Consider the following 112,351-nt stretch of genomic DNA (forward strand, 5'->3'; position numbering starts at 1 on the left):
GATTGCCGGTTTGTTACTGGGGGTGAGTGATATTGCCGTGCCTTGGGATACCTTGGTGCTGTCAGTGGTGCTCTATGTGGTTATGCCATTACTGGCGGGAATGGCAACACGTCATTGGCTGGGGAGCGAGAAGAGGGTTGCCGCCTTTGTTCATCGGCTCAAGCCCGTCAGCGTGATGGGCCTGTTGGCCACAGTGGTGCTGCTATTTGGTTTCCAGGCGGAAACTATTCTTGCCAAGCCCATGGCCATCGTGCTCATTGCTATTCCGCTATTGATCCAGACCTACGGTATTTTTGCTATTGCCTACTGGGCGGCAAAACGGCTGAGGTTGAAGCATAACGTGGCAGGCCCGGCCTGCTTGATCGGTACCAGTAACTTCTTCGAGTTGGCTGTGGCGGTGGCTATCAGTGTGTTCGGTCTGCATTCTGGTGCGGCCTTGGCGACCGTGGTCGGGGTGCTGGTGGAGGTGCCTGTGATGTTGTCACTGGTAGCGATTATCAACCGTACCTCGCACTGGTTTGAAGAAGCCAGCCAATAGCATTAATAGCGAATAAAAACCGTTAATGATCAAGCGTCTGTCTGCTCCCACTGAGACTTTTTCAGTGAGGGTAAACGATGCTTGTCGCGAAGCTAGCCTCAATTATTACGAAAGAAGTTACCGTGCCATGAACGATCTACCCAATCTCGATAACGACTGCTTTCAGCGTCCCACTACTGACAGCGTATTCCGGGCCCAGCCGTCTACTCATAAGCCGCGCATCCTGTTGCTATATGGATCACTCCGTCAGCGTTCCTTTAGTCGCCTAGTGGTTCAGGAAGCCGCTCGATTGCTGGAGGCCATGGGTGCAGAAGCAAAAATTTTCCATGCTGATGGTTTGCCTCTGCCCGACAGTGAAGATGCTAGCCACCCTAAGGTGCAGGAACTGCGCGATATGGTGACTTGGTGCGAAGGTATGGTGTGGTGCTCTCCGGAACGGCACGGTGCCATGACGGGCATTATGAAAGCACAGATCGATTGGATTCCTTTATCGCTTGGGGCGGTACGTCCGACCCAGGGGAAGACCCTGGCGGTGATGCAAGTCAGTGGTGGCTCCCAGTCGTTCAATGCGGTAAACCAGCTACGTGTGCTGGGTCGCTGGATGCGCATGGTCACTATTCCAAACCAGTCTTCGGTGCCGAAAGCATTTCTGGAATTTGATGATAATGATCGTATGAAACCCTCCGGTTTCTACGATCGTATTGTGGATGTCATAGAAGAGTTGGTGAAATTCACCTATTTGACCCGTGACCGTAGTGACTATCTCACCGACCGTTATTCCGAGCGTAAGGAATCGGCTGAGGAACTGATGGCGAGAGTCAATCAGCGCAGTATGTAGAGCTGCATGCCGCGTATAACCCTGCGGCGAAAGTGTATCGTAAGCTGGCCTGTTTCTGCACAAAAGGGTAATCGCTTACGTGACGCTATTTACAGTAAAGGTAAGCAGGCGCTATAGCGGTCATTGTCTGGTGCATGCCTGAAGCATAGCTGTTGGTCTTGGCGGGTGAGCGTGTCATCTTTGCCAGGGGTCCAAGGGTTACTCACGGGGCTGTCTTTCTTCGTATTTTCAAGCTGATTCAGCAATGCTAGGCGGGCGTCTAGATGCACCAGGCGAAACAGGTATCGTTTGAAGTCTGGGGTGGCGGTTTCCAGTAACACATTACCAATGGGGTTGCGTATGGCTTGCCCTGTTGTAGCGCGGGCCGGCTGAATGTTATCTGCTTGAATAACATCAGCGGGCTGCCCCGCCAGTTTTGCATAGTGCTGATATAACGGGAGCATGCGGTTTACGCTGATATGCTTTTTCAGGCCCGCCTTGAATTGTAGCTTTTCAGTCCACGTCGCCTGCTGGTTACCTTCCCGGTATTGTTCTTCCAAAAAGAAATGCGCCATCAGGGTGAATTCTTTTTTCATTGGTGAATGGAAACTTTTTTCTGCTGAAGTCAGGGGGGTCAGCACCGGTGCCGGCATAGCCTTCTGCTGCACGAGAAGTGCCACTAACTGCAGTTTTTCCGCAAGGATGGCATTGGCAACCATTTTGCTGATCAGACTGTGGTCTTGGGCCAGCCATTGGCGCAGCTGCTGAATCTCGGTGAGCAGCGCGGGGCCGGGAGCGGCGCTGTTGGCCCAAGCCAGTGATTGCAGCCGTGAAGCGCAAACCAACAGGTTGTACTCGGGAAAGGTGGCGTTCAGGCGAGGCGGCGTGTTGTCAGAAAAATAAGAGAATTCCAGAAAGGTTTGGTAGCGATCTATGAGAAATTGATAGCGGCTGATCAAGGCTTTGGCTTGTGCATTTTTTTCCTGCTGCTCTAGTAGGCAGGCAGCCGTCATAGGATGGCAGAGCAGAGGTGTGTTGTTCAGCTTCGGGTAGGCATTGGGAAGCACCAGCTCCGGATGTACTTTTTGTCGCTGCGCCAGCTCATGCCCCTGTTGCGCAGGTGATTGTGTAGCGGGCACACCAAACCCGAGCAGGTAGGCATAAGCCGGGTTGTCATCATTGGGGGTTGTGTCCAGCCATTGTCGGGCTGTGTCATCAAGAGGGGCATCCCGTAGCCACCAAACGGTGAACGCCACCAGCGCCAACACACCAATCCCTAGGATGCTTTTTTTCATGGCGCGATTCTTTATACGTTGTAGAGAGTGAGGTCGCGGCTAAAAGTCCCGGTGCTGATATTGGCGGGCACTCAGGGCCACCATCACCAACATCCAGCCATTCATGATCAACTCAATGGCGAGAAATAGCCCGATCACCCACTGCCCAGATTGCGGCCATTGCGCAAAAATCATCCACGCTAAGGCTAGGCCGATCAGTGCACTAATGATTAGCAAAAAGGTATGGGTACTACCGCGAACATGCCAAGCGATCAAGAACCGCAGAGTGGAGATAAGCGCGATGGCGGCGCCGATAATCAGGGTCAGTCCACCGGCGGCGACGGCAGGGCGGGCCATCATATAGCCTCCAAGTAACGCATAGAGCAAGCCGATCATCAGAAACGGCAAGCTGCGTGAGAGCGTGGGGGTGCGGAACGCCTGAAGGATTTGAATCAGGCCGGCCAGCAGTAAAAGTCCACCAATCCAGAACACGCTGATCAAAGTGAACAACCCTGTAGCGCCAAGACCTAGAGTGCCGAGGACAATAAAAACGATGCCGGTAACCAGCAGGCCTTTCCAGTGTTGGGAAAGATGTTCAAGCAGTGGCGGTGGTGTGGCGGGCATGTGGCGAACTCCGTGTCGGCAATGCGTTGATGTGCGTATAGAGAGTGAATGTAGCACAGCGGAAGGCGCGACCACCAAATGCCGGGGCGTCATACAAGAATGAGAGTCAGGGGTACCATTGCGAAAGCGTGATTTCTTCGCTCTGTTCCGTGGTGCCGAACCAGACCTGGCCATCCTGAATCATCGCCTGTAACTGCATGGCCCGCTGAGCGCAGGTGGCCAGTGTGGCTTCGCTGTCTGCATCCACGTGGATGATGGTCAGGTTATCGAAGCGACGCACCTTGTTCTTCATGCTGTCCCACCATACCTGTGGCGCCCGTGGGCCATAACAATACAGGGTAACCTGTTCCGCCAGGCCACACGCTTTACGCAGGCGTTTCTCATCGGGCATGCCCAACTCGATCCAGTGGGCAAGGGTGTCGTTGGGATGGCGTTGCCACAGGTCTGGTTCTTCCGGGTTGGACAGGCCTCGAGAGAAGGCCAGATCTTCATGGGCGTTGAGAGCAAAGGCCAGTAGCCGCAACATCATTCGTGATTCGGTTTCCGAGGGGTGCAAGGCTACTGTCAGATTATGGGTGGCGTAATAATCCCGGTCCATATCGGAAACGGTGAGTTCAGCTTTGTAGATGGTGGCGGTGAGGGCCATGGCAGAGGACTCGCAAACAGGCAGCACGCAACAGGCATGCACGCAAAAGGGGCTGATTGTATCAGGTTGGAGTGTGTACGGCGGGCGCAACAGTCGTTTTGTGTGGGCGCGGTCGAACGAGCCCTCCCACACGAGGTTGCGTCAGCCGAGAAGCGCAATTATCCCGAAACCCACGAACAACGCTGCGCTGATGCGATGGGCCCAGGTTTCAAATTGTTGGCTGCCGAATTGGTGGGCCAGCCAGATGACCGGCAGGTTGGCGGCGATCATGCCCAGGGTGGAGCCGCTTAGTACTGGCCAGAACTGATCTTTGAACTGTATCGCCAGGGCGATGGTGGCCAGCTGGGTCTTGTCGCCGATTTCAGCAATGAAGAACAACACCAGTGCGGTAAGGAAAGGGCCGAAGCGAGGGTTGTCCTCCACTTCTTCATCGTCGTCCGGGATTAGCATCCACAAGCCCAGGCCGATAAAGCTGAGGCCAAGAGTCCAGCGCAGCCACTCCAGGGGGATGGTGCTGGCCAGCCAGTCTCCAAACCAGACCGAGGCACCGTGGTTGAGCAGGGTCGCCACCACTACGCCGGCGAGGATAGGCCACGGTTTGCGAAATTTGAGAATCAGCGCGAGAGATAATAGCTGTGTCTTGTCGCCAATTTCCCCAAGGGCAACTAGCACAAAGGCGCTGAACAGGGCTTCCATGAATATTTCCAGCGGGGCGGGATTGTGCGACACAGAGACATCACCGGCTAATCCCGCCCCTGCGGAATGCCTGCAATGTCTCAGGTCTCGTCAATCCGTAAGGATGCGGACGCAGCCACCATGCGCATGAGGCGCAATCATGTTGATGACCGCCAAGGGGCTTTGCGTGAAAGCGATCGAGCGACTACTCCCCCAAGACGGCGAAAACCATAGCGGAAATATGGGTTAAGGGCCAGTACAATGGGCTATTAGCTGCAAGGCGCGGCAGATGCTGACTTGTCTTAGGTACTGGAGTGTGTGTGGCGCAAAGGCAGGAGCATCGCCTCTGCCTGGAGCATGTTGTTACCCTCGATCCCAGTTCAAATGTGGAAGAGATTCTCATGAGTGAAGAACGTTTTCTTGATGTTGAAACCAAGCTGGCCTACCAAGAGGACTTGGTGGAGTCGTTGAATAAAGTGGTCAGTGACCAGCGACGGCAGATTGATGCGCTGGAAAAAAACTACCGAAAAATGGCCGACCGGCTGATGGATCTGTCTGAGGCATTTGAGGCCACTCAGGTTGAGGATGCACCGCCTCCGCATTACTGAGGCCGTTGCGTGCGGCGAAAACAGCCGCTATTCGGTCCGAATTGCATGATTTTTGAAGTAAGTCATCATTCTAGAAGCCAGAATGAAAGAGGCCGCGCCCATACTTTGGGCGCGGCCTTTTTGTTTGCAGATACAAGTGAAGTCGCGTGGTCTGCAACGTTTGTTACTCCGTATCCTCGATGCTTAGGCCCCGCGTGGCCACGTCTAAACTGGAGGCGTCGGTTTCGTTGCCGAGCTTAATCATCAGGCGTAAGTCGTTGGGCGAGTCGGCGTGGAGCATGGCGTCTTCGTAGGTGATTTCACCGGCGGAGTACAGGTCGTAAAGGGCTTGATCGAAAGTCTGCATACCCTGCTCCCGGGATTTGCTCATCAGCTGCTTGATCTGATGCACTTCGCCCTTGCGGATATGGTCTTGTACCAGCGGTGTGCCTAGAAGCACTTCGATGGCCGCGCGTCGGCCTTTACCATCTGGGGTGGGGATCAGTTGCTGGGCGACGATGCCTTTCAGGTTCAGGGATAGATCCATCCACAGCTGGCCATGACGATCCGCCGGGAAGAAGTGAATGATCCGGTCCAGCGCCTGGTTGGCGTTGTTGGCGTGTAAGGTAGCTAGGCACAGGTGCCCGGTTTCGGCGAAAGCAATGGCCTTGTCCATGGTGTCAGGGGTGCGGATCTCCCCAATCAGAATTACATCCGGCGCCTGGCGCAGGGTGTTCTTCAGGGCCACGTCGAAGGATTCGGTATCAATGCCCACCTCACGCTGGGTGACGATACAGCCCTGGTGCTGGTGGATAAATTCGATGGGGTCTTCAATGGTGATGATGTGACCCTTGGAGTTCTTGTTGCGATGGCCAATCATGGACGCCAGTGAGGTGGATTTACCGGTACCGGTGGCGCCCACGAAAATCACTAAGCCACGCTTGGTCATAGCCAGTTCCTTTATCACTGGCGGCAAGCGCAGGTCGTCCACGTTAGGGATTTTGGTTTCGATGCGGCGCAGTACCATGCCCACCAGGTTGCGCTGATAGAACGCAGAGACCCGGAAACGGCCCACGCCACGGGCGGAGATGGCAAAGTTACACTCATGGTTGGCCACGAACTCCTTACGCTGCTGCTCGGTCATGACGCCAAACACGATGTCCCGTGTTATATCCGGGGTCAGCGCACTTTTGGTCACCGGCAGGATCTTGCCGTTGATTTTCATACTCGGGGGTACGCCAGCGGTGATAAACAGATCTGACCCACCTTTCTGTACCATCAACTTGAGAAGCTCTTCGAATTCCATGCGTTAAGGCCTGTCTGTACTGATTCTGTCGGCGCCTTGGCTGGGCCGTTGCGGGGCTATTTACAGAGAATCTGGGTTCTTGGCTTTCTCACGAGCCACATCACGGGCCACCAGGCCTTTCTGCACCAGCCCTTGCAGGCACTGGTCCAGCGTCTGCATGCCTAATGCACCGCCGGTCTGGATGGCGGAATACATCTGGGCCACCTTATCTTCACGAATCAGGTTCCGTATCGCTGGGGTGCCCATCATGATTTCGTGGGCCGCCACACGGCCGCCGCCGTTTTTCTTCATCAGCGTTTGTGACACCACCGCCTGCAGTGATTCCGACAGCATTGAGCGGATCATGGATTTTTCTTCGGCGGGGAACACGTCGATTACTCGGTCAATGGTTTTAGCCGCGGAGGTGGTGTGCAGCGTGCCGAACACCAGGTGGCCGGTTTCTGCGGCCGTTAGCGCCAGGCGGATGGTTTCCAGATCCCGCAGTTCACCCACCAAAATAATGTCTGGATCTTCCCGCAGTGCCGAGCGCAGGGCTTCAGAGAAACCGAGGGTGTCGCGGTGAACTTCGCGCTGGTTGACTAGACATTTCTTGGATTCGTGTACGAATTCGATAGGATCCTCAATGGTGAGGATGTGCTCGTAACGAGAATCGTTGATGTAATCGACCATGGCTGCCAGGGTGGTAGATTTACCCGAGCCGGTGGGCCCCGTGACTAGCACGATACCCCGGGGCATTTCGGAGATATTCTGGAAGACCTTGCCCATCCCCAAGTCTTCCATGGTCAGCACTTTCGATGGAATGGTTCGAAATACCGCCCCGGCACCACGGTTGTGGTTAAAGGCGTTTACCCGGAAGCGGGCTACGCCGGGCACCTCGAAGGAGAAGTCCGTCTCGAAGAATTCCTCGAAATCTTTGCGCTGCTTGTCATTCATGATGTCATAGATCAATGAATGAACTTCCTTGTGCTCCATGGCGGGCAGGTTGATGCGGCGCACGTCGCCATCCACCCGGATCATTGGGGGCAGGCCCGCGGACAAGTGAAGGTCAGAGGCGCCGTTTTTGGCGCTGAAAGCGAGCAGCTCGGTAATATCCATGATTTATACTTGCTGTTATGGCTTGGAAAGAGCCCCCGTGGGTGACCCTTTGTTATTATGTTGTGGAGCCTTCGCCGGGTTCCTCAGAAAATCGTCGCATGCTTAAAGTAACCCGACCTCTTGAGCCGTTCAATGATGACTGACGTCAAATCACCACTGCTGCACATTAATGAGCAAATAAAGTCACACTGTGAGCGTGTCGGCCGTGACCCCCATAGTGTGCAGCTTCTGGCGGTCAGTAAGACCCGCACAGCAGACGAACTGGCCAAACTGGCAGACCAAGGGCAGCGGCATTTCGGTGAGAACTACCTGCAGGAGGCGCTGGCCAAGATTGCTGCGCTGCGGGGGCGGGGCTTGGTATGGCATTTCATTGGTCCAATTCAATCCAACAAGACGCGGGATATCGCGGCTCATTTTGATTGGGTGCACTCGGTGGACCGGCTCAAGGTGGCGCGCCGCCTCAGCGAACAGCGGCTGCCAGAATCCGCGCCGTTGAACCTGTGTATTCAGGTTAATGTGGACGATGAAGCGAGCAAGAGTGGGGTGGCGCTGGCGGGCGTGGCCGAGTTGGCTGCCGCCGTGGACGCGCTGCCCAATATCCGGTTGCGGGGGCTTATGGCCATTCCCCGGGCGGACAGCGACGATGGCAACCGCGCTGCCTTCCGACAGCTCGCCATGACACTGTCACAATTGCGCAATACAATGCCCGCCCTCGATACGCTCTCCATGGGCATGAGCGCGGACTATCCGGTGGCTATTGAAGAAGGTGCTACCGTGATCCGGCTGGGCACCGCCCTGTTCGGCCCGCGCCCGCCCAAGGCTTGATAACAAAGGACTGCGCAGTTATGGCACAACAACTAATCGGATTTATCGGCGCCGGCAACATGGCAACCAGCCTGGCCGGTGGCATGGTGGCGAAAGGAATTCGCCCGGCCCGTATCTGGATGAGCGACCCCTCTAAAGACCGGTTGGACGAAGTCGCCCAGCTGCAACGGGTGCATGTGAGTACCGAAAACCGTGATGTGGCGGGGCGGGTCGACGTGCTGGTGCTGGCGGTGAAGCCACAGATGATGGAGCAGGTGTGTACCGACCTGCGTGACCTGATCGCGGAGCGTCAGCCCCTGGTGATCTCCATTGCCGCCGGTGTGACCGTGGGCAACCTGCGTCGCTGGCTGGGTAGTACTCCGATTGTGCGCTGTATGCCCAATACGCCGTCGCTGATACAGGCCGGCGCCACTGGCCTGTATGCCGCCGATGATGTGAGCGATGAGCAAAAAGCCATGGCCAAGGAAATTCTTGGTTCCGTGGGTATCGCGTTCTGGTTTGACGAAGAAAAAGAACTGGATGCGGTCACCGCCGTTTCCGGCTCCGGTCCGGCGTACTTTTTCCTGCTGATGGAATCGCTGATCGAAGCGGCCAAGGCCCAGGGGCTGGATGCGGGCACTGCTCGGCAGATGGTGCTGCAAACGGCCTGGGGCGCAGCCCAGCTGGCGATTACCAGTAAAGTGGGCCCGGATGTGCTGCGCCAGCAAGTCACCAGCCCCGGTGGCACTACCGCCGCAGCATTGGGTGTGTTTGAGGAAGCCGGTTTTCGCGAACAGGTGCAAGCCGCCGTTGCTGCCGCGCGTGAGCGGTCGGAAGAGCTGGCAGGGTAAAACAGCAACACGTGGCAAGCAGTAAGATGCGGGGATGATTAGAAGGTTTTGAGATGCGGTGCCCACGCAATTAGGCTTGAGCACGGGTACGGTCTACTTTAAAAGAGGGCTTTCGCTGTGTTGCAGCTAGAAGCTTGTCGCTTGATTTTCCCTTCTTTTGCCCCAAACTCTATCCCAGTTTCCGGCCAAGGCCGGTCGAGACATCGCAACGGAGTGATTCATGAACCCGCAGGGTGCCCTGGTTTTTCTGCTGGATTTTGTGTTCAGCGCTTACATTTTCATTGTACTGACTCGTTTCGTGCTGCAGCTGGCGCGGGCGGATTTTTATAACCCGATTTCCCAATTTGTGCTCAAGGCCACTAACCCGTTGCTCAAGCCTCTGCGCCGGATCATTCCCGGTTACGGTGGGCTGGATGTGGCCTCGTTGGTATTGGTTATCGTGCTCATCATGCTCAAGGCGGTGCTGATTCTGAGCATCCAAGTGGGCGGTTTTCCGTCGGGGATCGGTGGGCAGTTGGTGATTTACACCCTGCAGGAACTGGTCAGCTTGATCCTGAACTATGTGTTCTGGGCGGTGCTGATCCGGGTTATTCTCAGTTGGGTGGCGCCAGACCCTTACAATCCTATGGTGCGGGTGATTGTTCAGGTCACCGAACCGATAATGGCGCCGGTTCGCAAGATGTTGCCCCCGATGGGTGGATTTGATCTGAGCCCACTGATTGTGCTGCTGGGCGTTCAGCTGTTGCAGATTTTGTTCAAGCTGCACTAACCGGCAAGAGGCCATTGGATAAGGGGCCTTTGAATAAAGCTAGGAACGAAAAAGGCGCCGAACGGCGCCTTTTTTCGTTTAAGTGGCAGGTAAAATCGCTGCCGAAAGTGGTGCAAATAAGTGCAAGGGTTTTTACTTGTTCTGAACCTTTGGTTACAACGTAAGAGTAAAAACGGTGTCGTGATAGGACGGGCGCCAAGCACGGGGAAAAATATGCAAGATCGGGGTGATTTCAGCCTTACCGGCCTGAGAGAATTACACCAGCTCTCATTGCTGCCTAGCGGGGACTTTAATGCACTTTATGCGGCCTACCTAGAGGTGGGGCGCAGCCTGCTGGAGCTTTCTATTGGCATTGTTAGTTGCATTAAAGACGGTGACTACGAAGTGCTAGCGGTGCAACCGGGCGATGGTGGTATCAGCCCCGGTGATCATTTCCCTCTGGGTGATACTTACTGCTCCACCGTAATGAGCAAGCAAGGCTCGGTAGCGTTGCACCATGTGGGTGAACTGGAAGAGATGCGTTCGCACCCAGTGTATGTGGGGATGCAGTTAGAATCCTATATAGCTGTGCCGTTGTATGTGCAGGGTGAGATTTTCGGCACCCTTAATTTCAGTGATCCGTCACCGCGCCGTGAAGCTTTCAGCATCGAGGAAATGGAGTTTTTGGAATTGATGGGGAAGTCTCTCAGCCAGACCCTAGAGCAGGACCGGCTGAGTCAACAACAGCAGGCGGCCGTTAGTAAAATGGAAGAGAACATGGCCCTGTTCGAAGGGGCTTTCCGCTACGCCGCCATCGGCATGGCGATTGTTTCGCCGGAAGGCGGCTGGATGCGGGTTAACCAAGCCCTGTGCTGCATCGTCGGTTATGATGAGCAAGCCTTGCTGAGCAGCGATTTCCAGGCGATTACCCACGTCGACGATCTGGAAACCGACTTGCATCATGTGGAAGCGATGCTGACAGGCAAGCGTGATAGTTACTGGATGAAGAAACGCTATATCCATAAGGATGGGCATATAGTCTGGGTGTTATTGGCTGTTTCTCTTGTCCGTAATGGGGATGGTTCGCCCCGTTATTTTTTAGCCCAAATCGAAGATATCACCGCTCAAGTGACGGCGGAAGTGGCCCTGCACGCAAAACAGGACGAACTGGAGCGGCTTAACCAAGAGCTGGCGAACATGGCTCGTACCGACCCTCTCACCGGGCTCTATAACCGATTGGTGCTGATGGAAGGTCTGCGCCAGGAGTTCCGCCGTTGTGAGCGTCGTGGTGAGCCCTTGTCGGTAATCTTCATGGATGTGGATCATTTCAAGCAATATAACGATAGTTACGGGCACGTAGAAGGAGATGTGGCGCTGCAGGCGGTAGCGGAGGCGCTACGGCTGGTTATCCGTGATACCGATGTGTTGGCGCGCTATGGTGGCGAAGAGTTTGTTGCCTTGCTGCCCACTGCTAACTCGCAAGACGCTGAAGGGGTGGCAGAGCGTTGCCGTGGTGCGGTGGCGGGGATTACTTCGCTCAGCAGGCCGGTGAGCTTGAGTGTGGGCGTGGCCACGCTCAGGTTCGGTGATGAAGCTGATGAAACGAAGAGCCCCGAATCGCTACTAAGTGCGGCGGATCGAGCGCTTTATGTAGCGAAGGGGGCCGGCCGCAACCGCGTTCATACCGCGCAACTCTAATGTTTGAAGCCCGTCTTTTATTGTCGGTGGCGGTGCGGACATCGCAACGTCATGGTGCTTCTCTTGCGGAAGAGGTGAATGGGTTTCTATGAATGACGCTGCGCTCAGAGTATGAGTGCGGCGTCATTGGATCAACGCGAAACAAGCGTTAATCGCGTTGTCGCTTGTTGTTATCCTATGCAGGCTGTTTTGCCCTGCTTCTCCTGAGATTCGATCCATCCCAGAATGCGCCCGCCTAATGGTCGTTGGGTTGCTTCGGCTGCCAGAGCCACCGCTTCGCGCAAGCCCTGCACATCAATGCCGGTTTTCAGCCCGGCGCTTTCCAGCAAGTACACCAGATCTTCCGTGGCCATGTTACCGGTAGCGCCGGGTGCAAATGGGCAGCCGCCCAGCCCGCCGATGGAAGCGTCAAACCGCCTTACCCCTAGGTCTGCCGCTGCCCAAGCCATGGCGGCGGCTAGCCCGCGAGTGTCGTGCAGGTGGACATAGAATTTTTCGGCGCCGAACTCTTGAATCAAAGGCGCCATGATGTCTTTCATCTGTTGTGGGTTGCCCGCACCAATGGTATCGGCAATGGCCACCTCGTCGGAACCGGCAGCAAACATGCGCTCGCTGAGTTTCTGGGGCAGGGTTACTGGCACTGGGCCGTCGTAGGGGCAGGCAAAGGCGCCGGAAATATAGGTTCGGGTGGCGATGCCGTCGGCTTTGGCGGCGGCAATAATCGCTTCACAGCTTTGCGCTGCCTGCTCTAGGCTCATGCGTAGGTTGCGTTCGTTGAAGGAGTCGGTAGTGGATAGCACGAGCCCCACGGTGGGGTAACCCGCATCGCGGGCCAGCTGATAACCTTTTAAGTTGGGTATCAGGGCGGTGTAATGTAGATCGTTACCTTGTGGCAGCAGCGGAGTTAACGCAGCGGCGTCGGCCATCTGTGGGATTGCCTTGGGGCTGACAAAGCTGACCGGTTCCAAATAGCGCATGCCCGCATCGACCAGTAACTGGGCCAGTTTTGCCTTGGTGGCGGTGTCTACGGTTACAGGTTGATTTTGTAGGCCGTCGCGCAGCCCCACCTCGTTGATGATTGCCTGGTCTGTCATGGTAAATACCGTCGTGCCGAAAGGGGGCTGCAAGTGTGCCATCAGCGTTGCGGATGTGCACCTCAGGGAGCGAGTAGAACAAACGGCCAGTCGAGCGTGTCTTTTCCACGCGCGTTGTCCGACAGTCATACTAGCGACATGGTATCTTCGGTCACGCTGCCCTAGCGTTGGCACAATAACAACGGAGCAATGAAGAGATGGATCTGATCATTTTTCTGCTGTCGCTGCTAGTGATGAGCACGGTTACCCTGACGCTGGCGTTTTATCTGTGCTGGTACTACGACCGACGCAGCTTTCCCGAGCAATCTGAGCTGCCCGGTGAACCCCCTTTACGGCTGTTGCCGACGCTACTTGGCATGGCCAAGGAGGCCGCCGCCCTGACAGTGCTAGTGCTTAGTTATCCGTTGCGCCTGATCCACGATTCTTCACCGGTACGTAGCCGCCATCACGGCGAGCCCCCGGTGATTCTGGTCCACGGTTACGGCGGCAACAGTGCCAACTTTTTATTTATGCAGTGGCGCCTGAAATGGCGCGGCTGGTCCAATGTGTATTCGGTGAGTTATACCCCGCCGCATATCAATGCCCGCAAACTATCCCAGCAGGTGGTTGATCATGTAGAGCGTATCCTGGCGACCACAGGCGCGGAAAAAGCCCACTTGGTTTGCCACTCCATGGGCGGCCCGTTAACCCGCTATGCGCTCAAGAATTTAGGGCTGGCTGGCAAGGTAGACCGGGTGATTACCTTGGGTAGCCCGCATTATGGAACGCGAGTTGCCGGCCTGTTTCCGCCATTGGGGGCTGCCGCCCAACTGCGCTACCAGAGCCCTTTTATCCGAGAGCTGGCCACCGAGGCAACCTGCCCAGGGGGCGCGCGGTACTTCTCAATCTTCTCCAACATGGATAATTTTGTGCTGCCGGTGTCCGCGGCGGTATTGCACGGTGCGGAAGACAATATCCATGTTCCTTATCTGGGGCACTGCTCGCTGCTCTACAGTAGCCGGGTTATGGATCAAGTGGAGCGTTGTCTTTTGGCCCCGCCCAAGGCGGCGGAGTAAATATTGATCTGCAACATGGTTGCCTTTCCTCTCTTCGCGGATCATGGTGAATATAAAAATGAGAGAGGGAGTTTGATCATGAGTGAATATGGCGCAACGGTGGCTTGGCATCTGCAGCGTGGTACCAGCTTTGATTATGAACACTTCAACCGGGATCACGAATGGACCTTCGCTGGTGGTGAAGTGGTATCCGCTTCCGGGTCTCCGGAATTCTACGGCTGTGCCAATCGGGTCAATCCAGATGAAGCGGTCATTGCTGCCACCGCCAGCTGTCACATGCTTACCTTTCTGTCCATTGCCGCCAAGCGTGGCCTCACCGTGCTCAGCTATATCGATCAGCCGTTGGGAACGGTGGACAAGAATGAGGAAGGCCGCATGGCGATCACCCGCATCGTGCTGCGGCCTCGGGTGGTTTTCGATGGCCAAGAGCCTGATGGCCCCGCCTTGGAAAAGCTCCACGAGAGCGCCCATCGTAACTGCTTTGTGGCAAACTCATTGCGTGCGGATGTACGCATAGAGCCGGTTTAGCCTGCCCAATTAAGCAAAGCCTGAAAGGCTCTGTAGAAGCGCCCTCCTGAGCACGATTTGAAGTGCCAATGCCAGCAGCCAAACCTGCCTTTGGGGCTTTCTGGCTCAGGTGGGCGCTGTGCTGGCCGCATGGGCTATAGAGTGCGAGCCCGCCAGAAAGGCGTTTTTCGCCGTTTTCCCCGTTCTTTTTTCCTTCAGCTCGCGATCACGCCTGATCATGTAGAATAACGACACCGCACAATCGCCCCCCCGTGGGCTAACTAAAAATTGATGCCGGTGCGGTTGTGAATAGACCCCAAAACAGGTTTCCAAGGACTAGCCAACATGCTTGATAAGAACGAAATCGAACTGTTTCGCGATAATGTAAAAAAATTCCTCGAAAACGAAGTGGCCCCCCATTACAACCAGTGGGAAAAAGCTGAGATATTCCCACGCGAACTGTGGAATAAAATGGGCGAAAACGGCTTGTTGTGTGTGGACGTACCAGAGGAATACGGCGGCTTTGGCGCCAACTTCCGCCTGTCAGCGGTGATCGTAGAGGAAGCCTCTCGCGCTGGTTTCAGTTCCCTGGCCTCCAACATTTCTGTGCATTCCGACATCGTCGCTCCCTACATTCTGCACCTGGGCAATGAAGAGCAGAAAAAAACCTGGTTGCCGAAAATGGTTACTGGTGAAGCCGTGGGGGCCATCGGCATGACCGAGCCTGGCGCTGGTTCCGACCTGCAAGGCTTGAAAGCCCGTGCCGACAAGGATGGCGATGGCTATAGCATCAATGGCCAAAAAACCTTTATCACCAATGGTCAGCATTGCGACGTGATCGTGCTGGCCACCAAGACCGACCCCAACGCTGGCTCCAAAGGCATGACGTTGTTCACCGTGGATTGCACGCTGGACGGCTTTGCCCGTGGCCGTAACCTGGAGAAAATGGGCCTCCACGCGGCGGACACCTCTGAGCTGTTTTTCGAAAACGTAAAAGTTGGCGCCGAGCAGATACTGGGTGGTGAAGGCAAAGGCTTCGCCAACCTGATGAACGAGCTACCCCGCGAGCGTCTGATTTTGGCGCTGGGCGCTGTCGCTGCTTGTGAAGGCATGATCGAGCGTACCATCGAATACACCAAAGAGCGCATGGCGTTCGGCAAGCCTATTTCCAGCCTGCAGAATACCCGTTTCGTGCTGGCGGACTTACACGCCCAGGTGGTGATTAACCGTGCCTACTGCGAGCAGTGTATCGAGCAGTATGATCGCAGTGAACTCACCGCCACCAATGCTTCCATTGCCAAGCTCACCGCCACCGAGCTGCAAGGTGTGGTAGCCGACAAATGTCTGCAACTGTTCGGTGGCTACGGCTACATGCAGGAATACCCGATTTCCCGCGACTACGTAGACGCCCGTATCCAGCGTATCTATGGCGGCACCAGTGAAATCATGAAAGAAATCATCTCCCGGGATATCATCGGGCGGTAATTGTTTCTCTTCATGCTTTATAAAAAACGCGGCTTCGGCCGCGTTTTTTATGGTGTCTTATATCTTATGTAGGAGCCCCTCTAAAGGGCCTAACCGGCGGTAGCTTTGTAGTATAGGGCTTACATAGAAATGCTTAGGGGGGGGTATAGAGCGGGTTTATTCAAAGGGTAAAGTTGGCGCAGGCACACCTGCGCCATAGAACACTTAGAACTTGTAGACGGCAGCCAATAGCAAAGCTTGGCTGGTCACATCGATATCAGCATCAATGCCGAAGGCTTCACCATTTTCTTTTTTCACCGCAGTCACGTTGGCGGTGCCAAGATCGGCGTAGCGGTACTCAGCGCGCACAGACAGGTTCTCAGATAGCGACTTTTCCAAACCGAGAGCCAGTGCCCAGCCAGTGATATTGTCATCGTCGCTGTCAGAGCGGGCCGGGGAGCCAGGGTTACAAACAGTGCCATCGGAGGGGCAGTCAGAGTTCACTTCTACCTCAGTGAGTGTGGCGCTCAGGGTGCTATAAGCGAGGGTGGAGGCATTGAGTAAATAACCACCTTTGATTCCCAGCAGGAAGGTCTGGTTTATTTCTACTTCAGCTTCGGTCTGATTGCCCGCTAACGGGTCGCCGGGAATGCTCTTTACGGAATCACTGGTATTGCTGCCTTGATAGGCAAGTTCAGCACCTACAATCCAGCGGTCATTGAGAGCCATGTTGTAGCTGGTAAACACGCCATAGGCGAAGGCTGAATCGTCTAACGATTCGGAATCATTTGCGCCAACGGCGAGGGAATTACCTGGGGTAGCTGGGGTGATAATGCTGTCGGTTTCCCAGTCCATGGAGGAATCTTCATAGCCTAGGTTTAGGCCGGCTTGAACCCCAGTAAAAGCGTTGTCAGCAAAAGAGAGTGCAGGCAGGGCCGCAGCTAACAAAGAAGAAGCAACAATCGTGGATTTCATTTTCATTTTGGTACCAAGTGATAAAAACGGAGGTATTGGGCGCGAGTGAGCGCCGCGAAAGGAAGGTAACACTATTGCGCACAGCTGTTATCACCCATTTGGGTGAATGGATTTACTTTGCGCTCAATTTAGCCCATGCATACCCCAGTGCTTCCGGCCTTGCTGCGCATAACCCGTTACCCTAAATGGGTGATGGCCTCCCGGTGAATATCAGGGAAGATGAGTAGGGATGTTCTGAAAGCGTTCCATCCATGAGGAAATCAAAAGGGCGGTGGCAAGCTGCCTTGAGCACCAGCTCACACCATTGCGATCAATGTGTCGTCTTCGCTGAGCAGTATGTCGCAGTAAGAGCATTGATCAATATTGCCCCGTTTGGGGCGGCTGACAAATGGAGTTTCCATGATCAAAAAAGTGTTATCTGTGTTTTTTTTCATTGCCGTGATGGTGCCGCAGTCGTATGCACAGCCTGCCGAAGATGTAGAGGCATGCGTGGAAAGTAAAAGAGAGCAGTATCCAGGCGATACCCTCAATAATATGCGCCAGCGCTGTTTCCCAATCGCAGCGACTTGCTGGGGGTGGGGCGCTGGCGAGAATGCGGTTTATGAATACTGCGGCGCCGACGCTCTTAGGGATCGCGGTGTGGATTCACTGGCCAAGGATCAAGACAGCAAAAGTGACTGGGAATAGAACGGTTTCGCCACGTTTTCTGTGGTCTTGAAAGAGAATCAATGGGCGGGAGCCTTGACATAAGCCGGCCCCCGCTTGTTTATCGTTTTAACCCGCTATCAAGTGGAGTGCCGCGATCGTAAATGTGCCTCTTTCTCTTTGTCCTCAAGCCCTGAGCCCGAGACCTTAAAAGCTGACATTTTGGTCAGTTATTGCCCTTGATGATTGTGCGATGCAGTATGACTCAACAGTAAAAATCTAAGGAAGGTGATAACGATGAAGAAAGCAATGGCTGCAGTTGCTCTTGTTATGATGGTTTCTGGCGCCGCACTGGCCCATTCCGGTGGTACTGATGCGAACGGGTGTCATGCAGGGAAAAAACCATACCATTGCCACTAAATTTTGATGCGCGCTAGCTAGCTACCTAGCTAGCGCGCGACAACCCCGCTCTATCTCAATCTTTTCTGAAGCTTTCAGCTGCCCCAATTTTCGGCGTACGGCTACGCCATTAATAATTTAATCAGCCTCGGAGTGAGGCCAAATTATTATCGGTCCCAGAATTGGCGTTCATAACGTTCCGAATCGATTGGTTGAATTTGTGTGTGCCCGCTTTTGCTGAGGTTGGATATGGAGTAAAAACCGGAATCAGGTCTTGCATCGTGAATCAAGGTTATAGGATGACGTGGTTATAAGATCAGGATGACACGAGAGGTGCTGGATAAGCGCTATCGTTGCTCCAACAGGGATGTTGGAGAAGGCCACTGAGGCTTGGAGTTTGCTGGCGCGATTTACCATGTTACAGCCGGTGGGAACCGCAGAGGGATGCTCTCGCCCGTATGCCGTGAAGCCAATTGGGAATGGGGATGCGCCAACTGAACGGCTGCTACTCACAATTTTTTAATTGACGTTATAACCGCTGCGGACCTGTCTTTCAGGGCCGTTACAGCGCAGTACTGGTTGAAAAGCAGGCCTGTCTGCTGGAACTGGCCAGGTATATCGTCCTCAATCCGGTCCGGGCGCGTATGGTTTATACGGCTGAAGAGTGGCCATGGAATAGCTACCGGGGAACCATCGGCCTTCAGGCCTTGCCGGAAAGTGTAAGCACAGACTGGATACTCGCCAGTTTCGGCTAGAGTAAGAATAAAGCCATTCCATGCTATAAGCAGTTCGTTTAGGAAGGCAGGGGCCAGCCAAGTCCGTGGGAAGGCCAGAAGAATCAGGTCTACCTTGGTAGCGATGCCTTTATGGCGCAGATGGTTAGCAAGCTGGACGGGCAGGAAAAGCTATCGGAGATACCTGCGATCCAGAAACGCAGCGTAGCTCAGCACTTGGCGGATTTTGAGTCGATGGCGCCGAACCGTAATAGCGCCATCGCAGCGGCTTATGCCAGTGGGGCGTATAACCTTAAAGAGATAGCTGATCACTTCGGACTGCACGATGCAAGACCTGACCCACATGATTTCTTGATGTATGGTTATTTAAAATAACAAAGTATATGGGTTGTCTAGGGAAGAGGGATGTCTACAGGATTATATGAAGCGATAGTAAATATTAATGATTGGCATGTGCCGGAATGTCGAAGTTTTTTTATCCCTAGTGATTTTTGCTATCCGGGAATGTGGACGGTTGTTGCTGCATTTATGGATAGAAATAAAGTGCATCCATCAATAGTAAATTATGGCAATGATGGTTTGGCCGGATACTCAAAGGCGCTGGGCCTTTCTAAGGCTTTGGGCTATAAGGATGATTATTCATATGAAAGAAAAAACGAAGGTTCGAAATATTCTTCGCTCGTTAGGTTGGACCATGATGGGTGTGCTGAAGGAGCAACATCACTTATAAATGGATGGTTTAGAAATCAGATCAATAGTGAATCACAAGGGGTCATTGAATTATGTAAAGTTATTGGTGAGTTGCACGATAATGTTTCTTGCCATTGCATGGGCGCAGGTTTCTCGGCAGGCCAGATTTATTCGAATGGCAAGGTTTACTTTTCAATTACGGATTCAGGTATTGGGCTTTTGGAAAGTATGAAGCTATCGGGCAAGTACTCTGGATTAGCGAGCAGTCATCGAGAAGCCTTAGAGTGGTGCCTTGAAGAAGGGAATTCGTCAAAAATGGTGGATGATGAGTGGGCCCAGTCACTTCCTGCGGATGCACTTCATAACCCCTATCCTGATGATGTTGAGACTAAAAAAACGCAGAATAATCACCAAGGATTGGGGCTTTATTTTTTTTCGCAATTGGCGGAGGCTTATAATGGTACGCTATATGTGGCTTCGGGTGATGCCTTTATTGTAATAGGGCCGAATGGCGAAAGAGAGTTTAGGGTAATTCCGCATTGGCAAGGGCTGGCAATAAGTTGTTGTTTTGAAAGGGATAAAATATTGTCCAACAAAGAGAGTGGCGGATCTGAGCAGTTGAATGCGATAATTGATCGATTAACCGGCTGATCTGGTTGGGTATTTCGAATATGGGAGGCAGCAAAATGGAAAAAATAAAGAATATTAAGCTGACCGGCTCTGATCTGGCATCACGCTCTGTTGCTCGAACTGTTCGCTTGGATCTGACTTCCTCTTTTAATGAAGATGCCAAGATCGTTTTTGATTTTGCTGAAGTGAAGTCGTTATCCGCTTCTTACGCTGACGAACTTTTTGGTGTTTTAGTAAAAACTATTGGCTATGAACAAGTTTTGAGTTCAGTTCGCATTCGCGATGCGAAGAGGTCTATTCTCCTGACAATAGCTGATGCGATCGAAAGGCGGAGAAGTGAGATGGCCTCTGTCGCTGCATAATTTTTGAGTAACTGTTTAGAATTCACATGCTGACGAGGCGCTCAATGCGCCTCTTCCCAATTCTCCCCAATCCCCGCATCCACAATCAACGGCACTTTCAACTCCGCCGCTGACTCCATGCGCGCCTTCACTTCCTTGACCAGATCATCCACCTGATCGTCCGTCACTTCAAACACCAATTCATCGTGTACTTGCATGATCATCTTGGCGTCGAAGTGGGTGGTTTCCAGCCAGTCGTGCACTTTGATCATGGCTTTCTTGATGATGTCGGCGGCGGTGCCTTGCATGGGGGCGTTGATGGCGGCGCGTTCGGCGCCCTGGCGGCGTTGGCCGTTTTTGCTGTGGATCTCCGGCAGGTAGAGACGGCGCCCGTAAACGGTTTCCACGTAGCCTTTGTCTATCGCTAACGCGCGGGTGTCGGCCATGTATTTTTTCACGCCGGGGTAACGCTCGAAATAGAGGTCGATGTATTCCTGGGCTTCTTTGCGCGGCAGGCCCAGTTGTTTGGCGAGGCCGAAGGCGCTCATGCCATAAATCAGGCCGAAGTTGATGGCCTTGGCGTTGCGGCGATCGTTGTCGCTGACCTCGTCCAGGGTTTTGCCCCACACTTCGGCGGCGGTGGCGCGGTGAATATCCAGGCCCTGTTCGAAGGCATCCGTGAGGCCTTTGTCGCCACTCAGGTGCGCCATGATGCGTAGCTCGATTTGTGAGTAATCGCAGGCGACAATTTTCTTTCCTTTTGGGGCGAGGAAGGCTTGGCGAATCTTACGGCCTTCTTCGCTGCGCACCGGAATGTTTTGCAGGTTCGGGTCACTGGAAGACAAGCGCCCGGTGGCGGTCACCGCCTGGTGGTAGGAGGTGTGCACGCGGCCGGTGCGTTGGTTGATCAGTTCCGGCAGTTTGTCGGTGTAGGTGTTTTTCAGCTTGGCCACGCCGCGGTAATCCATGATCACCTGGGGCAGTGGGTAGTCATGGGCCAGCTCTTGTAGCACCGCTTCGGCGGTGGACGGCGCGCCTTTGGGGGTCTTCTTGATGACCGGGATTTCCAGCTTTTCGTAGAGAATTTCGCCCAGCTGTTTGGGGCTGGCGAGATTGAATTCCTGCCCGGCGATTTCGAAGGCCTTTTCTTGCAGTTCCGCCATGCGTTTGGCGAGGAACTGGCTTTGGTGCTTGAGTAAGGTGGCGTCTACGTAGGTGCCGTTGCGTTCGATACGGCTGAGCACGGTGACCAGCGGCAATTCGATGTCGTGGAACACCTCGGGTAGGCGGTCTTCGGCTTCCAGTTTCGGCCATAGGGTCTGGTGCAGGCGCAGGGTCACGTCGGCATCTTCGGCGGCGTAGGGGCTGGCTTCATGCAGGCCGATTTGGTTGAAGGTGAGCTGCTTGGCGCCCTTGCCAGCGATGTCGGTAAAGCTGATGGTCTTGCGGCCCAGGTATTTGAGCGCCAGGGAATCCATGTCGTGGCGGGTGGCCACGGAATCGAGCACGTAGGATTCCAGCATGGTGTCGAAGGCGACGCCACGCAGGGTGATGCCGGCGTCTTCGGCGAGCACGCTCATGTCGTATTTCAGGTTCTGGCCGATTTTCTTGAGGCTGTCGTCTTCGAGCAACGGCTTGAACTTGTCGATCACCAACTGCTTGTCGATCTGGTCTGGGGCGCCGGGGTAGTTGTGCCCGAAGGGGATATAGGCGGCCTTGTCGCTGACGGCCACGGCGAAACCCACCAGCTCGGCGTTCATATAGTTGAGGCTGGTGGTTTCGGTATCGAAGGCAAACTCGCCGGCGGCTTTCAGTTTATCCAGCCATTTATCCAGCATGGCTTCGCTGTAGACGATGTCGTAGGCGTCGCGGTTGAAAACGGCGGCGGGGGCGGCTTCGTTGTTACCGGCCTCTTCGGCAGCGGCCACTACGCTGGCGTCGGCACCGGAGAGTATTTCGCTCAACCAACCTTTGAATTCCAGTTCCTTGAAATAGCGGGCCAGGGATTCGTTGTCCGGTTCGCCGAGTTTTAGGTCGTTGAGGTCTTCGCTGAGTTCGCAGTCCAGTTTGATGGTGGCCAGCTGGTAGGAGAGGAAGGCCATCTCTTTGTGTTCTTCCAGCTTTTTGGCCATGGTCTTGGCGCCACGGAAGCTGAGCTCGGCGACCTTGTCCAGATTGGCGTAGATATCTTCCAGGGAGCCGAGCCCCTGTATCAGGCCCAGGGCGGTTTTCTCGCCCACGCCGGGGACGCCGGGGATGTTGTCCACCTTGTCGCCCATCAGGGCGAGGAAGTCGATGATCAGCTCCGGGCCCACGCCGAATTTCTGCTTCACGCCCTCGATGTCGTAGAGGGCGTTGTTCATGGTGTTGATCAGGGTCACGTGCTCGGTGACCAGCTGGGCCATGTCCTTGTCGCCAGTGGAGATTAGCACCGGCTTGCCCTGGGCGCCGAAGATGCGCGCGAAGGTGCCGATCACATCGTCGGCTTCCACGCCGTCTTCGATGATCAGCGGCAGGCCCATGGCGCGGATCAGGTCGTGCAGGGGCTGCACCTGTGCGCGCAGATCATCGGGCATGGGCGGGCGGTTGGATTTGTACTCTTCAAACAGTTCGTCGCGAAAGGTTTTGCCCTTGGCATCGAAGATCACCGCCATGTATTGCGGGTCGTAGTCCTTGATCAGTTTGCGCAGCATGGAGGCGACGCCGCGCACCGCCCCGGTGGGCTGGCCGCTGGAGGTGGTGAGCGGCGGCAGGGCGTGAAAGGCGCGGTACAGGTAGGAGGAACCATCGACCAGGATGATGGGTTTTTCGGCTGCGGACATGGGGCTCGACTTCTGCTGACTGAATGATGGAGAGAGTGTAGCGGAAATGGGGCCAAGGGGCAGGGGCGAGCGACAAGCAACTAGCGACAAGCGGCAACACGGGCTGGGCATTCGTTATTGGTAGACGCCGGGCACGGGCTTGCCTGTTCAGCAAGGCTTTCCACGTGTTGTCGTTTGAGGCTTGTCGCTTGCCGCTGAACTTGTGCATACTGCGACCTCCATTCTTTCGATACGGATGCTATGACCCCTTTCCTGGTTCAGCCTTGCCGCATCATCCTGTCCCAGTGTCCGCGCCGGGGGCGTCGCCCGTATTTTCCTGATCCGCCGCTGTCATTGTCTTTCTAGTTCACCCTGTTCAAGCTAACGGGCGGGTTGCCGCCCTTGTGATAATGACAACGGATTGACTATGAATCTTGCCTTTGTGGTGATGCTGCCCTTTCTGGGCGCGTTGCTGCCGCCATTGGTGGAGCGCGTAACGGGGAATCGCACCTTGCTGGCCTGCGGGGCGGCGGCGCTGCCGGCGCTGGCGCTGGCGCTACTGTTTAACCCGGCCCGCAGGGTCTTTGCTGGGGAGACGTTACACAGCACTTTGAGCTGGATCCCTTCACTGGACCTGTCGCTGGCTTTCCGGCTGGATGGCTTGGCATTGCTGTTTGCCATTCTGGTGCTGGGGATTGGTTTGCTGGTGATCCTCTACGCCCGCTATTACTTGTCCGCCAAGGAAAAAGCCGGTCGCTTCTACGCCTATTTGCTGCTGTTTATGGGCGCCATGCTGGGGGTAGTGACCAGCGATAACCTGCTGTTACTGGTGGTGTTTTGGGAGCTGACCAGCTTGAGCTCATTCTTGCTGATTGGTTTCTGGGGCCATCAAACCGGGGCGCGCAAGGGCGCGCGCATGGCCATGACCGTGACGGGCATGGGCGGCCTGGCGCTGTTGGCCGGTGTGCTGTTGATCGGTGATGTGGTGGGCTCGTTCTCGTTAACGGAGGTGCTGGCCAGCGGGGATTTGATTCGTGGCAGCGAGCTATACCCGCTGATTCTGTGCCTGGTGTTGCTGGGGGCCTTTACCAAAAGTGCTCAGTTCCCGTTCCATTTTTGGTTGCCCCACGCCATGGCGGCACCGACCCCGGTGAGCGCCTACCTGCATTCCGCCACCATGGTGAAAGCCGGTGTGTTCTTGCTGGCGCGCTTGTATCCGGCTTTGGCAGGCACGGACCTGTGGTTCGATATTGTCACCCTTGCGGGTATGGCGACCTTGCTCTGGGGCGCGCTGGTGGCCCTGTTCCAGCATGACCTAAAGGGCTTGCTGGCGTACTCCACCATTAGCCACTTGGGCCTGATTACCCTGCTGTTCGGTTTGAACAGCCAGTTGGCGGCGGTGGCTGCCGTGTTCCATATCATCAACCACGCTACCTTCAAGGCGAGCCTGTTTATGGCGGCGGGGATTATCGATCATGAAACCGGTACCCGCGACATGCGCCGCATTAATGGCCTGTGGAAGTACATGCCTTATACGGCGGTGCTGGCCATGGTGGCGTCGGCGGCCATGGCCGGGGTGCCGCTATTGAACGGCTTTTTGTCCAAGGAAATGTTCTTTACCGAAACCTTGCAGTCTGAACAGCTGGGGACGCTGAGTTGGTTGCTGCCCTTGGGGGCAACGCTGGGCGGGATATTCTCGGTGGCCTATTCTGCGCGCTTTATCCATGACGTGTTCTTTAACGGTGAGCCCATCAACCTGCCCAAGTATCCGCCCCATGAGCCGCCGCGTTATATGAAGGTGCCGGTGGAGATATTGGTGGCGCTGTGTGTGGCGGTGGGGGTGTTCCCGGCGATCACCGTGGCCGGGCTGCTGGCGGTGGCTGCTTCTGCCACTCTGGGCGGTGAGTTGCCTGAGTATCACTTGGCCATCTGGCATGGCTTTAACGTGCCCTTGGTGATGAGCTTTATTGCCCTGTTCGGCGGCATCTTTGTCTATTCTCAGCGTCGCCGTTTGTTTGACCTATGGACTCGCTTGCCGGAGGTGGACGCCAAATTGGTGTTCGAGGGGCGGATGCAGCAGCTGGGGCGAATGGCCAGCGCCATTACCGGCTGGCTGCAGAACGGCTCATTGCAGAGCTATGTGGCCTGGGGTGTGGCGTTGGTGGCGGTAATTTTGCTTACCCAGATGTGGCACCTGCCGGCGCTGAGTTTGGCGGCCCCCATGTTGCCTATGGACGGGGTGGCGATTCTTTGTACCACCATGCTGGTGGCCAGCGCCTTGCTGACCACAATCATGCATCGGCACCGAGTGACGTCGATTATGTCTTTGAGCGTGGTGGGGCTAATGGTGTCGCTGTTGTTCGTGCGCTTCTCGGCACCGGATTTGGCGTTGACCCAGCTGTCGGTGGAAGTGGTGACCATGTTGCTGCTGATGCTGGCCATGTATTTTCTGCCGGTGCGCACTAAGGTGGAGTCCTCGTCTGTGCGGGTGTTCCGTGATGTGCTGTTGGCGCTTATCTCCGGCGGCGGCGTTGCGGTGTTGGCGTTTTTGGTGATGACCGGAGAGACCGCCACCATCAGCCAGTTTTTCATGGATAACAGCAAATCCGGTGGCGGTGGCACCAATGTGGTGAACGTCATCCTTGTGGACTTCCGAGGTTTCGATACTTTCGGTGAAATCACCGTGCTGGGGATTGCCGCTATGGGCATTTATGCCCTGCTCAAAGACCTGAACCTGGCCTCTGCTAAGTACGATTCGCAGGGCCGGCCTTGGGCGAAAGATGCCCACCCGTTGGTGCTGGTGACCATTTCCCGGCCCTTGCTGCCGCTGGCTCTGTTAATTGCGGTGTACATATTCTTGCGCGGGCATAACCTGCCCGGTGGCGGCTTTGTGGCTGGCTTGATCACTTCGGTGGCCTTGGTGTTGCAATATGTGGCCTCCGGGGTGGGGTGGGTACACAGCCGCATGCCAGGGGATTATCACCCGGTGGTGGCGCTGGGCGTATTGTTGGCCGGTATGACCGGTGTGGGTAGTTGGGCCTTTGGCTACCCCTTCCTGACCAGTTCCTTTACTTATGTATCGCTGCCGGTGATCGGCAAATTCGAGCTGGCCACCGCCATGTTGTTCGACACCGGGGTATTCCTGACGGTGGTGGGCGCAACACTGTTGATGCTGGCCAACCTGGGCAAGCTTTCGCTGCTGGATGACAAGAGGGAGAACGCCTGATGGAACTGCTGGTGGCAATCATTATTGGTGTACTGGTGGCCTCCGGGGTGTACCTGTGCCTACGTGCACGGACTTTCCCGGTGGTTATGGGCCTAACGCTGCTGAGTTACGGCGTGAATGTGTTTCTTTTCTCCATGGGTGGATTAAAGATGAACCAGGTGGCGGTGGTTGGAATGAGCCCGGACCCCACTGATCCACTCCCTCAGGCGCTGGTGCTCACGGCCATCGTCATCGGCTTCGCTATGACGGCGTTTTTGGTAGTGCTGGCCTTGCGTGGCCAGGGAGAGCTGCACAGTGATCATGTGGATGGCAAGCCGGATGAAGGGGGCCGTTCATGAGCCACTGGATTATTGCCCCGATACTGATACCGGCGCTGGCGGGTATGTTGCTGTTGCTGGAGGTGCGTGAGCGCCACCGGCTGCGGCGGATCACCGGCCTGCTGTCCTGCTCGGCGCTGCTGGCGGCGGCTATTTTTCTGGGCAATCAGGCCTGGGGCGGGGACATCACCGTTTACGCGCTGGGTAACTGGCAGGCGCCGTTCGGTATTGTGCTGGTGCTGGATAAGCTCAGTGCCTTGATGGTACTGCTGACGGCAGTATTGGCGTTCCCTGCGCTGCTGTACGCTAGCTGCGGTGATGACCGCAAAGGCGCGAATTTCCATGCCTTGTTTCAATTTCAGCTGATGGGTATCAACGGCGCCTTCCTCACCGGGGACCTGTTCAATCTGTTCGTATTTTTCGAAGTGCTGCTGATTGCCTCTTATGGCTTGGCTCTGCACGGCCGAGGCCCGGAGCGAGTAAAGGCAGGCTTGCATTATGTGGTGCTTAATTTGGTGGGCTCGGCGCTGTTCTTAATCGCGTTGGGGCTGATTTACGGAACCACCGGCACGCTTAACATGGCGGACTTTGCGGTGAAGGCCCAGGCGCTTACCGGCACCCATGCCGTCTTGTTAAAGGTAGCGGTGTTGATGCTGTGGGTGGTGTTTGGGCTCAAGGCGGCATTGTTTCCATTGTATTTCTGGCTGCCAGCGGCCTATGCCGGTGCCACCGCCGGGGTGGCCGCATTGTTTGCAATTATGACCAAGGTGGGCTTTTACGCCATGCTGCGGGTTTATGCGCTGGCGTTTGCCGATGGCCCCTTTGCTGGACTGGGGCAGGCGTCACTTTGGTGGTTGTCGTTGGTGACATTGGCATTGGCTTGCATTGGCGTGCTGGGCGCTAAACGGCTGGGCACACTGGTGTCGTACCTGGTAGTGATGTCTGTGGGTACATTAGTGGCGGCCTTGGCCTTCGGTGAGCTACAGGCGGTGGGCCCGGCGCTGTACTACCTGCTGCATTCCACCCTGATTTGCGGTGGCTTGTTTTTGCTTACGGACTTGATTGCCCGTGGTCGAGGCGACGTGGCGGATTACCTGCAGATTGGCCCGGCGATTCTTAATGGCGGTCGGCTGTCGCTGTTGTTTTTTGTGGCGGCGATTGCGGTGGTGGGTTTGCCGCCTCTCTCTGGTTTTGTCGGTAAAGTGGCGTTACTGCGCAGCGTACCGGATCCGACTTATTGGCTGCTGCTGCTGCTGGCGGGGCTGTGTGGTTTGATTGGCTTGAGCCGGGCGGGCTCCACCTTGTTCTGGCGCACCACCGGAGAGGGCCGCGGCCTACGCCTGGGCCGCCGGCGTTTGTTTCCCGTAGTGGCGTTGCTGATGGCGACCCCGCTGATGGCCGTGTATGCGGAACCTTTGTTGCAACTAACCGCTGCGGTTGCGGAGCAGCTGCGTAATCCGGACTTATATTTGTCAGCAGTATTGGGAGGTGGGGCATGAAGTTACTGTATCGCGTGTTGCCTTACCCCAGCCTGAGCCTGATTCTGTGGTTCGCCTGGATGCTGCTTAGCGGTTTCACTGCCGGGCATGCGGTGCTGGGTGCGATTCTGGCAGTGCTATTACCGCTGGGGACTCGGCCGTTCTGGCCAAATGTGCCACGCATTCGCAACCTGCCAAAGCTGCTGGGTTTTGTGGTGGTGGTGGTGTACGACATTGTGGTGGCCAATGTATCTGTAGCGATTAAGGTGCTGGGACCGCTGCGCTCCATTCGCCCGGGCTTTGTGGAGCTGCCGCTGGAATTGGAAGACGACTTTGCCATTGCTCTGCTGGCCAGCACCATTTCGCTGACTCCCGGAACGGTATCCGCGGATGTGAGTCTGGACAGGAAAACATTGTTGGTGCATGCGCTGGATGTGGATGACGTGGCGGCACTGGTGGCGGAGATCAAGCAGCGCTATGAGCAGCCGCTGAAGGAGATTTTCGAATGTTAGAGACGGCGATTTCTATTGCCCTGGCGCTGATTACCTTGGCCTGGGTGCTGAACTTGTACCGCCTGATAATCGGGCCCTCACTGCCAGATCGAGTGTTGGCGTTGGATACCATGTACATCAACAGTATTGCGCTGATCGTAGTGTACGGTATCCAGGTGGACAGCAAGCTTTACTTTGAAGCGGCTATGCTGATCGCGCTGATCGGTTTTGTTAGTACCATTGCGGTGGCTAAATACGTTACCCGCGGGGATATTATTGAGTGAGCGCCAGGTGCCGGGCGCCTTACGCCGAACGCAGTGTGGTTGCCCCGTGTATTGAGCATTCGGGGTCAGGAAAGCGGAGCGATTTATGGACTTTTTAATTGAGTGGCTAGTATCGGCTAGTGTGATTGTGGGTGGGGTGTTTGCGTTAGTGGGGTCGATTGGGTTGGCCCGCTTGCCGGATTTTTATACCCGCTTGCATGGCCCCACTAAGGCCACTACGTTGGGTGTGGGGGGCACTATTGTGGCGTCATTACTGTTTTTTTCTTGGCAGGAGCGCGGGCTGCAGCTGCACGAGGTGTTGATTACCCTGTTCCTGTTTATCACCGCCCCGGTATCTGCGCACATGCTGGCCAAGGCGGCCATGCATCGGCAGCTAAAACGGATGAAAGGAACCCGTGGTGAGCCTTGGAAGCAGTAAAAGTAGGGAGCCCCAAGCGTTAGGTGCACAATGGGTAGAGACAGTTGGCACGCGGTGAGTCCGTTGCCGTTTTCCCGAAAAGTAAAATTTGTAAAAAACAAAACCGCCTGGAACTTTCCGAAAAAAGCGGCGGTCTTAGTTAGTGCTACGGATTAGCATCCCCCGATCCCCAGTACCCTCGCTGATCCGTAGTTTTTTGGAGTCCCTGGTTTCTCCCCCGAGATCAGGGCGGCAAGCCTCCCTGGCAGCACAGTCGTTCCCTTCCCCAAGATTGCTGCCAGGGATTTTTTTTGCCGGCTATTTTTGCCGGCCGCAGGTTATAGCGCCTGCTGGTTAAAGAGTAGGCAATCGCCGTGCCAGTTTCAGTTTCCGACAACAAATCCTTATAGATCAACGAAGTACCGGCTTCAGGTGATGGTGCGAAAGAATTTTATGTGCCTTGAGCTTGGGCATGGGTGCCGAACTGCGCCAGTTTCGTGACGTAGATCGGCAGCTGAGCAGAGAAAATACTGCCGAGAGGCGGAACTTTTATAAACACGCGCACTCTTACTAATTAGCGACGGATTGGAACCCCCGATCCCCCAGTACCCTCACCAATTCGTCGCTTATAGCTCTGGTCTTTTCCCCCAAAAGGGCCAGAGCGGCAAGCCTCCCCGGCAGCGCAATCGTTCCCTTCCCCCCTAGATTGCTGCCGGGGATTTTTTTGCCTGAAGAAAATGCTAGATGAGCTATGGCCGGCGGCTTGGCGTTCATTTTCGCCCTAAGTCATTATGGCGTCAGCCGTTCTATCCCTAGCCATTCCCCCAGCTTGTCCCAGGCTTCGTCACACCCGGTGCCATTGGTGGCCGAAAACAGCTGTAGCGAGAGCGGGGCAGGGTGTTCCTTTAGCTGCTTTTGCACTTGTAGCAGGGTGGACTTGGCGGCGCCGAACTTCAGTTTGTCGGCCTTGGTCATAAGGATGTGGATGGGCATGTTGGCCTGGGCGGACCATTCTAGCATCATCAAATCGAAGTCCTTGAGCGGATGGCGGATGTCCATCATCAGCACAAGCCCGACTAATGCCTGACGTTCGGAAAGGTAATGGTCGAGATGCTCCTGCCACTCGTTACGCTTGCTTTTGGAGACTTTGGCATAGCCGTAACCGGGTAGATCCACTAGTCGGCGCTCTTCGTCGAGCTGGAAGAAGTTCAATAGCTGAGTCCGCCCTGGGGTCTTGGAGGTGCGGGCCAGGCTTCGTTGGCCGGTGAGCCGATTAATGGCGCTGGACTTTCCGGCATTGGAGCGTCCGGCGAAGGCTACTTCCCGTCCTTCATCCGGCGGGCATTGGTCTAGGCGCTGGGCGCTTTGCAGGAATAGTGCCTGGTGGAGTCGTTTTTCCATGGGGTGCATGGGCATAACAAGGAGCCTTTGGATATCGTCAGGGGGCTATTCTTGCTGTCTGGCCTGCGGCTGGCAATGCATACCCGCTGGGGAGAGAAAATGAATGGGCAATTTATTCATTAAAGTTGACGTTTTCGTCACTTTTGGGGGTGGCGAGTGCGTGACTTAATGTGTCTATACCCCTACCCTTCACATGGAATATGACGGCGCCCACCAGACTGGTATATAATCCCGCCCGCTTGTCACTTAACCGCGTATTTATTGGTGGTTGGGGCGGCCGACGTTCTACAACGTGGTGTTTGCCGGTAACGGCAAACGGACTTCGCCAGCATAGCAGAGGTAGTGTATGAAGGGTTTTGTAGCAGGTCTTGCAATGGTTCTGGTTACGGGGGCTGCCAATGCAGCGACTGTAGAGGAACGTTACAACAGCAGCTGTACATTCTGTCATGCTTCCGGTGCTGCTGGGGCTCCCATATCCCATGATGAAGCTGCCTGGAAACCACGCATGGAAAAAGGCATGGATACCCTGGTGAAGCACGTCGAGGAAGGGTTTAATGCCATGCCCCCCAAAGGCATGTGTAACGATTGTAGTGACGAAGAATACCGTGCTCTGATTGAGTACATGTCCAAAAGCAAATAAGACGCTGTACTGAAGGATAGGCCATGAAGTTTTTCAAACTGTTCGTGCTGATGGCTGCTGCTGTCGCCGCCACCCAGGCTATGGCGGCCGGTGATGCTGAGGCAGGCAAAGCAAAAGCCGCCCCCTGCGCCGCGTGCCACGGCCAGGATGGTAACAAGACTCTTACCGGGACTTACCCGAAACTGGCTGGCCAGGGGGCAGAATACCTGGTGAAGCAGCTAGAGGATTTCAAGTCTGGTGCCCGTGATAATGCGATCATGAAGGGGCAGGTTGTAGGCCTGAACCAGCAGGACATGCAAGACATAGCCGCTTATTACGCCAGCTTGACCCCGGAAGCGGGCCAGGCTAGCGCAGACTGGGTTGAGCAGGGCGAAAAGCTCTACCGCGGTGGGGATATGGCTAACGGTATTCCAGCTTGTTCTGGTTGCCACGGCCCGGCAGGGCAAGGCGTTGATGCGGCCAAATATCCGCATCTGGCTGGCCAGAATGCCCAATACGTGGAAGATCAATTGAAAGCCTTCCGTGCGGCAGGTCGTAACGACTTGGGTGATGGCATTATCAAACGCACCAATGACTCGGACAGCGATACGCTGGGCATGATGCAGACGGTGGCGGCGAAAATGACCGATACCCAAATCAAGGCCGTAGCAAGCTTCATCTCCGGGCTGTCCAAATAGGGTTGTTCGGCTATGCTTTGTAGAAAAGGCAGCCTGCGGGCTGCCTTTTTTATGGTCAACATGAAAAGATATGGCTCTGAGTGGGTGCGGATTGTACTTACTAGGGAGAAAAATGCCGCCCCGGTTGTCACAATGGGCGCAAACCAACAAAAAAGGAGAGCGAGATGCTTCGCATTGTAACGGCTTTGCTGCTGAGTCTGGGGCTGGCGACCGGAGTTGCGGCCGCCGAAGAACATACCCGTTTTGCGGTAGACACTCATTATAAAGTTCTGGATGTGCCCGGATCTGTTGACGATCCCAGCAAGGTAGAAGTACGGGAGTTCTTTTCCTATGGCTGCCCTCACTGCTATTCACTGGAGCCGGCTGTTGATGCTTGGCTGGAAGAGAAGCCAGACTACATCGACTATGTGCGCACCCCAGTGTTATTCCTGCGTAACGCCGAACCGCTGGCTCGTGCCTACTACGTAGAAGACGCCCTTGGCTTGGTTGATGAAATGCATGTGCCGTTGTTTGATGCGATCCACAAGCACCGTGAGCCTTTATTCAACGAGTCGGCGTTGGCCAACTTTTTCCGCAAGTATGGTGTTGAGCCTGCGGAGTTCAGCAAGCTCTATGGTTCATTCGGTGTTTCCACCAAGATTCGTCAGGCAGATGCGTTGAGCAAAAAATACCAGATTCCCGGAGTGCCCAACTTCGTGGTGAACGGCAAGTATTTGGTAAAGCGCGAAAACGTGAAGAGCAACGAGGAGCTGTTCAAGGTGATTGAATTCTTGGTGAACAAGGAAAAGACAGGCAGCTGATATTATGTTGCTTGATCGCGCTAGACTGGCCTACCGTGACTGGAAAGCCCGGCCCGCGGGTTTTTCCTTTGCCCGGGAAGGGGCACGAAAGACCCGCCAGACACGGGAGGTGTTGCTGCCTCAGGATACCGTGAAGCTAATGAGCTTCAATATCCAGGCAGGCATTGGTAGCCAGAAATTCGGTGATTACATTACCGGTAGCTGGAAGCACTTGGTGGCGCATCCACGCAGCGTGGAAACCATCGAGCAGATTGCTCAGGTGCTCAGTCACTTTGACGTGGTGGGCCTGCAGGAAGTAGATGGCGGCAGTTTACGTTCGCGTAACATGAATCAACTGGTGCATCTCGCGTCCATGGCAGGTTTTCCTGTTTGGCACCAGCAGTTGAACCGCAACCTTGGCCGGTTCGGCCAGTTCAGTAATGGCTTCCTCAGCCGCCATCAGCCGTTTGAGATCACTGACCATCGGCTTCCCGGCTTGCCCGGTCGAGGTGCCATCGTGATTAAATACGGCCACCCAATTCAGCCTCTGGTCGTGGTGGTGGCGCACCTGGCACTGGGTGAGAAGGTGCGTAATGCTCAGTTATCCTATCTGGCCCGCTTGCTAGCAGATTACAAATATGTGGTCGTGATGGGTGATTTTAATTGCCGGCTCAACCACTTAGATCATTCACCGCTGGCGGCGTTGGGCTTGCAGACGGTGCGGGCGGATAACCTTAATACCTACCCCAGCTGGGCTCCGGATCGCCATATCGACCACATCCTATTATCGCCGGAGCTAGAGAGTCGCCATACTCGTGTTCTCTCTGATTGCCTACTGTCGGATCACCTGCCTCTGGCCACGGAAATTATCATCCCTGACGAGGTGATCGCGGCTACCCGGGAGCACCGATTGCCCTTAATTGACTGACCGGAGCCGGTGGAGCGGCTGCTGATTGCACTCTAGCCAGAGAAAATTGCCATGACACTGTCATCTTGTCGGTGCAGGTTGTTCCCATGAAAGCATCCTCTTTCCTGATTACCCTATCTCTTATATTGCCGTCGCTGCAGGCGCTGTCGGATTGCCCCCGCGTGCTTGGGCAGCAGGATGACCGACGCGCCAATGCTGGCTGTTTGATTATCCGTGATCAGCAGGTGTTGCTAATTACCCACCGCTGGGGCGGCAAGTTAGGTGTGCCTGGGGGAACCCTCGAGCGCGGAGAACTGGCCCAGTGCACGGCATACCGGGAGACCCTTGAAGAGACGGGTTTACAGGTTGTGGTAGGGGAGCGCGTGCAGGTGATGAAGAACGGTTTTCATCTCTATCGCTGTATTCCTGCCGAATCTCTGCCAGAGGGGGAGCCCTTGCTGTTACCGGCTCAGGCTAGGCTAGAGGTCAGTGATATTGGCTGGTATTCCCTCGATGAGTTGCGGCAGAAGGATTGGCGTTTTGCCTATCAGTTTGATCTGTTTATGGCGGTGGCCCGCAAGGCTATGCAGAGCAGCTCAGATTCAGCGGCGGGCGACGCCACCGGCGGGCTGCAGGAGAAGTAAGTACTTGCTTGGCTAGCTCTGTCTGGCGCATGGTGCCGGTTTTCTGGAAGGTGCTTTTCAGCTGTGTGCGGACAGTGTGGACAGAGAGAAAATGATTATCGGCAATTTGCTGGGGCGATAGTCCTTTAGCAATGCCTGCGGCCACTCGGGCTTCCGCTTCGGATAATTCGAACAGCTGCATTAGGCTGTCTAGGTCCACCTCAATGTCACCCAGTGGGTCCTGAAAATAGACGATGGCGAGGGGCGTTGGGTGGGCATTGAAGTCGCCGGGGGCTGTTCCGGGATGCATGGGGGAAATGAGGCAGCGGGTAACCTGGTGGCTGTTGAGAGGAACGGCAATCACGTCGCCGCTACCACGTAAGGGGGGATTGGGGTGCGTTACCTGGCCCAATTGATGCAATAACTCCGATTGCTGGCGTACATCATGGAAGGTTAGTTTGCGATTCGCTAACGTCATGTGCGGGTGCGCTTCAATTAGCGCTTCGGCTTCTTGACTAACGTGTACTAGCGTGCCCTGGGCATCAAGCAGGGCGAAGGGCTGGGCCTGGATATCCAGTGTTTGCTGGAGAGCTTGGTTTTGGTGCTTCAGGGCGCTGAATTGGGTTTGCAGCCGTACGGCACGGCGCACATGCATCACCAAGTCGTTGATTTGGTCAGTTTCTTCCCGGCTGTAGTGGCTTTGATCTTTGGTGCGCTGAATTAGCAGCTGGACGGTGTGGTCTTCATCCTGCCAAACGGTGCCGCATACGCCATGGTGGATGTCTTGGGCGCGGGCCCAGTCGTTATAGAATTCGGTGCGGTAGAACGCGTTTTGCCGACAGGAGAAATCCAGAAAGGTGGAATACAGCTGGCCTGGGGGCTTATCTTTTAATTCCGGGCGCCAGGGGCAGGCATTCACATAGTGGTCCACATAAGCCTGATGGTCTGTGTCATCAATATTGTGCTTGATGCTGGAGAGCACGGTTTGTGCCCGACGGTCGAGTACGAGCATGCGGGCGGAGCGCGATCGGGTGGCGCTTACGGCTTGTGCCAGAAAGCGTGGCCAAGCGTCAGGGGCTTGCGGCGCCTCGTACAATGTGTCGAGTAGATCCTCTCGCTCGTGGCCCAATAATCCATCCACAGAAGACTGAGTCATTGGTTGTATTCCCCTAATGAAGCCTTAATTTATCCGATTTGGACCGGAAATTGAATGTAAATAACAGATGTGGCCCTTTGGGGAATAGGAGAAGCAGATGACAGCAACCCGGCAAGTTCAAGATAAGCTGGCTTTGCCAGCAACAGAATCAGGAAAGGGGCCGCAGCCCGTGGTGTTAGTCCATGGCTGGACCTGTAACCGCAGGCACTGGCAGTCTCTGCTGGATTCCCCTCCGCAAGGGACACGGCTGATTGCTGTGGATCTGCCGGGGCATGGTGAGGCGCAGGAGCTGCCATTGTCTTCCTGGACAGTGAAGGCGCAGGCTCAGGCGTTGGTGTCCGCTCTTGCCGATATCGATAACCCTGTGTTGGTGGGGCACTCCATGGGGGGCGCCGTGGTGCTGGAGGCTGCCCGGTTAAAGCCGGTTAAAGCCGTAGTGTTGGTTGACACCTTTGTTATCCCCTACGGTGATCTGGATGAAGAAACCGCCCGCCAGATTGAGACCCCCTTTCAGGACAATTTTGTTTCCGGCATTGCTAATTTGGTGGCGAACAATGCTGGCCCGGACTTGAGTGAGCAGGAGAAACAAACGCTAGAACGCGAGATGGCTGCGGCGCGTCAGGATGTCATGTTGCCGCTGTGGTCGGATTTGTTGCGATGGTCCCCTAATGCGGCTTTCGCTGAAATAAACTGTCCCATTCATGCCATTAACGGTGACTTGGTGGGCGAGGCTGCCCGTGCTCGCTGCGCCCCCTATGTAACAGAGTGGTTGCAAGCGGGCACCTGGCATTTTCCGCAGATGGAACAACCGGAGGTATTTGCCGATCGTCTTACCCGCGTGCTGAAGTCGTGTGGCTAAGCGAGAGTTATTGAAACTCGGCTAAGCGCGCCCATAGGGGGTCTGGATCTGTATTCTAAAGCGCTTTTGTTGGGTGGTGTTATTGGGGGTTCTGTAAGGGGTTTTCTTACAACGAGGTCCTTAATGAGCGCGGACGTTTTATTAGCCTGGATCAAAATACTAACTGCGATGAAAATGGTTTCAACTGTGAGCATTACGTTGATACCTGGCAAGATAATAACGAGGTTGATACCGGTAGCTGGTCGGTAAGCGGTCAGAATGTGAATGTGACATGGTCGGACGGTAGTTCTGATACCTTGAAACTTGCTGCTGATGGCGAAATTATAATGGGTGGTGGTAGCACGCTTGATGAAGGGGGGCACGTCTGGTCTGGATACTTTTGTCGCAGTGGGTGTAAGAATTGCCTCACAGCCATAATGAAAAGGGATGAAATGCACGCCCGATCCGTTAATGGCTCGGGCGTTTTTAGTGGCCGGCCAGGTCAGGTGCCGGAATGTATGTCGTTCGGGATTAGTACCGTGTCTCCGCCATTCCCGAGAACTGTTTGGCCAAATAAGTGGCATAGTTGTCGGTCATTCCCGCAAGAAAATCCAGCGCCCGCATGATGCATTGGTAAATTCTTTCCTGTTCCGGCAGTTGCTCTAGATTTGCAGGGAAGCTGTGCCGACCAATCAAATCAATGATGCGCTCGTGGCGATAATTTTTTGTGCTATTGCAGGCGTGGGATACGGCGGCTTCAATCAAGCCATCCAGCAATGCGCCCATCACTTCAAAAGCACCGATTTCCAGCTCGATTTTGCGGGGGTGCTCGAACACTTTTGAGCGAGAAAGTTGCTTGGCATTTTCCACTACATCGCGCACGGCGGGTTCGCAGTGGCTGATCAGGTCGCCTTCCATGCGTCCCTGTAATAATCGTTCGTGGTTGGCCACAAAGGCTTCCACACCGGCTTCGATAAACCGTTCGATGATTTTTCCTCGCAGTAGGGCGGCTTTGCGGCCATCGCGTATATCCGAATGAATCAGTTCACGTACTTCTTCGCTATCCGGTAGGGCAGGTTGCAGCAAGGCGTACACTTCATCCCAGTGCAGCAGATCCATTTCCAGGCCATCTTCCAGGTCAATAATGGCATAGCAAAAATCATCAGCAGCTTCCATTAAGTACGCCAGCGGATGGCGGCAGAAGCGACCGGGGCTGTGTTGCTGCAGGCCGGTGGCGTGGGCCACTTCATGGAAAGCCTCGGTTTCCGACACAAAAGTGCTGTATTTGCACAGCTTGCTGCTGGCGTTGCCGGCATCGGCGGATAGCCAGGGGTATTTGAGGAAGGTTGCCAGCGTTGCATAGGTGAGCCGCATGCCGCCATCGTACTGGTGGTACTCGCTTTTGGTGATGATGCGAAAGCCCTGCGCATTACCTTCAAAAAAGGTCAGGTCAGTTTGCTGGTGGGCGGGCAGCATATCCAGAAAGCGTTGCCCCCGTTCCTGGAACCAAGCGCGAATAGCCCGCTCACCGGTGTGGCCAAAAGGTGGGTTGCCGATGTCATGGGCCAAGCAGGCAGACTGCACGATATCGCCCAAATCGGTGGCGCTGACGGTACCGGGTAACAGATCTCTTTCTTGCAGGCGCTCGCCCACACGAATGCCCAAGGTGCGGCCTACACAAGATACTTCTAATGAGTGGGTCAGGCGATTGTGAACGTGGTCATTGGTGGCCAGTGGATGAACTTGAGTCTTGCGGGCTAGGCGTCGAAAGGCGCCGGAAAAAATGATTTTATCATGGTCACGAAGAAAGGCGGTGCGGCCACTTTCATCTTTGGCGGTGCGGCCACCCAGGCGAGCCTTGTTCAGCAGTTGATGCCAATCCATATCGTAAAAAACCTTCAAGGTGCCTTGAGTCGGGCAGGGTAAAAGCCCACGGTTACTTCACAGCATGTTGCCACGGTCGGTGTTGTTATGCACAACACGGTGTACGCAAGCCGAGAGTGGCCACCGACAGGAGGACGCATGAATTTGGACAAACCGTTATTAATGCTCGTTACCAGCGCATCAGAGATGGGCGAAAATCAGCCGACGGGCCTGTGGCTGGAAGAATTCGCAGTGCCTTATTTGTTATTCAAAGAAAACAAAATCCCGGTGGTGGTGGCCAGCCCGAAAGGCGGGAAAATTCCTGTGGACCCGAACTCAGCCCCCGATGATAGTAAGAAGGAAGCGTGGGCTGAGGCGGTGGATGTTTTGCAAAACACCCGTGAACTGGAGATGGTGTGGGAAGACCATTTTGCCGGTGTCTTTGTGCCTGGCGGACACGGCGCCATGTTCGATATGCCGGATAACCCCTTGGTTGCGGCCGTCATGGAGCGCACTTGGGCTCAGGGCGGTTTGCTGGGCGCGGTTTGCCACGGCCCGGCCGCGTTGGTGGGGCTGCGCGACGAGCAGGGCGCCCCTCTGGTGCAGAATAAAACGGTGGCCTGTTTCACGAACAGTGAAGAGCGGGAGGTGGGCCTCGATGAGGTAATGCCGTTTCTGTTGGCGTCTCGCCTTGAAGACCTGGGCGCCCAGTTGGATTTGGCGGATGATTTTGCTGCCCATGCGGTTACCGATGGCAAACTGGTCACCGGTCAGAATCCGCAGTCCAGCCATGTGGTGGCGGAGGCGGTGATTAACCAATTGTACAGCGAATAACCCATGGGTGGCGCACAATCCAGCGATTGTGGCCTCGCAGCCGATAGTGGCTTGCAGTATTGTTAGGCGCAACTTGCCTGCTATCGGCTTTTCTATTCAGGCATTCTGGTTATTCACGTTTGGGTTTTAATTGTTCGGGAGAGAACATGGGGATCTATGATTACAGCGCCATTACCCTGAGTGGTGAAGAAAAGTCCCTGGCCGATTTTCAAGGCAAGGTGCTGCTGATCGTCAATACGGCCAGCAAGTGTGGTTTTACGCCTCAGTACAAAGGGCTGGAGGCGCTGTATAAAACGTTGCAACCAAAAGGGCTGGAGGTTCTCGGATTCCCCTGTAACCAGTTTGGTAAACAGGAACCAGGGGCGGCGGATGAAATTGGTGCCTTTTGTGAAAAGAATTACGGTGTCAGCTTCACCATGTTCGATAAGGTGGATGTGAATGGGGGCGATGCTCACCCGTTGTATGATTTTCTGAAAAAGGAAGCTCCGGGCGTATTGGGTAGCAAGGGTATCAAGTGGAACTTCACTAAGTTCCTAGTAAACAAGGACGGCAAGGTGGTGAAGCGTTACGCCCCTACTGACAAGCCGGAAGCAATTCAAAAGGATATTGAAGCGCTTCTGTAGAAAATGGGCTAGCCACACGCTACAGCGCAACCCAGTCATGAACATACGGTAAGTTTGCCGCCTACGCTTTGAAAGGTGGGCGTGGACATGGCGTTTGCCGAACGTGAAGGCCAAATGCGTGGTTTATGGTCGCCTTTACGCGCGTTTGCGCTTTTCTAGCACCTCAAAAATGCCCATCCCGGCAATCATGGCCGCCACGAAAACGATACCTTTTAGGCTGCCGGTGCCCAGAGCCACCAACGCGGGCCCCGGGCAGAAGCCGGCTAGCCCCCAACCGATGCCGAACCCCAGCGCGCCAAGAATTAGGCGAGCATCCAAGTCACGGCGGGTGGGTATTTCCATAGCCTCACCGCTCCAGGCGTGTTGGCGGCCACGGGCGGCGGCGAAACCAACGGCGGCGACGACCACTGCGCCACCCATCACCAAGGCCAAGGACGGATCCCAGGCGCCGGTCAAATCCAGAAAGGCCAGCACTTTGGCCGGGTTCGCCATGCCGGCCAGCAGCAGCCCGGCGCCAAAAATCAGGCCGCTGAAGAATGCCGTCAGTAATGATCGGTTCACAGGGTAACTCCCAGTAAATGGCGTACTAGGTACACGGTGGCAAAACCACTGGCCATGAATGTCAGGGTGGCAACCAGTGAGCGCGGGGAAAGGCGGGAGATGCCGCATACTCCGTGGCCACTGGTGCAGCCCGCACCGTAGCGGGTGCTGATGCCAACCAACAGGCCAGCAGCAATGAGTATAGGCCAGTCAGCCTTGATGATAAGGGGCGGCAGCTCAGCCAGCATGCGCCACAGTAACGGGGCGCCTAGCAAGCCTAGTAGAAACGCCAGCCGCCAGTGTTTGTCTCCTGGTTCGGCGCGCAGTAGCCCGCCGAGGATGCCGCTGATGCCGGCGATGCGACCGTTGGCATGCAGCAGCAGCAGAGCCGATAGGCCAATCAAAACGCCACCCGCTAATGACGACCAAGGCGTAAAGTTGTTCCAATCAATAGTCATTGCCGTTCTCGCAGAAGCGTTGATACAGTACTTCCAGTACCGCCAGGGCATCCTGGTTGGCAACCTGGTAGAACACTTGCTTGCCTTCCCGGCGGCTACTAACGAGCCCTTCGCGGCGTAAAATGCCTAGTTGCTGAGAGAGTGAGGGTTGGTAAACGCCCACTAAGGGTTCCAGTTCACTGACGCTGTGTTCGCCTTCTGCGAGGCGACATAACAGCATCAACCGGTCTGGGTGAGACAGCGCCTTCAGTAGCTGGCTGGCTTGCACGGCATTGTCGCGTAGGGTGTCGGGATCGATCGTAGTCATGGAGCGGATCCAACAATATATAATTAAGTAAAAATTATATTGTTGCTATTCAGACCTCAAGCTTTTTTCGAATTTTGTTGAAGTATTGTAAGGCTGATCAGCCGACGGGAGTGGTAAAAGGTAGCACGCCATAATAGACCGCTAAAAAATGACAAATACTGCCGCCCATAACAAACAGGTGCCAGATGGCATGATTGAAGGGAATAAAACGGTCGGCCAAGTAGAAGATCACGCCCACGGTGTAGGTGATGCCGCCGGCCAGGATCAGCCAGAAGCCGGTATCGTTGAGTTTGGTGGTTAGGTCATTGGAGGCGACCACAATCAGCCAGCCCATGGCGAGGTAAATGCCCACGCGCATTAGTTTGAAGCGGTGGCCATACAGCGCTTTCAGGGCGATGCCGGTGAGCGCCAGTACCCAGATCACCGCAAACAGAATCCAGCCGGTCTGGCCACGCAGGTTGACCAGCAGAAAGGGCGTGTAAGTGCCGGCAATCAAGCAATAGATAGCGCAGTGATCCAGCATCTTGAAGGCGGCGCGCCACTTCGGGTTGCGTAGGCTGTGATAGAGCGCGCTGGCGCTGTAGAGCAGAATCAGGCTGGCGCCGAAAATGCTAAAACTGACGATCTTCCACGGGTCGCCCAACAGGCTGGCTGCAACTACTAAGATTACGGTGCCAGCAATGCTCAGGGCTGCGCCAATGCCGTGGGTTAGTCCATTGAGCCATTCTTCCAGAATCGAATACGGCGGTTCCGGGTTGGGGGCTGTGGCCATTGGCGAGTCTTCTCGGTTATTAACAGAAGTAGCATGATGCCGAGGTGTGGGCCGGGGTGTAAAGTGCGAAATCGGACAGATGTACACATTGAATGTTCGGGTGTGCGCGATAACACAAATGCGTTGTGAGTGAAGGGACGTTTGTGACGGTATATCTTCTAATCATGTGGCCAGTGAAGAGGCTGGCAGCCAAGCAATCCTGCTATTGAAATGCATTTTGCTGGCCCAATGGTATTAAGCAGCCCAGCAAACAATGGGACCCCCTTGGCGCTGCAGGCAAGGACAAAACTGGAAAAGGAGACTCGCCATGATTGAACATAACAAGCAGGTCGCGGAAGAACTAAGCAAACTACTGGCCGAGAGCTACACGCTTTATCTCAAAACGCACAAGTACCACTGGAATGTGACTGGCCCTATGTTTCATAGCCTGCACCTGTTGTTTGAACAGCAATACATTGAGCTGGCGGAAGCGGTGGACACCATTGCTGAACGTATCCGTGCGTTGGGCTGGAAAGCGCCAGGCAGCTACACCGAGTTTGCTAAGTTGTCCACGGTGCAGGATGCCACCGGCGATCCGGATGCATCGGATATGATCAAAGAGCTGGCAGAGGATCACCGTACTGTGGCGGAGCGGGCCAACCGGGTATTGAAGCTGGCCAGCGAACATGAGGATGAAGGTTCTGGTGCGGTCGCCAGTAACCGGATCGAGATTCACGAGAAATCCGCGTGGATGCTCTCGGCGCATCTGGGTTGATCTTCCTATAGCAATAGGCAATCGCCTGGATAGGATTAATCGTCTTTATTGATTTTTCTAGGGTGGCTATTCTCGATCTTGTGCTTGAGAAAGCCGCCCTTTCAGTAAGCGGCTTCGATTCTATCCAGGGAGTCAATATATGTTTGAGAATCGCGAAGGTCAGCCTGTTCCAGCGGTAACGTTTCGAACCCGGGAAGGCAATGAATGGAAAGATGTCACTACCGATGACGTGTTCAAGGGAAAAACTGTGGTGGTGTTCGCCTTGCCTGGAGCGTTTACCCCCACCTGTTCTTCGACCCATCTGCCACGCTATAACGAGCTGGCGCCTGTACTCAAGGCTAACGGTGTAGATGATATTGTCTGCCTGTCGGTGAACGATGGTTTTGTTATGAATGCTTGGGCTGGTGATCAGGCTGCTGGCAATATTCACTTTATCCCAGATGGTAACGGTGAGTTCACCGACAAGATGGGTATGCTCGTGAATAAACAGGACTTGGGCTTTGGCCCGCGAAGCTGGCGCTACTCCATGCTGGTGAAAGACGGCGTCATCGATCGCATGTTCATTGAGCCGGATAAGCCCGGGGATCCGTTTGAAGTGTCTGATGCGGATACCATGCTAAAGTATATTAACGGCGAAGCGGTTTTGCCTAAGCGAGTGACCGTGTTCACCAAGCCGGGCTGCCCGCACTGCACGCGTGCGAAACAGGCGCTGACCGATTACGGTTATGCCTTTGAAGAAATTGAGTTGGGTAGCCGAGGGTTGAGTTACAGCTCTTTGGCTGCGGTCACCGGCGCGGGGACCACGCCACAGATATACATTGAAGGTGAGCGTATAGGCGGCGCTGATGAGTTGGAGGCCTGGTTGCAACAGGGCTAACTCGCAACGCGTGAATGCGAACTTTCTTCCTTCTTTGGGGCCCGGCGTTAGCGGGCCCTTTTTTGTGCCGCTGTGCCGTTCACGTCGCACACTGCATGCTATTCGTTAGGCCCGCTGCGGGCCTAACGTTTATTTATCCTGGTAACGGAACGCCCATATCTCCATTATCCCTGCCCCTGATAAGGTAAAAAAATAGCGCGGGTAAAATGGTCAACGAGAAACGCTTGCACCTGTGCGATAATTTGGTACTAACAAGTACCGTTTTTAGATCGGAGAGAGCACGATGCAACGTTTTTGGGTAACCCTGGGCCTAGCACTGGCCTTGTGGGGCTGTGGAGAAGAGCCCCAGGCCGAGGCTCCCATGCCACAACCGGTGAAGCTGCAGACCGTCAATGGCGGCGATGGCACCTTGCGTCATTATCCAGGCAAGGTGGTGGCCACCGAAGGGTCAGAGTTGGCTTTTCGGGTGTCCGGCCAGCTTGAGCGTCTTCCTGTGCGGGCCGGCGAGCAGGTTAAGAAAGGGCAATTGCTGGCAGCGCTTGATCCGTCGGACTTTAAAAATCAGTTAGCCGATCAGCAAGCCCAGCATGATTTGGCCGAGAGCCAGTATCAACGTGGTATCAGCCTGCGTGAGCGGGGCGTTATTTCTGAAGCTCAGTTCGATGAAATTGAAGCGAAGCGCCGCCAAGCCCAGGCGGCTCTAAGCTTGGCCCGGGACAATGTGAACTACACTCGTCTGAAAGCGCCCTATGGCGGTACGGTGGCACGCACCGAAGTGGAGAATTATCAATTCGTACAGGCCAAGCAGCCGATCCTCTACTTGCAGGGCGATAAAAATATCGATATCGAGTTCGCTGTTTCTGAGCGGTTTTTTACTAACGTACGCAAATTTTTTACCAAGATGCGTGAAGATGGTGAAGATTATCAGCCGAGTGTGCGTTTCAAGGGGGCCCCGGATACCACTTTCAAAGCCCGATACAAAGAGCATGAGGCTAGTGCCGGGGATCGCACCCAGACTTATATCATCACCCTGACGATGCCTAACCCGGAAGGCATCATGGTGCTGCCGGGAATGAGTGTGGATGTGGAGATTGATCTTAGCCAGATCATGCCGGGTACCGAGAAGGTGCCGGTAGTGCCGGCCGCGGCGGTATTCAACCCTGACGGCAAGGAAGGCGCCCATGTGTGGAAGCATCAAGATGACGACACGGTGACGGCCGTGCCGGTCACCCTGGGTGAAGTTGTGGGCGGCGGCGTCCAGATCACCGATGGGTTGCAGCCCGGAGATCGCATTGTGGCGGCCGGGGTTCATCGCCTGAAAGAAGGGCAGGCGGTTCGTGAACTGGTGAAGGAACGGGGCCTGTAAATGAACATTGCCGAGTACAGTATTCGCCACAAGGTGGTGAGCTGGCTGTTCACGCTGATCTTGTTGATCGGTGGGGTGGTGAGCTTTACCCGCTTAGGGCAACTGGAAGACCCGGAATTCACCCTCAAGATTGCCATGGTGGTTACTAACTACGCTGGTGCTTCACCCCGACAGGTGGAAGAGGAAGTGACACTGCCGGTGGAGAAAGCGATCCAGAGCCTGCCTTATGTGAAAAATGTGACGTCCATTTCTAGCAATGGCCTGTCTCAGGTGCAGGTAGAAATGAAGCCCGAGTACCGGGCCGTCGAGCTCAAGCAGATTTGGGATGAGCTGCGCCACAAGATGACCGACTTGCAGGGTCAGTTGCCTCCTGGTGCGGGGACGATTCAAGTTATTGATGATTTCGGTGATGTGTACGGCATTCTTTTGGCCGTAACCGGCGGCGGTTACTCCTACCAAGACATGAAAGATTATGCCGACTACCTGACTCGCGAACTGGTGCTTGTAGATGGGGTCGGCAAGGTCACTATTGGCGGGCAGCGACAGGAGCAGGTGCTGGTGGAGCTTTCCCGCTCTCGGTTGGCGTCATTGGGAATCAGCCCTGACCGTATTTTCGGCCTGTTACAAACCCAGAATAAGGTGAACCCGGCGGGCAAAGTGCGGGTGGGTGACGAATACATCCGTATTTACCCCACCGGTGAGTTTCCTTCCGTGCAAAGCATGGGCGATTTGTTGATTTCCGAGCCCGGCGCTAGCGAGTTGGTCTACCTGCGCGATGTGGCGACGATCGAGCGCGGCTATGCGGAAGTGCCTTACCATCTGTATCGCTTTAATGGTGGCTCGGCACTGACCATGGGGATTTCCTTTGCCTCGGGTGTGAACGTTGTGGATGTTGGGGCTCGGGTGGATCGGCGCTTGGCCGAGCTTGAGTATCAGCGCCCTGCGGGCATGCAGTTGGCCACGGTCTACAACCAGCCCAAAGAAGTCGATAATTCGGTGAGCGCTTTCATGCTCAATTTGGGTGAAGCCGTGGCCATTGTGATCGCGGTGCTGCTCGTGTTCATGGGGGTGCGGTCCGGGATATTGATGGGCAGCGTGTTGCTGCTCACCATCCTTGGCACGTTCATCATCATGAAAGTTATGGCCATCGATCTGCAGCGAATTTCGCTCGGGGCGCTAATTATTGCTCTAGGGATGCTGGTGGATAACGCCATCGTGGTTACCGAAGGCATTCTGGTGGGCATGAAACGCGGGTTGTCCAAGCTGGAGGCGTCGAAAGAAATTGTTCGGCAAACCGTTTGGCCGCTGCTGGGTGCCACTGTCATCGCTATTATGGCGTTTGCTCCGATCGGTTTATCGGAGGATGCCACTGGCGAATACAGTAATACCTTGTTCTGGGTATTGCTGATTTCTTTGATGCTCAGCTGGGTGACGGCTATTACGCTGGTGCCGTTTTTTGCCGACCTGTTTTTCAATGAGAAAGACGTGGGAGGTAAAAATGGCGAAAGTGAGGATCCCTACTCTGGCAAAGTGTTTGTCATTTATCGACGTCTGCTGGATCGGGCGATCCACCACCGGGTGATCACCTTGAGCTTTATGAGCGTGCTGTTGGTGGTGGCCGTTGTCGGTTTTGGTTTCGTGAAGCAAGCGTTCTTCCCGCCCTCCAATACTCCCATGTTTCTAGTGGACTACTGGCTACCCCAAGGGAGCGATATCCGTGCTACCCAAGAGGCGGCTGCGCGGTTAGAGCATGATTTGCTGGAGATGGATAGTGTGGAGCAGGTGACCACGACTATCGGTCAGGGGGCACAGCGTTTCATGCTGCCCTATATGCCTGAAAAAAGTTACTCCAGCTATGCGCAGTTGATCGTGCAGGTGTCCGACCGGGAGCAGATCGATCCGACCCTAGCGGCGACCCGTGAGCTGATTCGCGACCGACACCTGCAAGCGTTCGCTAAAGTGAAACGCCTGATGATCGGCCCCAGCCCGGCGGCTTCTATTGAAGCCCGCTTCAGTGGCCCGGACCCAAAAGAGCTGCGGGCGTTGGGCGTGAAAGCCCAAGCGATTATGCAAGCTGATAGTGGGCTGGAAAGCATCCGCCACGACTGGCGTCAGCAGGAAAAAGTGATTCGCCCCCAGTTCCAGGAAGCTCAGGCCCGCCGTGCTGGGATTACCCGCGAGGACTTGGATAATACCCTGGCACTGAACTTTAGCGGTCGCGATGTGGGCCTGTACCGTGATGGCAGCAAGTTGTTGCCGATTGTGGCGCGGCCGCCAGACGATGAGCGTCTGAGTGCGGATAACCTTAACGATGTACAGGTGTGGTCGCCGGCCTATTCGACCTATATTCCCATCAGTCAGGTGGTCTCGGATTTCAAGACCGAATGGGAAAATGCGTTGATCATGCGTCGTGATCGCAAACGAACGCTTACCGTGCAGGCCGAGCCGGATGTGCTTGGCGAGGAGACCGCGGATCAGGTGCTGCGGCGGATTCGCCCGGCCATCGAAGCTCTGGAGCTGCCGCCGGGTTACTCCCTCCAGTGGGGTGGGGAATACGAAGCCGCCAAGGATGCTCAGGCTGCGGTATTCGGCAGTCTGCCCATGGGCTATTTGTTCATGTTCATCATTACCATCATGTTGTTCGACGCCGTGCGCTCGCCATTGGTGATCTGGGCCACGGTGCCGTTGGCCATTATCGGTGTGACCTTTGGCCTGCTGGTGCTCAATTCACCGTTTGGCTTTATGGCGCTGTTGGGCTTTCTGAGCTTGTCTGGGATGTTGGTGAAGAACGGTATTGTGCTGGTGGAACAAATCAAGCTGGACCGCGAGAGGCTGGCGCCGTTCGATGCAGTGGTGTCGGCATCTATTTCGCGGGTGCGACCGGTGTGTATGGCGGCGATTACCACCATCCTTGGTATGGTGCCGCTGCTGTTCGACGCGTTCTTCGAGTCGATGGCGGTGGTGATCATGTTTGGCTTGGGCTTCGCTACCGTGCTGACATTGATCGTGGTTCCGGTGCTCTATACGCTCGTCTATGGCATCAAGCCTGGTGAAGACCAGCATGTCTAAATAAACGCGATGCGCCCCATGCGCCACGCCTCTTCGCGGCGTGGCGCATGGGGCGTGATGCGGGTTGCATCTACGTAGGTGCCAGCCTCGCTCCTCTCTGCCACAATGTGCCCGCCTGAGATGATTATCATCCTGAATTGATGACCCCAAGGAGTGCCGATGTTGCTGGCCATTGCCGCCGTGATTGGCGGGCTGATACTGCTGGTATGGAGTGCGGACAAATTTGTCGAAGGGGCGGCGGGTACGGCGGTTCATGCCGGTATGCCGCCTCTGTTAATCGGTATGCTGATTGTGGGCTTTGGTACGTCTGCCCCGGAGATGGTGGTGTCGGCGTTGGCGGCGCTGGAAGGCAACCCGTCTCTGGCGTTAGGTAATGCCTACGGGTCGAATATTTCTAACATCGCCCTCATTCTAGGGGTAGTGGCGGTAATGAGCCCGATTCTGGTGAATTCCGCTATTCTCAAGAAAGAGCTACCGATTCTCACACTGATTACCCTACTGTCGGGCTATCAGCTCATCGATGGACACATTTCTCGCCTAGATGCCTGGGTGCTGATTGGGGTGTTGGCGGTACTGATGGGCTGGTCTATTTATGCGGCGATGACGGGCAAAGCCGATGTGCTCGCCGGAGAAGTGGATACGGATCTGGCAGAGCACCCGCTGCCGTTGAATAAAGCGTTGCTATGGTTGGTGGTGGGGTTGATTCTGCTGGTGGTCAGCTCTCGGGCGCTGGTGTGGGGCGCAGTCTTGATTGCCCAGTCCTTGGGCGTCAGCGATTTGATCATTGGCCTTACTATCGTTGCTCTTGGCACCTCTTTGCCGGAACTGGCTTCCAGCATTGCGGCGGTGCGCAAGGGCGAACACGATATAGCCTTTGGTAACGTGCTAGGCTCGAATTTGTTCAATACGTTGGCGGTGGTCGGTATCGCCGGCGCCATCAAACCCATGACTGTGGATGCAGGCGTTTTGCAGCGCGACTGGTCTCTAATGATGGGGCTGACGCTGATGCTGTTCGTCATGGGTTTCGGCCTGTGGGGCCGTAAGGGCCAAATAACCCGAGCTAACGGCGTTGGTTTGCTGGTGGTTTATGTGGCATACATGGGTTATCTGGGGTCTACCATGCTGGGGGGCGGTTGACTTCGCTTGGGCTCGGACGGACGGCTTCGGTTTTATCCGAATGACGAGAGATAAGGAGGCGGCAGGGTATGCGGGACTCGGGAATATCGGAAAAACTGGAACAGCGTGCTTTTCTGTTCTCCCTAGTGGCGGTGAGCGCCGTGTTTGCCTTGCTGATTCAGCCTTTCTTTGCGCCTATCTTTTGGGCCTGCGCAATTAGTGTGATTTTCTATCCTTTGCATAAACGCTTGCTGGCTCGCTGGCCGACACGACGTAATTTGGTGGCGCTGTTTACCCTGATGCTGTGTGTAGTGCTGGTGGTGATTCCTGTGCTGGCGGTGGCGACCTCATTCGTCACCGAAGGGGTCGGGTTGTTTCAGAAGGTGCAAAGCGGTGAGATTGATCTGGCCAGCTATGTGGACAAGGTCAAACACGCTTTTCCGGGAGTGCAATCTCTGGCAGAGCGTTTTGATGTGGACCTTGAAAAAATCAAAGAACAGGCGGTCAAGGCGTTTACTGGCGCCGGTCAGTTCCTCGCTAAACGGGCATTGGCGGTAGGGCAGAATACCTTTCAATTCTTCCTCAACTTGGGCTTGATGCTCTATCTGGCGTTTTTCCTGATCCGCGATGGTGACTCCATGGTGGCTATGCTGATTAGGGCTCTGCCTCTAGGCGATGAGCGTGAAGAGTTACTGTTTGCTAAGTTTGCGGAAGTGACCCGTGCCACCATTAAGGGAAACCTGCTGGTGGCGATTACGCAGGGTGCTTTGGGCGGGCTGATTTTTTGGTGGCTGGGCATTCCTGGCGCTTTACTGTGGGGGGTAGTGATGGCGGTACTGTCACTCATTCCTGCGGTGGGTGCAGGGCTGATCTGGTTCCCGGTGGCGTTGTATCTGTATGCCGTGGGCGACATGAAGGAGGCCACCGTCCTGATTTTGTTCGGGGTGTTTGTGATCGGCCTGGTGGACAATATCCTGCGCCCGATTCTGGTGGGCCGTGATACCAAGCTGCCGGACTATGTGGTGCTATTTTCCACCCTGGGTGGTTTGGCCATGTTTGGTATCACTGGGTTTGCCGTTGGTCCTCTGCTAGCGGCTCTTTTTGTCGCGTTTTGGGGTATCTTTATCCGTGAATTTAACGAGGAGGATGTGCCTGGGTTGCCGGTCCAAAGCGCGCAGGCTGAATCCTCCTCCGGGAGTGAACAGCGATGATTTTTCTGCGATTGGTGATGGCGGCGTCCGTTGTCGGTTTGTCTGCATTCGGTTGTGATGAAGACGATGATCTATTCTCCGACAGCACTCGGCTGTACTTCCATAATCAGCTTACCCAGGTAGGTGGCGGCAGCGAAGACGATATTACCGTGGATTTGTTCGTGGATGACCAGAATTCGGCACTGGAAAGTGACGTGGACTACACCACGCGGGGCAACGTGAGTGTCAATAGCCTGGATCTGGATGATGACAGCCAGTCGGTGGCCTTCGATGTTCGTGGTAGCAGTTCAGGCAGCTCGCTGGTCAGCGGCCCGATCAATCGCACTCTCATTGCCGGCAATCGTTACACCGTGGTGCTGATGGGGGATACCACCTTAGATAATCGCCAGCTGAAAACCTTCAGTCATCAGAAAATGGATGTAGCCAGCGGGCAGATTCGAGTTCGCTTTATCAATACTCTGTCGCGCTTATCCGGAGATGAGTTGAGCGTTACCTCAAGCAGTGGCATTCCCGGCGGCCAACCGCTTGTGAGTGGATTGGAATATGCCGATGGCAGCAGCTATGTATCACTCAGTGCTGGCAGTAACCTGACCGTTACTATCAACAATGAAACTCAGGGCGTAATGATTGATGAGGTGAGCTGTAGTGTTAGCAGCGGTCGCAGCTACGACGCAATCATCGCTTATACGGAATTTGATAGCGACGACGACCAGATCTCCTTGTACTGCCAACCGTTCACAAACTAAACGTCAGCTAGCTAGCTCCAGGGCTCCCTAGAAAAACCCCTGAAAGGCCAACCAATACCAAAAAGTAGGGCATCGGTGTGATTACGATGCCCTTTTGCGTTTTATTCATGCCATGAACCAAACAGTCAGGCACTTCCTTTTCCATTGACGCCATCCCAAACTGGCCTACGGCAACGCCCTTTGCTACTGCGCCACCATTGGACAGCTAATGACGCTTTCAGGCGATGTCGGCACGGTTAGTTAGTGGCCGGGTTTCGCGAACAATGGGAAATAAGCGGTGATTTGCTCAGGCTTTTGGCATACTCGCGCCTCCATTGAATCAGCGGAGTCTCTTGTATGTTCAAGGTCAACGAATACTTCGATGCCAAGGTGGCATCCATTGCGTTTCAAACCGAAACCAAGCCAGCCACAATCGGTGTTATGGCGCCGGGTGATTATGAATTCGGCACCAGTGAACACGAGACCATGACCGTAACCAGCGGTGCCCTAACGGTTAAGTTGCCGGGCAGTGCCGATTGGCAAACCTTTGTTGCTGGGGAAACCTTTGAGATTGAGGCTGACCAGAAATTCCAGGTGAAAGTGGCTATTGATACGGCCTATCTTTGTCTCTACGGCGAATAATTCGCTAGGCCAGTAGCAGAAGCGCGTCTGCCAAAACAGGCGCAACATCAGAGGGATGCCTGATGTCATTATTTTTAGCCAGGGATGGCGCCACTCTGTGCCAGCGTTTGCTGGGTCGAGGTTAACCGCTGCTGATGCGGCGTGATCTGGCAGGCCGTTGAGCCCGTTACCTGATCAGTCTTTCAGGCTGGCTTTCCTTCGTGTTTCCTTTCCTGCGTTGTTCCCAATTTGTGGTGCCGCTGCTGAGCAGCCATTAGCGTTCACTTGCGTCTTGAGCGATCTTCAGCGGCAGGATTGCCGTACTGTTTTGCTCCAATAGTGGAATGCTATTTCGGCGCGTTTCTTTTTCTCGTTACCATAGTTACTCCTGCTGGAATAGATGCGGAGATATTGGGTGGTTTCTATTCATACCTCAGCCCCTGCGTTGTCTCTTCGCGCGGGGAGCGCTGCCATTGCGCATTTGCGCGAACATGGACTGCGGGCCGCCGATGTGGATATCGTTCCCGGCGCTGCCGGCGGGCCAAAAGCGTTAGGCATCAACGGCCTAGACCAAGCGGTGTTCGGGGATTTTTTGCCCACCGCGCCGCGCCCGCGGACCTTGATTGGCGCGTCTATCGGCAGCTGGCGGTTTGCGGCCATTACCATGGGCGATGCCCGCGAAGGCCTGGCCCGTTTGGCTGCGCTCTATACTCAGCAGCGTTTTCCTAAAGGCATTACCGCCAAAGAGATAAGCCTGCGCTGCGCGCAGATGTTGTCGGAACTGCTGCAGGATCGGGATCAGCGGATTCTGCATAATCCGGATTACCGGCTGGTGATTGTGATGACCCGCAGCCGTGGGTTGATGGCCCGTCAGGGGGGGCTAGGGTTGGGGCTAGGGCTGGCAGGCTTGATTGGCACCAATTTGTTTAGCCGCCGAGCTATCGGCTGGTTTATGGAGCGTGCGCTGGTTTATCCGCAAGGGAATGCTTTGCCGTTGGGGGTGCTCAATGATTTCACCACCCACCATGTGAATCTGCGGGCGGATAATGTGCGGGCGGCATTGTTGGCCAGTGCCGCGATTCCCATGGTGCTGGACGGCGTCACCGGCTTGCCCGGTGCTCCAGATGGCGTGTATCGCGATGGCGGCCTGGTCGATTATCACCTAGACCTGCCTTATCAGAGTGAAGGTATTGTGTTGTTCCCGCATTTCACTGATCGGGTAATCCCCGGTTGGTTTGATAAACCGTTGCGGTGGCGCAACGGCGACCCGCAACGCTTGCGCAACCTGTTGCTAGTGTCCCCGTCTCGCGACTATTTGGCACGCCTGCCCCACGGCAAGCTTCCCGATCGTACGGATTTCAAACAGTATCGTGGTAATGACGCTGGTCGCGAGGCTTATTGGCGCAAGGCGGTGGCTGAAAGTCAGCGTCTTGGCGATGAGTTTCTGGAGTTGGTTGAAACCGGCAAACTAGTTGATCGTTTGCACCCTCTGTAAGCGCAGCCACTGGGCAGGGTGGCGTTTGACGGACAGTTCCTCGTAGCCGTGTTAGGCTCGCTCTCCTGATTCAGCTAGAGGGACCATGATGACATCTACTTCACCATCCTCATCGAACTCCAGCAGCTGGGCACTGACTCGCGCACTTGTCCATCAGTATCAGTGGTTCCACGTTATTTTAGGTTTGATTGGTAATGGCACCTTTGTCGTTGGCAGTGTGTTTTTTCTTTGGGAAAGCTGGCAGCAGGCTGGCACTTGGCTGTTTATTATCGGCTCGGTGGGCATGTTGATTGGCAGTATCGGCAGCGCCATCGTGACCTACGAACGCAGTAAGGGTCGCCATCCCGGCGAGGTAGATAATCGGCAGGACGTTACGTGAACGGCACCCCACAAACCGATACGGCATCCTTGCCCACTCTGACCCTGGTTCGCCAGTTATGGCAGCAGACTTGGCCTATGGCCATGGGCGTCATGTCCCTATTGGGCTTTTATCTGGTCGACAGTATCTTTGTGGCCAGGCTGGGTACGGAGCCGCTGGCCGCCCAGTCGTTTACTTTCCCGCTGGCGTTTCTGGTTATCGGCGTTCAGGTGGGCATCGGCATTGCTATTGCCGCGTTGATTTCTCGGGCTATTGGCGCTGGCCAGCAAGAACAAGCCAATCGGTTGGGTGCGTTGGTGTTGGTCGGTGGCGGTCTACTGCAAGGTATGTTGGTGCTGGTGTTATGGCTCATCCAAGAGCCGGCGTTTAGGTTGCTCGGGGCTAGCGAAGAGATTCGCGCCATGATCCGCCCCTTCTGGGCTTTGCAGGTGCCGGCCATGTGGGTAGGCGGGGTCGTGTATTTTGGCTACAGCCTGTTCCGTGCCCACGGCAATACCCGTTTTCCAGGCATGATGATGGTAGCGACCAGTTTGCTGAATCTGTTATTGGATCCGATTCTTATTTTTGGCATTGGCGATTGGCAGGGCTTGGGTTTGCCCGGTGCGGCATTAGCGACGCTGTTGGCGTTTTCCATCGGTGGCGTCATTGTGGCGTATGCCTTGCGGGGCAAAGGTTGGGTGCAACGCCATGGCATGGTGGCGCAGGTGCGCGTGTCTGCTTGGCCGTTTGCACAGATTGCCGGTCCGGCCATGGTTAGCCAGCTAATGCCGCCGCTGGCCGCCATGGTGGCTACGGCCTTGGTGGCCCGTTCCGGCGATCAGGCGGTGGCGGCTTGGGGCATGGCCAGTCGGTTGGAAGGTTTCTCCATTGTTTGGGTGCTGGGGATGACCATGGCGCTACCGCCCTGGCTGGGGCGCTGTTATGGCAGCAACGACTGGGCCACGGTGCGGCGGTTGATGCAGGTGGCCGCCGGCATGGTGATTATCTGGCAGGTGGTGCTGGGGTTGGTGATGGCGTTCTTTGCCGCGCCGTTGGCCAGCGTACTGGTGGATACGCCGGCGGTGCAGGCTTATCTAACCGTACTGATTCGCTGGATTCCGCCTAGCTATGGTTTCCTTGGCGTATGCATGCTGGTGGTATCGGCCAGCAATGCGCTGGGCTGGCCCATGCGTGCCATGGTGATTTCCTTCCTGCGTTTGTTCCTGTGCTACTTGCCCTTGTTATGGTTGGGTTTGGAGTTTGGTGGTTTCGGTGGCTTTGCTCTAGGGGCCGCACTGGGCAATGTGCTGGCCGGAATCATGGCGTGGGGTTTCTATCAACAAGCGTTGAGGGAAGATCACTTGAGCGTTCAAGCACGATCAAACTGAATACGGATTGCCTATCTTGCTCTCGCCTTACATCCGCGAAGATATTGAAAAGTCTGGCACCGCTTTTCTGTTGTTGCTGTGCGACAAATACGCGGGTATGCACAGCTTTTGCAGCAGCCTAGTCGTTAACGCCGAGGAGATAGATCCAGGGCGTCGTCGCGGTGGTCATCCATATTTCGATGATAACTGTCGGTGTGCGAGGTGCAGAACTCTTGTGGGGGCGGGTACGTTAGTATCCGCAAGGCGCTACTTACGTCGATTGGTAAGTTGAACGATAGCGCCTTCCTGGACGTTGCTTAACCGTAATGTAGGAGCAACCCTCGGAGCTGATGGTTTATGTAATCTGTGCTTTCAGCGCTTCGATTTCGTGGGCATCGCCATTGCGAGCAACAAAGGCCGTCCAGTTATCTGTTCCCTGGCTTTGAATGGCTTTAGCAACTCGGGGTAACTGATCCTCGGGCAAATGCCCAAACAGCCCCAGCAGGCTGCTGTCGTGAGCTTGGCGTAGTGCTTGGTTCAGGGCCTGGGGTTGACGCTCGGTGAGCACCTCTAGCGCTGGCGTTAGGTGGGCGTGGTCCAGTAGCGAGAACAAAGGAAGTAGCTCGTCCCAGCTATTTTCTTCGGCCACGGTGGTGATAAGGCTTTCTATAATAGTGTCTTCACGTAACTTGGGCACGTTGACCACAGTTTGTTGATGCGCATTATCCATGGCGTTAACGGCCTGTAATAGATTGGTCCACAGGCGTTGCTCACTGGCCACATCGATAATATGGCTGAGTACGGTTTCGCCTTGCTCGGCCACCAAGTTCCCCATTTGGCCGCGAAGCTGAGTATTCAAATGGCCGTTAAGTGACAGCACAGCGGGCCATAATTCATGATCGGTGGCCGCTTTCAATGTAGCGCGTTGCTGGGTTTCACTGAGTAAACCGAGCAAAGTATTGAGCGTGCTCTTATCTTCTAGATACAGCGAAATTTTCACCATGGCTTCGCCATCCTCTACCGAAGCGGTAACCGCTTTCAATGCAGAGGGCTGAATCACGTTTACAAAGCGGGCAAGGGTGATGTGTTCATTCATGGCCAGTAATGATTTGGCCACAGTGGCAACAATTTTGTCGGGCATGGCGGCCAGCAGAGCGCGAGAATATGTCGGCTCAAGGTGGATGCATAGCTTGGCGAGAAAGTCGTTGGGTAGTTTGTCCGCTAGTTTGATAGCGCGGTCGGCGGGTAGCTCGGATGCAATGCCCGCCGCCAATACCGAGCCGAGCACGGTGGTGGCCAACTTGGCGCTGGCGCCGGTGGGTACCAGTTTGCTGATGCCTGCCAACCGTTGATAGCTATCCTGATGTTGCTGATAAAAAAAGCTGGAAATACGGGTGCGGAATGCGGCCAGGGACGTTAGATCCTGGCCCTCTAGAAACGCCATGTCTGTTTCATCGGTTTCCAGTAATCGGCTCAGTTTGAGTAGCTCTGCTTGGGTTTCAATATGCATGCTTATACTCCAGCTTTAACCGAACAACATTTTTTTGACTGGCCGGCGGAAAGGCCCCGGTACGACGTTCAAAGCATTATTCATGGCTCTTTCTACGCGAGCGTCTTTGCTTGCTAAGGCGGCAAGTACCGCATCAGCTAACGTGTTGGCTTGATCTGCGGGCAGGGATTCAATAAAGGCTAGCGCATCGGCGGGCAACCCTTTTTGCTTTAAGGTACTAATGGAGTCAGACATGGTTCCTCCTTCAATTCAGGCGTTACTATGCCAGCAAAGAATAAGGATGACTGTTGCCGAAAAGCCGCTTTCGACTGGCGCTTGAGAAAATGTTGGGGGAGAGCATTTTATCTGTTGCAACCTATTGCACACAGTGGAGCCGGCGATTGTCTGTGCAAGCTTGCTGCTAAGGTGTTTCTGAAAAAAAATTTGCGGTTTTTTTGGCAGAGCGGGCGTTTTGCTCTTTAGGGTGCAGAGCTGGAGCCTTCACAACGGAAATGGCATGAAGGCTCCGCAAAAGAATTATTGAATGTTACTGCCGACCTCGACGATTTTCAGGGTATTGGTGCCACCGTGGGCGTCGGCATAATTGCCCTTGGTGATCAGTATCCGGTCGCCAGTCTGCACTACGCCCATGTCTTCTAACATGCTCACCGCTTTGCGGTTGACGGTGTCGCTAGCCAGTGCGTGACTGTCGAAGGGCATGGCATATACACCACGTAAAATGGCGACTCGGCGCTGGCTGGAGGGGTAGGGGGTGAATGCATAGATGGGCATGCCAGAGCGTAATCGAGACATTAGCCGCGGGGTGTTACCAGTTTCCGTCATGGCAATAATGGCGGCCACGTTGCTGAGTCGGTTGGCTGCCTGCATGGCGGCCATGGCGATCACTTCGTCAATGTTGTCGGCGTTGTCGTTGATCGGCCGATCAGCCCTGCGTTCCTGCCAGGTACGCTCGGCGCCAAGGATGATCCGGTCCATGGCCTGTACGGTTTCTTTGGGAAAGTCGCCGACCGCGGTTTCCGCTGACAGCATGACGGCGTCGGTGCCGTCGAGTACCGCGTTGGCTACGTCTGAGACCTCTGCCCGGGTGGGTTGTGGGCTGTGGATCATGGATTCCATCATCTGGGTGGCAGTAATCACGAAGCGATTTAACGCTCGTGCCCGGCGGATGATGTGCTTCTGCACGCCGACAAGTTCCGCATCACCAATTTCCACGGCCAAATCGCCACGCGCCACCATCACTCCGTCGGAGGCATTGATAATGGCATCCAAGGTGTCGTCGTCTGCCACGGCTTCGGCGCGTTCGATTTTGGCAATGATGTCACCTTTGCCGCCGGCTTCTTGATAACGGCGGCGTGCTTCGTTTACATCCTCCGCGTCGCGGGGAAAGGAGAGCGCGAGAAAATCCACCTCCATGTCGGCGGCGGTGATGATATCCGCCAGGTCTTTCTCGGTAAGGGCGCGGGCACTGAGGCCGCCACCTTTGCGGTTTACGCCCTTATGATCCGAGAGTTCACCGCCCACGCGCACCGTGCATTCCACCCGGGTGCGGTTGATGGTGTTTACTTCGAGTTCCAGCAGGCCGTCATTGAGTAGCAGGATATCGCCGGGCTCACAGTCGCTGGGTAGTGGTGGGTAACTGACGCCCACCTGCTCGGTATCGCCTGCGTCATCTGACAGAGCAGTATCAAGCGTAAAGGGTTGGCCGGCGGTGAGCATGATGGGGCCGTCGCGAAAGCAGCCAATGCGTATCTTAGGCCCTTGCAGGTCGGCCAGTATCGCTACGTGTTCGCCGCGTTGCTCGGCGCAATGGCGAATCTGTTCGGCGGTATCGCGATGGGTGTCTGCGGTGCCGTGGGAAAAGTTCAGCCGAAACACATTAACGCCCGCCCCAATCAGCGTATCGAGCATGGAGAGGGGGGCAGAGGCGGGGCCAACGGTGGCAACAATTTTGGTGCGGCGCAGCGGGTGCTGAGAGGTGCGAGGAGGCATGCGTATCTTTCCGGCAATCATTTCGAATTAGCATACCACGCAGAAGCGAACGAACGATGACAGTCTGCAGGCTTCTTTGTGGTGTCAGCATGATTTCTCAAAAGGGTCTCGCAGGTCGGTGCTGCTCCGCAGTTTTTGCAGCGAATGGTATGACGATGGGAGAAAAGAAAGCCCCGTTCAGCGGAACGGGGAAAGGGGATACCGGTGCCGATGTAAGGGGCTTTACCCGTGATGTCTAATGAAGCATGGCGAAGGCACAGGCCTGCGCCTGGCTGAGACGAAGAAAATCGCCCATGCCCATTGTTATCACTTCGGTGTGTGTGCCTGCATTGAAGGCCAACCAGTCTTCGCTGAGCAAGGTGTTGTCCACATACACCTTCATGCCGTACAGATTGCCGAAAGGCGGCTCGCCGCCAGGTTCGCAAAGTGGGAAACGGCCCTTGAAATGGTCTTCGTTGGCTAGCTTAACGTGATTGGCGTTGAGGGCCTGGCGCAGTTTGTTCGGGTCCAGATAGTGATTGGCGGGGAGTACGGCCATAACCAGTTCGCCATCTGCTTCAACAATCACCGGTTTGGCCATATTTCGGCTGGGTATATGAGCGGATTGCGCTACTTCAGAGGCGGTAACGGCGGGCGCGTGGTTGTAGCAGTGGTAGCTGACCTTGTTGTTGTCGAGAAAATCTGCCAGAGCGCGGGCGGGCATGATAAACCTCCTCCCGGAACAGGATGGCCGGGCTCGGGGAGCGGGGGCTAACAAACAGCTTGTGGCTGAAGCGAGAACACGCTCCGTGACGGTATGTTTAGTTAAGAGTAAAACGCGGCGCGCAGGAGGGGAAATACGAATATGCGCTAATGTTTATAGCGAAGGAGTCTAGCTACAAGCGACAAAAAGAGATGAGGAAGGCTGGAGGACGGTTTCCGGGGTTTCTTATCAAATTTTCACGTTTAAATGTTCAGCTGCATTGCACGGGCAGGGCGGTTATCGGATGGTGCCGCCCCGGCCCGTGTTGTAGCGTGAAGCTTAACGGTGCCTTTTCACATCCCCAGATTGTCGAGAATACGAAGGTTAGGGCCGGCTTGGTTCATGGTGTAGAAGTGCAAGCCCGGTGCGCCCATGGCCAGCAGTCGCTCGCATAAACGGGTAACCACTTCTTCACCGAATGCTTTCACTGCAGCGTCATCATCCTTGATGTCGTTAAGCTTGCTTTGCAGCCAGCGCGGCACATCGGCGCCACAGGTATTGGAAAAACGTAACAGGTTGGCCACGTTGAGAATGGGCATGATGCCGGGGTAGACAGGAGCGTCACAGTCAATCTTTTGTAACGCATCCATATAATAGCCGTAGGCATCTGCATTGTAGAAATACTGGGTTAGGCCGCTGTTGGCGCCGGCATCTACTTTGCGTTTGAAGTGCGCAATATCATCTTCGAAGCTGCGCGCTTGCGGGTGCATTTCCGGGTAGGCTGCCACTTCCAGGGTGAAGTGATCGCCGGTTTCCTGGCGGATCAATTGCACCAGTTCGTCGGCGTATTTAATCTCGCTCTGGGCGTAACCCATGCCGGAAGGTAAGTCGCCACGCAGGGCAACGATGCGTTGCACGCCTGCTTCTTTGTAGCCGTTGACCAGCTCCAAGATTTCTTCGCGGCTCTGACCGATGCAGCTCAGATGCGGTGCGGTGTCGCCGTGTTGCTCGCGCAACTTATTGACGGTGTCGCGGGTATTGTCACGGGTGGAGCCACCAGCACCAAAGGTGCAGGAAAAAAACGCGGGGTTCTTGACCAGCAGTTTTTGCTGCGTCGCCAGTAGCTTTTCTTTCCCCTGGTCGGTTTTTGGCGGAAAGAATTCAAAACTGATTCGTTTCATTGGGAACTCGCTTCATGCTGCACACCTCACGCCCCACGCGTGTTGCATGATGCGTGGGGCGTACCAGTGTTTAGTACTTATAATGTTCGGGCTTGTAGGGGCCGTTCACGTCTACGCCGATGTAGTCGGCTTGCTCTTTGCTGAGCTTGGTGATCACACCACCAAAGCCTTCCACCATGTAGCGGGCCACTTCTTCATCCAGCTTTTTGGGCAGCACTTCTACCTTGAGCATTTTTTCTTTCACGGCATCAGAGTGGTTGGCGTAGCCCTGGTCGAACAGGTACATCTGCGCCAGTACCTGGTTGGCGAAGGAGCCATCCATGATGCGGCTGGGGTGCCCGGTGGCGTTGCCCAGGTTGACCAGGCGGCCTTCGGAAAGCAGCAGCAGGAAATCGCCTTCAGCTTTATTGCGCCATACTTTGTGGACTTGGGGTTTTACTTCTTCCCATTCCCAGGTTTCGCGCATGAAGGCGGTGTCCACTTCGTTGTCGAAGTGACCGATGTTACAGACCACGGCGCCTTTCTTGATCGCCTTGAGCATGTTGGCGTCGCACACATTGAAATTGCCGGTGGTGGTAACCAGCAGATCCGTGTTGCCTAGCAGATCGGTGTTGATGGAGGCTTCGCTGCCATCGTTAATGCCACCTTTGTATTGGCTGACTACTTCAAAGCCGTCCATGCAGGCCTGCATAGCGCAGATTGGATCGGCTTCGGTGACTTTCACAATCATGCCTTCCTGACGCAGGGACTGGGCGGAGCCCTTGCCCACGTCACCGTAACCGATAACCAGGGCTTTCTTGCCAGACAACAGGTGGTCGGTACCGCGCTTGATGGCATCGTTCAGGGAATGACGGCAACCATATTTGTTGTCGTTTTTGCTCTTGGTGACAGAATCATTCACGTTCACTGCGGGCACTTTCAATGTGCCTTTGTTCAGCATCTCGTAGAGACGGTGTACACCGGTGGTGGTTTCTTCGGTAATGCCGTGAATGTTGTCGAGCATGGCCGGGTAGGTTTCGTGGATGTAGCCGGTCAGGTCGCCGCCATCATCGAGAATCATGTTAGCTTCCCACAGTTCACCGTTGCCGTCGCGACAGGTCTGCTCGATGCACCACATGTACTCTTCTTCGGTTTCGCCTTTCCAGGCAAACACGGGAACACCGGCAGCAGCGATAGCGGCCGCGGCGTGGTCCTGGGTAGAGAAGATGTTACAGCTGGACCAGCGTACTTCGGCGCCCAGGGCAATCAGGGTTTCGATCAGTACGGCGGTCTGAATGGTCATGTGAATGCAGCCAATAATTTTGGCGCCTTTCAGCGGCTGCTCGGCACGGTATTTTTCACGAATAGCGATGAGTGCCGGCATTTCGGTTTCGGCAATATGGATTTCTGAGCGGCCATAATTCGCTAGGGAAATATCCGCGACTTTATAATCAGTAAAGGTGCCTACTTTCGCGTTCATTCTGTTTCTCCGCTTGCACGTAACATGCTAAACGCATTACGTGGTGCTAGTCGGCTCGCTGTGTGGCGAGCCCCAAGGTGTTAGGTATGCCTGCCTGCGGTGTTTGTGTGCAGGTAAGCGTTTAAAGTGCTGCTTTAAGCGCTTCGGTTTTGTCGGTTTTTTCCCAACTGAAGCCTTCGCGGCCGAAGTGGCCGTAGCTGGCAGTGGGGCGATAGATCGGCTTGCGTAGGTCGAGCATTTCAATAATGCCGCGTGGGCGCAGATCAAAGTGTTCGCGTACCAGGTCGACGATGGCGCTATCGCTAATTTTGCCGGTGCCAAAGGTATTTACCGAGATAGACGTGGGCTCGGCCACACCAATGGCATAGCTCACCTGAATCTCGCACTTGCTGGCCAAGCCCGCGGCGACAATGTTCTTGGCCACGTAACGTCCGGCATAAGCAGCGGAACGATCCACCTTGGACGGGTCCTTGCCAGAGAAGGCGCCGCCGCCGTGGCGGGCCATGCCGCCGTAGGTGTCGACGATGATCTTGCGGCCGGTGAGGCCGCAGTCGCCCATGGGGCCGCCGATCACGAAAATCCCGGTGGGGTTCACGTGGTACAGGGTGTCCTTGTGCAGCCACTCTTCGGGCAGCACCGGCTTGATGATTTCTTCCATCACCGCTTCACGCAGATCCGCGAGCTTGATGTCCGGGGAGTGCTGGGTGGAGAGTACTACCGCATCCACAGCTACCGGCTTGCCGTTGTCATAACGCAAGGTCACCTGGCTTTTCGCATCTGGGCGTAACCAAGGCAGGGTGCCGTTCTTGCGCAGCTTGGCTTGGCGCTCTACCAAGCGGTGGGAGTAGTACACCGGGGCGGGCATCAGGGTGTCGGTTTCGTCGGTGGCGAAGCCAAACATCAGGCCTTGGTCGCCGGCACCCATTTCTTTCTCTTCCGCTTCGTCTACACCGATAGCAATGTCGGCGGACTGTTTGCCAATGCCGTTGAGCACGGCACAGCTGGCGCCATCGAAGCCTTTTTCTGAGCTGTCGTAACCGATATCCAGAATCACTTGGCGAACGATGTCTTCCAATTCCACATAGGTATTGGTGCGCACTTCACCGGCAACCACGGCCATGCCGGTTTTTACCATTGTTTCTACCGCCACGCGGGCGTGGGGGTCATCTTTGATGATGGCATCCAGAATGGCATCCGAAATCTGGTCAGCCATTTTATCCGGATGGCCTTCGGATACGGACTCGGAGGTAAAGATGGAATATTCACTCATTACTGGAGTGCTCCCGTGATTCATTGATCGTTGCGTTGCCTTCAATAGGCGCGAAAAACATGAGTTGAAAGTGTAAAGCTCAACTCTTCCTGAAGGTGCGTACCTGCACCTGAAAACCATTGCGCAGGGCCAGAAACTGGCTTTCCTGCAACTCAAGACCGGCGCGGCCGGCCCAATCCACTAGATCGGCTTCATCAAAGCCGAGCCAAAAATCACCGCAAGCCTCGTGGGCCCAGTGCTGATCATGCCGGCACAGGTCGGTGATCAGCAGAGTGCCGCCGGCCTGCAATTGTGCCGCGGCGGCGCGGATCGCGCTGGCCGGGGCGGGCAGATGGTGCAGCACCATGTTTAGTACCACCGCGTTTGCCGCAGGTAAGGTTGCCGCGCTGGCAGGCCATTCGCCGCAGATCAGTTGCACATTGTTCAGTGCTGCCGCCTGCAGTTGCTGGCGGGCTCGGGCCAGCATGGCTTCGGCGTTGTCCAGCCCGGTTACCGTATCAAATCGTTGTGACAACTCCTGCAGAAAGCGCCCGTCTCCAGGGCCGATCTCCAGAGCCGAGCCGCCTTGGGGGCACGCGCGCACCAATAGTTCCAAGGCTTGTTCGGCGTATTGCGAGTAGTCGGCAATCAGCTCCTGCTTATCGTCCCCGGCTTCCCCGTGGCGGGCAAAAAAAGCCCGGCTCTGTTCCGCTCGTTGGCTTTGCACCTGTTCCAGTCGCCCAGCCACTTGGAAATCCAGTGCTCCATTGTCCAGCTCTTCAAGCAGGGCGCCGTGAAGAGCGCCTTCCGTATTATCTGGCTGAGGCAGGCGACGACGGTAAAAAATGGAATTGCCTTCGCGGCGTTTTTCCACCAGCCCGCCGTTGGTGAGCACCTTTAGATGGTGGCTCATACCGGACTGCTTCATGGCCATGATCTCGCAGAGCTCCAGCACGCCGAAGCTGTTCTGCCCCAATACTTGCAGCACCTGCAGGCGCAGCGGGTCACCAGCGGCCTTGAGAAAGGCTGCCAGGCGGTCGGTAACATCCGGTGGAGAGGGGGCCAGTGCAGTCATGGTGGCGCAGTTTAGCGCAACTGAAAACTAAATCAAAATAAATTGATATAGGTCTGTCTGTCAGCTTAACCCGTTGCGTGCAACAGGCCCATACGCGGTATGCAGAAACTAGGCAGCGGCGAGCTCTGGGGCGTGCGGCTTGTAGGCGTTATCGGCTTGAGGGACAATAGCGCCCCTTTTCAGCCACCAGCCAGTTTGGAGCCCTGCATGTCCAGTGCACCCGCCCGCCGTGAACTCGCCAACGCTATCCGTGCCCTGAGCATGGATGCGGTACAGAAAGCCAACTCCGGGCACCCCGGTGCGCCCATGGGCATGGCGGATATCGCCGAAGTTTTGTGGCGCGATTTCATGCGACACAACCCGGCGGACCCAACCTGGGCCGACCGCGACCGCTTTGTGCTCTCCAATGGCCATGGCTCCATGCTGCTTTACAGCCTGCTGCATTTGACCGGTTACGGTGTCAGCCTGGATGACATCAAAAACTTTCGCCAGTTGGGTAGCCCCACTGCCGGACACCCAGAATATGGTGACGCTCCGGGCATCGAAACCACCACTGGCCCGCTGGGGCAGGGGATTGCCAATGCGGTAGGCATGGCGCTGGCTGAGAAGATGCTAGCGGGGCAGTTCAATCGTGATGGGCACACCATTGTTGATCACAACACCTATTGCTTCCTGGGTGATGGCTGCATGATGGAAGGGATCTCCCACGAAGTGGCATCCCTGGCAGGCACCTTGGGCTTGGGTAAACTGGTGGCCTTCTACGACGACAATGGCATTTCCATTGACGGTGAAGTGGAAGGCTGGTTCACCGACGATACCGTAGAGCGTTTCCGCGCCTACGGTTGGCAGGTGATTCCTAATGTCGACGGCCACAACGCGGAAGAAATAATGGTGGCGGTGGAAAATGCCCGCGCCAACACCTCCCAGCCTACGCTGATCTGCTGCAAAACCATTATCGGTTTCGGTAGCCCGAATAAGCAGGGCAAGGAAGATTCCCATGGTGCCGCCCTGGGCGAAGACGAAATCACTCTGACCCGTAAAGCGCTGGGCTGGGAGTACGGCCCGTTCGAGATCCCCGCGGACATTAAGAGTGCCTGGAATGCCAAAGAGGCGGGTGCCAAAGCGCAGAGTGAGTGGCAGCAGCGTTTCGATGCTTATCAGGCTGCGTACCCGGAGCTGGCCGCTGAGTTTACGCGCCGCATGGCTAGCGAGCTGCCGGCGGATTTTGCCGAGCAAGCGGATGCCTATATCCGTGAGTGTCAGGAAAAAGGCGAAAAGGTGGCGACCCGCAAGGCCAGCCAGAATACGTTGGACGCTTTCGGCCCGCTGTTGCCAGAATTGGCTGGCGGCTCTGCCGACCTGGCCGGTTCCAACAACACCATTTGGAAAGGCTGCAAATCGGTTACCGCAGACGATGCCAGCGGCAACTATATTCACTACGGCGTGCGCGAATTTGGTATGACCGCCATCCAGAACGGCCTGTGCCTGCACGGCGGCCTACGCCCCTACGGCGGCACCTTCCTGGTCTTTATGGAGTACGCCCGCAACGCGGTGCGCATGGCGGCGATCATGCACCAGCCGAACATTTTGGTTTATACCCACGATTCCATTGGCCTGGGCGAAGATGGCCCAACTCACCAGCCCATTGAGCAATTGGCCAACTTGCGCCTGACCCCGAACATGCGCACCTGGCGTCCTTGTGACACGGTGGAGTCGGCGGTGTCCTGGAAGCAGGCTGTATTGCGTCAGGATGGTCCGTCTGCGCTGATTTTCTCTCGTCAGGGGCTGCCCTGCATGGAGCGTGGCAGCGAACAGCTGGCTGAGATCGAAAAGGGTGGCTACACCTTGCTGCAAACGGGTGAAGACACTCCGGACGCGATCATCATTGCCACCGGTTCTGAAGTGGAGCTGGCGGTGATTGCGGCTAGAGCGCTCACCGGTAAGAATATTCGCGTGGTGTCCATGCCCTGTGTGGAAGAATTTCTGGCCCAGGACAAGGCGTACCAGGACAGCGTGTTGCCAGGCGACGTGCGCGCCCGGGTCGCGGTAGAAGCCGCCATTGCCGATTACTGGTTCCGCTTTGTGGGCCTGGACGGCAAGGTGATTGGCATGAACAGCTTTGGCGCTTCCGCTCCGGCGGGGGATTTGTTCAAGCACTTCAATATCACCGCTGAAGCCGTACAGGAAGCAGTGGAGTCGTTGTTGTAATGAAACGCCGGACGCCTGGTGCTGGGCACGTGACGCTGTTGCGGAGCGCTGTCTAATGCGCATCGCCATTAATGGCTATGGCCGTATTGGGCGTTCTTTTGTCCGTGCTCTGGCCGAGCGCGAAGGCGCAGGTTGGCAGGCGCCGTTTACGTTGGTGGCGATCAACGACAAGGGCCGCCCGGAAGATTTGTTGTACCTGACGCGTTACGACACCACCCACGGGCGGCTGGCGGAGCCGGCTGAGTTGATTGATGGGATGCTGCGTATTGGCAAACAGACGCCCATGTTGCTGGAGCAACCACAGCCAGAGTTGCTGCCTTGGGGTGAGCTCGGGGTGGACTTAGTGCTGGAGTGTTCCGGGCATTTTCGCAGCCATGCGGGCGCGTCTCGTCACCTACAAGCCGGTGCGAAAAAAGTCATTATCGGTGCGGTGCCGTTTGATCAAGCGGATCAAATCGTGGTGTACGGCGTCAATCATGAGGACGTTCGTGACGACAGCCAGGTGCTGTCGGCGGCGTCTTGTACTACGCACTGCATTGCTCCGCTGCTGCAGCGGCTAGACCAGCAGTATGGTGTTCAGCAGGTATTGATGAAAGAAATCCATGCTTACACCTCGGATCAGACCTTGCTGGATCACGTTCATCGGGACCCGCGCCGGGGGCGGGCCGGAGCACAGAACATCGTGCCCACCACCAGCAGTTCCATTGGTGCGGTACAACAAGTATTGCCGGCGCTGGCTGGGCGCATCAATGGTGACTCCATTCGAGTGCCAACCCTAAATGTGGCTATGGTGGAGCTGACTTTGCGGTTGGAACAGACACCGGATGAAGACAGTCTTAATCAGTGGCTACACCAACAGGCAACCGTGTCGGCGGGCCTGATTGGCTACAATGACGCGCCGCTGGTCAGCGCGGATTTTAATCACCGTACAGAGTCCGCGATCGTTGATGTGACTCAGACCCGAGTGCAGGGCGATATGGTGCAAGTAGTGGCTTGGTACGACAACGAATGGGGTTATGCCAACCGATTGTTGGACTGGGTGAATGAATTAGCTTTGAACAAGGCTGGATGCTCTAAGCTGGGCGCCTGACGTGTTGCTTAAACGTTTGGCGTCAGCATGGCGTCTGGCAGAATTTAATGAGGTAGGAACGAAATGAACTTCAAACGCATGACCGACCTGGATCTGGCAGGCAAACGCGTTCTGATCCGTGAAGACCTGAACGTGCCGGTGAAGGATGGCAAGGTCACCAGTGATGCGCGCATCCGTGCCTCATTGCCGACCATTGAACATGCGCTCAAGGCCGGCGCCAAGGTGATGCTGATGTCTCATCTGGGGCGTCCAACCGAAGGTGAGTATGCGCAGGAATTTTCTCTGCAGCCGGTGGCCGATCATTTGGGAGGTCTGCTGGGCCGTGATGTACCGCTAGTGAAAGATTGGCTGGGCGGCGTCGAGGTGGCGGACGGTCAGGTGGTGTTGTGTGAGAACGTTCGCTTCAATCAAGGTGAAAAGAAAGACGACGAAGCACTGTCACAAAAAATGGCGGCACTGTGTGATATCTATGTAATGGATGCCTTTGGTACGGCACACCGTGCGCAGGCATCCACCCATGGGGTGGGCAAATTTGCGCCTGTGGCATGTGCCGGCCCGCTGCTGGCCAATGAGCTGGATGCCTTAGGTAAGGCGCTGGATGCACCCGCCAAACCCTTGGTGGCCATTGTGGGTGGCTCCAAGGTGTCCACCAAGCTGGAAGTGCTGGAATCGTTGTCGGATAAAGTGGATCAGTTGGTGGTTGGTGGCGGTATCGCCAACACCTTCCTGGCCGCTGCCGGGCACCCGGTGGGTAAGTCTTTGTATGAAAAGGACCTGATTCCTGCCGCACAGAAAATTGCCGAGAAGGTACACATCCCGATTCCGGTGGATGTGGTTACTGCCAAGGCCTTTTCTGAATCCGCCGAGGCGGCGACCAAGAAAGTGGAAGACGTGGCCGACGACGACATGATTTTGGATGTGGGCCCGCAAACAGCTCACATCGTGGCGGCACTAATGAAAGAAGCCAAAACCATTATTTGGAATGGTCCGGTGGGTGTTTTTGAATTTGATCAGTTTGGTGAAGGCACTCGTGAAATGGCCCTGGCCATCGCCGATTCTGATGCTTTCTCCATTGCTGGCGGTGGCGACACCCTGGCGGCGGTGGATAAATACGGCATTACCGATAAGGTTAGCTACATCTCTACCGGTGGTGGTGCCTTCCTGGAGTTTGTGGAAGGTAAGGTGCTGCCGGCAGTGGCTATGCTTGAGGCACGGGCGAAGGATTGATAAAACGCCGAATGCTCGACGCCGAAGGCCTGACGACAACTCGTACGTTAGGCGTTTGGTTTTTGACATCGGGTTGTAATGGACGAAGCATAGGCGGTGCGCGCGCATCGCAAACGGATAATGAAGGGGAAATACCATGGCACTAGTAAGCATGCGACAGCTGCTGGACCACGCTGCCGAGTTCGGCTACGGCGTACCGGCTTATAACGTGAACAATGTGGAACAAATGCGCGCCATTATGGAAGCCGCGGACAAAACCAACTCCCCGGTGATCGTGCAGGCGTCTGCTGGAGCCCGCAAATATGCAGGTGCGCCTTTCTTGCGTCATCTGATTCTGGCGGCCACCGAAGAGTTTCCACATATTCCTGTCGTTATGCATCAGGACCATGGCACCAGCCCGTCTGTTTGCCAGCGCTCTATTCAGCTGGGCTTCTCCTCGGTGATGATGGATGGGTCCTTGGGTGAAGATGGCAAAACCCCCACCGATTACGAGTACAACGTGGAGGTAACTCGCCGCACTGTGGACATGGCGCATGCTTGTGGTGTGTCTGTTGAGGGTGAGCTGGGTTGTCTGGGTTCTTTGGAAACCGGTGAAGCCGGTGAAGAAGACGGTATTGGTGCGGCCGGCAAGCTAACCCACGAGCAGATGCTGACCGACCCTGAAGAAGCGGCTGACTTTGTGCAGAAAACCAAAGTGGATGCCCTGGCGATTGCTATCGGTACCAGCCACGGGGCCTATAAATTCACTCGCCCACCCACCGGGGATATTCTGGCCATCGAGCAGATTAAAGCGATCCATAAACGCATTCCGGATACCCACTTGGTGATGCACGGCTCTTCTTCCGTGCCGCAGGACTGGTTGGCGATCATTAATGAATTTGGTGGTGAAATTCCGGAAACCTACGGTGTGCCGGTGGAAGAAATTCAGGAAGGCATCAAGCACGGTGTGCGTAAGGTCAACATCGATACCGACTTGCGGTTGGCGTCCACCGGGGCAATCCGTCGCTTCCTGGCCCAGAACCCAGCCGAGTTTGATCCACGTAAATACCTGAAAGAATCCATCACTGCCATGCGAGATATCTGTATGGCCCGTTATGAAGCTTTTGGTACGGCGGGTTATGCGGACAAGATCAAACCGATCAGCTTAGAAAAGATGTTCCAGCGTTATGAATCCGGTGATTTGGATCCACGGGTTAAATAAACGTCGCCGAACGCTTTCGGTTATAGGCCGCACGCGGATCGACAAAAAAACCGCGCCCAACCGGGCGCGGTTTTTTTGTGTATCGCTACATTAGCGAGTGGCCTTGATTTTCTCGCCGTCCTTACCGCTCAACACCAGTATGCCATCGGCATTGATGCGGGCCTGAGAGATATCGCCAAGCGTATTGAGAAATTTCTGTTCCAGTTCCATCAGCGGTTTGGGGCAAGCCATCATAGTGACGCCGCCAGTAGTAATGGTGAAGAGGCCCTCATTCTGCACATAGGTGGCCATGTAGTTGTTACAGCCGGCGTTGCCTGCTACTTGTCCAGGTTGATGGAAGTTCAGGGAGAGAGTGGCGTCAGTGATGTTTTCACCGTTGAGAGAAATTACTGACCAGGCTTCACCCCGCAACTGGCTTTCCTCGACCATGGTATGGACTCCGCTGCTCGGTTGTCCTGTGCACGCGGCCAGTAACAGGGCGCTGCTGCTCAAGAGCAGCGGAAGGCGAAATCGACTCATGGGGATTCCTTGATGCGTTGTTGGGTTAAGTCATTAGTCTGCGGCGGCTGGCATATGGTTCCCTGCGGTGGCCGAGCTTATTGATATGGCGCAAGGTGGAACCAGTCAACGGGTGACAAGCGTTGACTGGTTGCCCGTGAGGAGGACAATGCACTCAGGCCATTTCCGCTCTTAACAGACTAAGATGATCGACCATGCTCAATACCTTTCTGCAGTTTTACGTTGATCACCAGTGGCTAGCGTTACCGCTGGCGATGTTGTCGGCGGTGGGGGTAGGGATCCTTTGGATGGGCTGGCTCACCCTGATGCTGACCGCTTTTGGTCAGCGGCTGTGGTTATGGGGTTTTGCCATTCTTTTGCTGCCAGTGCCGGCCTCCCAATGTTTCGCACTGCGCCACCCAGCGATGAACCCCTGGGCAAACCGCTTAGTAATGTGGGGGTTGTTGATATCGCTGCCCATGCTGGTGTTGACCGGCTGGTGGGCCTGGGTGGCACTGACGCAGCCCTCACCGGTTCCGTAATCATGTCGCGTTGTCGTGTAGCCAGTGCGTGGGTTTGTCTGGTTTGGCATAGCTGAGCCGCCCCATGGATTGGCTGCGGTGGTAGCTATCGAGCCCGGATAAAGCCACCGTGCCTGCCCGTTCAATATTTACAAAGCCATCGTTCTCTACGGCATTGTCTGGAAGTAAAATATGCTCAATGGCGCCGATCACCAAAACGGTATCGTTAACGGCTAACGTTTGAGTTTCGATCACCACCATTCCCAATTTAATCCGCGCCTCTTCCACGAAGGGTGCCTGGAAAGCGGGTAGGTAAGATGGCGTCAACCCGGTGGCAGTAAATTCGGAAATCTCACGGGGGTAGCGAGCAGAGGTCTGATGTGCCGCCTTTAGGATATCCTCATGCACTTGGTTCAGAGTATAAACTCCAGTCGCCGCTAGGTACTCGAGACTGTGTCTATCAACTGAATGAGGACGCATGATCATCCCCATCAGGGCAGGGTCGGCACCGAGGTGGAAACAAGAGCCGACCATGGCCAGGTTTTCCTCTCCACCGTCTGAGCAGGTGCCGACAAGATTGGCGCTTTTGAAGCCGGATAAGCTGTTAACAAGGTTGATTCGTTGACCGCGCGGTAGATCGTTGAGTGTATCTGCGGTTAGATGCATGGTGTGATTCCTCCTAGGCCCGTATTATCAGTGCCTGCCGTGAGCAAACCGTGGAGGCCCGTTACCGGTTATGGCTAATCCTTTCGATCGCGATCAGATTATTCAGCAATGGCAGCCCCTTAATTGGGAAGCCTTTGATCCTCTGAGTGAATCCAGCCAGCGTTATGTGGCGTACTACGGCCTTAATTTTGCCGAACAGCTGCCGGATCTGGAACACGGCTTCGGTTATTTCGAGGCGGCAGGGTACATGCTTTCTGTGCATGGTTGGCGGCCACGAGGGGCACAACCTCCCAAGGGCACGGTGTTGATTTGTCATGGATACTTCGACCATGTGGGGTTATATCGGCATGTGATTGGCCATGTGCTGGAGCTGGGTTACGCCGTGCTGGCCTATGACTTGCCTGGCCATGGTTTGAGTACAGGACCGCAGGCCGTGATTGCGGATTTTCGCACTTACCGTGATGTGCTTGAGCAGTGCTTGTCGTTGGCGGCGAACCACTTTCCCAAACCTTGGCATGTAATAGCTCAGAGTACTGGTGGCGCCATCGTGATGGATTATTTGCTGAGCCGAGGAGAGGGCGATGATAATCCTTTCGAGCAGGTTATCTTACTGGCTCCTTTGGTGCGCCCCTTTAAATGGGAGACCGCTCGCTGGCTGCATACGCTGATCAGCCCGTTTACGAAAACATTGAAACGGGTTTTCACTATTAATTCCAACGACCCTGATTTTCTCGATTTCCTGGAAAATAAAGACCCACTTCAGGCGCGCAGAATTTCAGCTATTTGGGTGAGTGCTTTAAAGAAGTGGTTGCCGGGTTTTGAAAAAGCATCACGGATAAAGGTATCGCCGGTGGTGATTCAAGGCGATTTAGATGAAACCGTGGACTGGCAATATAACCTTAAGGTGATTAGAGCGAAGTTTGAAGATCCGGATATTCGGGTTTTGCCAGGGGCTCGGCATCAGCTTGCCAATGAGAATGAGACGTTCAGACGTAAAATATTTGCAATTATTGACGAGTACCTCGTTTAATGCTCATGTTTTACGCTTTGTTACTTGAGCTCGTAGCGGCTTTGTAAGAATGTGGTTGCACGGTTCCCGACTAGGGAGTTTTTAGTTTTTACAAGGAGTCTATGATGAACAGTAAATGGATGCTGGCCGCTGCGTCAGGTGCGGTTTTGTTGAGTCAAGCTGCGGTCGCAGACCTGAATGCCGGTGTTAATGCTGCTGTGAATGCTCAGGCAGACGCCAGTGCTGCTGAACAAACTGTTCGTGATCAGCGTGATGCGGCCAAGGCAGACGCCAAGCAGATGGGCAAAGATGCACGGGCGCAGCGTGATAAAGTGGAAGGCGATATCAAAGCTCGGCATGAAGCAATGAAAGAAGACGCCAAGGCTAAGCGTGATGGCATGAAGAGTGACGCAAAAGCCATGGGCGATGATGCCCGTGCTAAGCACGAAGCTAACATGAAAAAAATGGAAGAAAATCGTGATGCTGCGCGCCAGCGTCAGGAAGATGCGCTGAATAACGCTCAGGGCGCAGGTGCCAATGCTAACGTCGAGATGAAAGCCGACGCGGCAGGTGTCAATGCTGAAGCGAAAGTCGATGCAAAAGTAGACGCTGAAAAAGAAGAAAAAGCGTGGTTTAATTTCTGGGATTAATATTTACAGCGCCAGACAAAAAAAGCCGCTATTTGCGGCTTTTTTTTAGTCTCGCGCACTGAGTGTGCGGGGGCTGGCAGGAACGGAGTAGCGTTCTCTCGTCATTCCGCGCGCCCCTCGTTTAATGCCGCAATGGCGCCTTCGGGCAGCGATATCAACTTCTCTCAGTGATGATGCGATTCCTCAGGCGCAATAGAGGTTTTTAGCCAAATTTTCGATGAATCTGTTATCGCTTCAGTATTGGTTTACGGCACCACTTTTTTCGCCGACCAGAACAATATCTGCAGGGCGTTTGGCAAATAGCCCATTGGTGACAACGCCGACAATATTATTGAGCGTGGTTTCTAGTTCAATGGGATTGCTGATGTCCAAATTATGTACATCTAGGATGATGTTGCCGTTATCGGTCAAAAAACCTTCCCGATATTGCGGCTGCCCGCCTAGTGCGACTAGTTTACGTGCCACGTAAGAGCGCGCCATGGGGATGACTTCTATAGGAAGAGGAAAGGCACCTAGACGGTTTACCTGTTTGGAACCATCAACGATGCAGATGAACTCTTTGGCCATGGCCGCGACAATTTTTTCGCGGGTAAGCGCGCCGCCCCCGCCCTTGATCATTTCCCGGTGCTGGTTCACCTCATCGGCGCCGTCGACGTAAACCGATAGGCTGCCCACATCATTCAGTGAGAATACTTCGATGCCGTGTTGCTTGAGCCGCTCGGCGGTGGCCTCCGAGCTGGCGACGGCACCCTTGATTCGGTCTTTCAGGGTAGCTAGTGCGTCGATAAAAAAGTTGGCGGTGGAGCCGGTGCCCACGCCGATGATGTCCCCTTCTGGGACGAAACGCAGCGCGGCTTCTGCTACCTGCTTTTTCAGCACATCCTGATCCATGTGGGTATCCTGTCGTCTTGTCGGTATGTGTCGCCGGTGAAGTGTGCGCCAATTATAGGTCAGCCGTGGCTGTGGCTCGACCCTAGCCTATCGCATTTGTGTCGGTCAGACCCTAGACTATTCCTTTCCCCCCAACAGAATGAGCCCGGACCCCCATGCTGGACAAATACGTTAAACGGATACTGCAATCCCGCGTCTATGACGTGGCGGTGGAAACTCCTATTCATGCAGCGCCGTTAATTTCCAAACGTATTGGCAACCGGGTGCTTCTCAAGCGTGAAGACCTGCAGCCGGTGTTCTCTTTCAAACTGCGCGGAGCCTACAACAAGCTGTGTCAGTTGAATCAAGAGCAGCTGGCCCGTGGGGTAATCTGTGCCTCAGCGGGTAACCATGCGCAGGGATTGGCCTTGGCCGCTTCGTCTATGGGTGTGAAGGCGGCGATTGTGATGCCGCGCACCACGCCGGATATCAAGGTGAGCTCCGTGCGGCGTCATGGGGGTAAGGTTGTGTTGCATGGTGACAGCTTTGATGAGGCCCTGGCTCACGCATTGAAACTTCAGGAGCGGGATAACCTGACCTTTGTCCACCCCTACGATGATCCGGATGTGATTGCCGGACAGGGCACTGTGGGCATGGAGATTCTGCGTCAGCAAAGCCGTGATCTGGATGCTATTTTTATCCCAGTGGGTGGCGGTGGTTTAGCGGCCGGTGTGGCCGCCTATGTGAAATATGTGCGCCCGGAGGTGAAAGTGATCGCCGTGGAGCCGGAAGATGCAGCTTGCCTGAAAGCGGCCTTGGAGAAAAAGCGCCGGGTCACGCTGTCGGAAGTGGGGTTGTTTGCCGATGGTGTTGCGGTGAAGCAGATCGGCAAAGAAACCTACAAGGTACTGCGCGATCATGTGGATGAGGTGATCACTGCCACCACCGATGAAATTTGTGCTGCGATTAAGGATTCCTTCGAAGATACCCGCGCCATCTGTGAGCCGGCGGGGGCATTGGCGTTGGCGGGTCTAAAGAACTGGGTGGCCAAGCATAATGTAAGAGATCAGACCCTGGTCGCTATTCAGAGTGGCGCCAATGTGAACTTTGATCGTCTGCGCCATGTGTCTGAGCGGGCTGAGCTGGGTGAGCAACGCGAAGCCATTTTGGCGGTCACGATTCCTGAGTCTCCGGGTGCGTTTCGGGCGTTTTGCCAGGCCCTGGGTCGGCGCGGCATCACCGAATTCAATTACCGTTACAGTGATGATCGCGACGCAAATATCTTTGTGGGTATCCAGCTGCGCCCTGATGGTGAAGCCTTGCAGGCGTTAATGAACGAGCTGCAGGAACGCGGTTATCCAGTGGTGGATATGAGCGGCAACGAGATGGCCAAGCTACATATTCGTCATCTTGTGGGGGGGCACACTTCCCGGCAGGACCTTCAGGAGCGCTTATTTCGAGTGGAATTTCCAGAGCGCCCCGGTGCGCTGATGAAGTTTCTCCAGTCTTTGGGTGAGAAATGGAATATCAGCCTGTTCCACTATCGTAATCACGGAGCAGCTTACGGTCGCGTATTGGTGGGCTTCCAGGTAGAGGAAGGCAGGCAGTCTAAGCTGCTAGCCGACCTTAAGAGGGTGCCTTATCCTATGGTGGAGGAAAGTGAAAATCCCGCCTACCGATTATTTTTGAACTAAACGTTTTTTAGTTGGTCGATTATTCGGCGTAGCCGATTTTACTTCTGTTTAGTTTGCAATCGCCCCTGCTCTCTCTAACGTGCTGATTTTACAATCATCTCTGCTGAGAGAGGGCGGAATTTGAGGTAGGAAGTGATCTTTGTGGATAGAGGGTTACTGTAGTTTTCTGTTAAGAAGTGTCAGCAATCACCGCTAACTGCTTGACTTTACATTTGCTAACGATCAAATTTTGATCCAGTTGGCATTCAGTGCTGTTGGATCAGACTAAAGTGTTAGCTTTGTTAAAGCCTTTTGATTATTTTTTTCATATTGCTGTACCGTTTGGGGAATAACACAATGAAGAAAAAGCCGGACGCCTTAGTGCTACTGGCCGTGGTTTTTGGGTTGGGAGTGCTTGTTAGCAGCCTGACCCATGGCGGGAATGAACCGGATTACCGACGTTACGCTGACAGTGCAGGTATTACCGTCACTCAGACGGCGCAGTAACAATACAATCCACTGGCTGGTCCCACGGGGCCACTGGTAGTTCGCCCTGCTCCATTTTCTGAAAATCATACCCTGCAGCTATTAGCCGTGGCCTGCGGGGGTATCTTGTCAGTTGCTCCAAAGTACGATCATAGTAGCCGCCCCCCATTCCCAGCCGGTATCCCGCCTCATCAAACGCCACTGCCGGCAAGATAATGACATCAAGCGCCCATAAGGCTCGGCCGCGATAACGCACGGCCGGCTCCTGTATGCCATAGGCGTTGGGGCGCATGGGGTGGTGGTGGTGCCAGAGCCGAAACTGCAGATAACCAAGCCGTAGCGGGTCCACAAAGGGCAAGTAGGTGGTTGCCTGTTGGAAGCGGGGATGGTGCAGTGCGGGTTGCAGGTCCAGTTCGCCATCGTTGGGCAGGTAGATGGCCACGTGGCGGGCCGGGCGATGCTGAATGGCTCGGGCCAGTGCTGGGCCGAAACGGATACTGGCTCGGCGGCGCTGGCCTTTGCTAAGGGTGCGGCGGCGCTGCCGGAGCTGGCGGCGCAATTGCCGTCGCAGGGCTGCAGTCATAAGAAGGCATGAGTAATTATAAGGGTGCTTCCCGGTCTGCCGCTGTGGGTTTGACCCTTGAACCGAAGGTTCAAGGTGGAGGCAGCAGCATTGCCCTCAGGCTTTCCGCTCAATAGGCGGACATGCACATGGGCAAGGCAATATATGCCCCCGGGTAGTACATTATCGGCTCAGGGACCTGACCCTCTGGCGCACAGGCCAGGAAGCACTTGGGGGTATTATAACAGTGCGGTGGGGGCGGGGTCAGTCTTGACAGAGAGGAGAGTTGCGAGTTGAAACGCGAAAGGTGATTCGTATGGCGACGAGAAGTGGCGCGTTTCAACGTTGAACTTTTAACCCGCCGCTCAGAGCCTGCGGCGGGCGTCTTCGAAGGCTTGAATTTCTTCTTCCAGCCGGCCGAGCAGGGCTTGAACCCGGGCTTCGCCTTCGGAATCTTGGGAGACGCTCTGGCGAGCACGGAGTAATTCGTGGCTCATGTTCAGGGCGGTCATGATGGCGATGCGTTCCAGGCCGATCACGTTGGCATCGCGCACTTTGCGCATCTGATCGTCCAGGTGGCGAGCGGCCGCCAGCAGGTTGTCCTGTTCCCCGGCGGGGCAGGCGACGCGATACTCCTTGTCCAGTAGATGAATTACTAGGGAGTTTTCGTTAGACATTCCGGATTACACCGCATTGGCTGTGGGTCAGGCAGGAGGCCATGCTCAGGACTCCTGCTCGAGAGATTTCAAACGCGAAATGATGGCCTCGACTTTATTGCGGGCGGCATCATTCTTTTTCAGTAACTGGGCCCGTTCTTCAACCAGTTTTCCCTCGCGATCTTGCAGGGCCTGGTTCTCCTGACGCAGCTTTGCGCTAATGCGTAGCAGGTCATCAACTCGGGCTTCCAGTTGCCTTAGTTGTTGTTCCATCGTCATGGCAAAATGGTCGCTGTTCGCCTAAGGTAGCACCCCTGCACCTTACCGGTATTGTCCGGCAATGATGCCCCAACCCGGATTGCAGGCTTTTTGTACTATAGGTGTGGGGTCTGAAAGGGTCAATGAAATTCAAGTATGGTAGCCACTTAGGCTACACTTCTCCGGTAATCTCCAACTCTGCTTCCGGGGCCGCTGTGCCACCGAAGAGCGGCTGCTGAAAACGGAAAGACGCATGTCCAACGATATTGATTTTGAGGTTCTCGTCCAAGGGCTGGCTGCGGCCGGTGTGAAACATTCTCCCAGTGAGCTGCAGGGCGTAATCGCGGGCCTGCTAGCGACTGGGCACGGTAGCCATAATGAAGAGTTACTCGGTGTGCTGGCTGCCCATGTGGATATGCCCGAGGGTTTTGGCGCCGAAATGAACGGCGCTTTGTTGGCGGTGCGAGACCAGTTGCATGCAGGCTATCAGGGTACCGGCCTGGAGCTGACGCTCCTATTGCCGGCGGATGACGATGACTTGGGCTTGCGAGTGGCGGCGCTTGCCCAGTGGAGCGAGGGGTTTTTAGTGGGTTTTGGCACTGGTTCAGCCAATACCCACGACAAGGACCTGCTGCCGGGCGTTCAGGAAGCGCTATCGGATCTGGCCGCCATCAGCCAGGTGGCTACGCCGGATGATAACGGCGACGCGGAAGAAGATATGTATGAGCAGGTGGCCGAACACTGCCGAATGTCGGCCCTGATGATTTACACTGAATTGGTCATGCGCCATCAGGGCAAGCCGGACTCCGCGCCAGCGGACAAGGCACCGCCAACCCGTCACTAAAGAAATATAGGGTGCAGCATGCCTGACGCTACACGTGAAAATCGATAAGCGACCCGTGCCCGCTAAGGAGTAGTTTTGAGTATCAGCCGTGAGGAATTCGCCAGTCGTCGTCAGGAATTGATGTCGATCATGGGGCCTAACAGCATCGCCATTCTGCCCGCCGCCCCGGAACGCACTCGCAACCGGGATGTGGAGTATCCTTACCGGCAGGACAGTGATTTCTGGTACCTCACCGGCTTTGCGGAACCTGAGGCGGTGATGGTGTTGCTGCCGGGGCGCGAGCACGGTGAGTATGTGCTGTTCTGTCGCGATCGCGACCGCACCATGGAAATTTGGAACGGTTACCGTGCCGGGCCGGAAGGGGCGGTGTCTGAATACGATGCGGACGATGCGTTTCCGATCAGCGATATTGATGAAATTCTGCCGGGCCTGATCGAAGGCAGCGAGCGGGTCTATTACGACCTTGGCCACGATAGTGAATTCGACCGCCGCCTGATGGGCTGGGTGAACAGCATCCGCGAGCGGGTGCGTAGCGGGGCGCATCCGCCCGGTGAATTTGTAGCCTTGGCGCATCATCTGCACGACCAGCGACTGTTCAAATCCGCGGCGGAAGGCAAAATCATGCGTAAGGCGGCCAGCATTTCCGCTGGCGCCCATGTGCGGGCCATGCAGGCGGTGAAGCCAGGCATGATGGAATATCAGCTGGAAGCGGAATACATCCACGAGTTCATGCGCCATGGGGCGCGCAGCCCAGCCTACCCGAGCATTGTCGGCGGTGGCCCGAATAGCTGCATTCTTCACTACATTGAAAATACCGGGAAACTGAAGGACGGTGACCTGGTGTTAGTGGATGCGGGTTGCGAGCTGGACTACTACGCCTCGGATATCACCCGGACTTTTCCGGTGAATGGTACATTCAGCAAGCCACAGCAAGCCTTGTATGAGCTGGTGTTAGCCAGTCAGTACGCAGCCATCGAAGCCACACATCCGGACAATCACTGGAACGTGCCCCACGAACAGGTGGTGAACATTCTTACCCAGGGTTTGATGGATCTGGGCCTGCTAAAAGGCGAGTTTAACGAGCTGGTGGAAACTGAAGGTTATCGATCCTTTTTCATGCATCGCACCGGCCATTGGTTGGGGCTTGATGTGCATGATGTCGGTGACTATCGCATTCAGGAGCAATGGCGTCAGCTTGAGCCGGGTATGGTTCTGACTGTGGAGCCGGGGTTGTATGTGGCGCCGGATGATACTTCCGTGGATGAGCAATGGCGTGGTATTGGCATTCGTATTGAAGATGATGTGCTGGTAACTAAAGCCGGGTGCGAAGTCCTTAGCCACGAGGTGCCCAAGGACGTGGCGGATATCGAAAAGATAATGAAAGGCAATTGAACGCTTAACCTTGACGCGTCAAGAGTGCGTTGTGCCGAGCAGGGAAGTAAGTTGTCGCGGGTACGGCTTTGAAGAGCCTGTAGCCCCTGGTTTTTACTTTTCAATGTTGAGCTCGCCCTGCATTTTTGCGCCTCATACGGTGCCCCTATAGCGACAGCGAAAATGGACGTTGGAATGACGCAGCAACCTCTGGTGATCGTGGGTGGTGGTATGGCCGGTGCTTTGCTGGCGCTATTGTTGCGCCATCATGGGGCGGGCAGAGTGGTGTTAGTCGAAAACCACCCGTTGTCGTTGCCAGAGTCCCCGCCGTTAACTCCTAGTTTTGATGCCCGTAGTACGGCCTTGTCCGCAGGCACTTTGTCGGTGTTGGGTGATCTTGGGCTGGCGGACGCCATTCGCGAGCACGCTGCTGCCATTGATACGGTACATGTGTCACGACAATCCCGGCTTGGCATTACCCGCATATCCGCCCATGAAGAGGGCGTGGATCAGTTGGGCGCAGTAGTCGAAAACCGCTGGCTGGGGTTTGTGCTGCTCGGCGCCTTGTTTGCGGATAAGAGCATTCAAGTGCGGGCACCGGAAACACTGTCTAGTATTTGTCGCGTTGAAGGTGGCTATCAGGTGAGCCTGGCCGGTGGTGAGGTGCTCGAAACGCCGCTATTGGTCGCAGCCGACGGCGCTCGGTCGAAGACCCGGGAGTGGCTGGGGATCAGCGCGCGGGAGCATGACACCGGGCACGATGCGTTGATTGCCAATGTCTCTTTGGCGGCGGGCCATGAAGGGATCGCTTACGAGCGCTTTTTGAATGATGGCCCCATGGCCTTATTGCCGTTGCCGGATCAGCGTATGGCGTTGGTGTGGACAGGGCCGCGCGAGCAGGTGGACCGTTGGGTGGCGTTGGAGAATAGCGAAGTGCTGGCACAATTGCAGGCCCGTTGCCCGGCAGGCGCGCCACGCCTTTCCAGCATCGGCGAGCGCCAGCGTTATCCGCTGGTACTCACCGAGGCCTGTGCACAGGTGGTGCCTCATGGCGTGGTGGTCGGTAACGCCGCCCATACCTTGCACCCGGTGGCGGGGCAGGGCTTTAACTTGGCGGTGCGGGATTTGTTGGCACTGGCGCAAACCGTGGCCGGCAATTCAGATCCCGGTAGCTTGGTGACCTTGCAAGCCTACGCGCAAAAACGGGAAAAGGATCAGGCCATGATCAGCCAGGCGTCTCGTTGGGTGCCAGAACTGTTCCGGCTGCAGCACCCGCTTTTTGCACACAGCCGCCAGCTGGGGCTAGTGGCCATGGATATTTTACCCGGGCTGCGCAGCGGTTTTGCGAAACGGGCCATGGGATTGTGAAAGCACTTAAAAACGTGAGGACAAAGCGTGCATCCCAATAGCGTGTCGTCTGCAAGCGAAAAACAACACATCGTCATCGTCGGCGGTGGCATGACTGGCGGGCTGCTGGCGGTGCTGCTGGCGGAGCAGGGGCTTAACGTCACCGTGCTGGACGGTGCGCCTGCTCCGGCCATGCCTGAGGGCGCAGCACAATTACGGGTATCTACGCTTACCGAGGCCAGCCATTGGCTGTTGCGTAATACCGGGGTGTGGGATTGTCTAGATCTGTCGCGGGTGCAGCCTTATCACGCCATGCAAGTGTGGGATCAGGATGGCACCGGTGAAGTGTTATTCCGGGCGGAAGAGGTCGGGGCAAAGAGCCTGGGCTGGTTATTGGAAAACGGGCATTTGGCTGCTGCTCTGTATCGTAAAGCCGCAACCTTGCCGACGCTGGATTGGCAATGCGGTGTGCAGGTCGATGCCTTGCGGCGTGATGCCAAGACTGGGCAATGGGCCGTGCGCAGTGGCGATTCGTTCTGGCAGGCTGACTTGCTAGTGGGCGCCGATGGCGCCCGTTCGCAAGTGCGAGAGCAGGCCGGCATCAGCGGTGGGCCCCGCGATAGCGGGCACCATGCACTGGTGGCCACCATTGCCACGCAACGGCCCCATGACGGTTGTGCCAGGCAAGTGTTTATGGAAACCGGGCCGTTGGCGTTGCTGCCGTTATTTACTGGCGAAGGTCAGGATGATCAAAGGCAGTGTTCTATTGTTTGGTCCGGTTGGCCGCAGCGGATTGCGGCACTGCGAGACAAGGGCGCAGCGGCGTTTGCGGCGGAATTGCAGGCTGCTGTGGGCGACGCTCTGGGGCCTGTGACCCTGCTTAGCGAACGAGCGGTGTTTCCCATTCAGGAGCGCCACGCTAGCCAGTATATATCTGCAGGGCTGGCGCTAGTGGGAGACGCAGCCCATGTGATCCATCCATTGGCTGGGCAGGGGGTGAACCTGGGATTGTTGGATGCGGCGGTACTGGCGGAAGAGGTGAGAAGGGCCTGTGAACAGGGGGCCGGCTGTGCTGACCCTAGTGCGTTGGCCCGTTATCAGCGCCGCCGTCGCGGAGAAAATTTGCTGATGCAAAATGCCATGCGTGGGTTCCAGTCCCTGTTTGAACAGCGCGCCCTGCCGGTGCGCTGGTTGCGTAACACGGGCATGCGCTGGGTAAATCAGGCGGGCCCAGTGAAAGGATTCTTTGCTCGTCAGGCCATGGGGCGAAGCGCGGACCTTCCTGCTAAAGCGAGCCCCCCCGTTTGGGACGCTAGAGCTAATCGACATTAGCTGGCATACTGTCATTAATTAAGAATCATTACTGTTTGAGAATAGTTGGAGCGAATGGATATGCGCGTGTTTGGCATCATAGTTGGCGCCGTGATTATGGCGTCTGGTCTGTGGGGGTGTTCTGAGCCTGCCGCTGATGAAGAGTTAGTGGTTTATACCTCTCGCAATGATCATCTTATTAAACCGGTGTTCGATGCCTACACCGAGGCAACTGGGGTGCGAATCCGTTATATCACCGATAACGCTGCGGCCCTTACCGCCCGCTTACAAGCTGAAGGCGAGCGCTCCCCTGCGGACATGCTGATTACTGTGGATGCGGGTAACCTCTGGAACGCAGCTGAAAAAGGGCTGCTTAGCCCGGTGGAGTCGGAGGTGCTGAGCAACAATGTCCCCGCGGCACTCACTGACCCGAAAAAGCAATGGTATGGCCTCACCGTGCGTGCGCGTACTCTGGTTTACTCACGCGACCGGATACAGCCCAGCGAGTTGTCCACCTATGAAAACCTGGCGGACCCTCAATGGAAGGGGCGCCTGTGTCTGCGCACGTCTAAGAAGGTTTACAACCAGTCATTGGTGGCGACCATGATTGAGCGCCAAGGCAAAGAGAAAACCGAGGAAATTGTACGTGGTTGGGTGGCTAATTTGGCCACGGATGTGTTTTCCAATGACACCGCGTTGATGGAAGCGATCGTCGCAGGGCAATGCGATGTGGGCATTGTTAATACGTACTACTACGGTCGCATGAAGCGGGATAATCCACAGCTACCGTTGGAGCTATTCTGGGCCAATCAAGACACCAGTGGCGTGCATGTGAATATCTCTGGAGCGGGCGTTACTGTGAATGCGCCGCACCCGGAAAAAGCCAAGGACCTGCTGGAGTGGTTGACTCAACCTGCGGCTCAGGAACTGTTGGCCGACCGCAACCTGGAATACCCGGTGAATGCGTCGGTGAAGCCGCCAGAAGAAGTGCGCTCATGGGGTGAGTTCAAGGCCGATGATCTCAACGTCAGTGTCGCCGGTGCCCTACAGGTCGAGGCGGTGAAACTGATGGACCGCGCAGGGTATCGCTAAGCGGTGATGCGGCGCGGCGGGGTTTCGTGCGGTGGGGCCAGCGTGATTGCGCTGGCCCTGTTGGTTGTGGTGCCTATTCTGGTGTTGCTCGCTGCCTGGCGACAGCAAGAGTGGGCTACCTGGCAGCACCTGATGGATACGGTGCTGCTACGCCTGATTGGGAATACCTTGTTCCTGATGGTGGGTGTGGCTATTGGCGTTTCGCTGCTGGGCATTACTCTGGCTTGGTGTATGGCGACCTTGGAGTTTCCAGGTCGTCGCTGGCTGCAATGGGCTGTGTTGCTGCCCATGGCCATGCCGGCGTATGTGCTGGCATTCGTGTTGGTGGATCTGCTCGATTACGCCGGGCCGATACAAACCCAGGTGCGCGCCTGGTGGCCGGCCTTTCCCGGGTTCAGTGCCCGCCACCCCCTGTGGGTCGTGGTCACTCTTTCTCTGGTGCTTTACCCCTACGTGTACATGCTGGCGCGGTTGGCTTTTCAGGCTCAGGGGCGTGCTGTGCTGGAACAGGCGCGCATTCTTGGTGATGGCCCGCTACGGGCGTTTTTCAAGGTGGCGCTGCCCATGGCCCGGCCGGGCATTGCTGCAGGGTTGGCGCTGGCCTTGATGGAAACCCTGGCCGATTTCGGCGCGGTGTCGGTGTTTAATTTCGATACCTTTACCACCGCCATCTATAAGAGCTGGTACGGCTTGTTTAATTTGCAGGCGGCGGCGCAGCTGGCCTCCTTGCTACTGCTGTTTGTGCTGGTGTCATTGTGGCTGGAGCGCCGTGGCCGGCGCCGGGCCCGGTTTAGTGAGCTGGGTGGCCGGCAAATAATGCGGGTGCGGCCGCGTTTTGCCTGGGGCATTTCGGTGTTCGCCTTTGCTGTGTTGTTCATGGCATTCCTGCTGCCGGTGAGCCGGCTGTTGTATTGGGTGGTGGGCACCGGTATCGAAGGCTTGGATAGCCGCTTTGTCAGCCTCATCTGGCGTACTTTTTTGCTGGGTGCTATGGCGGCTTCATTGATTTTGGTGTTGGCCGGCTGGCTGGCTTGGGTGAAGCGTCACCAGCCCTCTCGGGTGGTCTCGGGCTCGGTGCAGTTGGCGACGTTGGGCTATGCCTTGCCTGGGTCAGTGCTGGCGGTCGGCATCATGGTCAGCTTCAGTGCCGTGGAGGCTTGGCTGGATCAATGGGGTGTATCGATTCCGCTGGCGGGCGGGCTGGCGGCGTTGGTGCTTGCCTATGTGGTGCGTTTCCTGGCAGTGGCCTTTGGTCCAGTGGAAAATGCCCTGCAACAGGTGCGGCCCAGTTTGGTGGAAGCTGCCCGTACCCTCGGTGCTAGCGCATCAGAGGTGGGTCGCCGGGTCTATCTGCCGATGATGTTGCCAGGGTTGTTTACCGCTTTGCTGCTAGTGGGCATTGATGTGATGAAGGAAATGCCTGCTACCCTTCTATTGCGGCCCTTTGGCTGGGATACCTTAGCGGTGCGCATTTACGAACTGACGGCAGAAGGTGAGTGGCAGCGAGCCGCAGCGCCGTCGTTAACCTTGGTGTTGTTGGGGTTAGTGCCCGTCATTGTGCTGAGTCGGCGCCGTTGAATGTTGCTTCTCCTAGCAGAAGTATTCTCTTCAGGGCGGGGTTATTTGCTCGCTATTTTAAAGAATTTTACGTTTCCTCGCCGTTATTAACGATAAATGACGCTTTCTACCGATGTGGGCAGATGTGCACTTTTGCATAATGTAAGGCATTATCCGTCGCTGTCTCAGCAGCAGGTAACGTGAACGCGCTGAATAGACAGTGTAAGGGCAGCAACAAATGAGGGTTTTCTTTCGAGGAACCTCGCCGCCGTAGCCGGTAGCGTACGGGTGTTACCCTAAAATGCAGGAAGGGTGTGCTTTGGAAGGCGAGTTGAGCAAGGACATCATCACCGATGGTATACTGAGCGGCCAGCCCGCGCATCGGCACCCAGTTCCGCGCCAATGAAATTCCTCGTTTAGCGGTGGAGTAACCTATAGCGAATCCCCGTTGGGGACTAATGCCTCGGTGAATGTGAGCGGCCAGCATCAGATTTCTCGAAGCCCGTACCTTCGACATTTACGACACTCCGCCCGCCGTTTACCCGCAGCCCAGCACGCAGGTTGACGCTAGTGGCGAAGTGAATGTGATCAGCGGTTTGATCGCGCTTAAATTTTAAACTTGGGAGAAAAACACAAAAATGATGCGAATAAGCATACTTTTTGCGGCCGCACTGGTGCTGATTGCCTGTGGTGATAGTGGCAGCAAACGGACGGTGGATTACAGTGGCAACACCAGCGGCCAGGTATTCTATAGCTACCCGGCGGATGGCCAGACTCAGGTCTCGGTGCACGCTCCGGTGGTGGTGCAGTTCTCCGAAGCACGAAATATAGCGCCGGCGAATATTACCCTTGCGGGCCCAGACGGTCCTGTCGAGGTGGACGTCACCGAAGCCGATGAGTGGCGCTCAGTGATTGTCACGCCACGCGAGGCGCTGGCGTTCAACAGTGAGTACACCCTGAGCGTGAACGGTGTCAGCCTAACCGGGTTAGAGGATGGCACACTGAGCTTTACTACCGCCTCGGCGCAGGAAGGCCCGCACGTCGAGCAGGTGTTAAGTGATGAACTGGTGATCAGTCGGCGTATGCCGTTTGGGGATGACCAGCCGTTCATGGATTTCTCCACCATCCACCTGCAATTCTCGCAGCCGCTGGATCGCACTACCGTGGATAACACCACAGTAAGCTTGAAAGATGCTCGCGGAAACCGGGTTGCGGCCACCTTGCTGGTAGACGGCACACGGGTAACCCTTGATCCAAAGAATGACCTGACTCCGGGTAGCGAGTACACCCTGCAGCTGGATGGGGCCCTGACCAGTGAAACCGGCGTGGCTTACAGCGGGGAAAATAGCATCACGCTAATCCCGCAAGATTCCGCCCCCCGGGAAACTCTAGTGCTGGAGGTCATGGCTGCAGACCCTACCAAAGAGTGTAACGCGAGTGGCGTTATGCTGTCGCCGCTGAGCGGGGATCCGATCAATTGCGTGCCATTAATCAGTAAATTGTTGGGCGATGACACCTCCGCCAAGCTGTCTGGTGATGTGTTTGCAGAGTTAGGATTTATACCCAATTATCCGGACGCCGCCCCATTGCGAATCCGCAAAGGTTCGGTCCTCAAGGGTGAGTCGCTGGATGTGCTGATCGTCGGCGAGTTGCCCGCGAGTTTCGATTCTGGAGAGGTGACCGTGAGCTTCCTGTCCGATGCCTCTGGGTATCTTTCAGTGGCCCCGTATAGCACGGCTCACGAAGCACCACGACGGGTGCAGTTGACCCTAGACCTTGCGTTCTCTACAGCAGATTCCCGCGCCAACGGCGCCTTCACCCAGACCCTACTGCAGGTCGAGTTGGTGGGTCGCGCTATTGTTGTAGATGGTCGCATGGTCATCGATGCCCTAGGCGTGGTAGAACCAGATGTGCTGGGCTTGGAAACCGCCTTCGGCGTGCTCAGCTTCCATATGGAATCTTACCAGGATCAGGTAAATGCGCCCGAGCCCGAAGTTGATATTACCGGCCCGGGGCTGCAAAGCTGGCAGCCTGGCGACTACGTCGATCGTTTCCGCCCCGGCGACCCGGTGGTGCTGAACTTTGATGAGATTCCAAACCAGGACACCATTATTCCGGGCACCACAGTGAGGCTGACCCAGCAGGGAGCCCAGGTGCCCTTCCAGTGGCGACTTGACGGTGCTTCCCTGGTGCTTACCCCGGATGCCCCGCTGGAATTTGGCGCCGATTACCAAGTGGTATTCACCGATGGCATACAGGACCTGAGTGGCAACCCGGCCAACCCGCGAACCCTCGACTTCACCATGGTCGATGCCACCACTACCAGTGGCGCGCGCACGCCCTATACCACCACAGTGTATCCCGGCTTCCCCTGCGCCATTAACCCAGGTAGCGAAAACTTGGCCAATGGCATTCAGGGGCAGTGTGTCAGTGCCTATCAAGATGATGCCGGTGATCTTTTGCCGGTGCCGCCCTTGCCTGCTAACCGTTCCATTGAGGTGCAGTTCTCGCGCAACATAGACCCCGATAGCATGAAGCTGGGCTCTGCGTGCGGGCAAGGCAGTGTTCGGGTGGAAAAAATAGACACAGCGGGGAACTGCCTGGATGTGGTGCCCGCCCACCTGACCCTAGAAACGCGCAAGCTGACCATTACCCCGCAACAGCCCTGGGAAGACGGCACCCTGTATCGTTATGTGCTGGCGTCCCATGAGCGGGCAGGTTGTGCCGGTGATGTGATTTGTTCGCAAGACAATATGCCCCTGCAAACCGCCCAGCTATTAGGGCCGGATGCGGATGAGGGTGGCCCGAACATGGCTATTGCCTTCACCGGTGCGCCGCCCAGCGACAATGTGCTGCTACCATTGCGTAATCTGCCCAAGTCAGACGTGAATGCCAACTTTGAGCTGGAAGATACTGAACTCAAAGCGACGGAAGAGCCGCCGGGCAGCGGCTTGTACCCATCACCGACCAATGCCGCCAAGCTGGCTGTCACTGATGTTGGCGGGCTGGTTACGGCGGCAAACATCGGCTGCAATATTAACGATACTTGCCCGGCGGATAAGTTTACTTATCTCAATGGCGGGATCATTGCCGATATCGCTGGCTGGGATGAAGCGGAGCAAGCGCTCAAAGTCATCCTCTATCCGCCCGTGTTGATGACAACCAACACCAGTGTTTACGCACAGATCGCCGGTTTGGTCAGCCCTAACGTGCCCACCGAGCCCTTGGTGATGCGTGGCCGTTATGAGGAGGATGAAAGCGGCAATCGGACGCAGCCGTTAATCGGGTGGATTCGCTATGATGAGGAGGAAGATCAGTTAATGTTTGAGCTCACTCTTGATCTGCTGCTGGATGCCCCGGAAATGGAGGCCCCACTAGGGTTGCCCTTTAACCTGCACGGTTATCCTATGGATGATTTGCAATTGTTGGGCCCTGTGGACTTTTTGGCAGATGGCAGATTGGTTATCAGCTTGTTGAGCATGGCGGATCAGAACATTGATGTGCGCATTGGCGGGCCGGTGGCCACCATTGATCTGCAGCTTCCTACTGGAGGAGTGAACCTCACCTTCCAGAGCGGCTCCATTAAGAAACCGCAGTAACCTCACTGTTTCTAACAGTGGCACTCAAGCCGGCCTGCGGGCCGGCTTTTTTGTGCCTGGGGGCCGGGTCGCGTGTTTGAACGCAGTGTTCCCGCATTGGGCAGATTACTGGCTCAGCCTATGCCGTTTGGCCCCGTGTCGATATAATTCTCTACTCACTCGTTCCATGGTGTTTTTTTATGGCTCATCGCACAGCTTTATACGACGCTCATCTCGCCGCCGGTGGCAAGATGGTGGATTTCGGCGGCTGGGATATGCCGATTAACTATGGGTCGCAGATCGAAGAACATCACGCCGTGCGTCAAAATGCCGGTGTGTTCGACGTTTCTCATATGACCGTAGTGGATATCGCCGGCGCCGGCGCCCGTGACTACTTACGCCAGCTGCTGGCAAACGATGTGGACCGCATTGATCCGGGCCGCGCCCTGTATACCGGGATGCTTAACGATAATGGCGGCGTGATCGATGACCTTATCGTCTACAAACGGGACAATGACTACCGTCTGGTGGTAAATTGCGCGACCCGTGAAACCGATCTGGGCTGGATGGAAAAACACGCGGGCGGTTTTGCCGTGGATATCCATGAGCGTCCGGAACTGGCCATGTTGGCGATTCAGGGGCCCAAGGCCCGTGACATTCTCGCTGGCCTTTTGAATGGCAGCCGCGCCGACGCGGTGAAAAGCCTGAAAGTGTTTGCCTTCGCGGAAGACGGTGATTGGATGATTGCCCGCACCGGCTACACCGGTGAAGACGGCGTGGAAATCATGCTGCCTAACGCGGATGCGCTGACCCTGTGGGAGCAACTGCTTGAAGCGGGTGTATCGCCTATTGGCCTGGGGGCACGCGATACGCTGCGCCTGGAAGCGGGCTTGAATCTCTACGGCAACGATATGGATGAGAGCATTACGCCATGGGAAGCCAACATGGGTTGGACCGTAATGCTCAATGACCGCGAGTTCATCGGTCGCCAGCCCCTGCTAAACCAGAAAGAAAATGGCCACAGCGAGCAGGTGGGTCTGATTTTGGAAGGCAAGGGTGTATTGCGCGCCCATCAGAAAGTTTTAATGCCGAATGGGGAAGAAGGGGAAATTACCAGCGGTACTTTCTCGCCCACGCTAGGTAAATCCATCGCCCTAGCTCGTTTGCCTGCCGGCGCCACCGGTAAGGTGGATGTGGAAATTCGCAATAAACGGCAGGTGGCTCAGGTGGTTAAGCCGCCGTTCGTGCGTAATGGTAACGCGGTGTACAAGGAACAGTAGCAGGATGCTTTGCGCCGCACGCAACACGCGCGGGGCCTGTTTATTAGGCCGGAAATGCCGATAGCATCTCCGGCAAAACATACATTCTGTAGTCGCCATCGACACGGCTACTGAATACATTTCAGCGTGCATGCGTGAGGCGTGCCGCGAGCAAGCGACTCTTAACAGGAGAAAACAATGAGCGAGATTCCAGCCGAGCTGCGTTATGCCTCCAGCCATGAGTGGGCCAAGGTAGAAGACGGTGTTGCCACGGTGGGCATCAGCGACCACGCCCAAGATGCCATGGGCGATCTGGTCTATGTTGAGCTGCCGGAAGTGGGCCAGGTTGTGGCCGCTGGCGATGAAACCGGGGTAGTGGAATCCGTAAAAGCGGCCTCCGACATCTACAGCCCGGTGTCTGGCGAAATCGTTGAAATCAACGAAGCGCTAGAAGATGAGCCAGAGTTGGTTAATAACGTTCCTTATGAAGGTGGCTGGTTGTTCAAAGTGCAGCTCACCGACGAAGGAGAGCTGGACAGCCTGCTCACCGCCGACCAGTACCAGGCGCAGATCGATAGCGAATAACGGTTCGCCGTTTTCGTTGCTACAAGCCTCAAGCTGTAAGCTAAACCCCGCCCGGTTTTCTTTGCTGCTTGACGCTTGCAGCTAATCCCCGTCGTTTTTAATGATGAGGGATTCAACGCCAACACCAACACCATCAGGTACCTCCATGCCCTATATCCCCCATACCCCCGATGACGTGCGCGCCATGCTCGACGCCATTGGCGCCGATAGCATCGAAGATTTGTTCGATGAAATTCCTTCGCACCTGAAAGCCGCAGGCAAGCTCGATGCTCTGCCTGAAGGGCTGAGCGAAATGGACGTCACTCGGCTGATGAGCGACCGTGCTGCCCAGGATGCAGGCGCGGTCAGTTTCATCGGTGCCGGTGCCTACCAGCACCACGTGCCGGCGGCGGTATGGGAAATTGCTACCCGGGGGGAGTTCTACACCGCTTACACCCCGTATCAGGCGGAGGCGAGCCAGGGCACCCTGCAGGTGATCTACGAATTCCAAACCCTGATGACCCGCCTCACCGGCATGGACGTGAGCAACGCTTCTGTCTACGACGGTGCCTCTGGTTTGGCCGAAGCGGTGTTGATGAGCCTGCGAGCCAACCGCAAGAGCAAGTCCCGCAAGGTGCTGGTGCCCACCGCGGTGAACCCGCGCTACACCAGCGCGACCCAGGCCATCGTGGAAAATCAGGACGTGGCCCTGGAAAGGGTGGGCTTCGATGCCGCTAGCGGGCAGACCCCACTAGATGCACTCAAACCCTATGAAGGTGAAGATTATGCCGCGCTGGTGATTAGCCAGCCCAACTTCTTCGGTTCTCTGGAAGAAGTGGATGCGCTCACCGACTGGGCCCATGCCAACAAAATGTTGGTCATTGGTGTGGTTAACCCCACCTCCCTGGCGCTGCTGACGCCTCCTGGCGAATGGGGCGCAGACGGTGCAGATATCGTTGTGGGTGAAGGCCAGCCGCTGGGTGTGCCGCTATCCTCCGGTGGGCCGTACTTTGGCTTTATGTGCTGTAAACAGAAACACGTTCGGCAAATGCCGGGTCGAATCATCGGCCGTACCGTGGACATGGAAGGCAAGCAGGGCTTCACCCTCACATTGCAGGCCCGCGAACAACATATTCGTCGTTCCAAGGCCACCAGTAACATCTGCACCAACCAGGGCTTGGCCATGACCGCGGCGACCATTTACACCTCGCTGCTGGGGCCGGATGGCCTGGGTAATGTGGCGGCTCATTGCCACGCCAACACTCAGGCACTGGCGGACAAGCTCACCGCTATCGATGGCGTTGAGCGTGCCTTCACCGCGCCGACTTTCCACGAAGTGGTACTGACGCTGCCCAAGCCGGCGGATCAGGTGCTGGCGGCGCTGGCCGAGAAAGACGTGCTGGGCGGCGTGAGCCTGGCAGGCGACTATGACATGAATAATGCGATTCTGGTGAATGCTACCGAAGTCCATTCCGAGCAGGATTTGCAGCTGTTCGAACAAGCCCTGAAGGAGGTGCTGGCATGAGCGAGACACAACTGATTTTCCAACTGTCTCATCCAGGTCGTAGCGCCACCTCCCAAGCGCCCAAGGCGCTGGCGGAAGACAAGCTGTCCGCGATTCCAGCGCACCTGCGTCGCAAGGAAAAGCCGGGCCTGCCGGAAGTGTCCGAAATGCAGGTGGTACGTCACTACACCAACCTGTCCAGCAAGAACTTCGCCATCGACAAGCAATTCTATCCGCTGGGTTCGTGCACCATGAAGTACAACCCCCGAGGCGCCAACCGTGCCGCCATGCTACCGGGTTTTTTGAATCGTCACCCGCTGGCACCGGAAAGCCACAGCCAGGGTTTCCTTAGCTGCATGTTCGAACTGCAGAACTTCCTGAAAGAAGTCACCGGCATGAAAGGGGTGTCCCTGGCGCCCATGGCCGGCGCTCAGGGTGAGTTTGCAGGCGTCGCCATGATCCGTGCCTACCACGATGCCCGTGGTGATGATCAACGTACCGAGATCCTGATCCCGAATGCGGCCCACGGCACCAACCCGGCCACCGCCGTCATGTGTGGCTACAAAGTCCGTGAAGTTCCTGTTGGCGAAGATGGTGACGTGGACCTGGAAGCACTGAAAGCTGCTTGCGGCCCACAGACCGCGGGCTTGATGATGACCAACCCGTCTACTTGTGGCGTGTTCGAACGGCAGGTTGAAGACATCGCCAAAGCCGTGCACGAAGCCGGCGGCTTGCTGTACTACGACGGCGCAAACCTGAACGCCATCCTCGGCAAGGTGCGCCCCGGAGATATGGGCTTCGACGTTATCCACATGAATCTGCACAAAACCTTCGCCACCCCCCACGGTGGTGGCGGCCCCGGTGCCGGCCCGGTCGGGGTCTCCGAACGCTTGTTGCCTTACCTGCCCACCCCCATGGCCGGCCAGCGCGATGACGGCAGCTATCACTGGGTCGACACCGACTCGCTGGACACCAGCATCGGCCACTTGAGTGCCTTTATGGGTAACGCCGGTGTCTTGCTGCGCGCTTATTTCTACGCCCGTTCCCTGGGCCGCGAAGGCATGATCCGCGTGGGCGAGTTTTCCACATTGGCGGCCAACTACCTGCTCAAGCGTCTGGAAGCGGTAGGTTGTACTGCTGCCTACCCGGATCGTCGTGCCAGCCATGAGTTCATCCTCACCTTCGCAAAAGAAGCGAAGGAGCTGGGCGTCACCGCCATGGATATCGCTAAGCGCCTGCTGGACTACAACCAGCACGCGCCCACCACCTACTTCCCGCTGCTGGTGCCGGAGTGCTTCCTCATCGAGCCCACCGAAACCGAAAGCAAAGAAGCGCTGGACGAGTTCGTGGATGCCATGGCCGCGATCCTGGAAGAAGCGCGCAACGAACCGGACATGGTGAAAGAAGCGCCCTTCACCCAGCCGGTACGTCGTCTGGATGATGTCAAAGCCGCTCGTGAGCTGGACTTGGCCTGGAGCGAATAAGAGACGCAGCACGCTTCATATAACACGCTTGAAGCGATCAAAACCCGGCGAAAGCCGGGTTTTTTTATGGGTGAAAATAAGTTGAAAGCTCGACGTCGCAGGGCGGATGCTAAAATCAAATCTCGACGCTGAACGCGCATGCCTACCTTGCTACCCCCTATCCAGCGGACTAATCACCCCAGACCGCCCCGGTTCATCACATGCAGATACCGTTCGGTGGTCGACACATCGCTGTGGCCCAGCAACTCTGCACCGTGCGGATGTCATAGCCGCTCTCCAGTAGCCTTACGGGCTTGTCAGGAATGGAAACCGGAATATCTGTGGTTCTATTGCTCATAGCGTTCTCCTTTCCCATAGCTGGCTGGAGCTATGGAAACCCGCGTTCAACAGAAAAGAACGCAAATGCGTGTAGGAGATATCTCAAAATTCGCTAAGCCGTTGATCTTTGTCTCGAGTTGCGACTTAAATGTGCATGGAGTCCCCGGGAAATAGGCCGCTCGTTTGAGTTTTGTCAGAGGGGAAAGATTCTCACTTCTTGGGTACGTTGCTAAAGGTTATGGGCTTATCGGAATTATATACGATGGCCTTTTAAGACATATGTCGAATCGTTCGACTGAATACGCTGTTAGCTCTTCGAGAGGAATTCGTGCAGACATTTAGAGAATTCGATAGACAACTGGTAAAAAATAACTCTCAACTTGCCCTAAACAAGTACGGGCAGAACTTAATGTTTCCTCATTCCAAAGAGTGCGCCACACGCCGGGACTATGCTCTGCATCGGCTCGGGGCCACATCTCAGCAGATGTCTATTCTTAGACAATTTATAGATGCACACATAAAGAGGTACGAAGGGAACAACGGAGATACAGGAGAGCAGCTGGATCTCACATTCAGTGCTATCAACCAACTAAGCTATTGTTTTGATAACCTCCTGTTCAATCTGGGGTCATTGTCAGATTATTTAGGAAATTACCTGGGTTTGTATCTATACGGGCCAAAGTTTCAGACCTTGAAGTGGAGTGGCTTCGTCAACAAAACCAATGATGTTTATGCAGGAAAGGATTTCGGCTCTCTGCTAGCCAAGGAGCACCGCGAGTGGTTTACCAGGCTCCATGAGTATCGTGGAGATATTATCCATAGAAAGGCTATCTTGATTGAGGTTTCAGGGTTTGAAAATAAGAGGTTTATGCCTCATACAGTAGAACGATTAAATTTTAATATTAATGATGCATTAAAGAAGTACTTCCACCTATTCAGGAAGGAGGAGAATCAAGAGCTATACTATTGCGCTCAGAAGATTTGCCATAGAACTATTGACGGGCTTTCTAAGATCTTAGACGCTTCCGAACGGATTGTTTTCGATGAATCCTTTAAGCGTTTTAGGTAATAGGCAGTGAAGCTTAACAAGGAAATGCACGCGGCAAGCGGGCGATTGCGGCGTTAACTTTCGTTTTACTTACTTCAAGGAGGATCTATGGGAATGAATAACAAGAAATTTCTGAATCGAGGAAATACAAATGCCACAATCATTGCTGTAATAGCGGTTTTAGGACTTCTGGCTGTACTCGCATACACATTCTATTCAAATTCAAAGACAAAAATAACAGTTAATGTTGGTGATAACTCTATCGACATGGAGCTTGATAATAGCCAACTTAAAGCTGTGGAGATCTTAAACTTACTTTTTAATGAGCAGAATCGTAAGAGAGAAACACAAGCTTTGCTGAAAGAATTCCACAACGTTTATTATGCGTACGACCCACTGATAACAGAAGAGTTGGCCAAGCTCAAAGGTGATGAAGATGTAGCCCAAAAGCTAAGAGAATTATTGTCTGACCTTCAAGGGCCATTCCACAGAAAATACCATAAATTTTATAATATCGAAGATAAGTCCATTATTGATGCGATAGAAAAACTTGGCTATGACCATCAAGTTTCATCTGCTCTTAGAGATTTAATGGTGCACGCGAAGGGCCCATTTAAAGAAATAGCAAAACCAATGAGATTTAGTGTTCCGGGAGGTAATAGAATTCAGGTTGGAAAAGGGGCGTCGTGTAGATCAAATCCTTATTTCAGAAGAACAGTGAAAATATTTGATCAAACTAAGACAAGAATGGCAGATATTATCGTCGAACAAAGCTTTGATTGTCCTGTTTCAAACGATACTGAAGAGTCGGAATTAATTGATTTAATTCAAATCTCTTTCCAAGACATGAAAAAACTTGTTGGAGATGCTGCCATTCCTAAATTCGAGCCTGGCTTCGCAAAATTTGAGTAGCCAGAGGAGTGTCAGGATGACTAAATATATATTGTTACTACGGGCTCTATCTTTTCCAATTAATGCTTTGTTGGCTTGTTACTACGACGGGCGCGCCTTCCCAAATGGTGCTGTTTTTGGAGCCTATGTATGCACCGGAAATGGTGCTTGGATCGGGAGATAAAAGTTAACAAATCAAGCAAGCGGGACGTGCGGTTCCCCCGCTTTAGTTGACGCCTTCTCCTAACCAGAGGGGGTAGTATATGTCCCGATACAACAATCCGAGAAAGACCTGGCGGTATTCGATAGACTTTAAAGTAAAGGCCTTTGAGCTTAGCTTTCAGGAAGGAACTTAGGTTCAGCAAGTGGCGGCTGGGTTGGATATCCACCCGATGATGCTTTAGAGGTGACGCAAGGAATACGGGGAGGGAGAGATCAAGCCAGATGGCGGTAAGTGTGTTGAGAGGCTGATGAGGGAGGCTTCGCTGGTAGGGCGTGTGGCAAAGCTGTACCGCAGGGTGCCGGGGGTGGAGCGATTCTATCAACGCCACAAGAACCTGCGCCTGAACAGGCTGGCCCCAACCGGGGTAAATCAGCAGTGGGTAGCGGATATCACTTATATCAAGGTTAACCGGCAATGGCGGTACCTGGCGGTCGTGTTGGATGTCTATTCGAGGAAGGTGATTGGCTGGTCGCTGGGGGACAGGAAGACAGCTAATCTGACTCTGAGGGTCTTGCGCCATGCTTTACGGGTGCGAATGCCGTGTTCCGTTCTAATATTCCATACGGATCGTGGAGTGGAGTATGGTGCGTACTTGATCCAGAACGAGCTAGGCAGGCACGGCATCAGACCCAGTATGAATCGGCCTAAACACTGCACGGACAATGCGCATATGGAATCCTTCTTTCATAGTATGAAGGCTGAAGTGATCCATGGCATATCGTTTAAGGATGAGCAAGAGTTGCGAGCGGTTCTGCGTGGCTACATCAACCAGTTTTATAACCAGAAAAGGTTGCACTCTGGCGTTGGCTACGTGACCCCGGCAGAATACGAGAGAATGGCAGCGTGAAATGAAGCGTGTCTATTTTATCGGGGGAAGATCAAAAATTAATCGCTGCGCTCCTGGTTTTCCGGTGAGCAAGGCGTTAGGCCTTTTGAATGAAACTATACAAATACATGGAACGTAAATGGGCTTATAAGTTTCTTAACCATGGAAGTTTAAGAATAGGTACTTTGCATACGTTCCGAGACGAAGAGTCTCATGGTACTGAGGTTGGCGATAAGCTTGAGGGTATTAAAAAAGTTACGTCCAATTCACTCACATATATTGATACTACAAAACCAGAAGGGATTCCCTACTGGATGAAACAAAATATCAATATAGATGAACCAAATAGGTTGGTTATCCACGCACTTGAAGGTATGGGCAGTCGTTATTCTGATCCCGACAGCTATATTTTCTGTATCACCGATTTTTTTGATAAAAAAGCCATGATTGATATGGGTTATAACAGTTGTGTAGTGATCAATGACTCTGATGCATTCTTCAAAGCAGTTACAATGAAACTAAAAAACAAAGCAGAGTTTTGGGGGGCGGCAAAGTGCGTATATCAGTCTCGTGAAGTAAAGGATACTAACGATAAAATTCCAGCATCCTTTATTAAAGAGCCACAATATTCACACCAAAGTGAAGTGCGAGGGCTTTGGCTACCAAAGACAAATCAAACCATTAGCCCAATTAACATTAAAGTAAAAAAGGCAGCAAAGGTTTGTGAATTATATGCCTAACCAGTGCAGCTTGCCGGACTTGCGTAAACTGTCACCTTTTTCGCGCTGCGCAGCAAAAAAACCGCCAGTTCACCCAAGCCGCAACTGCAAGCGTTAAATGTATAGGGAAGTTATGAGTACTAACCACACAAGCCCTTATACCAAAAATGACAATCGTCTCGCAGACGTTATCGCTGCGATCCAAGTAATGGGGACCTATAAATTCTATAAATTGGAATTTTCTGGGTGGGCCGACCGAATCGAAGGAAGAGCGGATAACGGTGATTACTGGAAACTTATCTTTGAACAGCACCCTGAGTTTTTCCGTCTAGACAGTAAAAAAAAGAGGGCTTCGTTAGTCTGGCGTAGAAATTATCAAAAACTCTATGATGTGGACAAAGAAGAAAAAATATCAAGAGAGGCGTACAAAATGCTTACTGAAGAACAGAAAAAGCGATTTTCTAGGACGCCACTTACGAACTCAGACATATCCACTCTTATTAATACCGCGATCAACCTTCATTCTGGTGAGCTTGAGCACAAAAAAGATTCCAGATGGTGGATCAGTGGTGCTATCGGTCTGGCCGGCGTGGTTTTGGGTGCGATCATAAATACCTATGCCGGATAAGCATTTAACAAATAGCTCCAGCGGACGCGCCAAAGGCGCGCGCTGATCTGTAACCACTTTTGTGGACAGAGTTTTCTGTTCATGAGAGAGGTGCAGTGTGGGACAGACAAGAAAGAGAAATTACGATCGTTATACCCTGGCTTATAAACCCCAATCCGTTAAATTGGCTAATGATCCTGACGTTAGATCCAAGGATGTGGCAGAGTCACTGGGTGTCCACCCGGTAATGCTTTATCGATGGCAGATGGAGCAGCGCCGCGGGGAGCTCAGGGAGAATAAGCATATGAAGATGCCATCGCCATCCCCGAAGCGTCGTCCCAGCCGAGCAGATCCAGTTAAGGAGGCAGAAGAAAAGCTGGCGGCTGCTGAAAAACGGATCAAAAAACTTGAGCGTGAGCTGAATAATCGTAATGACGAGATTGATTTGCTAAAAAAGGCCGAGCGGTTCTTCCAGCGGAAAAAGTAAAGCTCTATGAGCTGGTTGAGAAGAGTCGGGAAGGCCGTGACGTACGTCGCTTGTGTCAGCTGCTTGGTGTGTCTAGAAGTGACTATTATGCTTGGCGTTCGCGCTCTGAGAGTGAGCGAAGTCAGTATGATGGAAGGCTAAAAGAGGCCTTGGTCGAGCTACATCGCTGGTTTCGACGAGCCTATGGCGCTCGACGACTTCATCAGCAACTCCGCAAAAATGGCCTATCGTGTAGTGTCCGTCGGGTATCCAGGTTGATGAAAGAAGTCGGGATTCATGCTTCCAGCAAAGGGTTGTACGTCTGGAATCCAGAAAGACATGAGTTCTATAGTTCAGCAGGGAATGTGCTGGTGACGGAGGAATCAGCCGATTGTGAGGGCAAGCACTGGGCCGGAGATTTTACTTATATCCGAACGGGCTCTGGTTGGCTTTATCACGCGGTAGTCGTGGATCTGTATAGCCGCAGGGTTGTGGGCTGGTCATTTAGCCGTAAGCGAAACAAGTGAGCTGACAAAGAGTGAGTTACGAATGGCTCTGTCACGTGAGCAGCCTCGCGTGGGTTGTGTGTTTCACTCGGATCAAGGGATTGAATATGCCGCTCATGAATATCGAGATCTGGTGGCTGCTGCGGGGATGCGCAGGAGTATGAGCCGAAAGTCAACGCCACTGGATAATGCGATGGTGGAGTCGTTCTTCCATACGCTAAAGACGGAATTGGTTCATCTGCGTAAGTTTGAGAATGATATTGAAGCTGTGGCCGCGATTGTTGAGTTTGTCGAGTTTTATAATCGGGAGCGGCTTCACTCTGGGGTTGGGTACCAAAGTCCGGCAAGCTATGTGCGGGCGTTAGGCTAAATGAAGGGTAAGCATGAATATTGAATTATATACTTTCTTTCTCGTTACAACGGTGATGCTTATTTTGGTTCCTGGGCCAGCGGCTATAACGGTGGCGAAACAGGCTGCATCCCATAATTCAAAATTAACTTTTTTAAGTGTTCTTGGCGTAGCAAGCGCAGATGTATTATTTTTTATATTGTCGGCAACAGGCATCGCATCGCTAATAATAGCGTCCAGTTTGGTATTTTCTATCATTAAATGGTTTGGTATTGCTTATCTTCTTTTCCTGGGTATTTCGGCAATTTTTAGCAAAGCAGGGCCAGTTAACGTTGATGTTCAATTAACCACAATGAATCCTGCGAAAGCTTTTTCAAATGGTCTCGTCATTCAATTAGCTAACCCAAAAGCGTTAATGTATTTTTCAGCCCTATTGCCGCAGTTTGTGGACCCTAAAGAGCCTGTAATTTTACAAATGGTTCTTATGGGGCTCACCTGTTTTATTGCTGATTTAGTGGTTTACAGTCTGTTTGGCCGCATGGGGGCACAATTAGCAAGAAAACGAGTAAAGTCTTGGGTTATAAACCTTATCAATAAAGCAGCGGGTACGGCATTGATTGCCACCGGAATAAAAATGGTAACGTTGGGAAGTACAAAATAGCCGCCATCAAACATTTTCGCGTGAGCCGGGAGTGATGCTTCAGGAGACGTTAAGTGCCATATAGGATGAACGAAAAACAGTTCGACGCCGTCTTGGCGCTTGATGGCTTCGATAGATACGATTACTTCGTTAGCAAGAGCAAGGTCGCCGACTGGGAGCTGCTATGGGGTGTCAAAAGCGATGACGGCTGGCTCGCTCCTGTTGCTCCAGAAGAATTTGAATACTTTCCATTGTGGCCACACCCTGAATACGCGCAGAAAATCGTAGATGAAAACTTCCCTGGCCACCGAGCCACTGAAATCAGTCTCGAAGAGCTACTCGAGCATTGGTTGCCACTATTCGAAAAAAACCAAGCCAAAGTGGCGGTATTTCCTGACAGAGAATGGACATTTTGGTGTATTGAGCCACAGTCTTTGAAAGAAGAGCTGTTAAATGAAATGGCACGATACCTGTAAAATAACGAGCAAAGGCCGCACGCGCCCTGGGGGCTTTACCTTGCTACGCTAGGTGGTTTCTGCAGTGTTATGTGTATGAGGCCGGAAGCCCAAAATGTGAAGGGTTGGATCTGTTAGCAGGCAGCAGGTGGCCACATTATTTTTAATGTATGGGTTGCTGAGAGTGCTTTTATTTCTTATCTGCGGTTTGGGAAATAAAGGCTATATCCCTATCCCTTGGGTAGGAGCGATAAACTGCTCCTTGAATACTGCCCGGCTGTGCTACTTCAAAGCCCGCGTAGAGTTACACGCCAAACCTCACCGGCTGTTTTTAGCAGCCGGTGAGGTGATTTGTCGCTTTGCCAAATGATCAGGCGGTAGCGGGGCGGTAATGAGGAAGCCGGTCGGCGAACTCTTGAAGTGCATCAATGCCGGATTGGCGGGCGTCATGGCACCACTTTTCTAGTGCTTCTACCATTTCCGTGGAGCTACGGCTGGTCTGTGACCAGATGTCTTGCAGGCGCAAACGGAATTGGTAAATAGCTTCTAGTGTCTCGTTATTTTCCGTGAGCTTTTTGAGGCGTAGCTCTTGATTCGGTTTGATTAGGGTCAAATCCTGATGCAGCAAGGCTTTGGCGCGGGCGTAAAATTCACGGGTAGCGTCACAGGCGCGGGCTTGTTCCTGCTTGAAAACGGGGGTAATCACGGCTTTGCGGTAATGCCGCATAACTTGGAAGCGGTGCTGCATGACGCCGCGTAGGGCGTCCACGTCGATTCCGCGAGCGTTTTTTGCCAGGGTGGGTTTAGGTGCCACTTTTTTCACCTTGGCTAGGCCCACTATTTCGAACAGGCGAATCCAAGCCCAGCCGGCATCGAATTCGAAACGACGCACAGATAACTTGGCGGAGTTTGGATAGGTGTGATGATTGTTATGCAGCTCTTCGCCGCCAATCAGAATGCCCCAAGGCGAAATGTTGCGTGATGCATCGGCGCATTCGAAGTTCCGGTAACCCCAGTAGTGCCCTAGGCCATTGATGATGCCGGCGGCGAACAGTGGAATCCAGATCATTTGTACGGCCCATACGGTAATGCCGATGACGCCAAACAATAGCAGATCAATAACGGCCATTAAGGTAATGCCGGCCATGGGGAACCGAGAATAGACGTTGTGTTCGATCCAATCATCAGGGCAGCCGGCGCCGTATTTTTTCAGGGTTTCTTTATTTTCTGCTTCTTCGCGGTACAGTTCTGCCCCTTCGCTTAGTACCTTGCGGATGCCTTTAACTACCGGGCTGTGGGGGTCTTCTTCAGTCTCGCACTTAGCGTGGTGTTTGCGGTGGATGGCGGTCCACTCTAGGGTGTTCTGGGCGGTGGTGAGCCACAGCCAGAAACGGAAAAAATGTTTGAGCACCGGGTGCATGTCCAGCGCGCGGTGCGCGGAATAGCGGTGCAGGTACACGGTGACACTGACAATGGTCACGTGGGTCATGGCCAAGGTGATTAGCACCAAGGCGCCGAGGCTCGGAGCCAGTAGGCCCTCACTCAAATAATTCAGCATAGATGTCGCACAATAAAAAGATAGAGCCTCTATTGTGCCCTACCGGTGATGGCAGATAGAAGACACGAAGCAGGTCAAATTCGGACTTTACGGTCAATCAGGGGCCCAAAGGGGGCGATGGGCTGATGGCTGGGCGGCCCGCTAGGCGTCGCGCTGTAACAACAGGTGCCCTTGCGGGTTTACCGTCGCGGTCCAGCCCGTTTCCAGCCAGGTGGTGCCCACTGCTTCGTAAATCAGGGCCGGGCCGGTGAGGCGTTGACCTACACCCAGTGTTTCGCGGCTGAACACGGCCACCGCGGTGCGGATACCCGGCAGCGTCGCTTGGCGTTCGGGGTTGGCGGTTTGAGTGTGGCCGTCGGGCAGCGTGGGCGGGGTAGCCAAAGCCTGGCTTTGAATGCGCAGGTTAACCTGCTGTACCGGTAGCCCTAACCGGTGGCCAAAACGTTGCTGGTGAGCCGCATGGAAGCGGCTTACCCGGTCTGCCGGTTCTTCGTGCCAATCAATTTGTAGCACTGAGGACTGGCCTTGATAGCACATATCGACAAATACCCGGTGCTGGATGCGGTCTGCGCTAACGCCTTCCGCGATAAGTTCATTTGAGCCTTGCTGTTGCAGCTGGACGATGAGTGCACGCAGGGAGTCTTCGTCGGCGGATGCTGGCAGCGCCTGCAATATTTCCCGTTTACGGGGGGCATATACCAGCCCTTCGGCAGACAGCACGCCGGCCCGCTGCGGGACAATGGCCCGTGGCATGCCCAGGTTGTCGGCCAGCGCACAGACGTGCAGCCCCCCGGCGCCGCCAAAGCTCATTAGCGCGAAGTCAGCGGGATCGTAGCCCTTCTGGATGGAGATCACCCGCAGGGCTTGGGTCATGTGTTCGTTGGCTAGCGCCAGTACTCCTTCAGCGGTTTGCTGACGTGTCAGGTTGAGGGCTACGGCTAACCGGTCCATGGCCTGCTCAGCGCAAGCCACATCCAGCGTTAGTGAGCCCCCGAGGGCGAAGTCTGGTTGCAGCCGGCCCAGTACTACATTGGCATCGGTTACTGTGACGTGTTGGCCGCCGTTGCCGTAACACGCGGGGCCGGGATCGGCGCCGGCTGAGTGTGGCCCCACGTGCAGTAGCCCAGCCTCATCCACATAGGCTAGCGAGCCACCTCCGGCACCGATGGTGTGCATGTCTACCATGGGCACGGCCACGGGATAAGGGCCGATGCGGCCCTGCTGGGTTAGGCGGATATCCCCGTCGAGCAAGGCAACATCAGTGGAGGTGCCGCCCATGTCGAAAGTCATCAAGTGTGGCTGCTGCAGTTGTTGCCCTAGCCGCTGAGCGGCGGCCAGCCCACCGGCGGGCCCAGACAATAGGAGGTTGACGGCTTGGTTCGCGGCTTGTTGGGAAGCAATGGTGCCACCGTGGGATTGCATGATGGCCAATGGCGCGGGGCTGGTGGCCTGCTGTAGGCGTTGCAGGTAATCCGCCACTCGCGGCGCGAGCCAAGCATTTAGCCAGGTGGCCATGCCCCGTTCGTATTCGCCTCGAGTAGGTAAGATTTGGTGCGAGGGGCTCACTGCAAAGCCGGCACTGAGCAGAGCCTGGCTGAGCCGCTGTTCGTGCTCGGGGTTCAGGTAGCTGAACAGCAGGCACAGGGCGATGGACTCCGGAGCGATTTCACGGACCGCCGCCAGTATGGTGGCAATATCATTATCGGTGAGCGCGGCAACGGTGTTACCCGCAGCATCGAGCCGTGCCGGGCAGCCCAGGGTGGGCACCTGGCTCACCGCCGAGGCGTTACTCGCCGGGGTAAGATTATAGAGCTCTGGACGGTTTTGGCGGCCAATGCGGAGGATGTCCTCCAGCCCGTTATTGGTAATCAATAAGGTGCGAGCGCCCTTGCCTTCGAGGGCGGCGTTGGTGGCCACGGTGGTGCCGTGCACAATGGCCAGTTGCCCACTGGCCATGGCATCACTCAGGCCCAGCTCCTGAATGCCTTGCAGGATGGCTTGTTCCGGGGACGCGGGCGTGGACAGCACCTTGTGGATGCGTGGTTCGCCATCGCCTAGCAGAACAAAGTCAGTAAAGGTGCCGCCGGTATCGACGCCGAGCCAGTAAGAGACGGACATAAGTAGTGGGCAGTTATCTGTTGAACGGTGACAGCGAAAGACAAAAAAACTGGCAGCAAGGTAACATAGCTAGCGCCAGCGCGCTCTTCGGGACCGCGCAATGAGTTTTTAGCTGTTCAATTGTCCATTATCAATCACGAACTGACTTTCCTATGCCTGAATTACCTGAAGTGGAAACCACCCTGCGTGGCATTCGCCCGCATTTACAGGGGCGGATTTTGAAATCGGTAACGGTGCGCGAACCGCGGTTGCGCTGGCCGGTGAGTGAGGCGATTTATGCGCTGCGTGACTGCCCGGTGGTGGCGTTGCGTCGGCGGGCCAAATATCTGCTGATTGAGCTGGAGCATGGGCAGCTGCTCATTCATCTGGGGATGTCCGGCACTTTGCGGGTGGTGGATATGGACCTGCCATTACGCAAGCACGACCATGTGGATTTGTTGCTCGATAGTGGCAAGGTGCTGCGTTTTAACGACCCGCGCCGCTTTGGCTCTGTGTTGTTCCAGGGCGGTGACCAGCCGCACAGCCTGCTGCAGTCGCTGGGGCCGGAACCGCTCAGCGATAGTTTTAATGGCCAGTGGTTGTTTGCTCGCTCTCGTGGCCGAAAGGTGGCAGTGAAAAGCTTTATTATGGATAACGCCACGGTGGTGGGAGTGGGCAATATTTACGCTCAGGAAAGCCTCTTTATGGCGGGTATCCACCCCTCCCGGGCGGCGGGCCGCATTTCCCTGGCGCGTTATCAGGCATTGGCAGAGGCAATTAAGCGGGTGCTGGCCCAGGCGATTGAGGCGGGCGGCACCACGCTGAAGGATTTCACCCGGGCGGATGGTCAGCCAGGGTATTTTGCTCAGTCCCTCAATGTGTATGGCCGTGCGGGCCAGCCTTGCGTGCAATGCGACGCCATATTGAAGGCGGATCGTCATGGCCAGCGGAGCACGGCTTATTGCCCACAATGCCAGCGGTGAAGGGGAAGGAAATTGATTACCGGATGGGACAGCAAGTGGTGTGGGCGGGAAATGCGTTGCGACGGGGTTGATCAGGCTTTGCTTTTTTGCACTATTGCTGGCCTAAGAACAAGGGTGTAGATTGTGATGCAATTGTCGGAATATTAAAGGCTTAGCTGAAACAATGTCAGCGATACTTTAACCTGAAACGGTGATTTCAGGTTCAACTATAAAAAAACAAGAGGGACCCACCATGAAGCGAGCAAAGCGCCCGGTTGCGGCATCTGTACTCGCCTCCGCCATGCTGTTTGCTGCCATGGTGCCTATTACGGCACAGGCGGCGGAATCTAAGCTGGATCGTCCGGGAGAGATAGCAATGATCGGCGATGCGATTTTTGCGCGTCCGTTGCTGTTGGCTTCCACGGTGGTGGGCGCGGGCCTGTACGTGGTTACGCTGCCGTTCAGCCTGCTGGGGGGGAACCCAGGGGAGGCGGCGGAAGTGCTGGTGATGAACCCTGGAAAGAATACTTTCGTCCGTTGTTTGGGCTGTACGCCGGCTCAGCACGAAAGCCTGAAAGCGGAAAAAGAGATGCGCAACAACGCCAAGCAGGAGCAGGGCGCGGTGGCCAACGCTCAGTAGTTTCCTGCCCATTGCCGATGTTCGTATCGCGAAAGGCTAAGGCCTGGCTATGCTAGAGCCTTAAGCTAGTGCCTTAAAGCAAAAGCCCCGTAGCACGGGGCTTTTTTGTGGCTGATGGGCCCGTTGTTGTTTGGGCTCAGGCGCTGCCAAGTGTCAGGCTGCTGCCTTTTTCCCTACATATGTCAGCGAACAGGTAGTCGCAGAGGTAAGCCACTTTGCTATTTAGTGCGGCGTCGTCAAAGGGCTGGTCGTCAAGTGGCTGCCACTGCATGGCACTGAGGTGCAGCTGGACGTTACGCAATAGTAGACGGTGTGGGTCTTTAAGGTCGTACATATCCAGGATGCCGTCGGCGTGGATCAGGGTATGCATGCCCATGGACATGGACCACTGGCCGATGCTGAACGTGAGCGGATCTTGGCCGTGGTCTTCCAGTTCGTTGCTGGCAATGGCATCACGAACGACCTGCTCTACCATTCTGCCGATGGGCTGGGTGGCGGCCAGGAACTGTTCGCGGCGGCTAGCTGACGACGCCAACCAGACCACTTCTGTCATGATGTATTGTTCGAGCCGGAAATGTTCGGGGTAATGCTGAGCAAACAGTGAGTACGCTACGGCAAACCCCATCATTTTATCGCGGTTGGAAAGGTCGGAATGGGCAACTTTCTCGAAGTAGGCCCGTCGCGTGGTGGTTAGCTCGGTGCAGACGGCAATGAGCAGATCTTCTTTGGACGCGAAGTGATGGTAAAGCGTGCCGGTGGCAAAATTACAGCTGCGGGCAATGGCCGCCATCTGTACCCCCAGCAGGCCTTTATCGCACAGCTGTTGCCGGGTTGCTTCAATAAAAAGCTGTTCTCTTTCTGCCAGCGCTTGTTCGCGCCCGCTGCGTGCTTTTGTCATAGTCATTGTCTTGTGTTATCCCGCCATTCAGTTTGAATAGCCTTGCTATAGGGTTCAAGCGCTTTTCTCAGCGTACAGGCAGGCGCGCTGTTTATAAAAGCACAGCGGCTAACTTTTCCAGCAATCCGTTTAGGTGGCGTAAGCCATTATCGGTACAGGCCAGCCGTTGGTCTGTGAGGGTCAGCAATCCCTGCTGTTCGAATGGCGTTAATTGGTGCCGCCACTGTGCAACAGGCTCTCCGGTCGCGTCTTCCAGTGTTTGCCAGCAGAGGCCATGGGTTAAGCGTAGGCCATTGAGCAGGGCTTCGAACAGACGGTCTTCGCGGGCAATGGGCTGGTGCTGGCGGCGAGCATGGGCCGCGTCTGCCAGGTAGTCTTCGGGTTTTCGGGTTTTCTGGTAGCGATGCACGTCACCCTGGGCGGCGGCAGTGATTTTGCCGTGGGCGCCGGCCCCGATGCCGAGATAGTCACCGAACTGCCAGTAATTGAGGTTATGTCGGCAGGGGCGCCCAGGTTGCGCGAAGGCGGAGATTTCATAACGCAGGTAGCCGTGCTCTGCCAGTAAGGCGAAGCCTGCCTGCTCGGTGTCAGCCATGGCGTCGCTGTCTGGTTGAACCGGTGGCGAGCGGTAGAAAACGGTGTTGGGCTCGATGGTGAGTTCGTACCAGCTTAGGTGAGTGGGCTGCAGTGCGATGGCCTGTTGTAGGTCGTCTAGGGCCTGTGCATGGGTCTGGCCGGGCAGCGCATGCATGATATCCAGATTGAAATTGTCGAAGCCGGCCTCCCGCGCTTGGTGAGCGGCGTTAATGGCGGCGCTGGCATTGTGGATGCGCCCCAATGCTTGCAAATGGGCATTGTTGAAGCTCTGGGCACCGATGGATAGGCGGTTGATGCCTGCCTCACGAAAGCCTTGGAAGCGGCCATTTTCCAGGGTGCCGGGGTTGGCCTCGAGGGTGATTTCCACGTTTGGGTGCAGGGCCAGCCTTTGCCGAATGCCGTGGAAAAGCTGCTGGTAAAAATCAGCGGATAGAAGGCTTGGTGTGCCCCCGCCGATGAACACGGTTTCTACCGTGCGCTCGCCGATCAGGGGCAGGTCCTGTTCTAGGTCGGTGAGCAGGGCTTGCAGGTAGGCCGCCTCAGGAATCTCGCCGCGCTCATGGGAGTTAAAGTCGCAATAGGGGCATTTGCGCACACACCAAGGGGTGTGGATGTAGAGTGAGAGGGGCGGGTTTTTGAGGGGCATAAAAAGCAGGCGGCCAGAGAATGAGTAGGCCATGTTAGCAATTAAATGGATAATGGCGCGCGGCTAAGTGATAACGAAACGAGACTATCGTATTCGTGCTGTTAATCATGCTCCATTTTTTAGTGATCGATGGGATTTTATTGTGCATATTTGGGTCGATGCAGACGCTTGTCCACGCCCGGTGAAAGAGGTGTTATTTCGCGCTGCGCAACGAGCGCAAATTCCTTGCACGCTGGTGGCTAACCAGCATATAGCGGTACCGCGTACGCCGTTAATCCGCTCTATTCAGGTCGGGCAGGGTTTTGATGTGGCGGATAACGAAATCGTGCAGCGCTGTGAGCCGGGGGATTTGGTAGTCACGCAGGATATTCCACTGGCGGCCGAAGTTGTGGAAAAGGGTGCAGAGGCGGTAACGCCCCGAGGTCACTGGTTGGATAAGGATACTGTGCGTGAGCGCCTGAATATGCGTGATTTCATGGAGGAAATGCGGTCCGCTGGGATGCAAACCGGTGGCCCGGCAAGCTATTCAAACCAGGACAAGGGGCGCTTTGCCAATGCGCTGGACCGCTGGTTAGCCAGGGCGCAGAAGTAACCCATTATCCGAGCTGAGATCACCGCCGCTGTCGCCCACACCTTTTCCGGTCCTGCATAACGTTTGCTAGCATGGGCCTGAATGAGCCCGGAGAACGCTAACGGCTCGCGGTATTTACTCTTTCAGCGCCTTGATTAAGGTGGCCATAGCTTTGCCCCGGTGGCTGATGGCGTTTTTCTCATCCGCGGGTAATTGTGCGGCGGTGCAGCCTTTTTCTTCCACGAAAAAGTGTGGATCATAGCCAAAGCCTTGGTCACCTTGGGGCTCCAGCACAATGCGTCCGTTCCAGCTACCTTGGCAGATTAGTGGGGTGGCGTCGTCTTCGTGGCGCATCAGAACAAGCAGTGCCACGTAGCGGGCCTGGCGCGCGTCTTCTGGGATTTCCGCTAGCATTTCTACCAGCAGAGCATTGTTCTTGGCGTCAGTGGCACCGACCCCAGAAAAGCGTGCTGAAAAAATGCCAGGGCTACCGTTCAGGGCGCTGACCTCCAGTCCGGAATCATCGGCGATGGCGGGTAGCCCGGTGTGCTTGCAGGCATTGCGAGCTTTGATAATGGCGTTTTCCACAAAGGTACTGCCGGTTTCATCGGCTTCCGGTACGCAAAATTCACTCTGGGCAACGACTTCAATGTTGAGTGGTGCCAATAGGCGCTGCATTTCAGCGAGTTTTTTTGCGTTGCCGGAGGCGAGAACGAGTTTTTCCATTGGGGGTTCCTGACGTCGGTTAGGTGCGTGCTACAAGCGGCAATATGAGGAGCGTTGTATTAAACGCTTCAACTCTTCGTCGCGCCGGCGAGTAGCAAAAATCAAATATTCTGAAGGTTACGAGAACCCGACTTTTCCCCGTCCAGCGTGTATCGCTTTATCCCTTCACCCGGTAAATGGCGATTTCGCCGAACAGGTTGGGCCACCATTTGCTGAGCACGCTGGTGCGGTGATTACGGTTAATGACCTGGCGTTCAAGGATCCGAATGCCTTGTTTTCGGCAGTGGGTTTCAAAATCCCGCACGGTGCACAGGTGGATGTTCGGGGTGTTGTACCACTCGTGGGGCAGCGCGGATGATACGGGCATGCGCCCTTTCAGGCCCAGGTAAGCGCGGACCTTCCAGTGGCCGAAGTTGGGGAAGGTGATAATGGCTTCGCGGCCAACGCGGATCATTTCGTTGAGAATTTGGTCCGGGCGTAGAACCGCTTGCAACGCCTGGGTCATGATCACGTAATCGAAACGGTGATTCTGGAAGTTACCCAAGCCGCTGTCGAGATCCTGCTCTAGAACATTGACGCCTTTTTCAAAGCAGGCCGCCAAGTTGTCTTGGTTGATTTCCAGGCCGTAGCCGGCGGTTTTTTTGTGTGTTTTCAAATGCGCTAGCAGAGTGCCGTCGCCGCAGCCTAGATCCAGCAGGGTGGCATTGTGCGGGATCCAGTCGCTGATTAGTTGAAGGTCATCACGCATGGGGGGCGGCCTCTACAGCTTGCGATTTATTCTCTGTCTCGTTGGCAACCCTGTGCATGTAGGCACCGAACAGCTTTATGTACTCGGGAATATCCAGCAAAAAGGCGTCGTGGCCCTTGGGCGTATCGATCTCGGCGTAGCTCACATTACGACCGGCGTGGACTAAGCCGTTGACGATTTCTCGGCTGCGCTCTGGGGCAAAACGCCAGTCGGAGGTGAATGACATCACCAGAAAATTACAGGTGGGCTTGCTTAAAGCCTGCTCCAGCGAATGGTCGAATTCCCGAGCTGGATCGAAATAATCCAATGCTTTGGTCATCAGCAAGTAGGTGTTGGCGTCGAAGTTGCGAGAAAAGACTTCGCCCTGATGGCGCAAGTAGGATTCGACCTGAAATTCCACGTCGAAGCCGAAATGGAAGCGCCCGGCGCGCAGGTCGCGGCCGAACTTCATGCGCATGGCGTCGTCACTCAGGTAGGTGATGTGGCCTACCATACGCGCCAGAATCAGCCCTTGCCGAGGGTAGGTATCGTGCAGGTAATAACGCCCACCGTAGAAATTCGGGTCGGTCAGAATGGATTGTCGCGCCACTTCGTTGAAGGCAATGTTTTGGGCCGACAATTTGGGCGCGGCGGCGATCACTACCGCATGGCTGAGCCGTTCTGGGTAATCGATGGACCACTGCAGCGCCTGCATGCCGCCCATGCTGCCGCCAATCACTGCCGCCCAGCGTTGAATGCCTAGCACATCGGCGAGGCGGGCCTGGCTGTTCACCCAGTCTTTCACTGTCATCATGGGAAAATCGGGGCCCCAGGGCTGGCCGCTTTCCGGGTTGATGGAGGCGGGGCCGGTGGAGCCGTGGCAGCCGCCAAGGTTATTCAGGCTGACGACGAAGAAGCGGTTGGTATCGATGACTTTACCGGGGCCGATACAGGTATCCCACCAGCCCGGGCGCTTGTCGTCTGCCCGATGATAGCCCGCCGCGTGATGATGGCCGGACAAGGCATGGCAGATCAGCACTGCGTTGGATGCGTCGCTGTTGAGGGTGCCATAGGTTTCGTAAATCAGGTCATAGGTGGGCAGCGTGCGCCCACACTCCAGCTCCAACGGGGTGTCGAAGTGATGCACCTGTGGCTCGACCAACCCTACGGAGTCGGCGGCGGTGTGGGGCAAGGCGTCCGGATTCTGTGGCGACATGATGACTCGCTAGCAAGAGATGTCGCAAAGTCTAAAGCCAGCCCGGTGGACGCGCAATCAAAGCACGGCAGTTGTCATGGTATCCTGCTGATCAAACACACTATTTTTAGGTTAATCGCGGATTAGGGTGGAAACAATGGTCATGCCTTCCGCCCCGCAATAAAGGTTTTAGATTATTCACTGAACAGAGGGGGAGGGGCGGCGTATGGCTAAGGGGTCGTTAGCGGACAGGCTGTATGAAAAAGTAGCCAATGATGAAGATGCTCGCACCTGTAGCGATATCAGCGAGGACGCTTGCCGGGAGGTGCCAGGCAATTTCTTCCGCATTATCTTCGCCAATACGCTGACTAAGGTCGGCGACTTGCTGATCAATCCGAAAACCGTGTTGGCCTGGTTAATCAGCGCTGTCGGGGCGCCGGGGGCTCTGGCCGGGTTGCTGGTGCCCATTCGCGAATCTGGCTCGCTGATTCCCCAGTTATTGATAGGGGCGCTGGTGCGTCGCTATCCGGTACGCAAGGGGTTTTGGGTGCTGGGTTCGGCACTGCAGGGGTTGTCCGTGTTGGGGATGGCGCTGGTGGTCTGGTTGCTAGAAGGCTTGGCCGCTGGGCTGGGTATTGTCGGGCTGCTGGTCGTCTTTAGTGTCAGTCGGGGGTTCTGCTCCGTGGCCATGAAGGACGTGCAGGGCAAGTGTGTTCCTAAATCTCGCCGTGGCCGGCTTACTGGGCTGTCGGCCACTCTCTCTGGGGCGCTTACCTTCGCGTTGACGCTGCTAGTGTTCAGCAATGATAGCGACCCGTCCATGCTGTTTTACACCGCATTGCTGGCTGGTGCAGGTGTCGCCTGGCTGGCAGCAGCGCTAGTGTTCCTGCGTGTGGATGAATACCCCGGTGCCAGCGAGGGTGGCAGCAATGCCCTGCGGGAGGCGTGGAGCAGTTTGTCACTGTTGAAAACCGATGTGCCGTTTCGGCGTTTCGTGGTGACCCGCGCGTTGCTGATGGCGTCTTCTCTAGCGTCGCCGTTTCTGGTGTTGTTGGCAAAGCAACAGTCTAGCTTGGGTTTGCTGTTGGGTAGCTTTGTGCTGGCTTCGAGCCTAGCCAGTGCCGTGAGTGCCACGGTGTGGGGCTATATGGCAGATAGCTCCAGCCGAACGGTGATGATCCGTGGCGGGGCGCTTGCGGCGCTGGTTTGCATGGTCGCGGGCGGCGTGTCGGTGTCTGGGGTTGAGGTGGACGGTGTGCACTGGTTGTATCCTGTCGCGTTCTTTGTTCTGGCCATCGCTCATGCTGGTGTGCGCATCGGCCGCAAGACTTACATGGTGGACATGGCGGGGGGGACTAAGCGTACGGATTACACTGCGGTGAGTAATACCGTGATTGGCGTTTTGTTGCTGGTGGTTGGCGGTATCAGCGCGGCGGTGGCTCTGCTGGGGAATGATTGGGCCTTGTTGGTGCTGGGGGGAATGGGGG

General features: G+C 55.2%; 111 protein-coding genes, 1 other RNA gene and 1 pseudogene (2 of these 113 cut by a window edge). 74 read left to right on the forward strand and 39 right to left on the reverse strand.

Features of this window, described 5'->3' with window-relative positions:
- Both arsB and arsH read left to right on the forward strand, forming a co-directional pair.
- A protein-coding gene (gene arsB / locus Y017_RS06815) for an ACR3 family arsenite efflux transporter (RefSeq protein WP_035459837.1) crosses the window boundary here: on the forward strand, positions 1-538 show its 3' portion. The gene continues 482 nt to the left of window position 1, outside the view; 538 of the gene's 1,020 nt are visible here — the last part of the coding sequence; the start codon falls outside the window, past its left edge; its stop codon occupies positions 536-538.
- A gap of 127 nt (positions 539-665) precedes the next feature.
- Positions 666-1,376, forward strand: coding sequence for an arsenical resistance protein ArsH (gene arsH, locus Y017_RS06820; RefSeq protein WP_035459839.1), 711 nt, complete (start codon positions 666-668; stop codon positions 1,374-1,376).
- Between the two features lie 89 nt (positions 1,377-1,465).
- Here the strand turns inward: arsH and Y017_RS06825 are convergent, their stop codons facing one another.
- The 4 genes from Y017_RS06825 to Y017_RS06840 form a co-directional block, all read right to left on the reverse strand.
- On the reverse strand, positions 1,466-2,650 hold the full coding sequence (locus Y017_RS06825) for a hypothetical protein (protein ID WP_035459841.1): 1,185 nt from the start codon (positions 2,648-2,650) through the stop codon (positions 1,466-1,468).
- Between the two features lie 39 nt (positions 2,651-2,689).
- Positions 2,690-3,253, reverse strand: coding sequence for an HdeD family acid-resistance protein (locus Y017_RS06830; protein WP_011589946.1), 564 nt, complete (start codon positions 3,251-3,253; stop codon positions 2,690-2,692).
- A 106-nt stretch (positions 3,254-3,359) separates the two neighbouring features.
- Entirely contained in the window at positions 3,360-3,899 is a 540-nt protein-coding gene (locus Y017_RS06835; RefSeq protein ID WP_011589945.1) for a YaeQ family protein, read from the reverse strand.
- A 141-nt stretch (positions 3,900-4,040) separates the two neighbouring features.
- Positions 4,041-4,595 carry a TMEM165/GDT1 family protein gene (locus tag Y017_RS06840; RefSeq protein ID WP_035459843.1) on the reverse strand — a complete coding sequence of 185 codons (555 nt, stop codon included), beginning with the start codon at positions 4,593-4,595 and terminating at the stop codon, positions 4,041-4,043.
- A gap of 299 nt (positions 4,596-4,894) precedes the next feature.
- On the opposite strand from Y017_RS06840, the gene Y017_RS06845 reads away from it, so the two are divergent.
- On the forward strand, positions 4,895-5,182 hold the full coding sequence (locus tag Y017_RS06845) for a SlyX family protein (protein ID WP_231483430.1): 288 nt from the start codon (positions 4,895-4,897) through the stop codon (positions 5,180-5,182).
- Positions 5,183-5,345: 163 nt separating this feature from the next.
- On the opposite strand, the gene Y017_RS06850 is transcribed toward Y017_RS06845, so the two are convergent.
- Both Y017_RS06850 and Y017_RS06855 read right to left on the reverse strand, forming a co-directional pair.
- Positions 5,346-6,467, reverse strand: coding sequence for a PilT/PilU family type 4a pilus ATPase (locus tag Y017_RS06850; protein ID WP_011589942.1), 1,122 nt, complete (start codon positions 6,465-6,467; stop codon positions 5,346-5,348).
- Between the two features lie 60 nt (positions 6,468-6,527).
- Entirely contained in the window at positions 6,528-7,562 is a 1,035-nt protein-coding gene (locus Y017_RS06855) for a type IV pilus twitching motility protein PilT (protein WP_011589941.1), read from the reverse strand.
- A 135-nt stretch (positions 7,563-7,697) separates the two neighbouring features.
- On the opposite strand from Y017_RS06855, the gene Y017_RS06860 reads away from it, so the two are divergent.
- The 4 genes from Y017_RS06860 to Y017_RS06875 all read left to right on the forward strand — a co-directional run bounded on the left by Y017_RS06860 (position 7,698) and on the right by Y017_RS06875 (position 11,663).
- Positions 7,698-8,387: a YggS family pyridoxal phosphate-dependent enzyme gene (locus Y017_RS06860; RefSeq protein WP_035460131.1), complete on the forward strand. Its 690-nt coding sequence runs from the start codon at positions 7,698-7,700 to the stop codon at positions 8,385-8,387.
- A 20-nt stretch (positions 8,388-8,407) separates the two neighbouring features.
- Positions 8,408-9,217: a pyrroline-5-carboxylate reductase gene (gene proC, locus Y017_RS06865; RefSeq protein ID WP_035459849.1), complete on the forward strand. Its 810-nt coding sequence runs from the start codon at positions 8,408-8,410 to the stop codon at positions 9,215-9,217.
- A 220-nt stretch (positions 9,218-9,437) separates the two neighbouring features.
- Entirely contained in the window at positions 9,438-9,986 is a 549-nt protein-coding gene (locus Y017_RS06870; protein WP_035459852.1) for a YggT family protein, read from the forward strand.
- Positions 9,987-10,199: 213 nt separating this feature from the next.
- The gene (locus tag Y017_RS06875; protein WP_035459855.1) at positions 10,200-11,663 is read left to right on the forward strand and encodes a sensor domain-containing diguanylate cyclase; all 1,464 of its coding nucleotides are present in this window, start codon (positions 10,200-10,202) and stop codon (positions 11,661-11,663) included.
- 170 nt (positions 11,664-11,833) lie between these two features.
- On the opposite strand, the gene Y017_RS06880 is transcribed toward Y017_RS06875, so the two are convergent.
- Positions 11,834-12,757, reverse strand: a complete 924-nt coding sequence (locus Y017_RS06880; RefSeq protein WP_035460134.1) for a hydroxymethylglutaryl-CoA lyase — start codon at positions 12,755-12,757, stop codon at positions 11,834-11,836.
- Positions 12,758-12,954: 197 nt separating this feature from the next.
- Between Y017_RS06880 and Y017_RS06885 the strand changes: the two genes are divergently transcribed.
- The 3 genes from Y017_RS06885 to Y017_RS06895 all read left to right on the forward strand — a co-directional run bounded on the left by Y017_RS06885 (position 12,955) and on the right by Y017_RS06895 (position 15,804).
- A complete protein-coding gene (locus Y017_RS06885) occupies positions 12,955-13,812 on the forward strand; it encodes a triacylglycerol lipase (protein WP_035459857.1) in 858 nt (285 codons plus the stop codon).
- A 78-nt stretch (positions 13,813-13,890) separates the two neighbouring features.
- Entirely contained in the window at positions 13,891-14,340 is a 450-nt protein-coding gene (locus Y017_RS06890) for an OsmC family protein (RefSeq protein WP_011589934.1), read from the forward strand.
- A 324-nt stretch (positions 14,341-14,664) separates the two neighbouring features.
- On the forward strand, positions 14,665-15,804 hold the full coding sequence (locus tag Y017_RS06895; RefSeq protein WP_011589933.1) for an acyl-CoA dehydrogenase family protein: 1,140 nt from the start codon (positions 14,665-14,667) through the stop codon (positions 15,802-15,804).
- Between the two features lie 204 nt (positions 15,805-16,008).
- On the opposite strand, the gene Y017_RS06900 is transcribed toward Y017_RS06895, so the two are convergent.
- Positions 16,009-16,764, reverse strand: coding sequence for an outer membrane protein (locus Y017_RS06900; protein ID WP_011589932.1), 756 nt, complete (start codon positions 16,762-16,764; stop codon positions 16,009-16,011).
- Positions 16,765-17,157: 393 nt separating this feature from the next.
- Between Y017_RS06900 and Y017_RS06905 the strand changes: the two genes are divergently transcribed.
- The 5 genes from Y017_RS06905 (at position 17,158) to Y017_RS06920 (ending at position 20,218) form a co-directional block, all read left to right on the forward strand.
- The gene (locus tag Y017_RS06905; RefSeq protein WP_011589931.1) at positions 17,158-17,445 is read left to right on the forward strand and encodes a hypothetical protein; all 288 of its coding nucleotides are present in this window, start codon (positions 17,158-17,160) and stop codon (positions 17,443-17,445) included.
- A 291-nt stretch (positions 17,446-17,736) separates the two neighbouring features.
- Complete coding sequence (locus Y017_RS15180) at positions 17,737-17,823, forward strand: YHYH domain-containing protein (RefSeq protein WP_231483447.1); 87 nt, start codon at positions 17,737-17,739, stop codon at positions 17,821-17,823.
- A gap of 845 nt (positions 17,824-18,668) precedes the next feature.
- Positions 18,669-18,911: a hypothetical protein gene (locus Y017_RS15325; protein ID WP_051428720.1), complete on the forward strand. Its 243-nt coding sequence runs from the start codon at positions 18,669-18,671 to the stop codon at positions 18,909-18,911.
- 30 nt (positions 18,912-18,941) lie between these two features.
- Positions 18,942-19,877 (forward strand): hypothetical protein, encoded by a 936-nt coding sequence (locus Y017_RS15185; protein ID WP_155849246.1) that lies wholly within the window; start codon positions 18,942-18,944, stop codon positions 19,875-19,877.
- Between the two features lie 35 nt (positions 19,878-19,912).
- Complete coding sequence (locus Y017_RS06920) at positions 19,913-20,218, forward strand: STAS-like domain-containing protein (protein WP_035459860.1); 306 nt, start codon at positions 19,913-19,915, stop codon at positions 20,216-20,218.
- A 41-nt stretch (positions 20,219-20,259) separates the two neighbouring features.
- Here the strand turns inward: Y017_RS06920 and polA are convergent, their stop codons facing one another.
- Positions 20,260-23,019, reverse strand: a complete 2,760-nt coding sequence (polA, locus tag Y017_RS06925; RefSeq protein WP_035459862.1) for a DNA polymerase I — start codon at positions 23,017-23,019, stop codon at positions 20,260-20,262.
- Between the two features lie 406 nt (positions 23,020-23,425).
- Here polA and Y017_RS06930 point away from each other — a divergent pair, with 406 nt between their 5' ends.
- The 6 genes from Y017_RS06930 to Y017_RS06955 all read left to right on the forward strand — a co-directional run bounded on the left by Y017_RS06930 (position 23,426) and on the right by Y017_RS06955 (position 29,212).
- Positions 23,426-26,224 carry a monovalent cation/H+ antiporter subunit A gene (locus Y017_RS06930; protein WP_035459865.1) on the forward strand — a complete coding sequence of 933 codons (2,799 nt, stop codon included), beginning with the start codon at positions 23,426-23,428 and terminating at the stop codon, positions 26,222-26,224.
- Complete coding sequence (locus Y017_RS06935; RefSeq protein ID WP_011589928.1) at positions 26,224-26,562, forward strand: Na+/H+ antiporter subunit C; 339 nt, start codon at positions 26,224-26,226, stop codon at positions 26,560-26,562. The genes Y017_RS06930 and Y017_RS06935 overlap by 1 nt, the downstream gene beginning before the upstream one ends.
- The gene (locus Y017_RS06940) at positions 26,559-28,040 is read left to right on the forward strand and encodes a monovalent cation/H+ antiporter subunit D (RefSeq protein WP_035459868.1); all 1,482 of its coding nucleotides are present in this window, start codon (positions 26,559-26,561) and stop codon (positions 28,038-28,040) included. The genes Y017_RS06935 and Y017_RS06940 overlap by 4 nt, the downstream gene beginning before the upstream one ends.
- Positions 28,037-28,531 (forward strand): Na+/H+ antiporter subunit E, encoded by a 495-nt coding sequence (locus Y017_RS06945; protein WP_011589926.1) that lies wholly within the window; start codon positions 28,037-28,039, stop codon positions 28,529-28,531. The genes Y017_RS06940 and Y017_RS06945 overlap by 4 nt, the downstream gene beginning before the upstream one ends.
- The gene (locus Y017_RS06950; protein ID WP_011589925.1) at positions 28,525-28,794 is read left to right on the forward strand and encodes a K+/H+ antiporter subunit F; all 270 of its coding nucleotides are present in this window, start codon (positions 28,525-28,527) and stop codon (positions 28,792-28,794) included. The genes Y017_RS06945 and Y017_RS06950 overlap by 7 nt, the downstream gene beginning before the upstream one ends.
- 85 nt (positions 28,795-28,879) lie before the next feature.
- Positions 28,880-29,212 (forward strand): Na+/H+ antiporter subunit G, encoded by a 333-nt coding sequence (locus tag Y017_RS06955; protein ID WP_011589924.1) that lies wholly within the window; start codon positions 28,880-28,882, stop codon positions 29,210-29,212.
- A gap of 768 nt (positions 29,213-29,980) precedes the next feature.
- Here Y017_RS06955 and yihA read toward each other — a convergent pair.
- Positions 29,981-30,607: a ribosome biogenesis GTP-binding protein YihA/YsxC gene (yihA, locus tag Y017_RS06965; protein ID WP_011589923.1), complete on the reverse strand. Its 627-nt coding sequence runs from the start codon at positions 30,605-30,607 to the stop codon at positions 29,981-29,983.
- Positions 30,608-30,938: 331 nt separating this feature from the next.
- Here yihA and Y017_RS06970 point away from each other — a divergent pair, with 331 nt between their 5' ends.
- The 5 genes from Y017_RS06970 (at position 30,939) to Y017_RS14890 (ending at position 34,239) form a co-directional block, all read left to right on the forward strand.
- Complete coding sequence (locus Y017_RS06970; protein WP_011589922.1) at positions 30,939-31,232, forward strand: cytochrome c5 family protein; 294 nt, start codon at positions 30,939-30,941, stop codon at positions 31,230-31,232.
- A gap of 23 nt (positions 31,233-31,255) precedes the next feature.
- Entirely contained in the window at positions 31,256-31,909 is a 654-nt protein-coding gene (locus Y017_RS06975; protein ID WP_011589921.1) for a cytochrome c, read from the forward strand.
- Between the two features lie 164 nt (positions 31,910-32,073).
- On the forward strand, positions 32,074-32,709 hold the full coding sequence (locus Y017_RS06980) for a thiol:disulfide interchange protein DsbA/DsbL (RefSeq protein WP_011589920.1): 636 nt from the start codon (positions 32,074-32,076) through the stop codon (positions 32,707-32,709).
- Between the two features lie 4 nt (positions 32,710-32,713).
- Complete coding sequence (locus Y017_RS06985) at positions 32,714-33,616, forward strand: endonuclease/exonuclease/phosphatase family protein (protein WP_035459874.1); 903 nt, start codon at positions 32,714-32,716, stop codon at positions 33,614-33,616.
- Between the two features lie 86 nt (positions 33,617-33,702).
- A complete protein-coding gene (locus Y017_RS14890) occupies positions 33,703-34,239 on the forward strand; it encodes an NUDIX hydrolase (protein WP_051428723.1) in 537 nt (178 codons plus the stop codon).
- Here the strand turns inward: Y017_RS14890 and Y017_RS06995 are convergent.
- Positions 34,178-35,374, reverse strand: coding sequence for a helix-turn-helix transcriptional regulator (locus Y017_RS06995; RefSeq protein WP_035459876.1), 1,197 nt, complete (start codon positions 35,372-35,374; stop codon positions 34,178-34,180). The two genes, Y017_RS14890 and Y017_RS06995, sit on opposite strands and share 62 nt — an antisense overlap.
- Before the next feature lie 97 nt (positions 35,375-35,471).
- Here Y017_RS06995 and Y017_RS07000 point away from each other — a divergent pair, with 97 nt between their 5' ends.
- Positions 35,472-36,233, forward strand: a complete 762-nt coding sequence (locus Y017_RS07000; protein WP_035459877.1) for an alpha/beta fold hydrolase — start codon at positions 35,472-35,474, stop codon at positions 36,231-36,233.
- 510 nt (positions 36,234-36,743) lie between these two features.
- Here the strand turns inward: Y017_RS07000 and Y017_RS07005 are convergent.
- The gene (locus Y017_RS07005; protein WP_035459878.1) at positions 36,744-38,096 is read right to left on the reverse strand and encodes a deoxyguanosinetriphosphate triphosphohydrolase; all 1,353 of its coding nucleotides are present in this window, start codon (positions 38,094-38,096) and stop codon (positions 36,744-36,746) included.
- Between the two features lie 138 nt (positions 38,097-38,234).
- Between Y017_RS07005 and Y017_RS07010 the strand changes: the two genes are divergently transcribed.
- Entirely contained in the window at positions 38,235-38,909 is a 675-nt protein-coding gene (locus tag Y017_RS07010; RefSeq protein ID WP_035459879.1) for a type 1 glutamine amidotransferase domain-containing protein, read from the forward strand.
- A 146-nt stretch (positions 38,910-39,055) separates the two neighbouring features.
- Positions 39,056-39,532, forward strand: coding sequence for a glutathione peroxidase (locus tag Y017_RS07015; protein WP_011589909.1), 477 nt, complete (start codon positions 39,056-39,058; stop codon positions 39,530-39,532).
- Positions 39,533-39,667: 135 nt separating this feature from the next.
- Here Y017_RS07015 and Y017_RS07020 read toward each other — a convergent pair whose 3' ends face one another.
- The 4 genes from Y017_RS07020 to Y017_RS07035 all read right to left on the reverse strand — a co-directional run bounded on the left by Y017_RS07020 (position 39,668) and on the right by Y017_RS07035 (position 41,609).
- Positions 39,668-40,093 carry a DUF6691 family protein gene (locus Y017_RS07020; protein ID WP_035459881.1) on the reverse strand — a complete coding sequence of 142 codons (426 nt, stop codon included), beginning with the start codon at positions 40,091-40,093 and terminating at the stop codon, positions 39,668-39,670.
- The gene (locus Y017_RS07025) at positions 40,090-40,530 is read right to left on the reverse strand and encodes a YeeE/YedE family protein (protein WP_035459882.1); all 441 of its coding nucleotides are present in this window, start codon (positions 40,528-40,530) and stop codon (positions 40,090-40,092) included. Before Y017_RS07025 ends, Y017_RS07020 begins: the two co-directional genes overlap by 4 nt.
- Entirely contained in the window at positions 40,520-40,837 is a 318-nt protein-coding gene (locus Y017_RS07030; protein ID WP_035459885.1) for a metalloregulator ArsR/SmtB family transcription factor, read from the reverse strand. The genes Y017_RS07025 and Y017_RS07030 overlap by 11 nt, the downstream gene beginning before the upstream one ends.
- 97 nt (positions 40,838-40,934) lie before the next feature.
- Positions 40,935-41,609, reverse strand: coding sequence for a hemolysin III family protein (locus tag Y017_RS07035; RefSeq protein ID WP_011589905.1), 675 nt, complete (start codon positions 41,607-41,609; stop codon positions 40,935-40,937).
- A 307-nt stretch (positions 41,610-41,916) separates the two neighbouring features.
- On the opposite strand from Y017_RS07035, the gene Y017_RS07040 reads away from it, so the two are divergent.
- The 11 genes from Y017_RS07040 (at position 41,917) to Y017_RS07090 (ending at position 54,589) form a co-directional block, all read left to right on the forward strand.
- Positions 41,917-42,363 (forward strand): Dps family protein, encoded by a 447-nt coding sequence (locus Y017_RS07040; RefSeq protein ID WP_035459887.1) that lies wholly within the window; start codon positions 41,917-41,919, stop codon positions 42,361-42,363.
- Between the two features lie 139 nt (positions 42,364-42,502).
- A complete protein-coding gene (locus Y017_RS07045; protein ID WP_011589903.1) occupies positions 42,503-43,240 on the forward strand; it encodes a glutathione peroxidase in 738 nt (245 codons plus the stop codon).
- A gap of 283 nt (positions 43,241-43,523) precedes the next feature.
- Positions 43,524-44,606 carry an efflux RND transporter periplasmic adaptor subunit gene (locus Y017_RS07050; protein WP_035459890.1) on the forward strand — a complete coding sequence of 361 codons (1,083 nt, stop codon included), beginning with the start codon at positions 43,524-43,526 and terminating at the stop codon, positions 44,604-44,606.
- Positions 44,607-47,675 carry an efflux RND transporter permease subunit gene (locus Y017_RS07055; RefSeq protein ID WP_035459892.1) on the forward strand — a complete coding sequence of 1,023 codons (3,069 nt, stop codon included), beginning with the start codon at positions 44,607-44,609 and terminating at the stop codon, positions 47,673-47,675.
- Positions 47,676-47,834: 159 nt separating this feature from the next.
- Positions 47,835-48,812, forward strand: coding sequence for a calcium/sodium antiporter (locus tag Y017_RS07060; RefSeq protein ID WP_035459895.1), 978 nt, complete (start codon positions 47,835-47,837; stop codon positions 48,810-48,812).
- Between the two features lie 68 nt (positions 48,813-48,880).
- Positions 48,881-50,002: an AI-2E family transporter gene (locus tag Y017_RS07065; RefSeq protein ID WP_035459899.1), complete on the forward strand. Its 1,122-nt coding sequence runs from the start codon at positions 48,881-48,883 to the stop codon at positions 50,000-50,002.
- A complete protein-coding gene (locus Y017_RS07070) occupies positions 49,999-50,748 on the forward strand; it encodes a hypothetical protein (protein ID WP_011589898.1) in 750 nt (249 codons plus the stop codon). The genes Y017_RS07065 and Y017_RS07070 overlap by 4 nt, the downstream gene beginning before the upstream one ends.
- A gap of 336 nt (positions 50,749-51,084) precedes the next feature.
- The gene (locus tag Y017_RS07075; RefSeq protein WP_011589897.1) at positions 51,085-51,369 is read left to right on the forward strand and encodes a pyrimidine/purine nucleoside phosphorylase; all 285 of its coding nucleotides are present in this window, start codon (positions 51,085-51,087) and stop codon (positions 51,367-51,369) included.
- 394 nt (positions 51,370-51,763) lie between these two features.
- Positions 51,764-52,843, forward strand: a complete 1,080-nt coding sequence (locus Y017_RS07080; protein WP_035459902.1) for a hypothetical protein — start codon at positions 51,764-51,766, stop codon at positions 52,841-52,843.
- Between the two features lie 85 nt (positions 52,844-52,928).
- Entirely contained in the window at positions 52,929-53,222 is a 294-nt protein-coding gene (locus Y017_RS07085; protein WP_051428724.1) for a YrhK family protein, read from the forward strand.
- Between the two features lie 77 nt (positions 53,223-53,299).
- A complete protein-coding gene (locus tag Y017_RS07090; protein WP_035460140.1) occupies positions 53,300-54,589 on the forward strand; it encodes an MATE family efflux transporter in 1,290 nt (429 codons plus the stop codon).
- Positions 54,590-54,923: 334 nt separating this feature from the next.
- Here the strand turns inward: Y017_RS07090 and Y017_RS07095 are convergent, their stop codons facing one another.
- The 8 genes from Y017_RS07095 to Y017_RS07130 all read right to left on the reverse strand — a co-directional run bounded on the left by Y017_RS07095 (position 54,924) and on the right by Y017_RS07130 (position 63,713).
- Complete coding sequence (locus Y017_RS07095) at positions 54,924-56,078, reverse strand: hypothetical protein (protein ID WP_011589893.1); 1,155 nt, start codon at positions 56,076-56,078, stop codon at positions 54,924-54,926.
- A 15-nt stretch (positions 56,079-56,093) separates the two neighbouring features.
- Positions 56,094-56,312 (reverse strand): hypothetical protein, encoded by a 219-nt coding sequence (locus tag Y017_RS07100; RefSeq protein ID WP_035459905.1) that lies wholly within the window; start codon positions 56,310-56,312, stop codon positions 56,094-56,096.
- A gap of 282 nt (positions 56,313-56,594) precedes the next feature.
- On the reverse strand, positions 56,595-58,088 hold the full coding sequence (pyk, locus tag Y017_RS07105; protein WP_011589892.1) for a pyruvate kinase: 1,494 nt from the start codon (positions 58,086-58,088) through the stop codon (positions 56,595-56,597).
- Positions 58,089-58,302: 214 nt separating this feature from the next.
- On the reverse strand, positions 58,303-58,770 hold the full coding sequence (locus Y017_RS07110; RefSeq protein WP_011589891.1) for an aminoacyl-tRNA deacylase: 468 nt from the start codon (positions 58,768-58,770) through the stop codon (positions 58,303-58,305).
- Positions 58,771-59,102: 332 nt separating this feature from the next.
- Positions 59,103-59,930 carry a methylenetetrahydrofolate reductase [NAD(P)H] gene (gene metF, locus Y017_RS07115; RefSeq protein ID WP_011589890.1) on the reverse strand — a complete coding sequence of 276 codons (828 nt, stop codon included), beginning with the start codon at positions 59,928-59,930 and terminating at the stop codon, positions 59,103-59,105.
- A 70-nt stretch (positions 59,931-60,000) separates the two neighbouring features.
- A complete protein-coding gene (gene ahcY, locus Y017_RS07120) occupies positions 60,001-61,389 on the reverse strand; it encodes an adenosylhomocysteinase (RefSeq protein WP_011589889.1) in 1,389 nt (462 codons plus the stop codon).
- Positions 61,390-61,510: 121 nt separating this feature from the next.
- Positions 61,511-62,659, reverse strand: a complete 1,149-nt coding sequence (metK, locus tag Y017_RS07125) for a methionine adenosyltransferase (protein ID WP_035459910.1) — start codon at positions 62,657-62,659, stop codon at positions 61,511-61,513.
- Between the two features lie 79 nt (positions 62,660-62,738).
- Complete coding sequence (locus Y017_RS07130; protein WP_011589887.1) at positions 62,739-63,713, reverse strand: metalloregulator ArsR/SmtB family transcription factor; 975 nt, start codon at positions 63,711-63,713, stop codon at positions 62,739-62,741.
- Positions 63,714-63,920: 207 nt separating this feature from the next.
- Here Y017_RS07130 and tkt point away from each other — a divergent pair, with 207 nt between their 5' ends.
- The 4 genes from tkt (at position 63,921) to fba (ending at position 69,439) form a co-directional block, all read left to right on the forward strand.
- Positions 63,921-65,921: a transketolase gene (tkt, locus tag Y017_RS07135; RefSeq protein WP_035459913.1), complete on the forward strand. Its 2,001-nt coding sequence runs from the start codon at positions 63,921-63,923 to the stop codon at positions 65,919-65,921.
- A gap of 55 nt (positions 65,922-65,976) precedes the next feature.
- On the forward strand, positions 65,977-67,011 hold the full coding sequence (locus Y017_RS07140; RefSeq protein WP_035459914.1) for a type I glyceraldehyde-3-phosphate dehydrogenase: 1,035 nt from the start codon (positions 65,977-65,979) through the stop codon (positions 67,009-67,011).
- 63 nt (positions 67,012-67,074) lie between these two features.
- Positions 67,075-68,238 (forward strand): phosphoglycerate kinase, encoded by a 1,164-nt coding sequence (locus tag Y017_RS07145; protein WP_035459916.1) that lies wholly within the window; start codon positions 67,075-67,077, stop codon positions 68,236-68,238.
- A gap of 136 nt (positions 68,239-68,374) precedes the next feature.
- The gene (gene fba, locus Y017_RS07150) at positions 68,375-69,439 is read left to right on the forward strand and encodes a class II fructose-bisphosphate aldolase (RefSeq protein ID WP_011589883.1); all 1,065 of its coding nucleotides are present in this window, start codon (positions 68,375-68,377) and stop codon (positions 69,437-69,439) included.
- A 90-nt stretch (positions 69,440-69,529) separates the two neighbouring features.
- On the opposite strand, the gene Y017_RS07155 is transcribed toward fba, so the two are convergent.
- Entirely contained in the window at positions 69,530-69,958 is a 429-nt protein-coding gene (locus tag Y017_RS07155) for an META domain-containing protein (RefSeq protein ID WP_011589882.1), read from the reverse strand.
- A gap of 194 nt (positions 69,959-70,152) precedes the next feature.
- Here Y017_RS07155 and Y017_RS07160 point away from each other — a divergent pair, with 194 nt between their 5' ends.
- Positions 70,153-70,479 carry a hypothetical protein gene (locus Y017_RS07160; RefSeq protein WP_035459917.1) on the forward strand — a complete coding sequence of 109 codons (327 nt, stop codon included), beginning with the start codon at positions 70,153-70,155 and terminating at the stop codon, positions 70,477-70,479.
- Here the strand turns inward: Y017_RS07160 and Y017_RS07165 are convergent, their stop codons facing one another.
- Positions 70,480-71,124, reverse strand: coding sequence for a flavin reductase family protein (locus Y017_RS07165; protein ID WP_035459919.1), 645 nt, complete (start codon positions 71,122-71,124; stop codon positions 70,480-70,482).
- A gap of 70 nt (positions 71,125-71,194) precedes the next feature.
- Between Y017_RS07165 and Y017_RS07170 the strand changes: the two genes are divergently transcribed.
- Positions 71,195-72,154 carry an alpha/beta hydrolase gene (locus Y017_RS07170; protein ID WP_035459920.1) on the forward strand — a complete coding sequence of 320 codons (960 nt, stop codon included), beginning with the start codon at positions 71,195-71,197 and terminating at the stop codon, positions 72,152-72,154.
- A 104-nt stretch (positions 72,155-72,258) separates the two neighbouring features.
- A complete protein-coding gene (locus tag Y017_RS07175; protein ID WP_231483431.1) occupies positions 72,259-72,783 on the forward strand; it encodes a hypothetical protein in 525 nt (174 codons plus the stop codon).
- Positions 72,784-73,017: 234 nt separating this feature from the next.
- Here the strand turns inward: Y017_RS07175 and rpiA are convergent, their stop codons facing one another.
- Entirely contained in the window at positions 73,018-73,674 is a 657-nt protein-coding gene (gene rpiA / locus Y017_RS07180) for a ribose-5-phosphate isomerase RpiA (protein WP_035459925.1), read from the reverse strand.
- Between the two features lie 155 nt (positions 73,675-73,829).
- On the opposite strand from rpiA, the gene ilvA reads away from it, so the two are divergent.
- Together ilvA and Y017_RS15190 are read left to right on the forward strand one after the other, a co-directional pair.
- The gene (ilvA, locus tag Y017_RS07185) at positions 73,830-75,347 is read left to right on the forward strand and encodes a threonine ammonia-lyase, biosynthetic (RefSeq protein ID WP_035459927.1); all 1,518 of its coding nucleotides are present in this window, start codon (positions 73,830-73,832) and stop codon (positions 75,345-75,347) included.
- 336 nt (positions 75,348-75,683) lie between these two features.
- Complete coding sequence (locus Y017_RS15190) at positions 75,684-75,833, forward strand: hypothetical protein (RefSeq protein ID WP_155849247.1); 150 nt, start codon at positions 75,684-75,686, stop codon at positions 75,831-75,833.
- Here the strand turns inward: Y017_RS15190 and Y017_RS07190 are convergent.
- From Y017_RS07190 to Y017_RS07200, 4 genes are all read right to left on the reverse strand, one after another.
- Positions 75,814-76,395 (reverse strand): 5-formyltetrahydrofolate cyclo-ligase, encoded by a 582-nt coding sequence (locus Y017_RS07190; protein ID WP_011589875.1) that lies wholly within the window; start codon positions 76,393-76,395, stop codon positions 75,814-75,816. The two genes, Y017_RS15190 and Y017_RS07190, sit on opposite strands and share 20 nt — an antisense overlap.
- Positions 76,396-76,419: 24 nt before the next feature.
- A non-coding RNA gene (gene ssrS, locus Y017_RS15045) (6S RNA) lies at positions 76,420-76,603 on the reverse strand.
- Positions 76,604-76,739: 136 nt separating this feature from the next.
- Complete coding sequence (locus Y017_RS07195; RefSeq protein ID WP_011589874.1) at positions 76,740-77,051, reverse strand: cell division protein ZapA; 312 nt, start codon at positions 77,049-77,051, stop codon at positions 76,740-76,742.
- A 45-nt stretch (positions 77,052-77,096) separates the two neighbouring features.
- Positions 77,097-77,309: a TIGR02449 family protein gene (locus Y017_RS07200; RefSeq protein ID WP_011589873.1), complete on the reverse strand. Its 213-nt coding sequence runs from the start codon at positions 77,307-77,309 to the stop codon at positions 77,097-77,099.
- Between the two features lie 232 nt (positions 77,310-77,541).
- Here Y017_RS07200 and Y017_RS07205 point away from each other — a divergent pair, with 232 nt between their 5' ends.
- From Y017_RS07205 to gcvPB, 11 genes are all read left to right on the forward strand, one after another.
- Positions 77,542-78,132 (forward strand): UPF0149 family protein, encoded by a 591-nt coding sequence (locus tag Y017_RS07205; protein WP_035459933.1) that lies wholly within the window; start codon positions 77,542-77,544, stop codon positions 78,130-78,132.
- A 75-nt stretch (positions 78,133-78,207) separates the two neighbouring features.
- Entirely contained in the window at positions 78,208-79,524 is a 1,317-nt protein-coding gene (gene pepP / locus Y017_RS07210; RefSeq protein WP_035459940.1) for a Xaa-Pro aminopeptidase, read from the forward strand.
- Between the two features lie 174 nt (positions 79,525-79,698).
- Positions 79,699-80,871: a 2-octaprenyl-6-methoxyphenyl hydroxylase gene (gene ubiH, locus Y017_RS07215; protein WP_035459944.1), complete on the forward strand. Its 1,173-nt coding sequence runs from the start codon at positions 79,699-79,701 to the stop codon at positions 80,869-80,871.
- 27 nt (positions 80,872-80,898) lie between these two features.
- Entirely contained in the window at positions 80,899-82,182 is a 1,284-nt protein-coding gene (locus Y017_RS07220; protein WP_231483432.1) for an FAD-dependent monooxygenase, read from the forward strand.
- 60 nt (positions 82,183-82,242) lie between these two features.
- On the forward strand, positions 82,243-83,253 hold the full coding sequence (locus Y017_RS07225; RefSeq protein WP_035460144.1) for an extracellular solute-binding protein: 1,011 nt from the start codon (positions 82,243-82,245) through the stop codon (positions 83,251-83,253).
- 42 nt (positions 83,254-83,295) lie between these two features.
- A complete protein-coding gene (locus Y017_RS07230) occupies positions 83,296-84,831 on the forward strand; it encodes an iron ABC transporter permease (RefSeq protein WP_231483433.1) in 1,536 nt (511 codons plus the stop codon).
- A 617-nt stretch (positions 84,832-85,448) separates the two neighbouring features.
- On the forward strand, positions 85,449-88,409 hold the full coding sequence (locus Y017_RS07235) for an Ig-like domain-containing protein (protein WP_035459949.1): 2,961 nt from the start codon (positions 85,449-85,451) through the stop codon (positions 88,407-88,409).
- A 179-nt stretch (positions 88,410-88,588) separates the two neighbouring features.
- A complete protein-coding gene (gene gcvT, locus Y017_RS07240; RefSeq protein WP_011589865.1) occupies positions 88,589-89,668 on the forward strand; it encodes a glycine cleavage system aminomethyltransferase GcvT in 1,080 nt (359 codons plus the stop codon).
- A 177-nt stretch (positions 89,669-89,845) separates the two neighbouring features.
- Complete coding sequence (gene gcvH, locus Y017_RS07245; RefSeq protein ID WP_011589864.1) at positions 89,846-90,232, forward strand: glycine cleavage system protein GcvH; 387 nt, start codon at positions 89,846-89,848, stop codon at positions 90,230-90,232.
- Between the two features lie 145 nt (positions 90,233-90,377).
- The gene (gene gcvPA, locus Y017_RS07250) at positions 90,378-91,736 is read left to right on the forward strand and encodes an aminomethyl-transferring glycine dehydrogenase subunit GcvPA (protein WP_011589863.1); all 1,359 of its coding nucleotides are present in this window, start codon (positions 90,378-90,380) and stop codon (positions 91,734-91,736) included.
- Complete coding sequence (gcvPB, locus tag Y017_RS07255; protein WP_011589862.1) at positions 91,733-93,199, forward strand: aminomethyl-transferring glycine dehydrogenase subunit GcvPB; 1,467 nt, start codon at positions 91,733-91,735, stop codon at positions 93,197-93,199. The genes gcvPA and gcvPB overlap by 4 nt, the downstream gene beginning before the upstream one ends.
- A 173-nt stretch (positions 93,200-93,372) precedes the next feature.
- Here gcvPB and Y017_RS15330 read toward each other — a convergent pair.
- Positions 93,373-93,482: pseudogene (locus Y017_RS15330) on the reverse strand (tyrosine-type recombinase/integrase); the annotation flags it as partial.
- 363 nt (positions 93,483-93,845) lie between these two features.
- Here Y017_RS15330 and Y017_RS07260 point away from each other — a divergent pair.
- From Y017_RS07260 to Y017_RS07300, 10 genes are all read left to right on the forward strand, one after another.
- The gene (locus Y017_RS07260) at positions 93,846-94,586 is read left to right on the forward strand and encodes a hypothetical protein (protein WP_035459952.1); all 741 of its coding nucleotides are present in this window, start codon (positions 93,846-93,848) and stop codon (positions 94,584-94,586) included.
- Between the two features lie 87 nt (positions 94,587-94,673).
- The gene (locus tag Y017_RS07265; RefSeq protein ID WP_035459955.1) at positions 94,674-95,477 is read left to right on the forward strand and encodes a hypothetical protein; all 804 of its coding nucleotides are present in this window, start codon (positions 94,674-94,676) and stop codon (positions 95,475-95,477) included.
- 413 nt (positions 95,478-95,890) lie between these two features.
- Entirely contained in the window at positions 95,891-96,526 is a 636-nt protein-coding gene (locus Y017_RS07270; RefSeq protein WP_369751976.1) for an IS3 family transposase, read from the forward strand.
- An 89-nt stretch (positions 96,527-96,615) separates the two neighbouring features.
- Positions 96,616-97,245 carry a hypothetical protein gene (locus Y017_RS07275; protein ID WP_155849249.1) on the forward strand — a complete coding sequence of 210 codons (630 nt, stop codon included), beginning with the start codon at positions 96,616-96,618 and terminating at the stop codon, positions 97,243-97,245.
- 112 nt (positions 97,246-97,357) lie between these two features.
- Complete coding sequence (locus tag Y017_RS07280) at positions 97,358-97,852, forward strand: hypothetical protein (protein ID WP_035460145.1); 495 nt, start codon at positions 97,358-97,360, stop codon at positions 97,850-97,852.
- A 97-nt stretch (positions 97,853-97,949) separates the two neighbouring features.
- Positions 97,950-98,318 carry a transposase gene (locus Y017_RS07285; protein ID WP_046962194.1) on the forward strand — a complete coding sequence of 123 codons (369 nt, stop codon included), beginning with the start codon at positions 97,950-97,952 and terminating at the stop codon, positions 98,316-98,318.
- 11 nt (positions 98,319-98,329) lie between these two features.
- Positions 98,330-98,824, forward strand: coding sequence for an IS3 family transposase (locus Y017_RS15560; RefSeq protein WP_101235000.1), 495 nt, complete (start codon positions 98,330-98,332; stop codon positions 98,822-98,824).
- Between the two features lie 22 nt (positions 98,825-98,846).
- Positions 98,847-99,173 carry an integrase core domain-containing protein gene (locus Y017_RS15200; RefSeq protein ID WP_101235001.1) on the forward strand — a complete coding sequence of 109 codons (327 nt, stop codon included), beginning with the start codon at positions 98,847-98,849 and terminating at the stop codon, positions 99,171-99,173.
- A 13-nt stretch (positions 99,174-99,186) separates the two neighbouring features.
- Positions 99,187-99,813: a LysE family translocator gene (locus Y017_RS07295; protein ID WP_011589858.1), complete on the forward strand. Its 627-nt coding sequence runs from the start codon at positions 99,187-99,189 to the stop codon at positions 99,811-99,813.
- 53 nt (positions 99,814-99,866) lie between these two features.
- Complete coding sequence (locus tag Y017_RS07300) at positions 99,867-100,268, forward strand: DUF2750 domain-containing protein (RefSeq protein ID WP_155849250.1); 402 nt, start codon at positions 99,867-99,869, stop codon at positions 100,266-100,268.
- A 349-nt stretch (positions 100,269-100,617) separates the two neighbouring features.
- On the opposite strand, the gene Y017_RS07305 is transcribed toward Y017_RS07300, so the two are convergent.
- Positions 100,618-101,805, reverse strand: coding sequence for a fatty acid desaturase (locus Y017_RS07305; RefSeq protein ID WP_035459968.1), 1,188 nt, complete (start codon positions 101,803-101,805; stop codon positions 100,618-100,620).
- Between the two features lie 141 nt (positions 101,806-101,946).
- Positions 101,947-103,923: a hydantoinase/oxoprolinase family protein gene (locus Y017_RS07310; RefSeq protein ID WP_035459970.1), complete on the reverse strand. Its 1,977-nt coding sequence runs from the start codon at positions 103,921-103,923 to the stop codon at positions 101,947-101,949.
- Between the two features lie 152 nt (positions 103,924-104,075).
- Between Y017_RS07310 and mutM the strand changes: the two genes are divergently transcribed.
- Together mutM and Y017_RS07320 are read left to right on the forward strand one after the other, a co-directional pair.
- Complete coding sequence (gene mutM / locus Y017_RS07315; RefSeq protein WP_011589854.1) at positions 104,076-104,885, forward strand: bifunctional DNA-formamidopyrimidine glycosylase/DNA-(apurinic or apyrimidinic site) lyase; 810 nt, start codon at positions 104,076-104,078, stop codon at positions 104,883-104,885.
- Positions 104,886-105,117: 232 nt separating this feature from the next.
- A complete protein-coding gene (locus Y017_RS07320) occupies positions 105,118-105,504 on the forward strand; it encodes a hypothetical protein (protein WP_035459973.1) in 387 nt (128 codons plus the stop codon).
- Positions 105,505-105,640: 136 nt separating this feature from the next.
- On the opposite strand, the gene Y017_RS07325 is transcribed toward Y017_RS07320, so the two are convergent.
- The gene (locus Y017_RS07325; protein WP_035459974.1) at positions 105,641-106,408 is read right to left on the reverse strand and encodes a TetR/AcrR family transcriptional regulator; all 768 of its coding nucleotides are present in this window, start codon (positions 106,406-106,408) and stop codon (positions 105,641-105,643) included.
- Between the two features lie 85 nt (positions 106,409-106,493).
- The gene (hemW, locus tag Y017_RS07330; protein WP_035460146.1) at positions 106,494-107,645 is read right to left on the reverse strand and encodes a radical SAM family heme chaperone HemW; all 1,152 of its coding nucleotides are present in this window, start codon (positions 107,643-107,645) and stop codon (positions 106,494-106,496) included.
- 139 nt (positions 107,646-107,784) lie between these two features.
- Between hemW and Y017_RS07335 the strand changes: the two genes are divergently transcribed.
- On the forward strand, positions 107,785-108,237 hold the full coding sequence (locus Y017_RS07335; RefSeq protein WP_332370060.1) for a YaiI/YqxD family protein: 453 nt from the start codon (positions 107,785-107,787) through the stop codon (positions 108,235-108,237).
- 114 nt (positions 108,238-108,351) lie between these two features.
- Here the strand turns inward: Y017_RS07335 and rdgB are convergent, their stop codons facing one another.
- From rdgB to Y017_RS07350, 3 genes are all read right to left on the reverse strand, one after another.
- Positions 108,352-108,942, reverse strand: a complete 591-nt coding sequence (rdgB, locus tag Y017_RS07340) for an RdgB/HAM1 family non-canonical purine NTP pyrophosphatase (protein ID WP_011589849.1) — start codon at positions 108,940-108,942, stop codon at positions 108,352-108,354.
- A gap of 157 nt (positions 108,943-109,099) precedes the next feature.
- Positions 109,100-109,690 carry a methionine biosynthesis protein MetW gene (metW, locus tag Y017_RS07345; protein WP_011589848.1) on the reverse strand — a complete coding sequence of 197 codons (591 nt, stop codon included), beginning with the start codon at positions 109,688-109,690 and terminating at the stop codon, positions 109,100-109,102.
- On the reverse strand, positions 109,683-110,885 hold the full coding sequence (locus Y017_RS07350; protein ID WP_011589847.1) for a homoserine O-acetyltransferase: 1,203 nt from the start codon (positions 110,883-110,885) through the stop codon (positions 109,683-109,685). The genes metW and Y017_RS07350 overlap by 8 nt, the downstream gene beginning before the upstream one ends.
- Before the next feature lie 205 nt (positions 110,886-111,090).
- On the opposite strand from Y017_RS07350, the gene Y017_RS07355 reads away from it, so the two are divergent.
- Positions 111,091-112,351: the 5' portion of an MFS transporter gene (locus Y017_RS07355; RefSeq protein WP_035459977.1), read on the forward strand. The gene runs 41 nt beyond the window's last position; the window shows 1,261 of its 1,302 coding nt (coding positions 1-1,261); it begins with the start codon at positions 111,091-111,093; its stop codon lies beyond the right edge, outside the window.

Source organism: Alcanivorax sp. 97CO-5 (assembly GCF_000524665.1).
GTDB classification, from domain to species: domain Bacteria; phylum Pseudomonadota; class Gammaproteobacteria; order Pseudomonadales; family Alcanivoracaceae; genus Alcanivorax; species Alcanivorax borkumensis.

What these genes read in the sequence shown, in the direction of transcription:
- Y017_RS07225 (WP_035460144.1), top strand. Translation starts at nt 82,243, where the DNA reads ATGCGCGTGTTTGGCATCATAGTTGGCGCCGTGATTATGGCGTCTGGT.
- Y017_RS07075 (WP_011589897.1), top strand. Translation starts at nt 51,085, where the DNA reads ATGTTCAAGGTCAACGAATACTTCGATGCCAAGGTGGCATCCATTGCG.
- Y017_RS07025 (WP_035459882.1), bottom strand. Translation starts at nt 40,530, where the DNA reads ATGACTATTGATTGGAACAACTTTACGCCTTGGTCGTCATTAGCGGGT.
- Y017_RS06860 (WP_035460131.1), top strand. Translation starts at nt 7,698, where the DNA reads ATGACTGACGTCAAATCACCACTGCTGCACATTAATGAGCAAATAAAG.
- metF (WP_011589890.1), bottom strand. Translation starts at nt 59,930, where the DNA reads ATGAAACGAATCAGTTTTGAATTCTTTCCGCCAAAAACCGACCAGGGG.
- Y017_RS07160 (WP_035459917.1), top strand. Translation starts at nt 70,153, where the DNA reads ATGCTCAATACCTTTCTGCAGTTTTACGTTGATCACCAGTGGCTAGCG.
- tkt (WP_035459913.1), top strand. Translation starts at nt 63,921, where the DNA reads ATGTCCAGTGCACCCGCCCGCCGTGAACTCGCCAACGCTATCCGTGCC.
- Y017_RS06885 (WP_035459857.1), top strand. Translation starts at nt 12,955, where the DNA reads ATGGATCTGATCATTTTTCTGCTGTCGCTGCTAGTGATGAGCACGGTT.
- Y017_RS06830 (WP_011589946.1), bottom strand. Translation starts at nt 3,253, where the DNA reads ATGCCCGCCACACCACCGCCACTGCTTGAACATCTTTCCCAACACTGG.
- Y017_RS06855 (WP_011589941.1), bottom strand. Translation starts at nt 7,562, where the DNA reads ATGGATATTACCGAGCTGCTCGCTTTCAGCGCCAAAAACGGCGCCTCT.
- Y017_RS06890 (WP_011589934.1), top strand. Translation starts at nt 13,891, where the DNA reads ATGAGTGAATATGGCGCAACGGTGGCTTGGCATCTGCAGCGTGGTACC.
- Y017_RS07005 (WP_035459878.1), bottom strand. Translation starts at nt 38,096, where the DNA reads ATGGATTGGCATCAACTGCTGAACAAGGCTCGCCTGGGTGGCCGCACC.
- Y017_RS07280 (WP_035460145.1), top strand. Translation starts at nt 97,358, where the DNA reads ATGAGTACTAACCACACAAGCCCTTATACCAAAAATGACAATCGTCTC.
- ilvA (WP_035459927.1), top strand. Translation starts at nt 73,830, where the DNA reads ATGCTGGACAAATACGTTAAACGGATACTGCAATCCCGCGTCTATGAC.
- Y017_RS07110 (WP_011589891.1), bottom strand. Translation starts at nt 58,770, where the DNA reads ATGCCCGCCCGCGCTCTGGCAGATTTTCTCGACAACAACAAGGTCAGC.
- Y017_RS06980 (WP_011589920.1), top strand. Translation starts at nt 32,074, where the DNA reads ATGCTTCGCATTGTAACGGCTTTGCTGCTGAGTCTGGGGCTGGCGACC.
- Y017_RS06985 (WP_035459874.1), top strand. Translation starts at nt 32,714, where the DNA reads ATGTTGCTTGATCGCGCTAGACTGGCCTACCGTGACTGGAAAGCCCGG.
- Y017_RS07130 (WP_011589887.1), bottom strand. Translation starts at nt 63,713, where the DNA reads ATGACTGCACTGGCCCCCTCTCCACCGGATGTTACCGACCGCCTGGCA.
- Y017_RS06900 (WP_011589932.1), bottom strand. Translation starts at nt 16,764, where the DNA reads ATGAAAATGAAATCCACGATTGTTGCTTCTTCTTTGTTAGCTGCGGCC.
- mutM (WP_011589854.1), top strand. Translation starts at nt 104,076, where the DNA reads ATGCCTGAATTACCTGAAGTGGAAACCACCCTGCGTGGCATTCGCCCG.
- Y017_RS06950 (WP_011589925.1), top strand. Translation starts at nt 28,525, where the DNA reads ATGTTAGAGACGGCGATTTCTATTGCCCTGGCGCTGATTACCTTGGCC.
- Y017_RS06905 (WP_011589931.1), top strand. Translation starts at nt 17,158, where the DNA reads ATGATCAAAAAAGTGTTATCTGTGTTTTTTTTCATTGCCGTGATGGTG.
- Y017_RS07060 (WP_035459895.1), top strand. Translation starts at nt 47,835, where the DNA reads ATGTTGCTGGCCATTGCCGCCGTGATTGGCGGGCTGATACTGCTGGTA.
- Y017_RS07045 (WP_011589903.1), top strand. Translation starts at nt 42,503, where the DNA reads ATGTTTGAGAATCGCGAAGGTCAGCCTGTTCCAGCGGTAACGTTTCGA.
- gcvPA (WP_011589863.1), top strand. Translation starts at nt 90,378, where the DNA reads ATGCCCTATATCCCCCATACCCCCGATGACGTGCGCGCCATGCTCGAC.
- Y017_RS07235 (WP_035459949.1), top strand. Translation starts at nt 85,449, where the DNA reads ATGATGCGAATAAGCATACTTTTTGCGGCCGCACTGGTGCTGATTGCC.
- Y017_RS07015 (WP_011589909.1), top strand. Translation starts at nt 39,056, where the DNA reads ATGGGGATCTATGATTACAGCGCCATTACCCTGAGTGGTGAAGAAAAG.
- Y017_RS07165 (WP_035459919.1), bottom strand. Translation starts at nt 71,124, where the DNA reads ATGCATCTAACCGCAGATACACTCAACGATCTACCGCGCGGTCAACGA.
- Y017_RS07305 (WP_035459968.1), bottom strand. Translation starts at nt 101,805, where the DNA reads ATGCTGAATTATTTGAGTGAGGGCCTACTGGCTCCGAGCCTCGGCGCC.
- Y017_RS06850 (WP_011589942.1), bottom strand. Translation starts at nt 6,467, where the DNA reads ATGGAATTCGAAGAGCTTCTCAAGTTGATGGTACAGAAAGGTGGGTCA.
- arsH (WP_035459839.1), top strand. Translation starts at nt 666, where the DNA reads ATGAACGATCTACCCAATCTCGATAACGACTGCTTTCAGCGTCCCACT.
- polA (WP_035459862.1), bottom strand. Translation starts at nt 23,019, where the DNA reads ATGTCCGCAGCCGAAAAACCCATCATCCTGGTCGATGGTTCCTCCTAC.
- ahcY (WP_011589889.1), bottom strand. Translation starts at nt 61,389, where the DNA reads ATGAACGCGAAAGTAGGCACCTTTACTGATTATAAAGTCGCGGATATT.
- Y017_RS07155 (WP_011589882.1), bottom strand. Translation starts at nt 69,958, where the DNA reads ATGAGTCGATTTCGCCTTCCGCTGCTCTTGAGCAGCAGCGCCCTGTTA.
- metK (WP_035459910.1), bottom strand. Translation starts at nt 62,659, where the DNA reads ATGAGTGAATATTCCATCTTTACCTCCGAGTCCGTATCCGAAGGCCAT.
- hemW (WP_035460146.1), bottom strand. Translation starts at nt 107,645, where the DNA reads ATGCCCCTCAAAAACCCGCCCCTCTCACTCTACATCCACACCCCTTGG.
- Y017_RS06920 (WP_035459860.1), top strand. Translation starts at nt 19,913, where the DNA reads ATGGAAAAAATAAAGAATATTAAGCTGACCGGCTCTGATCTGGCATCA.
- Y017_RS06930 (WP_035459865.1), top strand. Translation starts at nt 23,426, where the DNA reads ATGAATCTTGCCTTTGTGGTGATGCTGCCCTTTCTGGGCGCGTTGCTG.
- Y017_RS07265 (WP_035459955.1), top strand. Translation starts at nt 94,674, where the DNA reads ATGGGAATGAATAACAAGAAATTTCTGAATCGAGGAAATACAAATGCC.
- Y017_RS07145 (WP_035459916.1), top strand. Translation starts at nt 67,075, where the DNA reads ATGAACTTCAAACGCATGACCGACCTGGATCTGGCAGGCAAACGCGTT.
- Y017_RS06935 (WP_011589928.1), top strand. Translation starts at nt 26,224, where the DNA reads ATGGAACTGCTGGTGGCAATCATTATTGGTGTACTGGTGGCCTCCGGG.
- Y017_RS06955 (WP_011589924.1), top strand. Translation starts at nt 28,880, where the DNA reads ATGGACTTTTTAATTGAGTGGCTAGTATCGGCTAGTGTGATTGTGGGT.
- Y017_RS06995 (WP_035459876.1), bottom strand. Translation starts at nt 35,374, where the DNA reads ATGACTCAGTCTTCTGTGGATGGATTATTGGGCCACGAGCGAGAGGAT.
- gcvH (WP_011589864.1), top strand. Translation starts at nt 89,846, where the DNA reads ATGAGCGAGATTCCAGCCGAGCTGCGTTATGCCTCCAGCCATGAGTGG.
- Y017_RS07050 (WP_035459890.1), top strand. Translation starts at nt 43,524, where the DNA reads ATGCAACGTTTTTGGGTAACCCTGGGCCTAGCACTGGCCTTGTGGGGC.
- Y017_RS06875 (WP_035459855.1), top strand. Translation starts at nt 10,200, where the DNA reads ATGCAAGATCGGGGTGATTTCAGCCTTACCGGCCTGAGAGAATTACAC.
- Y017_RS07310 (WP_035459970.1), bottom strand. Translation starts at nt 103,923, where the DNA reads ATGTCCGTCTCTTACTGGCTCGGCGTCGATACCGGCGGCACCTTTACT.
- Y017_RS07000 (WP_035459877.1), top strand. Translation starts at nt 35,472, where the DNA reads ATGACAGCAACCCGGCAAGTTCAAGATAAGCTGGCTTTGCCAGCAACA.
- yihA (WP_011589923.1), bottom strand. Translation starts at nt 30,607, where the DNA reads ATGCCCATGCACCCCATGGAAAAACGACTCCACCAGGCACTATTCCTG.
- fba (WP_011589883.1), top strand. Translation starts at nt 68,375, where the DNA reads ATGGCACTAGTAAGCATGCGACAGCTGCTGGACCACGCTGCCGAGTTC.
- Y017_RS07350 (WP_011589847.1), bottom strand. Translation starts at nt 110,885, where the DNA reads ATGTCGCCACAGAATCCGGACGCCTTGCCCCACACCGCCGCCGACTCC.
- Y017_RS06835 (WP_011589945.1), bottom strand. Translation starts at nt 3,899, where the DNA reads ATGGCCCTCACCGCCACCATCTACAAAGCTGAACTCACCGTTTCCGAT.
- pyk (WP_011589892.1), bottom strand. Translation starts at nt 58,088, where the DNA reads ATGATTGCCGGAAAGATACGCATGCCTCCTCGCACCTCTCAGCACCCG.
- rpiA (WP_035459925.1), bottom strand. Translation starts at nt 73,674, where the DNA reads ATGGATCAGGATGTGCTGAAAAAGCAGGTAGCAGAAGCCGCGCTGCGT.
- Y017_RS07055 (WP_035459892.1), top strand. Translation starts at nt 44,607, where the DNA reads ATGAACATTGCCGAGTACAGTATTCGCCACAAGGTGGTGAGCTGGCTG.
- Y017_RS14890 (WP_051428723.1), top strand. Translation starts at nt 33,703, where the DNA reads ATGAAAGCATCCTCTTTCCTGATTACCCTATCTCTTATATTGCCGTCG.
- Y017_RS06880 (WP_035460134.1), bottom strand. Translation starts at nt 12,757, where the DNA reads ATGACAGACCAGGCAATCATCAACGAGGTGGGGCTGCGCGACGGCCTA.
- Y017_RS07195 (WP_011589874.1), bottom strand. Translation starts at nt 77,051, where the DNA reads ATGTCTAACGAAAACTCCCTAGTAATTCATCTACTGGACAAGGAGTAT.
- Y017_RS07140 (WP_035459914.1), top strand. Translation starts at nt 65,977, where the DNA reads ATGCGCATCGCCATTAATGGCTATGGCCGTATTGGGCGTTCTTTTGTC.
- rdgB (WP_011589849.1), bottom strand. Translation starts at nt 108,942, where the DNA reads ATGGAAAAACTCGTTCTCGCCTCCGGCAACGCAAAAAAACTCGCTGAA.
- ubiH (WP_035459944.1), top strand. Translation starts at nt 79,699, where the DNA reads ATGACGCAGCAACCTCTGGTGATCGTGGGTGGTGGTATGGCCGGTGCT.
- gcvT (WP_011589865.1), top strand. Translation starts at nt 88,589, where the DNA reads ATGGCTCATCGCACAGCTTTATACGACGCTCATCTCGCCGCCGGTGGC.
- Y017_RS07170 (WP_035459920.1), top strand. Translation starts at nt 71,195, where the DNA reads ATGGCTAATCCTTTCGATCGCGATCAGATTATTCAGCAATGGCAGCCC.
- Y017_RS07040 (WP_035459887.1), top strand. Translation starts at nt 41,917, where the DNA reads ATGATTGAACATAACAAGCAGGTCGCGGAAGAACTAAGCAAACTACTG.
- Y017_RS07090 (WP_035460140.1), top strand. Translation starts at nt 53,300, where the DNA reads ATGGCCATGGGCGTCATGTCCCTATTGGGCTTTTATCTGGTCGACAGT.
- Y017_RS06895 (WP_011589933.1), top strand. Translation starts at nt 14,665, where the DNA reads ATGCTTGATAAGAACGAAATCGAACTGTTTCGCGATAATGTAAAAAAA.
- Y017_RS06975 (WP_011589921.1), top strand. Translation starts at nt 31,256, where the DNA reads ATGAAGTTTTTCAAACTGTTCGTGCTGATGGCTGCTGCTGTCGCCGCC.
- Y017_RS15190 (WP_155849247.1), top strand. Translation starts at nt 75,684, where the DNA reads ATGAAGAAAAAGCCGGACGCCTTAGTGCTACTGGCCGTGGTTTTTGGG.
- Y017_RS06970 (WP_011589922.1), top strand. Translation starts at nt 30,939, where the DNA reads ATGAAGGGTTTTGTAGCAGGTCTTGCAATGGTTCTGGTTACGGGGGCT.
- Y017_RS07065 (WP_035459899.1), top strand. Translation starts at nt 48,881, where the DNA reads ATGCGGGACTCGGGAATATCGGAAAAACTGGAACAGCGTGCTTTTCTG.
- Y017_RS06825 (WP_035459841.1), bottom strand. Translation starts at nt 2,650, where the DNA reads ATGAAAAAAAGCATCCTAGGGATTGGTGTGTTGGCGCTGGTGGCGTTC.
- Y017_RS07295 (WP_011589858.1), top strand. Translation starts at nt 99,187, where the DNA reads ATGAATATTGAATTATATACTTTCTTTCTCGTTACAACGGTGATGCTT.
- Y017_RS07190 (WP_011589875.1), bottom strand. Translation starts at nt 76,395, where the DNA reads ATGACTGCAGCCCTGCGACGGCAATTGCGCCGCCAGCTCCGGCAGCGC.
- Y017_RS07100 (WP_035459905.1), bottom strand. Translation starts at nt 56,312, where the DNA reads ATGTCTGACTCCATTAGTACCTTAAAGCAAAAAGGGTTGCCCGCCGAT.
- Y017_RS07070 (WP_011589898.1), top strand. Translation starts at nt 49,999, where the DNA reads ATGATTTTTCTGCGATTGGTGATGGCGGCGTCCGTTGTCGGTTTGTCT.
- Y017_RS06945 (WP_011589926.1), top strand. Translation starts at nt 28,037, where the DNA reads ATGAAGTTACTGTATCGCGTGTTGCCTTACCCCAGCCTGAGCCTGATT.
- Y017_RS15185 (WP_155849246.1), top strand. Translation starts at nt 18,942, where the DNA reads ATGTCTACAGGATTATATGAAGCGATAGTAAATATTAATGATTGGCAT.
- Y017_RS06840 (WP_035459843.1), bottom strand. Translation starts at nt 4,595, where the DNA reads ATGGAAGCCCTGTTCAGCGCCTTTGTGCTAGTTGCCCTTGGGGAAATT.
- Y017_RS07200 (WP_011589873.1), bottom strand. Translation starts at nt 77,309, where the DNA reads ATGACGATGGAACAACAACTAAGGCAACTGGAAGCCCGAGTTGATGAC.
- proC (WP_035459849.1), top strand. Translation starts at nt 8,408, where the DNA reads ATGGCACAACAACTAATCGGATTTATCGGCGCCGGCAACATGGCAACC.
- Y017_RS07325 (WP_035459974.1), bottom strand. Translation starts at nt 106,408, where the DNA reads ATGACTATGACAAAAGCACGCAGCGGGCGCGAACAAGCGCTGGCAGAA.
- Y017_RS15180 (WP_231483447.1), top strand. Translation starts at nt 17,737, where the DNA reads ATGGTTTCTGGCGCCGCACTGGCCCATTCCGGTGGTACTGATGCGAAC.
- Y017_RS07275 (WP_155849249.1), top strand. Translation starts at nt 96,616, where the DNA reads ATGAAACTATACAAATACATGGAACGTAAATGGGCTTATAAGTTTCTT.
- gcvPB (WP_011589862.1), top strand. Translation starts at nt 91,733, where the DNA reads ATGAGCGAGACACAACTGATTTTCCAACTGTCTCATCCAGGTCGTAGC.
- Y017_RS07035 (WP_011589905.1), bottom strand. Translation starts at nt 41,609, where the DNA reads ATGGCCACAGCCCCCAACCCGGAACCGCCGTATTCGATTCTGGAAGAA.
- Y017_RS15200 (WP_101235001.1), top strand. Translation starts at nt 98,847, where the DNA reads ATGGCTCTGTCACGTGAGCAGCCTCGCGTGGGTTGTGTGTTTCACTCG.
- Y017_RS07205 (WP_035459933.1), top strand. Translation starts at nt 77,542, where the DNA reads ATGTCCAACGATATTGATTTTGAGGTTCTCGTCCAAGGGCTGGCTGCG.
- Y017_RS07030 (WP_035459885.1), bottom strand. Translation starts at nt 40,837, where the DNA reads ATGACTACGATCGATCCCGACACCCTACGCGACAATGCCGTGCAAGCC.
- Y017_RS07175 (WP_231483431.1), top strand. Translation starts at nt 72,259, where the DNA reads ATGAACAGTAAATGGATGCTGGCCGCTGCGTCAGGTGCGGTTTTGTTG.
- Y017_RS06940 (WP_035459868.1), top strand. Translation starts at nt 26,559, where the DNA reads ATGAGCCACTGGATTATTGCCCCGATACTGATACCGGCGCTGGCGGGT.
- Y017_RS07320 (WP_035459973.1), top strand. Translation starts at nt 105,118, where the DNA reads ATGAAGCGAGCAAAGCGCCCGGTTGCGGCATCTGTACTCGCCTCCGCC.
- Y017_RS15325 (WP_051428720.1), top strand. Translation starts at nt 18,669, where the DNA reads ATGGCGCAGATGGTTAGCAAGCTGGACGGGCAGGAAAAGCTATCGGAG.
- metW (WP_011589848.1), bottom strand. Translation starts at nt 109,690, where the DNA reads ATGCGTGATGACCTTCAACTAATCAGCGACTGGATCCCGCACAATGCC.
- Y017_RS07085 (WP_051428724.1), top strand. Translation starts at nt 52,929, where the DNA reads ATGATGACATCTACTTCACCATCCTCATCGAACTCCAGCAGCTGGGCA.
- Y017_RS07095 (WP_011589893.1), bottom strand. Translation starts at nt 56,078, where the DNA reads ATGCATATTGAAACCCAAGCAGAGCTACTCAAACTGAGCCGATTACTG.
- Y017_RS07010 (WP_035459879.1), top strand. Translation starts at nt 38,235, where the DNA reads ATGAATTTGGACAAACCGTTATTAATGCTCGTTACCAGCGCATCAGAG.
- Y017_RS06870 (WP_035459852.1), top strand. Translation starts at nt 9,438, where the DNA reads ATGAACCCGCAGGGTGCCCTGGTTTTTCTGCTGGATTTTGTGTTCAGC.